The sequence below is a fragment of the Vibrio aquaticus genome (assembly GCF_003970385.1).
In the GTDB taxonomy this organism is placed as follows: Bacteria; Pseudomonadota; Gammaproteobacteria; order Enterobacterales; family Vibrionaceae; genus Vibrio; species Vibrio aquaticus.
In genome coordinates this window covers 1036616-1151958 of record NZ_RXZH01000001.1, presented here as the reverse complement: position 1 = coordinate 1151958, position 115343 = coordinate 1036616, and the positions used below count along the sequence as shown (strand labels likewise).

General features: G+C 45.2%; 95 protein-coding genes, 1 tRNA gene, 1 pseudogene and 1 riboswitch (2 of these 98 running past the window's edge). Of the genes and pseudogenes, 49 read left to right on the top strand and 48 right to left on the bottom strand.

Going from position 1 to position 115343, the window contains the following annotated elements:
- The 3 genes from EJ063_RS04920 to EJ063_RS04910 all read left to right on the top strand — a co-directional run.
- Nucleotides 1–816, top strand: the 3' portion of a protein-coding gene (locus tag EJ063_RS04920) for an EAL domain-containing protein (RefSeq protein ID WP_126572878.1). 1407 nt of this gene lie to the left of the window's left edge; 816 of the gene's 2223 nt are visible here — the last part of the coding sequence; its start codon lies off the left edge, out of view; it ends in the stop codon at nucleotides 814–816.
- Between the two features lie 128 nt (nucleotides 817–944).
- Nucleotides 945–2015 (top strand): DUF3541 domain-containing protein, encoded by a 1071-nt coding sequence (locus EJ063_RS04915; protein WP_126572877.1) that lies wholly within the window; start codon nucleotides 945–947, stop codon nucleotides 2013–2015.
- A gap of 349 nt (nucleotides 2016–2364) precedes the next feature.
- A complete protein-coding gene (locus tag EJ063_RS04910; RefSeq protein ID WP_126572876.1) occupies nucleotides 2365–3522 on the top strand; it encodes a GGDEF domain-containing protein in 1158 nt (385 codons plus the stop codon).
- Here EJ063_RS04910 and EJ063_RS04905 read toward each other — a convergent pair whose 3' ends face one another.
- Nucleotides 3523–3831: a hypothetical protein gene (locus EJ063_RS04905; protein WP_126572875.1), complete on the bottom strand. Its 309-nt coding sequence runs from the start codon at nucleotides 3829–3831 to the stop codon at nucleotides 3523–3525. It abuts the gene before it with no gap.
- A 277-nt stretch (nucleotides 3832–4108) separates the two neighbouring features.
- Nucleotides 4109–5545, bottom strand: coding sequence for a coniferyl aldehyde dehydrogenase (locus EJ063_RS04900; RefSeq protein ID WP_126573118.1), 1437 nt, complete (start codon nucleotides 5543–5545; stop codon nucleotides 4109–4111).
- 445 nt (nucleotides 5546–5990) lie between these two features.
- Here EJ063_RS04900 and EJ063_RS04895 point away from each other — a divergent pair, with 445 nt between their 5' ends.
- From EJ063_RS04895 to EJ063_RS04870, 6 genes are all read left to right on the top strand, one after another.
- Entirely contained in the window at nucleotides 5991–7742 is a 1752-nt protein-coding gene (locus EJ063_RS04895; protein WP_126572874.1) for an SgrR family transcriptional regulator, read from the top strand.
- 214 nt (nucleotides 7743–7956) lie between these two features.
- Nucleotides 7957–8946, top strand: coding sequence for an ABC transporter substrate-binding protein (locus tag EJ063_RS04890; protein WP_126572873.1), 990 nt, complete (start codon nucleotides 7957–7959; stop codon nucleotides 8944–8946).
- Nucleotides 8947–9038: 92 nt separating this feature from the next.
- Nucleotides 9039–9938, top strand: a complete 900-nt coding sequence (locus tag EJ063_RS04885) for an ABC transporter permease (RefSeq protein WP_126572872.1) — start codon at nucleotides 9039–9041, stop codon at nucleotides 9936–9938.
- Nucleotides 9931–11157, top strand: coding sequence for a quaternary amine ABC transporter ATP-binding protein (locus EJ063_RS04880; protein WP_126572871.1), 1227 nt, complete (start codon nucleotides 9931–9933; stop codon nucleotides 11155–11157). The genes EJ063_RS04885 and EJ063_RS04880 overlap by 8 nt, the downstream gene beginning before the upstream one ends.
- A 184-nt stretch (nucleotides 11158–11341) precedes the next feature.
- Complete coding sequence (locus EJ063_RS04875) at nucleotides 11342–12934, top strand: BCCT family transporter (RefSeq protein ID WP_126572870.1); 1593 nt, start codon at nucleotides 11342–11344, stop codon at nucleotides 12932–12934.
- A 183-nt stretch (nucleotides 12935–13117) separates the two neighbouring features.
- Nucleotides 13118–13918 (top strand): Cof-type HAD-IIB family hydrolase, encoded by an 801-nt coding sequence (locus EJ063_RS04870; protein ID WP_126572869.1) that lies wholly within the window; start codon nucleotides 13118–13120, stop codon nucleotides 13916–13918.
- On the opposite strand, the gene gloA2 is transcribed toward EJ063_RS04870, so the two are convergent.
- From gloA2 to EJ063_RS04855, 3 genes are read right to left on the bottom strand one after another with little or no spacing between them, the layout of a single operon-like run.
- Nucleotides 13915–14301 (bottom strand): SMU1112c/YaeR family gloxylase I-like metalloprotein, encoded by a 387-nt coding sequence (gene gloA2, locus EJ063_RS04865; protein ID WP_126572868.1) that lies wholly within the window; start codon nucleotides 14299–14301, stop codon nucleotides 13915–13917. The genes EJ063_RS04870 and gloA2 overlap by 4 nt on opposite strands.
- 9 nt (nucleotides 14302–14310) lie before the next feature.
- Nucleotides 14311–14739, bottom strand: a complete 429-nt coding sequence (locus EJ063_RS04860) for a VOC family protein (RefSeq protein WP_126572867.1) — start codon at nucleotides 14737–14739, stop codon at nucleotides 14311–14313.
- Nucleotides 14740–14749: 10 nt separating this feature from the next.
- Nucleotides 14750–15337: a hypothetical protein gene (locus EJ063_RS04855; RefSeq protein ID WP_126572866.1), complete on the bottom strand. Its 588-nt coding sequence runs from the start codon at nucleotides 15335–15337 to the stop codon at nucleotides 14750–14752.
- 323 nt (nucleotides 15338–15660) lie between these two features.
- Here EJ063_RS04855 and EJ063_RS04850 point away from each other — a divergent pair, with 323 nt between their 5' ends.
- From EJ063_RS04850 to ribB, 3 genes are all read left to right on the top strand, one after another.
- Nucleotides 15661–17472 carry a tetratricopeptide repeat-containing diguanylate cyclase gene (locus EJ063_RS04850; RefSeq protein ID WP_244225137.1) on the top strand — a complete coding sequence of 604 codons (1812 nt, stop codon included), beginning with the start codon at nucleotides 15661–15663 and terminating at the stop codon, nucleotides 17470–17472.
- A gap of 126 nt (nucleotides 17473–17598) precedes the next feature.
- Nucleotides 17599–17847: a DUF3297 family protein gene (locus EJ063_RS04845; RefSeq protein WP_126572864.1), complete on the top strand. Its 249-nt coding sequence runs from the start codon at nucleotides 17599–17601 to the stop codon at nucleotides 17845–17847.
- Between the two features lie 154 nt (nucleotides 17848–18001).
- Nucleotides 18002–18153: riboswitch (FMN riboswitch) on the top strand.
- Nucleotides 18154–18261: 108 nt separating this feature from the next.
- Complete coding sequence (gene ribB / locus EJ063_RS04840) at nucleotides 18262–18918, top strand: 3,4-dihydroxy-2-butanone-4-phosphate synthase (protein ID WP_126572863.1); 657 nt, start codon at nucleotides 18262–18264, stop codon at nucleotides 18916–18918.
- A gap of 52 nt (nucleotides 18919–18970) precedes the next feature.
- Here ribB and EJ063_RS04835 read toward each other — a convergent pair whose 3' ends face one another.
- Nucleotides 18971–20170 carry a sugar efflux transporter gene (locus EJ063_RS04835; RefSeq protein ID WP_126572862.1) on the bottom strand — a complete coding sequence of 400 codons (1200 nt, stop codon included), beginning with the start codon at nucleotides 20168–20170 and terminating at the stop codon, nucleotides 18971–18973.
- 169 nt (nucleotides 20171–20339) lie between these two features.
- Here EJ063_RS04835 and EJ063_RS04830 point away from each other — a divergent pair, with 169 nt between their 5' ends.
- Complete coding sequence (locus EJ063_RS04830; protein WP_126572861.1) at nucleotides 20340–21227, top strand: helix-turn-helix domain-containing protein; 888 nt, start codon at nucleotides 20340–20342, stop codon at nucleotides 21225–21227.
- Between the two features lie 63 nt (nucleotides 21228–21290).
- On the opposite strand, the pseudogene EJ063_RS04825 reads toward EJ063_RS04830, so the two are convergent.
- Nucleotides 21291–22050, bottom strand: a pseudogene (locus EJ063_RS04825) (transposase); the annotation flags it as partial.
- A 358-nt stretch (nucleotides 22051–22408) separates the two neighbouring features.
- Between EJ063_RS04825 and EJ063_RS04820 the strand changes: the two are divergent.
- Nucleotides 22409–22909, top strand: a complete 501-nt coding sequence (locus EJ063_RS04820; RefSeq protein ID WP_126572860.1) for a hypothetical protein — start codon at nucleotides 22409–22411, stop codon at nucleotides 22907–22909.
- A 45-nt stretch (nucleotides 22910–22954) separates the two neighbouring features.
- On the opposite strand, the gene EJ063_RS04815 is transcribed toward EJ063_RS04820, so the two are convergent.
- From EJ063_RS04815 to EJ063_RS04795, 5 genes are all read right to left on the bottom strand, one after another.
- Nucleotides 22955–23479, bottom strand: a complete 525-nt coding sequence (locus EJ063_RS04815) for a putative outer membrane beta-barrel protein (RefSeq protein ID WP_126572859.1) — start codon at nucleotides 23477–23479, stop codon at nucleotides 22955–22957.
- Between the two features lie 169 nt (nucleotides 23480–23648).
- Complete coding sequence (locus EJ063_RS04810) at nucleotides 23649–26159, bottom strand: bifunctional diguanylate cyclase/phosphodiesterase (RefSeq protein ID WP_244225136.1); 2511 nt, start codon at nucleotides 26157–26159, stop codon at nucleotides 23649–23651.
- Between the two features lie 89 nt (nucleotides 26160–26248).
- Nucleotides 26249–27208 (bottom strand): LysR family transcriptional regulator, encoded by a 960-nt coding sequence (locus EJ063_RS04805; protein ID WP_126572858.1) that lies wholly within the window; start codon nucleotides 27206–27208, stop codon nucleotides 26249–26251.
- 9 nt (nucleotides 27209–27217) lie between these two features.
- Entirely contained in the window at nucleotides 27218–27676 is a 459-nt protein-coding gene (locus tag EJ063_RS04800) for a YaiI/YqxD family protein (RefSeq protein WP_126572857.1), read from the bottom strand.
- A gap of 108 nt (nucleotides 27677–27784) precedes the next feature.
- On the bottom strand, nucleotides 27785–28405 hold the full coding sequence (locus tag EJ063_RS04795) for a LysE family translocator (protein WP_126572856.1): 621 nt from the start codon (nucleotides 28403–28405) through the stop codon (nucleotides 27785–27787).
- A 510-nt stretch (nucleotides 28406–28915) separates the two neighbouring features.
- On the opposite strand from EJ063_RS04795, the gene EJ063_RS04790 reads away from it, so the two are divergent.
- From EJ063_RS04790 to EJ063_RS04775, 4 genes are all read left to right on the top strand, one after another.
- Nucleotides 28916–30220 carry a dicarboxylate/amino acid:cation symporter gene (locus EJ063_RS04790; RefSeq protein WP_126572855.1) on the top strand — a complete coding sequence of 435 codons (1305 nt, stop codon included), beginning with the start codon at nucleotides 28916–28918 and terminating at the stop codon, nucleotides 30218–30220.
- Nucleotides 30221–30429: 209 nt separating this feature from the next.
- A complete protein-coding gene (locus EJ063_RS04785) occupies nucleotides 30430–32364 on the top strand; it encodes a methyl-accepting chemotaxis protein (RefSeq protein WP_158675988.1) in 1935 nt (644 codons plus the stop codon).
- A gap of 2 nt (nucleotides 32365–32366) precedes the next feature.
- Nucleotides 32367–33620, top strand: a complete 1254-nt coding sequence (locus EJ063_RS04780) for an ABC transporter substrate-binding protein (protein ID WP_126572853.1) — start codon at nucleotides 32367–32369, stop codon at nucleotides 33618–33620.
- A gap of 208 nt (nucleotides 33621–33828) precedes the next feature.
- On the top strand, nucleotides 33829–34986 hold the full coding sequence (locus EJ063_RS04775; protein ID WP_126572852.1) for a S8 family serine peptidase: 1158 nt from the start codon (nucleotides 33829–33831) through the stop codon (nucleotides 34984–34986).
- Between the two features lie 42 nt (nucleotides 34987–35028).
- On the opposite strand, the gene EJ063_RS04770 is transcribed toward EJ063_RS04775, so the two are convergent.
- The 3 genes from EJ063_RS04770 to EJ063_RS04760 are packed head-to-tail and all read right to left on the bottom strand — an operon-like array spanning nucleotide 35029 to nucleotide 37371.
- Nucleotides 35029–36153, bottom strand: a complete 1125-nt coding sequence (locus tag EJ063_RS04770) for a M20 family metallopeptidase (protein WP_126572851.1) — start codon at nucleotides 36151–36153, stop codon at nucleotides 35029–35031.
- Between the two features lie 10 nt (nucleotides 36154–36163).
- Nucleotides 36164–36631, bottom strand: a complete 468-nt coding sequence (locus EJ063_RS04765; protein WP_126572850.1) for a YjiG family protein — start codon at nucleotides 36629–36631, stop codon at nucleotides 36164–36166.
- Nucleotides 36631–37371 carry a nucleoside recognition domain-containing protein gene (locus tag EJ063_RS04760; protein ID WP_126572849.1) on the bottom strand — a complete coding sequence of 247 codons (741 nt, stop codon included), beginning with the start codon at nucleotides 37369–37371 and terminating at the stop codon, nucleotides 36631–36633. Before EJ063_RS04760 ends, EJ063_RS04765 begins: the two co-directional genes overlap by 1 nt.
- A gap of 347 nt (nucleotides 37372–37718) precedes the next feature.
- Here EJ063_RS04760 and nhaD point away from each other — a divergent pair, with 347 nt between their 5' ends.
- Nucleotides 37719–39158 carry a sodium:proton antiporter NhaD gene (gene nhaD / locus EJ063_RS04755; protein WP_126572848.1) on the top strand — a complete coding sequence of 480 codons (1440 nt, stop codon included), beginning with the start codon at nucleotides 37719–37721 and terminating at the stop codon, nucleotides 39156–39158.
- Between the two features lie 49 nt (nucleotides 39159–39207).
- On the opposite strand, the gene EJ063_RS04750 is transcribed toward nhaD, so the two are convergent.
- The 3 genes from EJ063_RS04750 to EJ063_RS04740 are packed head-to-tail and all read right to left on the bottom strand — an operon-like array spanning nucleotide 39208 to nucleotide 41465.
- Complete coding sequence (locus EJ063_RS04750; protein WP_126572847.1) at nucleotides 39208–39621, bottom strand: hypothetical protein; 414 nt, start codon at nucleotides 39619–39621, stop codon at nucleotides 39208–39210.
- 6 nt (nucleotides 39622–39627) lie between these two features.
- Nucleotides 39628–40107: a methylated-DNA--[protein]-cysteine S-methyltransferase gene (locus EJ063_RS04745; protein ID WP_126572846.1), complete on the bottom strand. Its 480-nt coding sequence runs from the start codon at nucleotides 40105–40107 to the stop codon at nucleotides 39628–39630.
- Nucleotides 40104–41465, bottom strand: a complete 1362-nt coding sequence (locus EJ063_RS04740) for a DNA-3-methyladenine glycosylase 2 family protein (RefSeq protein ID WP_126573116.1) — start codon at nucleotides 41463–41465, stop codon at nucleotides 40104–40106. Before EJ063_RS04740 ends, EJ063_RS04745 begins: the two co-directional genes overlap by 4 nt.
- A 152-nt stretch (nucleotides 41466–41617) precedes the next feature.
- Here EJ063_RS04740 and EJ063_RS04735 point away from each other — a divergent pair, with 152 nt between their 5' ends.
- Nucleotides 41618–41821: a hypothetical protein gene (locus EJ063_RS04735; RefSeq protein ID WP_126572845.1), complete on the top strand. Its 204-nt coding sequence runs from the start codon at nucleotides 41618–41620 to the stop codon at nucleotides 41819–41821.
- A gap of 51 nt (nucleotides 41822–41872) precedes the next feature.
- On the opposite strand, the gene EJ063_RS04730 is transcribed toward EJ063_RS04735, so the two are convergent.
- Nucleotides 41873–42766 carry a LysR family transcriptional regulator gene (locus EJ063_RS04730; RefSeq protein ID WP_126572844.1) on the bottom strand — a complete coding sequence of 298 codons (894 nt, stop codon included), beginning with the start codon at nucleotides 42764–42766 and terminating at the stop codon, nucleotides 41873–41875.
- A 196-nt stretch (nucleotides 42767–42962) separates the two neighbouring features.
- Between EJ063_RS04730 and EJ063_RS04725 the strand changes: the two genes are divergently transcribed.
- Complete coding sequence (locus tag EJ063_RS04725) at nucleotides 42963–43325, top strand: MaoP family protein (RefSeq protein WP_126572843.1); 363 nt, start codon at nucleotides 42963–42965, stop codon at nucleotides 43323–43325.
- Nucleotides 43326–43409: 84 nt separating this feature from the next.
- Here the strand turns inward: EJ063_RS04725 and EJ063_RS04720 are convergent, their stop codons facing one another.
- A complete protein-coding gene (locus tag EJ063_RS04720) occupies nucleotides 43410–43670 on the bottom strand; it encodes a DUF5062 family protein (RefSeq protein ID WP_126572842.1) in 261 nt (86 codons plus the stop codon).
- Nucleotides 43671–43834: 164 nt separating this feature from the next.
- A complete protein-coding gene (locus EJ063_RS04715; RefSeq protein ID WP_126572841.1) occupies nucleotides 43835–44092 on the bottom strand; it encodes a DUF2999 family protein in 258 nt (85 codons plus the stop codon).
- A 326-nt stretch (nucleotides 44093–44418) separates the two neighbouring features.
- On the opposite strand from EJ063_RS04715, the gene EJ063_RS04710 reads away from it, so the two are divergent.
- Together EJ063_RS04710 and tssI are read left to right on the top strand one after the other, a co-directional pair.
- A complete protein-coding gene (locus tag EJ063_RS04710; protein ID WP_126572840.1) occupies nucleotides 44419–44937 on the top strand; it encodes an Hcp family type VI secretion system effector in 519 nt (172 codons plus the stop codon).
- A gap of 99 nt (nucleotides 44938–45036) precedes the next feature.
- Complete coding sequence (gene tssI, locus EJ063_RS04705; RefSeq protein WP_126572839.1) at nucleotides 45037–48024, top strand: type VI secretion system tip protein TssI/VgrG; 2988 nt, start codon at nucleotides 45037–45039, stop codon at nucleotides 48022–48024.
- Nucleotides 48025–48506: 482 nt separating this feature from the next.
- On the opposite strand, the gene EJ063_RS04700 is transcribed toward tssI, so the two are convergent.
- Nucleotides 48507–50528: an alkyl/aryl-sulfatase gene (locus EJ063_RS04700; RefSeq protein ID WP_126572838.1), complete on the bottom strand. Its 2022-nt coding sequence runs from the start codon at nucleotides 50526–50528 to the stop codon at nucleotides 48507–48509.
- 115 nt (nucleotides 50529–50643) lie between these two features.
- Between EJ063_RS04700 and EJ063_RS04695 the strand changes: the two genes are divergently transcribed.
- The 5 genes from EJ063_RS04695 (at nucleotide 50644) to EJ063_RS04675 (ending at nucleotide 56841) form a co-directional block, all read left to right on the top strand.
- Entirely contained in the window at nucleotides 50644–51537 is an 894-nt protein-coding gene (locus EJ063_RS04695) for a LysR family transcriptional regulator (RefSeq protein ID WP_126572837.1), read from the top strand.
- Between the two features lie 83 nt (nucleotides 51538–51620).
- The gene (locus EJ063_RS04690) at nucleotides 51621–52526 is read left to right on the top strand and encodes a LysR family transcriptional regulator (protein ID WP_126572836.1); all 906 of its coding nucleotides are present in this window, start codon (nucleotides 51621–51623) and stop codon (nucleotides 52524–52526) included.
- 121 nt (nucleotides 52527–52647) lie between these two features.
- Nucleotides 52648–54615, top strand: a complete 1968-nt coding sequence (locus EJ063_RS04685) for an alkyl/aryl-sulfatase (RefSeq protein WP_126572835.1) — start codon at nucleotides 52648–52650, stop codon at nucleotides 54613–54615.
- 280 nt (nucleotides 54616–54895) lie between these two features.
- Nucleotides 54896–55879, top strand: coding sequence for a response regulator (locus EJ063_RS04680; RefSeq protein ID WP_126572834.1), 984 nt, complete (start codon nucleotides 54896–54898; stop codon nucleotides 55877–55879).
- Complete coding sequence (locus EJ063_RS04675; protein WP_126572833.1) at nucleotides 55876–56841, top strand: GGDEF domain-containing protein; 966 nt, start codon at nucleotides 55876–55878, stop codon at nucleotides 56839–56841. The genes EJ063_RS04680 and EJ063_RS04675 overlap by 4 nt, the downstream gene beginning before the upstream one ends.
- 93 nt (nucleotides 56842–56934) lie before the next feature.
- Here EJ063_RS04675 and EJ063_RS04670 read toward each other — a convergent pair whose 3' ends face one another.
- The gene (locus tag EJ063_RS04670; RefSeq protein ID WP_126572832.1) at nucleotides 56935–58086 is read right to left on the bottom strand and encodes an Acg family FMN-binding oxidoreductase; all 1152 of its coding nucleotides are present in this window, start codon (nucleotides 58084–58086) and stop codon (nucleotides 56935–56937) included.
- A gap of 126 nt (nucleotides 58087–58212) precedes the next feature.
- Here EJ063_RS04670 and EJ063_RS04665 point away from each other — a divergent pair, with 126 nt between their 5' ends.
- On the top strand, nucleotides 58213–58623 hold the full coding sequence (locus EJ063_RS04665; RefSeq protein ID WP_244225135.1) for a MarR family winged helix-turn-helix transcriptional regulator: 411 nt from the start codon (nucleotides 58213–58215) through the stop codon (nucleotides 58621–58623).
- A gap of 119 nt (nucleotides 58624–58742) precedes the next feature.
- Complete coding sequence (locus EJ063_RS04660; protein WP_126572830.1) at nucleotides 58743–59966, top strand: DEAD/DEAH box helicase; 1224 nt, start codon at nucleotides 58743–58745, stop codon at nucleotides 59964–59966.
- A gap of 77 nt (nucleotides 59967–60043) precedes the next feature.
- Here EJ063_RS04660 and EJ063_RS04655 read toward each other — a convergent pair whose 3' ends face one another.
- Complete coding sequence (locus EJ063_RS04655; protein ID WP_126572829.1) at nucleotides 60044–60463, bottom strand: VOC family protein; 420 nt, start codon at nucleotides 60461–60463, stop codon at nucleotides 60044–60046.
- A 219-nt stretch (nucleotides 60464–60682) separates the two neighbouring features.
- Between EJ063_RS04655 and EJ063_RS21130 the strand changes: the two genes are divergently transcribed.
- Nucleotides 60683–61225, top strand: a complete 543-nt coding sequence (locus tag EJ063_RS21130) for a GNAT family N-acetyltransferase (protein WP_126572828.1) — start codon at nucleotides 60683–60685, stop codon at nucleotides 61223–61225.
- A gap of 9 nt (nucleotides 61226–61234) precedes the next feature.
- Nucleotides 61235–62269 (top strand): ribosome small subunit-dependent GTPase A, encoded by a 1035-nt coding sequence (gene rsgA / locus EJ063_RS04645; protein ID WP_126572827.1) that lies wholly within the window; start codon nucleotides 61235–61237, stop codon nucleotides 62267–62269.
- 76 nt (nucleotides 62270–62345) lie between these two features.
- Here rsgA and phnR read toward each other — a convergent pair whose 3' ends face one another.
- Nucleotides 62346–63050, bottom strand: a complete 705-nt coding sequence (gene phnR, locus EJ063_RS04640; RefSeq protein WP_126572826.1) for a phosphonate utilization transcriptional regulator PhnR — start codon at nucleotides 63048–63050, stop codon at nucleotides 62346–62348.
- A gap of 264 nt (nucleotides 63051–63314) precedes the next feature.
- On the opposite strand from phnR, the gene EJ063_RS04635 reads away from it, so the two are divergent.
- The 3 genes from EJ063_RS04635 to EJ063_RS04625 all read left to right on the top strand — a co-directional run bounded on the left by EJ063_RS04635 (nucleotide 63315) and on the right by EJ063_RS04625 (nucleotide 66630).
- Nucleotides 63315–65321, top strand: a complete 2007-nt coding sequence (locus tag EJ063_RS04635) for a methyl-accepting chemotaxis protein (protein WP_126572825.1) — start codon at nucleotides 63315–63317, stop codon at nucleotides 65319–65321.
- 92 nt (nucleotides 65322–65413) lie between these two features.
- Nucleotides 65414–65830, top strand: a complete 417-nt coding sequence (locus EJ063_RS04630) for a hypothetical protein (protein WP_126573115.1) — start codon at nucleotides 65414–65416, stop codon at nucleotides 65828–65830.
- An 8-nt stretch (nucleotides 65831–65838) separates the two neighbouring features.
- Nucleotides 65839–66630 carry a CLCA_X family protein gene (locus tag EJ063_RS04625; protein WP_126572824.1) on the top strand — a complete coding sequence of 264 codons (792 nt, stop codon included), beginning with the start codon at nucleotides 65839–65841 and terminating at the stop codon, nucleotides 66628–66630.
- A gap of 83 nt (nucleotides 66631–66713) precedes the next feature.
- On the opposite strand, the gene EJ063_RS04620 is transcribed toward EJ063_RS04625, so the two are convergent.
- Nucleotides 66714–67721, bottom strand: a complete 1008-nt coding sequence (locus tag EJ063_RS04620; RefSeq protein WP_244225134.1) for a substrate-binding domain-containing protein — start codon at nucleotides 67719–67721, stop codon at nucleotides 66714–66716.
- 176 nt (nucleotides 67722–67897) lie between these two features.
- Between EJ063_RS04620 and EJ063_RS04615 the strand changes: the two genes are divergently transcribed.
- Together EJ063_RS04615 and EJ063_RS04610 are read left to right on the top strand one after the other, a co-directional pair.
- Nucleotides 67898–69019 carry a substrate-binding domain-containing protein gene (locus EJ063_RS04615; protein WP_126572822.1) on the top strand — a complete coding sequence of 374 codons (1122 nt, stop codon included), beginning with the start codon at nucleotides 67898–67900 and terminating at the stop codon, nucleotides 69017–69019.
- Nucleotides 69016–71496 carry a putative bifunctional diguanylate cyclase/phosphodiesterase gene (locus tag EJ063_RS04610; protein ID WP_126572821.1) on the top strand — a complete coding sequence of 827 codons (2481 nt, stop codon included), beginning with the start codon at nucleotides 69016–69018 and terminating at the stop codon, nucleotides 71494–71496. Before EJ063_RS04615 ends, EJ063_RS04610 begins: the two co-directional genes overlap by 4 nt.
- Before the next feature lie 281 nt (nucleotides 71497–71777).
- Here the strand turns inward: EJ063_RS04610 and EJ063_RS04605 are convergent.
- Nucleotides 71778–71868: transfer RNA gene (locus EJ063_RS04605), tRNA-Ser, on the bottom strand.
- Nucleotides 71869–72184: 316 nt separating this feature from the next.
- Here EJ063_RS04605 and EJ063_RS04600 point away from each other — a divergent pair.
- Nucleotides 72185–72892 (top strand): MaoC family dehydratase, encoded by a 708-nt coding sequence (locus EJ063_RS04600; protein ID WP_126572820.1) that lies wholly within the window; start codon nucleotides 72185–72187, stop codon nucleotides 72890–72892.
- Between the two features lie 59 nt (nucleotides 72893–72951).
- On the opposite strand, the gene EJ063_RS04595 is transcribed toward EJ063_RS04600, so the two are convergent.
- The 3 genes from EJ063_RS04595 to ppnP form a co-directional block, all read right to left on the bottom strand.
- Nucleotides 72952–74106, bottom strand: coding sequence for an SEL1-like repeat protein (locus EJ063_RS04595; protein ID WP_126572819.1), 1155 nt, complete (start codon nucleotides 74104–74106; stop codon nucleotides 72952–72954).
- Between the two features lie 204 nt (nucleotides 74107–74310).
- Nucleotides 74311–74487, bottom strand: coding sequence for a hypothetical protein (locus EJ063_RS20990; protein ID WP_167469870.1), 177 nt, complete (start codon nucleotides 74485–74487; stop codon nucleotides 74311–74313).
- 125 nt (nucleotides 74488–74612) lie between these two features.
- Nucleotides 74613–74900 carry a pyrimidine/purine nucleoside phosphorylase gene (gene ppnP, locus EJ063_RS04590; protein WP_126572818.1) on the bottom strand — a complete coding sequence of 96 codons (288 nt, stop codon included), beginning with the start codon at nucleotides 74898–74900 and terminating at the stop codon, nucleotides 74613–74615.
- Nucleotides 74901–75289: 389 nt separating this feature from the next.
- On the opposite strand from ppnP, the gene EJ063_RS04585 reads away from it, so the two are divergent.
- Nucleotides 75290–75730 (top strand): DUF2850 domain-containing protein, encoded by a 441-nt coding sequence (locus tag EJ063_RS04585; protein ID WP_126572817.1) that lies wholly within the window; start codon nucleotides 75290–75292, stop codon nucleotides 75728–75730.
- Nucleotides 75731–75733: 3 nt separating this feature from the next.
- Here the strand turns inward: EJ063_RS04585 and EJ063_RS04580 are convergent, their stop codons facing one another.
- The gene (locus tag EJ063_RS04580) at nucleotides 75734–77101 is read right to left on the bottom strand and encodes a TrkH family potassium uptake protein (RefSeq protein WP_126572816.1); all 1368 of its coding nucleotides are present in this window, start codon (nucleotides 77099–77101) and stop codon (nucleotides 75734–75736) included.
- The gene (locus EJ063_RS04575) at nucleotides 77098–77760 is read right to left on the bottom strand and encodes a potassium channel family protein (protein WP_126572815.1); all 663 of its coding nucleotides are present in this window, start codon (nucleotides 77758–77760) and stop codon (nucleotides 77098–77100) included. Before EJ063_RS04575 ends, EJ063_RS04580 begins: the two co-directional genes overlap by 4 nt.
- Nucleotides 77761–77952: 192 nt before the next feature.
- Here EJ063_RS04575 and EJ063_RS04570 point away from each other — a divergent pair, with 192 nt between their 5' ends.
- Nucleotides 77953–79059, top strand: a complete 1107-nt coding sequence (locus EJ063_RS04570; RefSeq protein WP_126572814.1) for a mechanosensitive ion channel family protein — start codon at nucleotides 77953–77955, stop codon at nucleotides 79057–79059.
- 27 nt (nucleotides 79060–79086) lie between these two features.
- On the opposite strand, the gene EJ063_RS04565 is transcribed toward EJ063_RS04570, so the two are convergent.
- Nucleotides 79087–80334 (bottom strand): MDR family MFS transporter, encoded by a 1248-nt coding sequence (locus EJ063_RS04565; RefSeq protein ID WP_126572813.1) that lies wholly within the window; start codon nucleotides 80332–80334, stop codon nucleotides 79087–79089.
- 402 nt (nucleotides 80335–80736) lie between these two features.
- Here EJ063_RS04565 and EJ063_RS04560 point away from each other — a divergent pair, with 402 nt between their 5' ends.
- A complete protein-coding gene (locus EJ063_RS04560) occupies nucleotides 80737–81348 on the top strand; it encodes a TetR/AcrR family transcriptional regulator (protein WP_126572812.1) in 612 nt (203 codons plus the stop codon).
- A gap of 63 nt (nucleotides 81349–81411) precedes the next feature.
- On the opposite strand, the gene EJ063_RS04555 is transcribed toward EJ063_RS04560, so the two are convergent.
- Nucleotides 81412–94167 carry a retention module-containing protein gene (locus EJ063_RS04555; protein ID WP_126572811.1) on the bottom strand — a complete coding sequence of 4252 codons (12756 nt, stop codon included), beginning with the start codon at nucleotides 94165–94167 and terminating at the stop codon, nucleotides 81412–81414.
- A gap of 539 nt (nucleotides 94168–94706) precedes the next feature.
- Complete coding sequence (aroG, locus tag EJ063_RS04550) at nucleotides 94707–95762, bottom strand: 3-deoxy-7-phosphoheptulonate synthase AroG (RefSeq protein WP_126572810.1); 1056 nt, start codon at nucleotides 95760–95762, stop codon at nucleotides 94707–94709.
- A gap of 306 nt (nucleotides 95763–96068) precedes the next feature.
- On the opposite strand from aroG, the gene EJ063_RS04545 reads away from it, so the two are divergent.
- From EJ063_RS04545 to EJ063_RS04525, 5 genes are all read left to right on the top strand, one after another.
- A complete protein-coding gene (locus EJ063_RS04545) occupies nucleotides 96069–96785 on the top strand; it encodes an amino acid ABC transporter ATP-binding protein (protein ID WP_126572809.1) in 717 nt (238 codons plus the stop codon).
- Complete coding sequence (locus EJ063_RS04540) at nucleotides 96785–97582, top strand: amino acid ABC transporter permease (protein WP_126572808.1); 798 nt, start codon at nucleotides 96785–96787, stop codon at nucleotides 97580–97582. The genes EJ063_RS04545 and EJ063_RS04540 overlap by 1 nt, the downstream gene beginning before the upstream one ends.
- A gap of 11 nt (nucleotides 97583–97593) precedes the next feature.
- Entirely contained in the window at nucleotides 97594–98433 is an 840-nt protein-coding gene (locus EJ063_RS04535; RefSeq protein ID WP_126572807.1) for a transporter substrate-binding domain-containing protein, read from the top strand.
- A gap of 92 nt (nucleotides 98434–98525) precedes the next feature.
- Complete coding sequence (locus tag EJ063_RS04530) at nucleotides 98526–99407, top strand: amino acid ABC transporter permease (protein WP_126573114.1); 882 nt, start codon at nucleotides 98526–98528, stop codon at nucleotides 99405–99407.
- 36 nt (nucleotides 99408–99443) lie between these two features.
- Nucleotides 99444–99872 carry a hypothetical protein gene (locus tag EJ063_RS04525; RefSeq protein WP_126572806.1) on the top strand — a complete coding sequence of 143 codons (429 nt, stop codon included), beginning with the start codon at nucleotides 99444–99446 and terminating at the stop codon, nucleotides 99870–99872.
- Between the two features lie 10 nt (nucleotides 99873–99882).
- Here EJ063_RS04525 and EJ063_RS04520 read toward each other — a convergent pair whose 3' ends face one another.
- From EJ063_RS04520 to EJ063_RS04500, 5 genes are all read right to left on the bottom strand, one after another.
- Complete coding sequence (locus EJ063_RS04520) at nucleotides 99883–100296, bottom strand: VanZ family protein (protein WP_126572805.1); 414 nt, start codon at nucleotides 100294–100296, stop codon at nucleotides 99883–99885.
- Nucleotides 100297–100383: 87 nt separating this feature from the next.
- The gene (gene cyoE / locus EJ063_RS04515; RefSeq protein WP_126572804.1) at nucleotides 100384–101280 is read right to left on the bottom strand and encodes a heme o synthase; all 897 of its coding nucleotides are present in this window, start codon (nucleotides 101278–101280) and stop codon (nucleotides 100384–100386) included.
- On the bottom strand, nucleotides 101273–102301 hold the full coding sequence (locus tag EJ063_RS04510; protein ID WP_126572803.1) for a COX15/CtaA family protein: 1029 nt from the start codon (nucleotides 102299–102301) through the stop codon (nucleotides 101273–101275). The genes cyoE and EJ063_RS04510 overlap by 8 nt, the downstream gene beginning before the upstream one ends.
- 15 nt (nucleotides 102302–102316) lie before the next feature.
- Nucleotides 102317–102868: a redox-active disulfide-containing membrane protein gene (locus EJ063_RS04505; RefSeq protein WP_126572802.1), complete on the bottom strand. Its 552-nt coding sequence runs from the start codon at nucleotides 102866–102868 to the stop codon at nucleotides 102317–102319.
- On the bottom strand, nucleotides 102865–103596 hold the full coding sequence (locus EJ063_RS04500) for an SURF1 family protein (protein WP_126572801.1): 732 nt from the start codon (nucleotides 103594–103596) through the stop codon (nucleotides 102865–102867). Before EJ063_RS04500 ends, EJ063_RS04505 begins: the two co-directional genes overlap by 4 nt.
- Here EJ063_RS04500 and EJ063_RS04495 point away from each other — a divergent pair.
- The gene (locus tag EJ063_RS04495) at nucleotides 103595–103840 is read left to right on the top strand and encodes a DUF2909 family protein (RefSeq protein WP_126572800.1); all 246 of its coding nucleotides are present in this window, start codon (nucleotides 103595–103597) and stop codon (nucleotides 103838–103840) included. The genes EJ063_RS04500 and EJ063_RS04495 overlap by 2 nt on opposite strands.
- 18 nt (nucleotides 103841–103858) lie before the next feature.
- On the opposite strand, the gene EJ063_RS04490 is transcribed toward EJ063_RS04495, so the two are convergent.
- The 4 genes from EJ063_RS04490 to coxB are packed head-to-tail and all read right to left on the bottom strand — an operon-like array spanning nucleotide 103859 to nucleotide 108124.
- Entirely contained in the window at nucleotides 103859–104743 is an 885-nt protein-coding gene (locus tag EJ063_RS04490) for a cytochrome c oxidase subunit 3 (RefSeq protein ID WP_126572799.1), read from the bottom strand.
- Nucleotides 104733–105341, bottom strand: coding sequence for a cytochrome c oxidase assembly protein (locus EJ063_RS04485; protein ID WP_126572798.1), 609 nt, complete (start codon nucleotides 105339–105341; stop codon nucleotides 104733–104735). The genes EJ063_RS04490 and EJ063_RS04485 overlap by 11 nt, the downstream gene beginning before the upstream one ends.
- A gap of 9 nt (nucleotides 105342–105350) precedes the next feature.
- Nucleotides 105351–107015: a cytochrome c oxidase subunit I gene (gene ctaD / locus EJ063_RS04480; protein WP_126572797.1), complete on the bottom strand. Its 1665-nt coding sequence runs from the start codon at nucleotides 107013–107015 to the stop codon at nucleotides 105351–105353.
- Nucleotides 107012–108124 carry a cytochrome c oxidase subunit II gene (gene coxB / locus EJ063_RS04475; RefSeq protein ID WP_208640355.1) on the bottom strand — a complete coding sequence of 371 codons (1113 nt, stop codon included), beginning with the start codon at nucleotides 108122–108124 and terminating at the stop codon, nucleotides 107012–107014. Before coxB ends, ctaD begins: the two co-directional genes overlap by 4 nt.
- A gap of 384 nt (nucleotides 108125–108508) precedes the next feature.
- On the opposite strand from coxB, the gene EJ063_RS04470 reads away from it, so the two are divergent.
- Nucleotides 108509–110215: a phospho-sugar mutase gene (locus EJ063_RS04470; RefSeq protein WP_126572795.1), complete on the top strand. Its 1707-nt coding sequence runs from the start codon at nucleotides 108509–108511 to the stop codon at nucleotides 110213–110215.
- Nucleotides 110216–110471: 256 nt separating this feature from the next.
- On the top strand, nucleotides 110472–111167 hold the full coding sequence (gene aqpZ, locus EJ063_RS04465) for an aquaporin Z (protein WP_126572794.1): 696 nt from the start codon (nucleotides 110472–110474) through the stop codon (nucleotides 111165–111167).
- An 86-nt stretch (nucleotides 111168–111253) separates the two neighbouring features.
- Here the strand turns inward: aqpZ and EJ063_RS04460 are convergent, their stop codons facing one another.
- The 4 genes from EJ063_RS04460 to EJ063_RS04445 all read right to left on the bottom strand — a co-directional run.
- Nucleotides 111254–112624 carry an MltF family protein gene (locus tag EJ063_RS04460; RefSeq protein WP_244225151.1) on the bottom strand — a complete coding sequence of 457 codons (1371 nt, stop codon included), beginning with the start codon at nucleotides 112622–112624 and terminating at the stop codon, nucleotides 111254–111256.
- Between the two features lie 237 nt (nucleotides 112625–112861).
- Complete coding sequence (locus EJ063_RS04455) at nucleotides 112862–113560, bottom strand: DsbA family protein (RefSeq protein ID WP_126573113.1); 699 nt, start codon at nucleotides 113558–113560, stop codon at nucleotides 112862–112864.
- 10 nt (nucleotides 113561–113570) lie between these two features.
- Entirely contained in the window at nucleotides 113571–114071 is a 501-nt protein-coding gene (locus tag EJ063_RS04450) for a protein disulfide oxidoreductase (RefSeq protein ID WP_126572792.1), read from the bottom strand.
- On the bottom strand, nucleotides 114071–115343 hold the 3' portion of the coding sequence (locus EJ063_RS04445; protein WP_126572791.1) for a protein-disulfide reductase DsbD family protein. It continues 836 nt past the right edge of the window; 1273 of the gene's 2109 nt are visible here — the last part of the coding sequence; its start codon lies beyond the right edge, outside the window; the stop codon is at nucleotides 114071–114073. The genes EJ063_RS04450 and EJ063_RS04445 overlap by 1 nt, the downstream gene beginning before the upstream one ends.

The following is a 115343-nucleotide window of genomic DNA, read 5'->3' as shown; positions in this document are numbered from 1 at the left end:
GAAGTCGATCTTTCCGGTGAAGAGAGTAACGACATTACCAAACTGAGTCAGATTCAAGCAGCATTTGATAACGATGCTTTCGAGTTGTTCTGTCAACCATACCAAGCGCTTCAAGCGCCTAGCTCAGCGACTTCATTTGAAGTCCTGCTGCGTTTGCCAAGCCAAACCGGTGACATACTGCCTCCTGCAGAGTTCTTCCCACTTATTCACGAGTTCGGCCTAGAGGTGGATCTTGATAAGTGGGTTATTCGCAACACGTTCAAAACGTTACAAGAGTACGTCACCAACTGGGATTTAATTGAGCATTGCTGTATCAATCTCACAGCGCAGGCGCTGACTCATGCCGGTCTTGATCGTCTCATCGTTGAAAAGGCTCATCATTACGATATTCCTTTAGATAAGATCTGTTTTGAAATCACTGAGAGCAAACCTCTTGATGATGAATTGCAAGCATCGATAAACATTGGTTCTCTGCAAGCTCACGGTTGTAAGATCGCACTTGATGACTTTGGTACAGGCTATGCCTCTTTCGACTACTTACGCCGTATTCCTGTCGATGTACTTAAGATTGATGGCTCGTTTGTTGCTCAAATCGACAAAGATGAAACCGACAAAGCGATCGTGAGTAACATCAGTCACATCGCGCAAACGATGGGCTTAAAGACGGTTGCCGAGTTTGTTGAATCTGACGCGCATACCGAAATTCTGATATCCCTAAATATCCATTACGCCCAAGGGTTTGGTATTGCTAAGCCAAGACCATTGATTGACGAGCTTAAACACTTAAATTCTTGCCAGCTAAGCAAGAATGTGTGAATCCGACATAACTCGCTACGCTTGCAATAAACTGTCAAAGTCTGTCTATCTCTGACGGACTGCTCACATAGTCATTGAATTATCTGATAGATTTAATTGAGTCATTCATCTCTTTTAAGGACACGATAATGCGTGGAAAACTCCTGGCTATATGCCTTAGTCTAGCCATCGCCCCTAGCGTTATTGCTTCGCCTCAGTCAGACAGCTTTGCGACTTCCGCAGACACAATCCGTGAGACTTACGAAAGTCAGCTGTACACGCTGCCTGCCTTTAAAGAAGGTCATTATGGACTAAGAATGTTTCGCCAAACATTAGATCCCAAGTATTCTGCTGCCGTCTGGAGTGACATGGCAAGAGTCGCCAGTCGACTCAATCGTTTTGCGGCTGAAGTCCATACACCTGAACAAATCTTGCTCTACTCTGAAAAACGCATTGCGGGCTATAGTGACGAAACCGATGAGCGCAGCCTTAGACGTTACACCGTCACCAAGCATCAACCCGAGTACCTCTACTTAGGTGTCGATTTATTAGGGTCAATGGCCAGAGCAAATGAATACGGCTTAAAGCACCAACAAGACGAGAAGCTTCGTCACATCATCCGACGCTATGATTTCGCAAAATACGCAACAGACCAAGACATGATAAAAGCGTGGGCGGCTCAATTAGCCAATCAGGTCTATTGGTTAAAGCAGCTTGGCGAGCAAGACGTCGTTGCCCCTTTCATTGAAACGTTCAAGAAAGCCTATCCAGACAGCCAAGACAAAAAGCTATCAAAACAGCAATACGGCAATAAGCTCTATGGAATGACCCACATTATCTTCGCCGACTCCGAATATTATCAACGTCAGGTGAGTGAGACTGAACATCAGTGGATCTATGACTATTTCAGAGCCAATATCGACACCATTTTGCTCAGAGCAAAAGAGGATGTTATTGCGGAAGTCGGCATTAGCTTTCTTCTGGCAGGCCTAGAAGATGACCCAGTCGTAGAGAAAACCCGTCAAGCGATACAAAAATCAATCGATTCAGAAAAAGGCATGATCCCTTCTGTCACTGGTGATTTCGATGTGGCCTATGGAGAACATCGTAATGTGCTTGCGATTATGTTACTCGACTGGCAAAAGGTGAACAACGCGCCAACCTTCCAAGGAAACCCTAAAGTTTTCTCTAGTTTGCCTTACGGGCTTATCCCTCAATAATGACTCTCACACCTTGAAGCGCCAAACTCGCTGGGCGCTTCACATCTCAAAGACGAGTGGATAACTAGACGAATTTGCTATATCAGTTAGCCATAATTAACCTCGAACATATAACGCCAATAAATATCAAAACGTCAAAAGTCTAACACAGAGACACTTTAGCCCCCATTTAGCCAAAGATAATCGTCTAGTCAAAATTTTGATGATTAATCCTCACTCAAATTTGATAAGAATGCATTTGCATACTAGTGTTTAACATTCCGATTTTTATAAAATTTTGTTGCTCATTCAGGTAGATATTTCTGTTCTAAACTTTGCTTGAGGGACTGCGTAAAAGGTGAAACAAGGTATGCCACAGCTTGCTGGAAGACAAATCGAAGAAATGGCCGATATTCGCGCTACGCGAAAATCCACCATCGTTTTGATCTGTTCTATGATATCCCTCACTATTTTAGGCTCCTACGCCCTACTCCGCTTTATCGAAGGAGATTACTTTCTTAGCACAGTGAATTTATTCTCTTCCTTTATTCTGGCCGCAAATGTTTACTATTTGATCCGACACCGCCACCTTCACTACTGTGATTTGGTCTTAAGTTGTATTCTTCTTTTTCAAGGGGTGGTCCTACTTTTCTACGGAGAGCAGATTGGCGATAGGTTACTTTGGTTCTACCCGATCTTGGCGGTTCTCATCTTCGCCAATGACTTTAAGTTAGGGGCATTACTCAGCACCGGCTTCTGCGCTCTCACGATTGTTGCTACCCAGTTTCCTCAAGCGGTTCAGCTGCAGTCAGATTCTCCTCAGAGCCGTTTTTTACTGAGCCTATGCGCACTCTGCTTACTGTGTAACATTTTTGCCTATTACTACGCTAAGGTCATGGCTTATATCCAGACCTTATACAATGAAGGTATTGAAGATCTCGCCTACTTGGATCAGCTGACTGGCCTGGCAAACCGTTGGAGCTTTGAAAATTGGGCAAGCGGGAAGCTTAATGAGAAACGACACTCAAACGATTTAACCGCGTTAGTATTTATCGACATTGATAATTTTAAAGTCATCAATGACAGCTACGGGCATGATGTGGGGGATCGCGTGTTGCAGCACTTTGCCAAACGATTGAGAAACAATATTCGTAACAAAGATAGAAAAACCAATCGTCATGACTACTCCATCGCTCGATTTGCCGGCGATGAATTTGTCGTTCTTCTATACGATGTGAAAGCCATGAAAGACTTAGAAGGGATTATGCAAAGGATCTGTCAGCTGTTTGATTCTGAGTATAGCCCTTCACATAATGAACGCATCAATCAACTCACGGTTAGCGTGGGAGTATCACTGTTTCCACAAGACGCCACTACGTTATCTGAATTGACGCGTTGTGCTGATAAAGCCATGTACTCAGCGAAGCATGCAGGTAAGAACCAATACAAGTTCTACAGTGAAAGCCACTTGAACACATTGCCTGAGAATAAGAGAGCAAGCTTGGCAAACGTGACCCCGATTAAATGATTATCGCGTCATGTACATTAGCCATAGACTTCCGATCATTACCACCAGCATCCACACAGCATAACGAACCGTGTTACGTTGATCTTTTTTGGGTCTCACTATCGGTTTAAAAGCGGCATCTTTCAATGCTTGACGTTTCGATACGTATTCTCTGTCACGACTCGACAATAAGCCTTTATCGCTTCTTTCTTTACGGCGTTCTTGCGCTTTACCCGCGACTTGACCGAATCGGTGAAGCTGCTCTGCGGTCAGATCTTGAGAAGGATCGTAACGAGACCCCACATCGTTGTGTTTAGGTACTACAGCCATAAATCCCTCCTGTTCTAGCCTCTCACCATTAAGTATAGTTAACGGTGATCGCACTATGATCTGGTTATTTCGATGCCATTGTTCGTCACAATCGAATCCATTCATTGCTTATTAAGTATAGAGCAAAGGACGTACCAGAAATTTAATCATTAACTTTCAAATGGTTAGACAAAATGAAGTCGCCAATCTCAACTCTATTCTCAAAATGACAATAAAATACCAGTCAAAGAGTTCTCTTTGACTGGTATTGCATTTACTTTGAGGGAGTGAGAGTCACTTAACGCAAAAACAACCGTGCAATAACTTTGAGAGCCCAATGCTTATACCCAAGTAGCAGCTGCGATCTGGGCAGCCATGAGGGCGTAGAGAGAATGGTTTTGGCTTTTGAAAATGTTCTAAAACCTTCTTCTCCGTGATAATGACCAAGGCCAGATTCCCCTATTCCACCAAATGGCGCATCGTCTGCGGCGACATGAAGCAGAGTATCATTGAACGCGACACCACCACTGTGCGTTTGTTCGATGACCTGTTGCTGTAGAAGTCGATCATCTGACATCAAATACAAAGCCAAGGGACGAGGACGAGCGTTAACAAATGCGATCACTTCACTGATATGACGATAACCAATGACAGGCAAAATCGGCCCAAATATCTCTTCTTGCATAATCAGCATGCGATCGGTCACACCCGTAACAAGGTAAGGCAACAGCTGTCGACCTTCGACTTCTACATGCTCGAGCGTATGGAGAGAGGCACCACACTCTTTGGCGTCCTCTAGATAGCGCTTCAAACGTTTATACTGCGCATGATTCACTATGTGAGTGACATCATCTAAGCGGCCTTCATTGACATAACGTTGCTCGAATCGACTAAGGTAGGTTTCTATGAATTGCAGTTCTTTACCCTGAGGCACAAGAACATAGTCAGGGGCAACACAGATTTGGCCAGCATTGATCGATTTACCCAACATGATGGCATCAACCGAGCGTGAAATGTCGACATCATCGGCAACAATAACTGGCGATTTACCACCAAGCTCTAAGGTGACTGGCGTTAAATTTTTCGCCGCAGCAGCAGCGACTAAACGTCCAACGGTAGTTGAGCCGGTGAAAATTAAGTGATCAAACGGCAAGGCTGAAAAATACTGTGATACTTCCGCTTCACCTTCAATCACATAGACAGTATCAGGCAAGACTGCGCATATTTGGCTCAACACCTTGTTGGTATTAGGGGTATGTTCACTCAGCTTAACCATCACTTTGTTGCCCGCGGCAATAGCCGTCACAATAGGTGCAATGCTCAGTACGATAGGAAAATTCCAAGGCACCATCACTCCTACTACACCGAGTGGTTGATATTCAACTCGCACACTCGAAGGCATGAGAAGTAAACCAGAATGGCGCTTGCTCGGTTTCATCCACTTTTTGAGCTGACGACAGGTATAGTTGATATGGCCAGTCGCAGGCAGTAAGTCACAGATCAAGCTATCAAATTCGCTGCGGTGACCATAATCGTCATTCAAGGCTGTGACTAACGCGCTCTGATGACTGAGTAGGGATTGCTTGAGTGTACGTAACTGATTTAAACGATGTGAATAATCAGGGGTAGGATCTTTTCGGTAATGACCTTTCAGCTCATGAAATAGTTGGAGCAAGTCTTGTTCGCTTTTGACGTGTTCCTTTTGCCACTTATTTATATCGACCACTTTTTCCATATTATTGACCAACTGAGCACTTTTTTTAATAGTAGCCACTATCGACGCCAAAGTCTTGTGCATCAAACATCGATATTTGTGAGTAGAGAAAAAGCGACACCAATCAATCAGTTCGTGGGGGTCAGGAGCATGTTTAGATTGGTGCCACTTTTATTCTTTACCAAGCCATCATGGTTATCAGCTGGAATAGAACCCAACGCTCAAATGCGTTATGAGATTGGGATAATCTCTTTTGGTAGTAATCTGAAAGTCTCGTAGTGGTCATCGTCATCTCCTCAGTCGGTTTATATTCTGAGGCTTAATCAGGAACAAAAAAACTGGCCAAATCTTTCACATCCTTTCCCATTATTGTCACTTTGTTGCAAGATCAGACGTTTTAATATGGAAAAACGGCCAAATAGGGAACACACTAGTCCCAAATATTGCTGATTTTTAGAGTAGATTCATGTCTGACTTAAATCTGGTTCGTTATTACACTCGCCTAGTTCAACTAGGAATAGGTGAAGAGATCAAAACCGCGCTCCCTTCTGTTGCCGAGACCCTATTTACGAGTCCTCGCCATGCGCGCAACTTACTCAATCAAATGCAACAGTTAGAGTGGTTAAGTTGGACGCCCAAAGTCGGACGTAACCAACGTTCAACATTAGTGCTTAACCATCAACTCGATGAGCTGAAGAACCAACTTGCCGCCAAACGCATTTTGCAAGGCAAGTACGAAAAAGCACTCTCAATACTCGATGATGATGAAGTCGCTTTTGGCCGCTTGCTGCAAAGCACTTCTGGGGCATCCATGCGCGAGGGGTTGCTGCACATTCAGTTAACCTATAAACGTCCATTTGAGCGTTTAGTGCCTCACCAACTTCAGCGCTCCAGTGAACGGTATTTATTAAGGCAGGTCTATTGTTGCCTGGTTGGCAGTTCTTCGTCCGGAGAGCTCACTCCACAACTTGCCCATCATTGGCACTACGATACCGATCAACTGACTTGGACGTTTTATCTCAGACCGGGGCTGACGTTCCACAATGGAGCCGCTATTGATGGCGCTTGCATTGCTGAGCTGTTTAATAAACTGATGCCACTTGAAGATTACGCCAGCGAGCTTAACCATTTAGTTAGTGTGCACTCACCTAACGCCAACAAACTGATATTTCAACTCTCTAAGCCCGATCTTGGGTTTGGCGGCCTATTGTCGGGGGTGAAATATTCCATTCAACCTCCAAGCCAAGTGGCCCATTCAACGTCTCGCCATGTGGTGGGTTCAGGCCCGTTTGAAATCACTGAACATTCAAACGCTAAACTTTGCTTACAAGCCTTTGACCGCTATTACGCTTGTCGAGCCTTGACCGACCAAGTCACGATTTGGCATCTAGATGAAAAAGAGCTAGAGAACAAACAAATTCAGACCAACCAGCCAGGGGCTCAGCAAAAACAAGACTGCAATTATTATGTCTCGCATACGGTCAGCCAAGAGGTCGATATCGATGTGCAGCAGAGCAGAACCGAAGATGGCTGCATGTTTGTGCTTTTTAATCAGAGTGCCGGAACAAGCCTAAATGATGCTCAAAGACGTTTCCTCTCAACTTATTTAACCGCTGACAAGGTATACCGTTATTTAGAAGAGAACTCACTCATGTTTGGCTGCGAAACCGCTCATAACCTTTTGCCTATGTGGCATAAGATTACTCGCCCAGAAATGCCAGAAGTTGAGCTACCTAATACCCTGACCATTGCGGTGTATGAATACAGTTCACTTTGGCACTGCGCTTTGGCTGTGCAGCATCTACTGCAAAAAAAAGGAGTAAGCGTCCAGATCAACGCCTATAGCTATCGAGAGCTAACCGCTCGTGCGAACACCGGAACGTTGACAGAAGCGATGGTCATTACCAACATAAATCTTGATGACAATCGTCATGCCTCCGCTTTTAACAGCTTGTACCACAACCCCATCATACAACGTTGTATCGGCGATGAATCGAAACAGTGGTTGATCGAACGTCTCGACCAACTTCGCCGAGACACACCTTTAGATGCGTATTTGGTTGATCTTGAACCGGTAGCATCTGCGTTGATTAATCAGTTCTGGCTTTCACCGCTGTTTCATCATCGCCAGACATTACGCTTTCAAGGCGTGCTGAAAGACGTTGCGCTCACAAACTGGGGCTGGCCCGATATCAAAAATGTTTGGTCTGCGGATTAGCACAAGCCCCGATTACTTCGAACTCAAAACAATTAGTTACAAATATATGAATTAGACACAGTAAAACACACTAAAAACAAGCCAATTTCGCTGACTTTTTGTCCATTTCCTAGTTTTCGAATAGCAAACCTCGTTCATAACTTTTGCAGAATAATTTGAACTCTAAATATCAATTCGCTATTTTTATAAGGTATTCATTAAAAAGGAAATTAAAATGAAACTAAAAACGGCTGCATTACTAACCCTAACCGCAACCGCTTTCCACAGTCAGGCAGAGGAATGTGGCAGAGTTACAATCGCAGATATGAACTGGAACTCAGCCACTGTAATTGCCAACGTTGACCGCTTTATCCTAGAGCACGGTTATGGCTGTGATGCTGAACTCATCCCTGGTGACACTATGCCTACAGGCACTTCAATGATTGAAAAAGGACAGCCTGATGTCGCACCTGAGCTTTGGAGTAACAGCTTAAAAGACGCACTCGATAAAGGTGTTGCTGAAAAACGTCTCCGCTATGCTGGTAAATCATTGGTAGACGGTGGTGAAGAAGGCTTTTGGATTCCAAAGTACTTAGTCGATAAGCACCCAGAAATGGCAACCATTGAAGGCGTTAAAAAATACGCGAAGCTTTTTGAGCACCCTGAAGATCCTGATAACTCGGCATTTTACAGCTGTCCAGCAGGTTGGAACTGTCAGATCAGTGCCGGACACCTTTTCAATGCATTGGGTTTAGAAGAGTCAGGCTTCACCATTGTTGACCCAGGTTCAAGTGCAGGCCTTTCAGGTTCAATCGCAAAAGCTTACGAACGTGGAGAAGCGTGGTTTGGCTACTACTGGGCACCAACAGCCGTACTTGGTAAATACGAAATGGTGAAAGTCGACTTTGGAAGCGGCGTTGACGAAGCTGAGTTTGTTGGCTGTACCACTCAACCTGAGTGTGAAAATCCAAAACCAACCATGTACCCACCATCACCAGTTCACACCATCACCACTGAAGAGTTCGCGACTCGCGCGCCAGAAGCGTATGCCTACTTCGCGAAACGTGGCTTCACAAACTCTGATATGAACCAACTGCTTGCGTGGATGGAAGACAACCAAGCAGACGGTGAAGAAGCGATGTTCCACTTCTTAGAGGAATACCCACAAATTTGGCAAGCTTGGGTACCGCAAGACGTGGTAAGCAAAGTACAACAAGCGCTATAACGCACTTTTCTTAGTGTATTCAACACTATCCTGTAGATGTACTCGTTCACTGCCTCACTTAGGCAGTGAACGAGAATAAAAGGAACTTATTGATGTCAAATGATAGCTGGTTCAACAGCTTTCCTGAGATGGAACGCTCAGATCTCAGAGCCATTAGAAAAACCCTTGATGGCGCATATCGCGACTTCTCACGCGAATACGGAGATATGATCGAATCCTTTTTTGATCCACTACTCTCATTTCTAATCTGGTTCGAAAAACTCCTTATTTCAACGCCTTGGATGATCATTCTCGCGGTTTGTACCGGCCTAGTGTATGCCGCAAGCCGTTCATGGAAGCTCTCGTTGGGCTGTTTTGTCTCTCTGATACTGATTGGCTATTTCGGTATGTGGGAAGATACGATGCGGACACTCAGTATCATCACTGTTTGTACTATGCTCTCAATCATCTTAGGCATTCCTATTGGTATCGCCATGGCAAGGTCAAACCGTGTTCAGTCGGTTGTCACACCTATGCTTGATATCATGCAGACTATGCCCGCGTTTGTTTACCTCATTCCAGTGGTTATGCTACTTGGCATTGGTAAAATCCCAGGATTAATTGCCGTTGTTATCTACGCCATTCCTCCAGTGATACGCCTCACCAATCTTGGTATTCGCTTGGTCGATAGAGAAGTGCTTGAAGCGTCTACCGCCTTTGGGGCAAGTGCCAAGCAACGACTGTTAGGTGTCCAGCTACCTTTGGCGATGCCTACTATCATGGCCGGCATCAACCAAACCATCATGATGGCGCTTTCTATGGTCGTGATCGCATCCATGATCGGGGTTAAAGGCTTGGGCCAACCCGTACTTAAATCGATCACTAACCAATACTTTACTCTTGGTCTACTCAATGGTTTCGCCATCGTGGCGCTGGCAATTTTGTTTGATCGCGCATCTCAAGCTTACGCGAAGCGTACTCAAGCCCACTTAGGAGACCTTAAGCATGACTAAACCACTTATCGAAATCAGTGGCTTATACAAAGTGTTTGGCAATAAGCCTCACACCGTTATGCCGCGAGTCAAACAGGGTGAAAGCAAAGACAAAGTCTTAGCCGATACCGGTCATACCGTCGGCTTAAAAGAGATCAACCTAAGCATCAAGCAAGGGGAGATTTTTGTCATTATGGGTCTGTCTGGCTCAGGTAAATCGACACTAATTCGACACTTCAATCGACTCATTGACCCGACCGAAGGACAGATTTTAGTTGAGGGAACAGATGTAATGAAGCTCAACCAAAAGGAGTTGGAAGAGTTTCGCCGCCACAAAATGTCGATGGTATTTCAACGCTTTGGCCTGTTACCCCATCGTACCGTTGTTGATAACGTTGCCTATGGCTTAGAAGTTCAAGGGGTAGAAAAATCCCAACGATTGAACAAAGCCAACGAATGGTTAGAAACGGTAGGCTTAAAAGGTTATGAAAATCAGTACCCGTCGCAGCTATCAGGCGGTCAGCAGCAGCGTGTTGGATTAGCACGCGCGCTGTGTACAGACGCAGAAATTCTGTTAATGGACGAAGCGTTTTCCGCGTTAGATCCTCTGATTCGTAGCGAAATGCAAGATCAGTTGATCGAACTGCAAGAAAAACTACACAAAACCATCGTGTTCATTACCCATGACTTAGATGAAGCCCTGCGTCTTGGTGACCGAATTGCCATTTTGAAAGACGGTGAGTTGGTTCAACAAGGAACGCCTGACGAGATCCTTCTTCACCCAGCGGATGATTATGTAGAAGCGTTCGTTAAAGACGTGAATCGTGCTCGCGCCTTAACCGTTGAAACCGTCATGAACCCGCCAGCGTATCGAATTACGGCTAATACTATTCAAGAAGCTATCGCTCAAATGAAGGGCATCAAGCAAGATTACGCCTACCACGTTACTGAAGAAGGCTATCAAGGTGTTCTGACCAAAGAAGGTCTATTGGACGCCGCGAAAGACGCTTCTCAAGAAGAGTTCAACCAAGAGATTTATGAAGAAGTCCCTTCTGTTTCGCCAGATGCCGCCATCGAAGAAGTACTGGTGGATACCATGTCATACGATTATTCACTACCTGTTGTTGATGATGAAGGTAACTTACAAGGTGAGTTAGAACGTAGCGCAGTAGCAGAAATTTTCTCTGATCCAGCGGAGGAAGATAATACCCCAAACCCAAAGTTGGATAAGGCTTCTTAGCCCGCTTTGTATCAGCGCCAACTGCAAGGTTGGCGCTTAATTAATTCCTTAGAGCTCTTCGCAATTTTTCCTACATCCATTCATCATTTCAATCTAAATTTGTGATCAAACTTTAGTTTAAGTACGACATCTGTTAACCTGTGCTCCGAATTTACTTCGAACTCTAATTATTTTGTGAGGATTAATGAGTCATACTAAGGACAGGTATAGTATTGAAAACACTGACTATACTGTTGGTCAGGACAACATTCAAAAATGGGGATTTGACGTTCATAACCCCGTATTCGGCATCAGTGCTGGCGCCATCATTCTCTTTCTAATTGCCCTTCTAGCATCAGATGCAGACACTGCTAAAGCCGCGCTTGATGGCATGAAGTGGCAAGTTATCGGCAATTTCGATAGCTTCTTCATGTGGTCAGCGAATCTCTTCGTTATTTTCTGTGTCGCGCTTATTGTCTCTCCTTACGGAAAAATTCGTATCGGCGGTACGGAAGCCAAAGCGGAACACTCGACACTTTCTTGGATGTCGATGCTGTTTGCCGCAGGCATGGGTATTGGCCTGATGTTCTGGGGCGTTGCTGAACCTGTGGCTTACTTTACAGGTTGGTACGAAACGCCACTTGGCGTTGAAGCCTACTCTCCTGAAGCGGCGAAGCTTGCACTTGGCGCGACAATTTACAACTGGGGTATTCATGGTTGGGCTATCTACGCCATCGTAGCGCTCGCTCTGGCTTTCTTCACTTTCAACAAAGGTATGCCACTGTCTATTCGCTCTATCTTCTATCCTCTATTGGGTGATAGAACTTGGGGTTGGTTTGGTCACATTGTTGATATTATTGCGGTTCTAGCAACGCTGTTTGGCTTAGCAACATCACTGGGCCTAGGTGCTCAACAAGCCGCAAGCGGCATCAACCACGTCTTTGGCACCGAAGGTGGTATTGGCATGCAGCTTGGTGTGATTGCAGTCATCACATTACTTGCTACCATTTCAGTGATTCGCGGTATTAATGGCGGAGTTAAAGTACTGAGTAACATCAACATGGTCGTGGCGTTTGCACTGCTTGTTTTCGTCACCATCGCAGGTGGTATGGTTGGCCTTGAAGCGGTCCCAACTGCGCTAATGGGCTATATTGAAAACTTTATCCCTCTAAGTAACCCTCACGGTCGTGAAGATGAAACTTGGATGCAAGGTTGGACTGTTTTCTATTGGGCTTGGTGGATTTCTTGGTCACCATTTGTTGGTATGTTCATCGCACGTATCTCAAAAGGTCGTACGATTCGCGAGTTTATTGTCGCAGTACTCTTTATTCCAACGGCTGTCATCGTAATTTGGATGGCGATCTTTGGTGGTATTGCTATTGACCAAGTCGCCAACAAAGTCGGTGAGATTGGTATGAATGGCCTGAAAGACATTACTCTGTCGCTATTCCACACCTACGATGCTCTACCTATGAGCACTGTACTGTCTGTTGTTTCGATTGGTCTGATCATGGTGTTCTTCATTACGTCATCAGACTCTGGTTCACTGGTTATCGACAGCATTACCTCTGGTGGTAAAGTCGATGCACCAGTACCTCAGCGTGTATTTTGGGCGGTAATGGGCGGCGCAATTGCAGCCGTTCTACTTTGGGTAGGTGGTACTGAGTCTATCCAAGCCCTTCAAGCGGGTACGGTATCAATGGCACTGCCATTTGCGTTTATCTTGCTACTGATGTGCTGGAGCCTAATCTTAGGCCTGCGTACAGAAATGCAGCATCATAAACTCAGCTACGCGTAATCCCTGTAGCGAGCAACATAGAAAAGCCTAGCGAATTGCTAGGCTTTTTTTGCTGTTTCGACTCGGGCTTTCTTTTCTTGTCGTGCAGTGAATTTGATATGAATCACTTGAGTCCACACCAAACTCATGTAACTTATCATTCTCAATCCCAACGTGCCGCATGGCAAAATAAGACCTATCCAAATGCCAAACCCTAACATCAAATTCATCGCCGCCGATATGGATGGCACACTACTTGACGAAAACAGCCAACTTAATCCCGAATTTTTTGATATTTATCGTCAGCTTGAAGAAAAAGGCATCATTTTCGCTGCCGCTTCGGGTCGACAATATTACAGTCTGATCGAAACCTTTGAGCCACTGAAAGATCACATGATGTTCATCGCTGAGAATGGAACCATGGTGATGCATAAAGGCAAAGAGCTCTATAGCTGTGAAATAGATAAGCACTCTATTAGAGAGATCATTGAACAAGCTCGTGCCATCTCAGGCGCTCAGATTGTGCTTTGTGGTAAGAAATCAGCCTACATTGAAACGCAAGATCCAAAAGCACTCGAAGAGTTTGCTAAGTACTATAAACGTTGTCAGTACGTTGAAGACTTAACTGCCGTTGAAGATGATTTCATCAAAGTCGCCGTGTGTCACTTCGAAGGTACTGAAGCAAACGTATTCCCATCATTTAATGCGGCATTTGGTGACAGCCACCAAGTGGTCGTTAGCGCTAAAATCTGGCTTGATGTGATGAACGCTGTCGCGTCAAAAGGCGCTGCGATTGAACACCTACAGCGCACTCTGGATTTCAGTCATGAGCAGACCATGAGTTTTGGTGATTACCTCAATGACCTTGAAATGCTAAAAGCGAGCTATCACTCTTACGCAATGGACAACGCCCACCCGGTGGTGAAAGAGACAGCCCGTTTTTCTGCACCAAGCAATAAAGAAGCCGGTGTATTAACGGTCATTAAGCAGCAATTGCTACGTTAAGCTTGATATAGCTCTAACGGTAAGCCGTCAGGATCTTGGAAAAAGGTAAACGGCTTACCGGTAAATTCATCGATTCGAATCGGTTCAACCGCAACGCCACTTCGCTCAAGATATTGTGCGTATTCCTCAACAGACTTAACGTTAAAAGCCAAATGTCTTAATCCTTGCGCTTCAGGTCTTGAAGGTCGATTAGGAGGATTAGGGAAAGAAAAAAGCTCAATTTGGCTGCCATCAGGCAAAGCCAGATCCAATTTGTAAGAGTCTCGCTCTGCACGGTAGTTTTCCGCTAAGATTTCGAGCCCGAGTATCTCGGTATAGAAACGTTTTGATGCCGCGTAATCAGAGCAAATAATCGCAACATGGTGAATAGCCAGTAAAGACACAAACACTCCTTAATCAATCACTAGTGACCCATCAGGGTTAAATTCCCAGCAATCACCATAAGCCACTTCCCATAGATGTCCATCAGGATCAGAAAAATAGCCACTGTAGCCACCCCAAAACACATCCTGTGCTGGCTTTTCTACCTTGCCGCCCAATGTTTGAATCAACGATAACACTGCATCCACCTCTTCTTTAGTACGAGTATTGTGAGCCAGAGTAACGCCACTGAATCCCTGTTTCGACTTGGCCCAATCGGGAGAGACATCCTCTGCTAACGCTTCTAGAGGATAAAGTGCCAAACAAACCCCACCGGTTTTGAAAAAGATAATGCCATCTTCAGGCGTTTTAGATGAAGAGAAGCCAAGCCCAGTATAAAACTCGAAAGAGCGACGTAAATCGGCAACGCCTAAAGTGATGATGCTTACTCGTGGTTCCATGTTGATGTCCCTATCGGTTATTCGCCTGTTTAACTGATTCCAGTCGTTCAGAAATTGCTTGTTGTTGATCTGAAATTGCTTCTAATGCTTGGGCTGTGGTTTTGATAGCACCTGCCATTGATGAAATGTTGTGAGTTGTTTCAACTAAAGTGCTCTGCATCGGGCGTAACACAAACCAAAAGATCGCCGCGATGATCGCGATAATAACCACGCCAATTAAGGCCACAACAACTAATATCTGTACTTTGAGGTCATGCAAAAACTGCTGGCTGTTGGTTTGAAGAATCTGTTTCGATTGTTGGAAAGCCTCAGGCAAGCCGGCTACAGACTCTTTTGATAAAGTCACCACTTGATTGAGATTTTCTATCGTTTCCGCCAAACGTTCTTGCTGCTCTAAGCTCAACGAGTCGCTTTCAGCAATATCGCCCAATGCTGAACCAATAGTATCGAGGGATTGGCGAGTATCATGAATGGCTTGTTCTATACCGTCGACTTCCAGTGTCATGTTCACGGTCACAAATGATGGTTCATGCTCTATTTGCTCTGCATGAACACCCACCGTTGTCGCAATCAGATATGCCGCTAGAATCCATTTCATTTCGGTGCCCTCCTACTATTCATCGCATTGAATAATAGGTTAATTTCAGCTTAACCCCCACTGAATTAAGTGAAAGGTGTGGAGAAGCTCTACTGGTTCACTTATTAGATGCTGATATGCAAATTGATGGTCTAGATATAAACAAGTGGAAAGACAATAACTTTGTGTTTCTTTCCCACATTAAAGTGCAGGTTAATTATAAAATGGTAAACTAATAACTTAGTACGCTGATAGGTATTACCGTTACAATGAAGTTCTTGTCCCTTTTTATCATTGCCTGTGCTGCTTTCGTGGGGCTCTCCCCGGCTCATGCGGCCTGTCATGTGGATGAACAAAAAAATTACTTAGATCTTCATGTAGATGAGCAAGACCGACTCATGTTGGACTTCTACTACCACTCTCTTTGCCAACCCGGTAAAGTCGATGCTAAGACAGTGACCTTACCTCTCCATGCATCCCCTCAGACCCAAGCGTTGTACTATTTTGGGCTGCTCAACCTCCATCGCTTCGAAGGTGTCATTATACCGACTGTCCCTAATCTACTTGAATTAGGAAAAAGCAGTGGGATTGATTGGATTGTTGCAGAGGCCAAGCTTAATCGAGCAATCCAATTAATAGAATCAGACCTTTTATTAGAGGGAGAGCTTCTCCTATACGAAATCGCACCTCAAGCTCGCGCATTGGGATATACCCGACTCTTGGCCCGTACCTATCGATGGCTAGGAAACGTCAAAATGCAACGTTCAGAAATTAAGTCGAGCCTTAATTATTACAAGATGGCATTTGCACTCATTAGCGAGCAAGGCGATGACTTCCAAGCGACTATGACACTGAACAACATCGCGACAGTGTATATGCAGTCTCAAGAGTGGAAGCAAGCCAATACCTACATTAAACGCGCACTTAAGCTGTACAAAAATAACCAGTACAGTAATAGCTTGTTTGAAGCGATCCTCTACGCTAACTCAAGCGCTATCTACTTTGCAACAGGCGATCAAGATAAAGCAACCAACTATATGCGCCTTGCTATCGATAGGGCGGATAAAACGGGCTCTAGTCGCATTAAATTTTCAACGCTGTCCAATATGTCGCAGCTCTACTCCAGTGTTGGCCGCCCAAAAGAAGCCCTTCTGATGGCACAACGTTGTCAGGCTCTTTCACGTCAATCCCCAGACTCTTTGGTGATGCTCGCAACCTGTTTTGACGCTTTTTCTTCAGCCTACATCGCCAAAAAAGAGTACTCCACCGCCATTGACTATTCGCTTAAGACACTAACAATCTTAGAGCAATCAGAAAGCCAAGAGACCACTTGGGAAATTGATATTCTTTCAAGGTTAGCGCTATCACATGAGCAGCTAGAGCAGTATCAACAAGCGTTAGACTACTTGAAACAGTCCGATGCGCTAAAACAACAATTCTACCGCCAAACATACAATGAAGAGATCATCAGCGAAAAAAGTACACTAGAGCGTCAGTTGAACCAACGCGAAGTTGAATTATTAGAAGCGCAGAATGCTTTGCAAGCGTCCACATTGAAAGAGCAGCGCTCTAAAGAGATTTTGTATGCGACTCTGATGATCATCCTCACCTACTTCGTGATCAGGGCCTTGCTTCACCTCAGACGATCCAACCTTGCCCTAAAGACAGAAAATAACACCGACCCACTCACCGGTGCCTATAACCGCCGATATCTAGAAAACCTATTACCTCAAATCGAAACAAGTCATAAAGATGGGCACTTTCTTCTGTCGGTTGTCGATATTGACCACTTTAAATCGTTTAACGATCAGTATGGCCATGATGTGGGTGACAGCGTTCTACAACAAACTGTTCAGCGACTAAAGCAACAAATACGAACACAAGACACCTTAGTTCGTTGGGGAGGAGAAGAATTCATTGTGCTTATTCCTCTTCATAATCATGAGGCAGTGGACATTCTTGAACGACTGCGTGAGAGCGTTGAATCTCATGTTTTTCATCATGAGGAGCATCGACTCAATGTCACGATATCAATAGGTGCAACAATCTGTAGCGGAAGTGATCTTACCCATCAATGGCAAGCCACATTTTCACAAGCAGATGCCGCGCTCTATCAAGTGAAAAAAAGTGGTCGAAATGACTATAAATTGGCGTAGTCACCGTAGCGGTCGCCCCATCTCTTGCATCAAATCAAAAAGGAGGCGTTTCACTTAGACGTTCCTTGTCGAGGCGCTTGGTATTGTCTACAATGCGTCACCTTAACTATTTTGCAGGTTTTAATCATGAGCGATAATAACGCGAAGCCAGAATTACCGGATCACCTATCTGGCAACCCACGTAGCCCACACTTCGTAAAAGAGTGTTTTGAGCACCACATCGGTATTCGCCTAAACGGTAATGAGCGTACGGATGTTGAAGAGTACTGCGTGAGTGAAGGTTGGGTAAAAATCCCTTCTCCTAAAGCAAAAGATCGCTGGGGTAACCCAATGCTGATTAAGCTTAAAGGCGAAGTAGAAGCATTCTACAAATAAGCGTTAAGCATCAAAGCCTTTAAAGAAGACAGCCCAGCGCTGTCTTTTTTTGTTTTCTTAGCCACATTTCTGCATAACTTCATGATCTTGAGTCGCTTTGTTGATTTTCTTCGCAGACGCGATAAAATTCTACACGCTTAATCGCAAACGTTTAATTTATTCTCAGGGCGGGGCGAAATTCCCCACCGGCGGTATTCCTTTACTTTAGTGTCAAAGGTGAGCCCGCGAGCGCTCGAATTTTCGAGGTCAGCAGATCTGGTGAAAACCCAGAGCCGACGGTCATAGTCCGGATGAGAGAGAATGAAAACACACCACTCTACCTTGTATTGTGGTGCATTTCGTTTTGCCTGGTGCTTGATATCAAGTAGCAGTCCTCTTGCATGCCCTGATTCTGGTGATATTTAGGAGTTAACCATGAATCAGTCATCACTTCTTGCCGAATTTGGCAATCCAATCGATCGTGTTGAAACAGCACTCGAAGCACTTCGAGAAGGCCGTGGTGTTCTACTTCTTGACGATGAAGATCGTGAAAACGAAGGCGACATTATCTATTCAGTAGAGTCACTTACAACCGCTCAAATGGCGCTCATGATCCGTGAGTGCAGCGGCATTGTTTGTTTATGCCTGCCAGAAGAGCAAGCCGATCGTCTAGAGCTAACACCAATGGTCGAAAACAACGACAGCGCAAATCAAACCGCGTTTACAGTTTCGATCGAAGCAAAAGTGGGCGTAACCACGGGTGTTTCGGCTCAAGACCGCGTTACAACCATCAAAACAGCGGCTAACCCAACAGCGCAAGCGTCTGACTTGGCTCGCCCTGGTCACGTGTTCCCACTTCGTGCCCGTAAAGGTGGCGTGTTAACTCGCCGTGGCCACACCGAGGGCACCATCGACTTAATGCAAATGGCCGGCCTTCAGCCTGCGGGCGTCTTGTGTGAAGTGACCAATCCAGATGGCAGCATGGCCAAAGCGCCTGAAATTGTTGCCTTTGGTAAACTGCACAACATGCCAGTGCTAACGATTGAAGATATGGTGGCGTACCGCCAGCAATTTGATTTAAAACTCGCTTAAAAACAAAAAGCCAAGCGACTCAACGCTTGGCTTTCTTCTACTCCTTTCCACCCTAACTGGTCTGGACATAACCAAGTGGTTGTCGTTTCGATTCTAGCGCCTTAAACACCATCAACATCAAGAGTGCAGCAATTGAGCCAGCCAACGAGACATACAGTGTCGTATAGTAGCTAAACAACTCCCCCACAACGCCCACTGACAAACTCGCCACCAGCATACTGATGTTCAGCATGCTAGAGAACAAGGTCGAAGCTGTGCCTAGTCGGTCTTTCATCATATCTTGCAGAACCACCATACCTAATGTGGCACACACACCGATAAAGAACCCATTGAGCACCTGAGCCAAAAGCATGGCAATAAAGGTTGTGCTGGTTAGCATTACGGAGTAGAACAAAGCACCACTGATGAGGCCAAACATCAGCAATTTCAACGTGCCTACCCTCTCTGCTAAACGCCCTGCGTATAGCATGATTGGGATCTCACATAATGCACCAGCACCAAATAAAAAGCCTAACCAACTTGGATCCACTTTCAGCTCTTGGGACAAGTACAATGGCATACTGGTGATGTAAAGGTTGTTGGCGGCAAAGGCAAACACTACAACCGAACAATACAAAGCAATCAAGCCATTGGAAGTTGAAGCCGCTGCCGCTTTGACGTCAGTGTTCGACTCTGGTTCGTCTTTCACTACTCCGTTGGGCAAGTATTTAGCAATGACGACAATGGATAAGCTAACGACCACAGTAGACACCGCAAACGAGGCGTTGTAACCAAAAGCAGCTTTCAACATAAACGCTATCGGTGGACCAAAAACCCACGCAATCGCAATGCCCGCACGCATAGTCGACAAAAAGGTCGTACTGTCTTCCATATGTCGATCGGCATATTCTCTACCCAAGGCAAACAGCTGCCCAAATGACGCACCGCTCACGCTGCCAAATACGGTCGCAATCGTCACAGCTAACCAATAATCTCTCACCACAATAAAGCTAGAAATCGTGATGAGGTAACAGATCATCGCCACCAACAAGATCGTTTTTCGCTTCCAGTTTCGATCCGATTGACGGGCTAATAACTGAGAAACGATCACCGCACTCACTACCGCTAGGATCATATACAGGCTGAGTAACATCGGAGAGGCGCCAAGCTCCTCAACAATAAACAAACTCGAAAGGGGATAAAAAAAGGCCCCACACAACCCCGTGACAAACGCAGTAATAATAAACAAGATTGCTGTTCTATCTCGCAGCATAGTAGGGCTCCTTTGAGTAAGTGTGTGAGGCTACAGTCTAAGCAAATATCATCGAAACAATTGATAGTATTCGAGCTAGTTCTAATACTAATCAATCAACCTAAACTCTCCCTTTGACAGAAAAGCAACACTTCCCCTAATCTGAAGCTTCGAAAACAAGGAGCTTGCAATGAAACCGTATATTGAAAATGTCATGCCAATACCCAGTGATGATTGGATAGTGCGTGAGTACCATTGCCGAGTGAAGAAGGAAGATTTCGCCTGCTCTTGGCACTACCACACTGAGTATGAGCTAGTGCTTTACCTAGACCCTGAAGATGTTTTCAAAGGCAATTACTTTGCGGGTGACGACGTTGGCGAGATCCACAATAACACCCTTTTGCTTTATGGGCCGGGTCTGCCGCACATGATCACAGGTCAAATCAATGGTTCAGAAGAAAAACCTCACCACTCTGTGATTGTGTGGCTAAAGCATGATTGGTTAGAAAAGATTCAAACGACCATACCGGAAGCGAGGAACATCGCACGTTTGATTGAGAACTCTGCGTACGGCATTAAGTTTAGCCAACACACCGCGCAGCGAGTCGCTCAGCTGCTACAAGGAATAGAACAACTAGAACGACAATTCCAAGCCATTCGAGTCATCGAAGTACTCTTGCTTATCGCTAATGATGAAACAACGCAGCGACTCTCTGCATCAGCTTATCGCTTCAATCAAGTGGCTGGAAACAGAGAGATTCAGCACAAAGTGCAATTGGCTGCGAAATACATCGAAGATCATTACTCAGAGTCGGTTCGAATTACCGATCTCGGCCAATATTTACACATGAGTGACAGCTCAGCGTATCGGTTATTCGAAAAACATTACGGAATGAATTTCTCTGACCACTTAAAGCAATTCCGCATTGGTAAGGCGTGTGAATTGCTCGCATCAACGTCCAAACCAATCGCGATCATCGCAGAGAAAACCGGCTTTCAAAATCTATCTAACTTCAACCGACAGTTCAAAAGCGTAAAAACCATGACACCGAGCCAGTTTCGGCAGCGTTTTAAGTAAGATAAACGACTCAGCATTGACGAAAAAACGCCTCAAATAATGATAATGCCGTTCGGATAAGCATTAACGCTTATATCTAAATGGGTATTTGGTCCTTTCTTTTATCAGGTAAAATGAAATGACTTATGCTCTCCCTCATTTGTTTGAGTTTACTTGGCAGAGTTCCATCAGAGCTGAGTGCTAACCAACGTAATTGGGTATCTATCAAATTTATTGCAGATGTAAAGCTCACTCTCGTTGACCTTACATCGGCATCTTGAGCAATATGAATCATCTCTAAGCGCACCAAATTGTACGCCAGCAATACTCCCCAGAACTCTTGTCTAACACCAACAGCAAAACGGCTTTCGCTTTGTAGCTGAGCTTGAGGGGAGATAGGCATAGAGATAAGCATGTCGTTCTCAGCAAATTGCTCCAAAACTTCATATCTTAATTTCCGCTTTACAGGGGTTAGCCAGTGACTGTTGGAGGCGGCTGCATTCCACGATATCAATAGGTCAGCGGAAAAGTAACAACGGTCAAACAACGTCAGTGAGTTTGCGGGCACATCAGCTAACAACCTGCGTGCTAATGTTGCCTCACCAACCTGACAAGCATCGAATGCAGCCCCCATCATAAAGCGTGTTTCGGTAGCCATCAGGCCGACCAAGCGAAGTTGAGGGTAAGGTTTGTGTTTTTGAGAAATGAATCCAAATGCTTGCGCGTTGTCTTCCGAATCTTGGCAACGAAAGGTTGTGCCATCCACGGCCATGATGTTTAGCCCTAGCGCCTTATCTTTCACTAGTGCGTTACTCTCCCAAGCTGCCACAGAGGTTTTAAACAAGGTGGTAGTGACAGGGGGGAGAAAAGAGAATGAAGATAAGAGGAAAGCCAGCAACGGCGACTGCTAACTTCTTAAGTTCCATCTTAACTCTTCTTATCTTTGATAGTTCAAACAAGGATTGTTTTCTTAACCAACGCAACCATGCGTTGACCTCAATCTAGACGTGAAGACATTGAACTTGAAATATTTTATTAACATTCATTTTTTGAGTCTCAGTTACTAAGACAGAGGGATTCGGGAAGTAAGACTGCAGATTCACAATCTGAGTTTTTGGTCAGGATAGGAACGTATTTGATTTGAGCCAAAGAAAACCCAAAATTATCGAATAGAATACCAATAACTTAAAAGGAGGATGTCTATGAAGTTAATGGCCGATCGAACCGGTGAACAGTTCTTAGAGATAAAGTCTCAGCAAGGTGATGAAGTAGAAGTTCAGTTTATTTCCAATCAAGGTGACCCAAAAGGTAAGCCATTCAAAGATTCACTGAAAGGTTTAATGCTCGCCGGCTGGAGCCATAGAGCCACATCAACCGCTATTGGGCTAAAACGATTCAAACAAGGGTATGTTAACGATGCGCATGTGAGCTTTGCCCTGCATCAACTCTACCCTTTAGGTCGTATGGTTCAATTACCAAGTGGAGATAAGGTCCGCATTGCAAGCTACGCTAACACGCACAATGATGGATATTACATGCTTGTTCGTGGTGACGATGACAAATTGGTCCGCTTAAAGATGACGCCAGATTGGGAACTCCTAGCGTCTGAAAAACTGCTCGCATTACCTTATTTTCCCGCCCCTCGCACTCAATCAGAACTCGATAACATTAGTGAGTTCGATCAGTGGGCTGGCGGGTTTTAGCCAGACAAACCAAATCCGCTCGTCACGAACAAAGTAATGTTCAGATTACAGCGACAACGTGTGGCCGATCATAAATGTAATATCTTGTTGGTCGAGATCGTATTTTAGATCGACTCGTGTATAGCGGACGCCCAACTTCCAGTCAGCGATATTCACATCCAAACCACCGCCATACTTAATACCATGTGATGCTTCTTCTAACGATGGGTTTGACTTAATCACTGAATAACCTGCCAAACCATAAGCATCAATGGTGACGTTGTCTATAACATCAAACCTTACTCCAACCGGAATGGACGCTGAAAATGCGTACTCTTCGTCAATAGCCGCCCATTTATCCAATGAAGAATTATCCAGTACCACCGCTTCAAGCTCACCACCAATAAATAGCGAGTTGGTATAGATATCTCTTGCACCAAAAAGAAGGCCATATCCATCACCTGACTTATTGAGCAGTTCATGAGATGAATAACTCGCCGCGAGGTAAACATCTTGATAGCGCTCAGGAAACTCACTGGCAAGAACGGAAGAAGCACACAGTGCAGTGATTAAAGGGAGGGTACGAATCATATTAACTCCTTAAGCAAAGGCGCCAATATGATTGATTTTGTAGGTTTGAAACATCATTTTCGATGCGCTTAGCGTTCATCCGTGAACGCTTTTTCAATCTATTCAGATTCAATTCAGAGAGGGAAACTCACATCAGAAATTTACAATGTAAATTCAAATTCCCTATCAGTTATGCTTCAACAGGCTCACTGCGTTTCATCCACTCAGAAAGCGCCTTTGGAGTCATTGGCTTAGCAAAATAATAGCCCTGAATGGATTGGCACCCGTAGGATTTAAGTGTTAGGTACTGCTCTTTGGTTTCGACCCCCTCTGCCACAACTTGAAGCTGATACGATTGACTGATGGCAAGAATGGCTTTAACAAGTGCGTTGCTCTGAGCATTGTTGACCATATTGGTAATAAAGCTTCTATCAATTTTGAGCTCATTGATGGTCAAATTATTCAAATGGCTAAGCGAAGAATACCCTGTTCCGAAATCATCTAGCGAAATGCAAAAGCCTAGCGCTTGTAACCTCTCAAGAATCGGAATGACCCGCTGCATATCATCAACAAAAATGCTTTCCGTCACTTCTAACGTGATCCGCTTCGCGTCAATGCCAACGTCCATGACGGTTTCAAGAATCGTATCGACAACATCATCGGCCAATAGCTCCTTAGGTGACACATTGACCGATAATTTCAACGCATTTGGGCCATTGGGTGAAATTTGGTAGACATCTTTACACGCTTTTTTCAGAACAAAACGACCGATATTCCCTATTAACCCGTTCTCTTCAGCCAAAGGAATAAACACATCAGGTCCAACAAAACCGAGCTCCTCGTTTGACCAACGAACCAGTGCCTCCACCCCTTCAATTTGTTGAGATTGAGCGCTGATCTGAGGCTGGTATACCACACTCATTTCTTCACGTTGCAAAGCCCCGCGCAATAACTGATCAATACGATATTCATTCTTTATCTGATGGTTGATCTCTTGATTAAAAAAGAGCGCGCTGCCTTTATCTTGTTGCTTAGCGCGATACAACATAATGTCAGCATTGGTAATCAAGATCTCTGGATCGCAACTGTCTTTCGGATAAAGGCTTACACCAAGACTCGATCCCAGTGTCATCGGCCTGCCTTCAATCAAGAACGGCGCATCCAATGCAGCTTTGATATCATTGATCTTCTGTGTCGCTTCGTGAAGATTAGAAAGTAGAGGCAAACAGAACACAAACTCATCACCACCAAAGCGAGCGACAGAATCGTGTTTTCCTAGTATCGCTTCAAACCGACGACTTAAGCTCTTGAGCAATTCATCACCAGTGGCATGCCCATAGAGATCATTCACTTTCTTAAAATCATCCAGGTCTAAAAACGCTACTGCTAGGCTTTTACCGTTGTTTTTAGATTGTTCAATGCCTTCTGTAATACTGTCTGAAAGCCTTGTCCGATTCGATAGCCCGGTTAGCGGATCATGCAAAGCCATGTGCTGCATTTGGTTTTTTCTTTGCTCTAAACGGGTGAAATCTCGGGCGATCTTTTGCTGAAATTTGTCAAAGCGTTTCACAATAAACTGGCTCGCGAGATAGCTCAGTCCAGTCATGACCATTATCGACAATATGCTTAATAGAATAAGATAAGAGAGGTGCTGTCTGTTTTGAAGATCAAGCTCTTGTTTTTGGTCGTGGATATAACTATTGATTTCATCAACGGAGAACGTGGAGCCAATGACCCATTTCCAAGAGTCAAAAGCTCGCATATAAGCAACCCCCTGATAGTTAGGGATCAGTAGGCTGCTTTTTGGAAGGTCAAAAGTAACAAAGTTTCCCTGTGCGGAAATATTGTCGTATTTCACCTCGTCATCAGCCAACATCGGAGTGATTTGCCCGACCCTCATACCAATCAATTCCGGCTGATCGTGATACAAGAAGGTTCCGCTCTCATCCAAAATAAACACATTATCTCGCTTGCCAGCTTGCGTATTCGTCACCCACTCCAATACTGTCGCTTTCACATCTTCTTCTACATTTGATGTATACTCACCAGTGCCAATAAGCCAATTATAGGGTTCAAATTTTTTCCCGTAGCCAACCTTCTCAAACTCTTGTTCTAATGGGTAACCCGGCTTTTGATACCACCAACTATAGAAAGCCTCCCCTCCTTGTTGTTCTATACGCTTAATGTGTTCTTGCAAGATCAGCGTGCCATGTTTGTCCACCACTTCCCAAGCGGATGTCCCTTCAATATGTGGCTTTAAAGGATGCATGACATTCATGCCATCAAACTCATAGATGAAGAAATAGCCGCGACCATTGAAAAATCGTATCGGGCGAAGCGCATCCGAAATCATCTTAGTGATCTCTCGTTCGCTTTTCGATTGGTTATTCGCGTAGATATTGGTCGCAATACGATGGGCTTCAGCAACTCGTTCACTGGCTTGCTGTTTTAGATTATCTTCCGACTTCGATTGCTGGATGTTCGCCTGAGTAAAGATTTGCTCCACACGAGCAGCAATCACTTGCTTTTGATGGTCAGAGATATTGCTGTATAGGGCTTCACTACTGAGTCGAGCTTTCTCTCGGCTGTCTGTGATAACCGCGATAGTCGTCAAGGTGGCAAATAGAGCCACTATCATAGAAGGGGCGAAGCGAATTAAGAAAACCAGTTTTTTGTCGTTTAGCGTTGCCATTGAGGACATTCATATCAATCATTAATCTCGCACGAATTATACACAACAGAATGGTGAACTGTATATGGATAATAATGATTGGATTGCATAAGTGATACTTAAGCTGGGTTGATTTGATAGCTCTCAGAAAAGTAGGGGATATGCTGTTCCCAGATCGGCGGATGACCGATATAAGTTTGAACTGCTGCTATAAATTCACGCACCAATGGCGTTTGTTTTCGATGGGGATAAAGTGCGTAAAGTGCTAAGCCTTGATTACACAGTAAGTGATCAGTGAGTAATGCTTTCAGCTTCATCGACTCAATTGGGGCATAAAGATTCGAAGACGCAACCCACGCATACCCTAGCCCATCAGCCACAGAATCGAGTAATACATTCGTGTCATTGACTCGACAACTTCCCTTCATCGTGTATGGCGTAGCAGTCTTAGATTGAGGGGTTTCACCAAGTCGCATCGTATCGACGGTAATGTTTCGATTGGAGTAAATCACCGAGGGTAGTTTCGCTAACTCCAACGGCGATTTAGGTTCACCATACTGCTCAATAAAGCCCTCTGATGCCAATAGCACCGGTCGAATATCGGCAATTTTTTTCGCAATCAAACTCGAGTCATCTAAACGACCAAGACGAAATGCGACATCGAAATGATCAGAGATAATATCAGAGCGTTTATCATCAAGGAGCAGCTCAATTTCTACATCGGGGTAGCGAGCCATAAACTGCGTGATAACCGCTCTGAGGTAATTACGCCCGACATGGTAAGGAGCCGTTATTCGAATACGCCCCTTAGGCTGAGCTTGGTAAGAGTCAGCAATAGAATGCACATGATTCAAAGTGCCGACTAGATTGTGTGCTTGAGCGAGTATTTCTTCGCCCGCTGGCGTCAATGAAAACGAGCGCGTCGAGCGATTTAATAGCTGTACACCCAATTCAGACTCTAGTTTTTTGATTTGCTTCGATAGCGATGAATTATCCATATCGTGCAAAGCCGCAGCTTTAGTAAAGGAACCTTGCTGAACCACATCAATAAACAAAGAGAGCTGATTTACTAACGCCATACCAAGCCTCTATTTTTGTGCCCGTTGCCACTGCACCAGCCACTTGTCTAAGTGGTTGGCAAATTGCTGACGATCAGCTTGGTTAAGCGGCGCTGGGCCACCCGTCTGAATGCCACTGCTGCGCATGGTTTCCATAAAATCACGAATGTTGAGGCGAGATTTAATGTTCTCTTTGGTAAACATTTCACCACGCGAACTTAATGCATGACCGCCTTTGGTGATGATCTCATCGGCAAGCGGAATATCACTGGTAATGACCAAGTCACCGGTTTGGCAACGTTTTACGATTTCATTATCTGCCACATCGAAACCCGCTTGAACTTGCAGCATGGTCACTTTTGGTGATGCCGGTGTACGAATGAACTGGTTAGCGACCAGTGTCACTTCAACGCCAGTGCGCTCAGAAGCTCGGAACAAAATATCACGTACAACAACTGGACATGCATCCGCATCTACCCAAATTTTCATCAAGTTGGCTTTCCTATTTATAATGGAATTGTAAGAGGTGTAATTAGACCGCAATTCAATGCGAGTTAATAGCTCTATTTAGCCGATAGCGCTGTGTATACGCCATCATTAACTCATTAATAGCCAAACACCGACACCCATCATCAAGGTACCCGCAATTCGATTCATTAAACGAACATTTTGCGACTGACCAAGTAGCTTTTTGAGCCCCTTACCACCTGCCGCATACAGCGTCATACAAATGAACTCAAACAGTAAAATAATAGACACTAGGACGATGAGCTGCGGAGCCAACTCGGCACTTTGATCGATAAAAGGCGGCAATAAGGAAATCATAAACGCCCAGCCCTTAGGATTGGCGATGGCTGTGACAAAACCTTGTACAACCAGATCCCAATCACTTTGATGAGTTGGTGTTGTTTCATCGAGATTGATCGCCAGTTTGCCTTTCGAGCGCCACATCTGAATACCGAGGTAAAACAGATAACCGCCACCTATCAGCTTTAACGCCACAAACAGCCATGGGTAATTAAGCATAACAGCCGCAATACCTAGCACCGCCGCAACGGCAACCAAGCCAACGCCTACTAACTCGCCCGCCATCATCCATAGCGCACGTCGATAGCCAACACTCATCCCCAGCGTTAATGCTAAGGTCATGCACATACCCGGGGTTATAGAAACAAAGAAGAACGTTGGGATAAACATCCCCAGCAATGCAGTATTCATAATCGATGTCATTATCTTTATTGTTAGATTGGCGATTAACATAGAGCATGTATGTCGCAAATCCAATACACAATAATAGCTAATTTGTCAGAGAGTGAAGAAAGCTGAAAGTTCGAGAGCGATGACAGGAACCCTGATCATGCTTAAAGTTGAATAGACAATTTATGGATCAACAGACGGTGCATCGGCCATTGAATACTTATGTGCATATCCAACGACTATATATTCATTTCCACCCAAGCAGCATCAGAATATGCAGCTAATTTCTCAAGTAATGAGAAACACCAGAATGTCAATCAACAGAATTTTTAATGTTACAATTCATAAAATTCAGATAATTCCGTTAAGCATACTGGTTAATTAAAGGTTAAATAACACAAAATTCGAGTGATTAAGATCACATCTATAAATTCACCGAGCTAAATCTCTTTCTTATTTTTTTGAACGCCTGCTAATCTCCTGCTCGCCTTGAAGTGAACTCAAGGTGCATAACTATAAGGAGTGTTCACTATGAATACCAAGAAACCGATGTCGCTAACCGGCCGCGTAATTTTAGGCATGGTAGCAGGTATCTTGACGGGATTTGCGATTCGCAGCCTATTTGCTGACAATGGATTTGTCGATGCATACATCGTTAATGGACTATTTGAAGTTGGCGGACAAATCTTCGTTGCCAGCTTAAAAATGCTTGTTGTTCCTCTTGTGTTTGTTTCACTGGTTTGTGGTACAAGCTCACTGAAAGATCTTTCCACGCTCGGACGCATGGGTGGTAAAACCATCGCCTTCTATGTCGCAACTACCGCAGTTGCTATCACTCTCGCCCTGACCATGGGTAACCTTTTCCAACCAGGCGCAGGTGCAGACCTCACAGCTGCAAGCTCCTTCAAGTCAACAGACGCACCATCGTTGGGACAAGTGATCATAGATATGTTCCCAACCAACCCGATCAGTGCCATGGCCGAAGGTAAAACCCTGCAAGTAATCGTCTTTGCTGTGTTATTCGGTATCGCGATCAGTGCAGCTGGTAAACCTGGTGAGCGTATTGCTGCGTTTTTCTCTGACTTGAACGAAGTGATCATGAAACTGGTTGCTATTTTGATGAACCTAGCGCCATACGGTGTGTTCTTCTTGATGGCGAAGCTGTTTACTGGTCTAGGCTTGAGTGCGATCGTTAACTTGGCTGAGTACTTCTTAGTGCTCGCTGGTACGCTACTGCTGCACGGCCTAGTCACATACAGTGTGATGCTAAAGGGCTTCACTGGTCTTAGCCCAATTACCTTCTTGAAGAAGATGGAAGACGCAATCATGTTTGCTTTCTCTACCGCTTCTTCAAACGCAACCATTCCAGTTACTATGGAAACCGCGAAAAACCGTATGGGCGTAGAAAACCGCGTATCTTCATTCACAGTACCACTTGGTGCGACAGTGAACATGGACGGTACAGCCATCATGCAAGGTGTGGCGACAGCCTTCATTGCTCAGGCGTTCAATATTGACCTGACGATGGGTGACTACTTGATGGTCATTATGACCGCAACCCTAGCTTCGATTGGTACAGCGGGCGTTCCGGGTGTTGGTCTAGTGATGCTAGCAATGGTATTGAACCAAGTTGGTCTTCCGCTAGAGGGCATCGCACTTATCATGGGTGTTGACCGTCTGCTCGATATGATTCGTACTGCGGTTAACATCACGGGTGACAGCGCGGTAACCATCATTGTGGCGAAATCTGAAGGTGCGTTTGATGAGAACCGCTTCAATGACCCAATGGCAGGTGTTGCTGAAGAAGAAGTGCACTTGAAACAGCATCAAGCTTAATTTCTCCAACTTTCAAGCCCCCTTTTCTTAGGGGGCTTTTTTTTGCTCAAAGTCTCAAAACCCTACCCAATTAGTAGTAAGTTTATTATTAATTTCTAATGAATATTTACCTACTATAAGAAACATGCGAATATACGAGGCGCTATATTGTAAGAGTTTTAAGCATGTCACTATCTATTGTACAAAGGACTGTCCTAGGCTTTGGGATAATGTTCCTTCTTTTGTTGGTCGCTTCAGGCGTTTCCTACCACAACAACCTAAAAAGCAAACAAAGTATCAATGCTCTGATTGACGTTTCTTCTAAAATGGAACGCGCAGCGAAGGATTTGCAGCAAGGCATTTTAGAAAGCCGTCTTTACCTTCTTGAGTATCGTGCAACCTACCAAAGTGAAAAGCTACCAGCGCTTAAACGCAACTTTGACAACAAGCACCAAGCGCTCGATACCGCGAAACAGCAAAAGCGCCAATACTCTCCGACTGAACGCTCACAAGCGTTAGTGGATCAGATCATTAATTCAACCGAATCATTCTTTTCAAAAGCAGATCAGGTGATTGGAAGCCATAGAGAATTAGTGCTGACCAATGAGAAAATTGCCGCTAAGCAGATCGAGTTCGTTCGTGTTGAAGATACCTACACTTGGGCAGCCAACCTACTGCTACAAAAAGCATCGGTTAAGCGATCGCTCTACAACCGCGCTGAACTGATCACCAGTGGTATTACACGAGATCTTAAGAACGTTCGCCGCGTAGAACAATCAACCGACCTTGATAAGCTGTTCTCTGTACTTCAAAAAGATATTGAGATTGCTAAGCAACGTCTTGACACAATCAACGTTGAGCATGAAGTTAAGCAACGCTTCCTGAACAATTTAGAAAAAATTGAACGTATCACCCTAGCCGATGATGGTTTGATTGCACTTCTAAAACAGCAACAAGCACTCGTCGTCAAAACCAGTCAGTTAGACCGAGAGGCAAACTTCATGTTGTCTCAGGTACAGGCTCATATCGAAGATTACAACGCCTATTCACATAAAATCTCTAAACGCAGCGTTGCGGATGCAACTGAGTCAACCGAGCAAGCAAACACCATCGTGACTGCGGTAGCGCTTATTTCTGCGATTATTGGTGGCTTAATTGCGTACAACATTGCACTGCAGATTCATCGACCGTTGAAAAAGATCAACCGCGTTTTGAGCTTAATGACGGAAGGGGATATGACAGAGCGTACCAAGCACCACTCAGAATGTGAGTTTGGTAAAGTCTCTAAGTCTGTTGACCACCTAGCAGACGTAATGACCGAACTTCTTAGCGAAATGAACCGCGGTGCCGATAAATTGGTCGAGGAAGCTCAGTCAGCGGCTCGTATCAGTTCTGCGGCAGAGCAACGCGCTCAAGAGCAAAAGCACAAAACGCAGAGTGTTGCGGCTTCTATCACTGAAATGGAAATCAGCTCACAAGACATTGGTCGTAACAGTGAATCTGCCGTCGCACTGACCAATGAAGCGTCAATGGCTGCAACCCAAGGCTGTGAGCAAGTCGAAACAACGATTCAGTACACCAACAACTTGGTGGAAAACATCACAAGTGCGGCAGAAATTACGCAAAACCTTAGCCAGTACAGCCAAGAAATCGGCAACATACTGGATGTGATTCGCGATATCTCTGAGCAGACTAACTTACTGGCTTTAAACGCCGCTATTGAAGCAGCTCGCGCAGGTGACCATGGCCGAGGCTTTGCCGTCGTCGCTGATGAAGTACGTGGCCTTGCTGATCGCTCTAATCGTTCGATTGATGAGATACGTCAAATGATCGAGAACATCCAGTCGTCTGTGTCGTCTTCGGTGTCCGTTATGGAGCAAAGCCAACACCACGCAGCCTCTTGTGTTAACCAGAACCTGAAAACGGAAGAAGCGTTTAATGCGATTAACCACCAGCTAGAGCAGATTCATCAAATGTCTCAGCAAATCGCACAATCAACAGAAGAACAGGTTCGTTCTTGTACTGATATTTCATCGCACATCGAAGACATTGCAATGGTATCGGAGCAAGCAGAGAACGAGGCCCATCAAGCTTCACAAAGCAGTGGCGTACTAAAAGAGATGGCCGCTCAACAAGAATCACTGATCAAGAAATTTAAGGTGTAGTCATGGAAGCAGTAAAAAAACTTGTTGCCGCGAGCATCGCACTATTGCCACTGAGTACATTGGCGACCACGATCACCATCGACACTTGGAGTAACGAAGGTAAAGTATGGCAAGAGAAAATCCTGCCTGCTTTCTACCAGAAGCATCCAGATATCAAAGTTGAATTTAGAGAAGTCGCGTTTGGTGACTACGACCAAGCGATTCTAAACAAGGATGCAACGAGCGATATGCTCATGTGTCGCCCGTTTGATTCTTCGCTAGATTCCTACAAAGCAGGCGTATTACTCGAAGTCACCGAAATGGAAGGCATCGAAAACTTTCCAAGTTTTGCACAACAACCTTGGCAAACGGAGTCTGGCGCAACCACATTCTGTCTGCCGATGGCATCGGTTATTCACGGTTTTTTCTATAACAAGCAAATATTCCGCGAACTTGGCCTAAACGAGCCACAGACCCGAGATGAGTTTTATCAACTTCTTGATACCGTGAACAAAGACGGCCGCTACGATCCAATGACGATGGCGGTTAAAGACAAGTGGGTTCCAGCGACGCTCGCGTTCCAAAACATCGGCCCTAACTACTGGAACGGTGAGGATGGTCGTGTTGGTGTGATCCAAGGTACGCAACCAATCAATGCGCCTCACTATCGCGCGGTCTTTGAAGAACTCGCGACTTGGCCACAGTACCTCGGAACCAATTATCAAAACCGCACCTACGCTGACAGTATCGAGATCTTTAAATCAGGCAAAGCGGCGGTTTACCCTGCTGGCTCGTGGGGTATTCCCACTTTCCGTGATGAGATTGAACTCGGCGTGTTTAAGCCGCCTGTTGCCAAGCGCGGTGACGAGTGTTACTTCAGCGATCACACAGACATCGGTATCGGTATCAATAAGCATTCAGAGAATGTTGAAGCCGCAACCAAGCTACTCACTTGGATGACCACCGCCGAATTTGCAGAACTTCTGACTAACGCCCTTCCTGGCTTTTTCAGTCTTTCCAACCACTTTATTGAAGTGGATGATCCATCGGCAGCCACCATGCTTTCGTGGCGTAATGAATGTGACTCAACCATCCGAAGTGCCGCGCAATATTTAAGCCGTGGCGAGAACAGTTTGGAAGACAAAATTTGGAACACGACACACGGTGTCCTAGTTGGTGAGCAAACGCCTTACCGCGCCGCTCAAACGCTACAACAGAGTTTAAGCAGTTGGTATCCTCCCCAGCAAAAAATCAATAGCGAAGAGATCTGTTACTAAGAAATCTGATACTAAGAACGATGCCCTGCCAACTCGAGCGGGGCTTTTTATTTCCACGTTTCCATACACTTAATTGTTACCCAATCAAGACACCCCCTATTAAATCTAAATCCCTTAACCAATTGGTCCAGATCTACCCTCAAATAACATCTATTTATACTATTATCAATAATGAGAAACTGGAGATAGAAACACACTGAGGTGTACGATGAAACCAAGTAAAATTGCACAGCTACTCACGTTGATGCTGACACCGGTAGCCTTTCAAAGTGCAGCGGAGCAACCGACACATTCAACGGCAACAATGCAACTTGAAGCAAAGCAAACCTGTATTGTTCAATTCAATGATTCCATCAGTAAATTCGATGTCGATGGACGGGTTCGAGGTATGCTGAGCGCCTCCAATGCTCAAGCCAAGCATGTTTATAAACACTCGATCAAAGGCTTTGCCGTCAAGATGAGCTGTTCTGAGGCTCGATCCGCGTTCGGTAGCGATTCAGATATCGTCAGCTTTGAGCCCGATAGCTTGGTGTTTGTCAGCGCACCTCCTCCGGGAAAAGGAAAGAACAAAGATAACTCCGGCGATCCCCCGGCAAACCAACAAACGCCATGGGGTATTACAAGAGTCGGAGGCCCGGTTGATGGCAGCGGGAAAATAGCTTGGGTTATCGATACGGGCATCGACCTTGATCATCCCGACCTTAATGTTGATCGAGGGCTCGGGTTCTCTGCGTTTACCTCTGGTAAAGATCGTTCCCCTGATGATGGCCACGGCCATGGCACCCACGTAGCTGGCACAATTGCCGCTGTCGATAATAGTATTGATGTCGTCGGTGTTGCTGCTGGTGCGACGGTCGTGCCGATTAAAGTGCTCAATCGAAATGGTTCAGGAACAACATCAGGGGTAATTGCTGGTGTGGATTATGTGGCAAGTGTGGCTAACGGACAAGGCTGCGCCAACATAAGTTTAGGTGGTGGGGTAAGCCCATCGCTCGATGCTGCTGTTGAAGCTCTCGGGGGTAGTGGCGTTATGGTGTCACTTGCCGCCGGCAACAGCAGTCAAGATGCGAATAATGCGTCTCCTGCTCGAGCAAACGGTGCGAACATTTGGACCATTTCAGCCACCAATAGTAACGATGTATTTGCTTCATTCTCCAATTACGGCAATCCTCCGGTCGATTACGCTGCCCCAGGAGTCAGTGTTCTTTCAACCAAGAAAGGGGGCGGTACGGTCAGCTACAGCGGGACGTCGATGGCGGCCCCTCACGCCTGTGGTGTGTTGTTGATGACTAACGGTAGCCCGAATAGCAATGGTTTTGCGGTAGGCGATCCAGATGGAAGCCCAGACCCTATTATTAGCCTATAAAGAAAAATGCCCAGATGACTCATCTGGGCATTTTTACATCGTTTATTTAGCGAGCTTTTCTAACACTCGCATCAACAAGCGGATTCTCGGTTCGATAGACTCCAGCAGCAAATACTCTTGGTCGCTATGGAAACCAGCACCAATTGGCCCAAGCCCATCCAACGTCGGAACACCTAAAATAGCGGTATTGTTCGCATCTGAACCACCACCGACTTCCTTCCAGTTGATATCGATATCTAACTCATCTGCCGATTGCTCAACCAACGCCATTAAAGATTCCGTTTGTTCACTTGGCACCATAGAAGGTTTGTACGCTTCGCGCTCTAACTGTATAGACACACCATCTACAAACGAGCGCTGAGTCAGTCCATTCAATTCCGTGTCTACGTCATCATACTCAGCGTTGCTCCAGAATCGTACATCAACAATCGCTTCCGCATGCTCAGGAACAATGTTAGCGCCTGCGCCGCCAGATACGATACCAACATTAAGTGTTGTGCCCGATTCAAAGTTAGTCATGGCATTAATGGCAATGATCCAGTTAGCCATCTCAGTGATCGCACTGCGGCCATTCTCGGGTTCGTTACCTGCGTGAGCTGCAACACCACTAAAGGTCAACTTGTAGCGAGCCATACCTTTACGTGCTTTGACTAAACCACCATCGGCACGTGCGGCTTCCGCAACCAATACGTGTTTTGCTTGCTTCGCCGTTGCTTGAATCCAATCCACTGAATCTAATGAACCCGTTTCTTCGTCAGGGTTCATGCAAATGCAGATTGAAAGCTTATCCAGCACCGATTGATCAAGGTTGCGCATCGCATAAACCACGTTCAGTAGACCCGATTTCATGTCTGACACACCCGGACCGTAGGCTTTTTCAGCGTCTGTTGTCATTGGGCGAAGTTCAGCTGTCCCTACAGGGAACACTGTGTCCATGTGGCCAATCAGCATTACATCGATAGCTTCAGACTCTGGCTCATTACGAATTTCTAGGCCTACGCCCGCTTTGCCACAATCAATGCGTTTTACATTCCAGCCTGTCAGCTGCGCGAACTTCGCTTCAAACTGGTCTGCTACAACTTTGATGCCATCAACGGTATAAGTCCCGCAGTCAACATCAATCAAAGGGCGCAGTTCTTCTAAATATTCATTAAGTGAGAAATTCATCTTTACGCCCCTAAACGAATAAGTTCATGACTAGCATTGCACCGAATGCGTTCAGAACCGAGATGGCAATCATCACTGGAATGTAGCGACCTTCGGTACCAATTGGCCCCATGATGCGTCCCATGTACTGAACTTGAGAACCCATTAGGTAGATAGCAGGCGCGAGAATAGCGATATGCGCCCCATTAAGAATGCCTTGGTCAAACAGGGTAATGACTACACCCACAGCGCCGCCCATCGACATCCATGCGCCAATCAGCACAGCCGCCGCTTCACCCGGAAGACCAAATACCGCCATGATTGGCGCAAAGATGGTACCCATCGCGTCTAACGCACCAGTAATTTGCAGCGCTTTGATGATGACGAATGCCATCAGTACATTCGGTACCGTTGATGTTGTTGCGATAACCCAACCTTTCTTAGCACCTTCAACGAAGATGTCCGTTACCATCGGCTTTCTTGCTTTCACTTCGCTCATTATGCAGTCTCCTCTTTTAGGTTCTGGGCATCGTTATTTTTGTCTTCTTTGTCAGCTTTTCCTTCAGTCAGGTTTAGGTAGATGCGGAATAAGTTCGCGCCAACAAACTTAAACACGAACATGATCGCGACCGCCAAACCAATCGACGTCGTTACTGCTGTCGAGCCATCTGCCAGAGTCAAGGTAAAGAGGACTGCACCTGAAGAGAAGAAGTTCACGATGGTTGCACCTGCGGTGAACTGGAACATGGTAAAGACATCGGTCTCACGCTTAGTAAGTCGCCCTTCGTCTTTTAGCTGACGCGTCATCGCTGCACCTGCATCGGTACTTTGCAATGAAGCAATTAGCGCTAGGCCAGTGCTGCCCGGAACACCCATAAGTGGACGTAGTAAAGGAGTAAGCAGTTTACGAGCAGCATCGAGTGCGCCGTAATGCTCAAGAACGTTGATCACGCCTAGTGCAAACATCACTGTTGGGATAAGAGTTAACGCAAAAATAAAACCATCACGAGCACCGCTACCGCCTTTACCGCGTAGTGAGGTTGTTACCGCTTCGACACCTTCAGCGGTATCTTTTACATCGTAGGCTACCTTACCAAACGAGCCGTTTAAGGTTGTAAAATCGAGTACTCCATACCATTCGTTTGACTTCATCAAGCCAGAAAAGAATACCACCGCAAACGCGAGAGCAACGTAGCAACCCCACGTGACCTTGCGTTGCTTTTGAGTTGGATCAGACATAATTCACCTATGTTTTTATTATGTGGAACAGGACACATAGGATCTTGAGTTAAAGGGGATTAGAGAGTGATGATCAGAATCAAATAGTGATACAAACTATTAATAGACTTTAATGACTTATCATATTTTGTGATTCCGAGCATAAACAGCAATTAAAACCACACACAAAAATCAACATTGCATATCATAAAGATTCATACTTTAGTCATAATTGGTTAAATATCTGATGACAATTCAAACAGTTCAACCTATCTCACATATCCAATATCAATTCCTCACTAGAATGGATTCATCACAAAAACAATAACTTTCCAAGAATCTTACCAACACTTTCAAGGAGTGAAAGTATGAAGCTGCTGTGGTCTCTTTTCGTCACCCTACTGTTGCTGCCCGTATCGAGTTACGCTGCCACCTCTAGTGATCAAGTCTTACCTTTAACCCAATCCACCATTGGCTATGCGGCGCTGATCATCTTCGCTATTGCTTATACTTTGGTGATGCTCGAAGAGTATTTGCAGCTGCGCAAATCAAAGCCTGTTTTGCTAGCAGCCGGTATCATTTGGGCGATGATCGGTTACGTCTATTCCCAATACGATCAAATCGAAGTGGCGAAGGCAGCTTTAGAGCACAACTTACTTGAATACGCAGAGCTGCTGCTTTTCTTGCTTGTGGCGATGACGTACATCAGTGCGATGGAAGAACGCAGACTGTTCGATGCACTTCAAGCTTGGATGGTAGGGAAAGGCTTCAACTTCAAAACACTATTTTGGTTAACCGGTATTCTCGCGTTTTTTATCTCCCCAATTGCTGACAACCTTACCACCGCCCTACTGATGTGTGCAGTGGTGATGAAAGTTGGCGGGGATAATCCAAAATTCATTAACCTTGCTTGTATTAATATCGTTGTCGCTGCCAATGCCGGAGGCGCATTCAGCCCATTTGGAGACATCACCACACTGATGGTTTGGCAGGCCGGTCATGTTTCATTTGCTGAATTTATGCCATTGTTTGTCCCATCTGTGGTCAACTACGTGCTACCTGCTCTGATCATGTCGATGTTTGTGCCAAATACCGCGCCAAACGTTGTCCACCAGCATGTCGAACTAAAGCGTGGTGCTCGACGTATTGTGGCTCTGTTTATTCTAACCATTGCCACCGCCGTCGCCTTCCACGCTGTGCTCCATTTCCCACCCGTGATCGGCATGATGATGGGGCTCGCCTACTTACAGTTTTTCGGCTTCTTCTTGCGCAGAACACTCAAAGCATCGCTGCACAAGAAAGCCACCATTGCAATTGAAAACGGCGATGATCACGCCCTAAAACGCTTGGGTTCTGTTGTGCCCTTTGATGTATTTAGACGTGTTTCTCACGCCGAGTGGGATACGCTACTGTTCTTCTACGGCGTCGTGATGTGTGTCGGTGGCTTAAGCTTATTAGGTTACCTAGGAACCATTTCAGAAGTGATGTACACACAATGGGATCCGGTTTGGGCCAATGTGATGGTCGGGATCTTGTCAGCCATTGTCGATAACATTCCGGTGATGTTCGCTGTGCTGACCATGGAGCCATCGATGGATATGGGCAATTGGCTCTTGGTGACGCTCACCGCAGGGGTTGGAGGTAGCTTACTCTCTATTGGCTCTGCGGCCGGAGTTGCTTTGATGGGGGCAGCGCACGGAAAATATACCTTCTTTGGACATTTGAAGTGGATGCCGGTCATCGCCATCGGCTACATCGCGAGTATTGCCGTTCACTTGATGATGAACTCTGGGCTATTCAGTTCTTAATGTTCGTTGCTGTTTTCATGCCGCAATGCTATTTAGCGTGCGGCATTTTTCATTGTGACTGTTTTGACATTTCGCTTTCTAGCAACGAATAATCCAATCGTTTCAACCATGTAGGAGAGAGTTGATACTTTGCACACACGCTACAAGTAAGGAGTTCATTTTTGCCATGAATACGCATAACAATATCTTCTCGCTGTTCTTTCGAGCTATTGCGCATCTGGATAGAGAGGTGATTACCATCGACTTGGAATGACTTGGTAAAGTTTCCACCTTGTGGGCGAATAACGGTCACTTGAGCATTGTTGAACTCAAGCAGATCACCATTGTATTGATTTTCATAAACTCCGACAAAATCGTAGGTTTGCTTATTAAGCATACGTTCGGCGTCTTGCTCAGAGCAGCCAAGCAAAGTTAAGCTTGTAAAGCCAATCAAACCCAATATCATCACACTACGATTCATCATAATAAGTTACTCCCTAACCTTCTCCAGCTTGAGCAGCTTTTCTTTTCGCTCTACTCCGCCAGCATAGCCTGTCAGCTTTCCATTCTTACCAATCACTCGATGACACGGCACAATCACAGAAATCGGATTCTTCCCGTTCGCTAATCCTACTGCCCTAACCGCTTTAGGATTATCAATCGCATTGGCTAAGTCTTGATAGCTCCATGTTTCGCCATATGGGATCATGCTTAAAGCGTGCCACACTTTTTGCTGAAACTCTGTCCCTTTGGCGGCGAGCGGTAAATCAAACTGTTCGCGTTCACCCGCAAAATACTCCTGTAACTGTTTGATAGTATTAATAAGTATAGGATGCTTATCAGTATATTCACCAAGCTCCTCTGGTTGTGTGGTTTGTGTCTCAAACCACACACCCAACAAACCATGCTCATCTGACTGCATAGTAATTCGACCTAACGGAGAAGTAAATGAGGTGTAATATCGAATCATGAATGACTCCAACAATGAAAAGTCGCGTAGCTCCCCCATGGAGAAACGGATTGTACATCTAACTGTGAAAACTGCTTTAACGCTTTCTTCACGACTAAGTCGCCATCTAGAAAGCAGTTAGGTTCTGAACTCCCTCTCAAACGTGCATAATTGACCGTCCAAGGGCCGATGCCTTTAATTTCAAGCCACTGTTCAGGTGAGCTTTCTTGCTTATCCACCATAAACTCAGCAAATCGCTTCAAGGTCTCTTTCCTACTTTGAGGCATTTTGAGAAAAGACAAATCTGCTTGCGCCACGTCTTTAGGAACAGGGAAATTCGTCACGCTGTTTGGCTGTAAAGTATGGACGAGTAGATTCAGTTGCCCGATCGCCGCTTTAATCGAAACCTGCTGACCGAGAATCGCCCTCACACCCGCTTCCCAGACACTCCATACTCCTGGAATACGAATCCCCGACTGTTTGATAAGATCAGGCTCTAGCTCCGTTAGTTGCTGCTCAATAAGTGTCACATCGCAATCTAAATCTAACATTCTACGAACGTCATTCACCAGCGATCTGAGCAAGCCCATATTGTCTAACTGAAACTCCAAACGAATAATAGCTGACTTGGGATTCGACACTCGAAACCAGACTCTTTCTTTTCCATACATCACCGTACGTTGATAGCTGTTGTCTGTGACCGTCTCTAATCCCTCAACTGCTCTCAGTCGATAAAAACCGAGCATGAACTGCCAATCGAGTGGGCCTCTGAATGCCAAATCGAGAAAGTTGGTTTTATCTGATTCGATATCTTGCTTACGTACTTGAGAAGGTGTCAGTTTTAACAGCTGCTGAAAAGCGTCATTAAATCTGCGTACGCTGTTAAACCCACTCGCTAAAGCAATGTCGGTAATGGTGAGCTGAGTCGTATGCAGTAGCTGCTTGGCGAACATTAGCTGATAAGAGAGCGCGTATTGCTTAGGAGACATGCCTAAGTAGTGATTAAAGAGCTTTCTTAAATAGCGATCGGATATGCCCAAACGCTCGGCAAGTTCGCCAAGGGAGCAGTGGCTCAAAGCACCTTGCTCAATTAACGCTACGGCGCGCTGAAAGGTAGTCTCTACCCCTTTCCATGCCCACGAGCTTGGCGCACTGTCAGGTCGGCAGCGTAAACAGGGGCGAAATCCCGCTTGCAATGCCTGAGCCTTATCGAAGTAATATTCGACATTCTCTTCTTTCGGCAGGTTAGCAGGGCAAATGGGACGACAAAAAATCCCTGTTGTCTTCACTCCAATATAAAACCGACCATCAAAACGGGGATCACGCGACATACGTGCAATTTGACACTCTTTTTTACTAAATTCACCCAATCGTTCCATCTGATTTTTCACTATCCTTCAAGCTATTAAGCAAAAGTGTAAGTGAATGAGGGGTAATTACTAGCCATTTTCGGAACTCAATCTTAGTTGCGAAGCAAAAATCTTATTCTACGATTAAAGATGCAGACATATTAATAATAAGGAAGTTGGCTATGAACCTGCACTCTTGCACGATTGTGCTTAAAGGCGATCTCACTATGACGTGTGATGATGTCGAGAAGACACTTGGCATTATTGATGACCACGGCCCCACTAACATAGACCGTATATTGATTGATGCGTTTGATGGTCAATCCATACGCTCGTACCATGAAATGAGCATCGAGGAATCGATCGAGAGTTTAATGAGCCTCTAAAGTCCAACAAAAAAAGACAACCCTAATCGTGGGTTGTCTTTTTAAATATGGTTACTCATCTACCGGTAAATCAGCCATCTGTTGTAAGCTGAAAGCAGTAACGGGATCGATGGTTTTCACTAACTCTTCAACTTGTTTAATCGCCTCAACCGACGTACTCGCTTTGCGATAGCTTAAGTAGATCGGTCGATACCAATTCTCGACACCTTGAACCTTATTCAGTTGCCCGCTGGCTAAGAATGGCTCCACAAGTGAGGCCGGTAAGTAAGCACTTCCTCCCTTTTCAAGGATAAAATCTAATGCGATACGTGCGGTCGATGTACGTAGGTAAGGCGCTGGAATTTTAGGGTGTCGCTCTGCATGCTCTGAGGCAAACTTGGTGCCCCAATCGACATACACATACTTATCTTCAAAAACCGTCTCTAATGCTTCTTCTCGGGTAGAAACGAGTATCAGCACCACGTCTGCAACTTTCTTACAATTGAGTTCGTCCGCTTTGATTTGATCAAACGCAAACGCCATATCCAATGTACGTTCTTGCAACTGACGGTTCAGAACTTCACGGCCCATGATCTCAGCCATAAAGCCGTAACCTTCAAACTCATCCGTCACTAAGCTCAAACAGTTTTGTAGGTACGCATCCCATACGCTAGGTGTGCCACCCAACGTCAACTGAAGAGCTTTACCGCTTTCAAGAGACAGCTCCAGTTTGGCTTGCTGTAAGGTGCTAACCATCACTTCGGCATAACCGATCAAACGTTCGCCTGATGAAGTCAGTTTGATGTTATTGCGATCACGGATGAAGAGCTGCGTATCAAAATAACTTTCCAACTGCTTAATACGAGCGCTCACGGCAGCTTGTGTGATGTATAGGTTCTCTGCTGCTTTACCAAAATGTCTGACCTGAGCCAGTTCTAAAAACGTTCTAAAGACTTTTACGTCCATTGGGGTTCCTCTACCGACAATCTTATAAGGTTAGCAAGTCCGGTGAAATTTTATAATCTTCAAGTCACTAAAGTGTTATCTAAATTAAATAAAACTATTCAATAGTAAAGATAAAAAGGTTTTGTTTTTCTTTTATGAATTTTACGCCTACTTTTCGCTCTAGTTTACTCAGTAGGTATTTATAGAGGCTACCAAAATGTCTGACACTCAATTTCGTCATGGCAAAAAACGTTTTTACGACAACACTAAGTTCCCACGCGGCTTTGCCAAGTCTGGTGATTTTACGCTTGCAGAAGAAGAAATCCTAACCCTTTATGGTGATACCATGTTGGGCTTGGAATCTGGCGAGCTCCAAGCGGAAAACGCGGAAGAGAAACACTTCGTTAAGGTCTTGGTTCACCCTGGCAAAGCGAAGTCTAAACTAGAGCGTGTTTGGCTCAAGTACGTACAGCTAGCACGTGGACGTAAGCGTTTCCATACTCTAAACGGACGAACCAAGCCAGATGCGAGCAGCATTGAAGATTATTCAGATGATGTCAGCTTGGTTGAAGAAGACTAACGATGAATAAATCAAAAGCGAACCTACCCGTTCGCTTTTTTGTTGGTATTTTTTGTTGGTATTTTTTGTCGATTCTCCAGTACGTTACTTCAGAGGGTCATTGTCTGGTAAAGCACTGTGAATCCATAACGCCAATCGGTGCTTAATGTTTGCCCCATCGAGTTTGCTTTCTGGTAAAGGCGTAATCTGCTTCGCATCCACCAAAAATAGATAAACGGCTTTCACTTTCGTCGGTTGAGGGGATTGAGGAAGCTCGAAACCCTGCATTTTTGCCATTTTCACACCAATTTCGAGTGCTTTCTTAACCAACTTATCTTCATGTTCAAGTTTGGCAGTTTTTGACATATCTCTCGTCCTAGCTATTTATCTCTGATCAGTATATCAAAGCGTTCATCTCGTGCTTTTAACAGAGTCTCACTTTGCTAGCCGCGCCCTAAAAATTCGACTTAGAAAAAAATCGCCGACTTCACGGATGAAATCAGCGATTTAGAATAACCATTAGCGTAAGTTTAGTCTTGTTGCTGTAGCTTCTCTTTTGCTTCTTCAACTTTCGAGAAATCTAAACCAAGTTCTTCAACTGCTTCTTTAATTAGCGCAGGGTTTTGCATAACTTGACCCATCAGCAGTTGCAGCTTGTCTTGTGGCAGGCCTAGCTGACTGATTGTCGCCATTGCAGCAAGTGGGTTTTGCGTTAACGTCTGAAAAAGCTCGTTGATTTGCTCATCACTGATGTTGTTCTCTTTCAAAAGCGCAAGAATTGGGTTCATCACATTACCTTATCATCACTAAATACATTCGAATCATCTCGAACATTACCTTCGTTTATTACTATTTGGTATCCGTAGCCGTCATTTTCAAGTCGTAGAGAGAAGAATCTGTCCCTTCACCCGATATACACGAAAGTTTACAGCGTTTTCACAACCTTGCTCAGTCATTTTCAGCATCTTGCTTAGGCTAGGTAACATGTTGCTTACCTAACGCACCAAAACAACCCAAGCTACTGATTTATAACGACTTAGCTTTTCGGCATGACCGTTGCTCCTATATTCATGCATTTAAATTGTTTACTTAACACAACAAAGGAAAGTTCGTTATGCCAACTCCATGTTATATCTCAATTGACGGTGAAACTCAGGGACTCATTACGGCAGGCGCATGTACTGCAGATTCAATCGGTGACTCATTTGTTGAAGGCCATGAAGATGAAATGCTAGTACAGAAGTTTGATCATACCGTGACCGTACCGACTGACCCTCAGTCAGGCCAACCTTCAGGTCAACGTGTCCATAAGCCGTTCCAATTTACAGTGTCACTCAACAAAGCCGTACCTCTACTTTATAACGCACTCTCTTCGGGCGAGAAGATGAAGAGCGTTGAACTGAAATGGTACCGCACATCCATTGAAGGCAAGCAAGAAAACTTCTTCACAACAAAGCTTGAGAACGCCTCTATCGTGGATATAAATTGTGAAATGCCTCACTGCCAAGACCCATCAATGTCAGACTTCACCCAAAACCTAACCGTATCTATGTCTTACCGTAAGATCACATGGGATCACGTTAATGCGGGCACATCAGGTTCTGACGACTGGCGCAAGCCTATTGAAGCGTAATCTTACACGCATTCTAGCCCATCGAAATGGTGGGCTATTTCCTCCTGATTCTAACCGCAATTTTGATGCTTCTTGGCTCGGTGATTCAAAGGTGAAACAATGACCACTTTACACTTCACTCTCAATGTCGAAGGCCTAGATCAAAGCACCTTCGTGGTAACGAAATTCGAAGGTGACGAAGTTATCTCACAGCAAACAACGCAGTCAGCAGAGTGTTGTAACGGCTATCGCTATGATGTTCACTTGGCGAGTCGACATCCATCCATTGATCCGAATGACATCATCGATAAAACAGCTCAGTTAACGCTTTATCGCAATAATGAAGTCGTAAAGCGAGTGCACGGGGTTGTCTGCAATTTTAGTCGAGGAGACACCGGACACCATCATACCGTTTATGGTCTCACGCTGGTTCCTGCACTAGAACGGTTGTCATTAAGACAAAACAGCCGTATTTTTCAGCAAAAATCTGTGCCTGAGATCATCTCGATCTTGCTTAAAGAAATGAAAGTGGAGGACTTTGCTTTTTCAATTAGACAGGAATATCTCCCCCGCGAGTTCTGCGTCCAATATAACGAGACAGACTTAGATTTTGTGCATAGGTTACTCGCGGAAGAAGGGTTGGTTTACAGCTTTATTTTCACGCAAAAAAAGCACACACTGTTGTTCACTGATAGCAGTGCGAACCTTCCAAGCTTGTCCCTTTCAGTGCCTTATAATTCATTGGCCGGTGGCCATGCCGATGAAAGCTATATTCGTTCCCTGCACCGCTCGACAACTTCTCAAGAAAGTCATGCCATTTTAAAAGATCGCTTCTTTAAACAACCTAAATACTCGTTTTTGCATGAATCCATCGCACCAGATACAGACTACCAGCGCAATGATTATGAGTATTTTGACGCCATTGGGCGATTTAAATCCGATCCTTGTGGTGAAAAGTTCTCAAAAGTTCGCCTTGAATACCTCAGGCGCGAAGCATCAAAAATCCAAGGAAAAAGCGATGTTGCTAACCTTCAAGCCGGTTACAAATTTGACCTAACGGCTCATCTCGACAACGACTTTAACACTCAATGGCTACTGGTCTCAGTTCACCATCTAGGGGAACAGCCTCAAGCGCTAGAAGAAGCCGCGGGCGCTAATCCCACTACCTACTCAAACGACTTTGTCGCTATCCCTAAACACATCAATTGGCAAGGGCAACCAACCACCAAACCCATTATGAGTGGCCCACTGATTGCGACTGTCGTTGGGCCTGAAAATGAAGAGATTTACTGCGATGAATATGGCCGCGTGAAAGTCCAGTTTCCATGGGACCGATACTCTACCGGAGATGAACACAGTTCGTGTTGGATTCGCGTTGCCGAAGGTTGGGCAGGCATGATGGCAATACCAAGAGTGGGCCATGAAGTCATTGTTGAGTTTTTGCATGGCGATCCTGACCAACCCATCATTACTGGCCGAACATTCCATGCTACAAACACGCCACCTTATCCGTTGCCCAAGCACAAAACGAAAACCATCATCCGCACCGAAACACACCAAGGTGAAGGCTACAATGAATTGAGTTTTGAAGATCAATCCGGCAAAGAGCAGATTTTCATCCATGCTCAAAAAGATTGGGACAGTGAAATCAAACATGACCTCACCTTAGACATTCAGCGCGACAAACATCTCACCGTATCTGGCAACCAATACACTCAGGTACAAGGCAATGATCACCACACTGTCGAAGGGGAATCACGCAGCACCATTGGAAAAGAACGCACTTTGATTGTAGAGGGTGAGTTGCATCTTGAAGCAGGCACTGTTTGGGTCAATAAATCCGGTTCTGAGGTTCACATTAAAGCAGGCAATAAAGTCGTTATCGAGGCTGGCTCAGAAATCACAATGAAAGCCGCTGGCAGTTTCTTAAAAGTCGACCCTGCCGGAGTTCATTTGGTTGGAAACGCCGTAAACTTGAACTCTGGTGGTAGCGCGAGTAATGGCAGTGGCTTTTCTGGACAAGCGGTAAAACAATCTAGAACACTTCAAAACAACACTTCGATTAACGCCACACAACCTATCGAAATCAGTGCAAGCAAAACGAGTGACTCCCCTACTGTTGTACCTTTTCAAGCCAACGCTCAGGCTGAGAGCCTTCCAAATACAAGCACTGAAAAGAGTGAGAAGCAAACTACTACGAGCTCTTCTGAAAAAGTTGAATCCCTACGCTTAAAGTCAGCCCTACTTAATCCATCATTAACGCTCGATAAACTGGCTAATCGTGAGTCGCGTCCATATAAAATAGGCGCATCAGGCCAAGAAGTAGAATACATCCAACAAGCTCTGTTAAAACTAGGCTTTGACCTGGGTAAGTTTGGCGCAGATGGCGACTATGGTTCAACCACCGAGCATCAAGTTAAGCTTTTTCAAGAGAGCTACACGCAGACCAACCAAATCCACCTTGCTTATGAAGTTGGTGCCGTTGATGGCATTACTGGTCAAGGCACAATTCTCGGATTGGATGAAGCGCTAATTGAGGGTTGGGAGTATAAGTCTACTTGTAAATTGATGATAGACCACCAATTCATTCAGCAACTTGAAGGTAGCAAAACTGTTGGATACGTACCAGATCCTAAGAACAGTCAAAGTGGCGTCACTATTGCTACAGGCTTTGATTTAGGGGCTCGCTCGGTGACAGACCTCAAGAACTTGGGTCTACCCGAAGATTTGATTAATAGATTTTCGCCGTATGTAGGTTTAAAGAACCAGCCAGCTATCGAGAAACTTAATGCACTGCCATTGTCCATTACGACTGAAGAGTTAGAAGTGGTCAATGAGCTAGTTAAGAAGTCAGAAACGAACAAGTTAGTAAAAATGTACAATTCTTCTTCAAGCACAATTGAATTTGAGTGCTTACCAAAGGAGGCTCAAACTGTGATTGCGTCTGTAGCGTACCAGTATGGTTATTTACCACGAAGGACAACCGCTTTTTGGAAGCAATCAATAACCCAAGACTGGCTTTCGATGTACAACAATTTGATGGACTTTAAAGATAGCTACCCCACTAGAAGAAAGAAGGAAGCTTCATTAATTAAGGAATTAATATGAGACTATTTATTCTTATAATCGGAATCATTTGCTCGAGTTTATCTTGGTCTTCGGATCTGCAGAACATCTATAACAAGTTAGACATTACTACTTTCAATAGTTCTCTAATGCCTATGCGGTCTAACAACGAAACATATTTACCTGAGTTCGATCAGCTTCCTTCTCCAGTCTTTACAGAGCATGAAATTCAACTGGAAGATGAATACTGGTTCTATTCCATCAAGTTACTCAAAAAGAAGGGCGATAGCTTACATATTTGTTTTCTAGATCAGGCTAAGCAAGGTAACTACCACGCCCAAATACCATTAGTACTGAGGCAGTATGAGGAAAGGCTGGTTGCCATCGCTTTAAAGTCTGAGGTATGCGAATCATATGTGAAATAAACGAGTCGAGAGTGCCACCAAACTCTAAGCAGTCCCACACGAAAAAGAATGCCCCGCAAACTGCGGGGCTTCGTTTTATTTATGTCTCAAGTGCCTCAACTACTTCTTCGGCATTGGTAAGATTTCAAACATTCCATCAAACTTATCGAGTGTACCCGCTAATTGCTTGATGATTGAGGCATCTCCTTTAACGCCTGCTTGTCCTGACAGGAAGAGTTCATCTAAGGTTGTGTCACCTAGCACTACTTTCGTGAAGTCCGATTTATGAATAATCAGCTCAAAGTCCACGCTTGGGATATTGTCGACTTCAATGTTCGACATATTGGCATTAGAGACTTCACCGTAGTAACGCTCGCCAACGTCTGGGTGGTAAACCCCAAAGTTGAAATCTAGACCTGCGGCTTCCGCTTTCTGTGCATTTAACGTAACGGCGATAAAGTCTAGGAACATGCCTGTTGGTGTGTTCGCTATTACGTCTTCTGAAGCCAACTTGATTGAGGGTTGGATGTCGCCAGTACGTAGCTCTACGGCACCTTGCAAGTAGCTGTTTCGCCATGCCATGGTTTCAGACTGATAGCCTTGCTGTTCGAAACTGTCGGCCAGTGCAAAACGGTAATCAATGTTGCTCGGGTTACACAGAACGAGGTCATTAAACAATTGAGAAGCTTCTTGGTATTCACCTTGTTCGAAGTGCTTCATACCTGCTTTGTATAGCGTATCAGCACCAGCGGCATTCACATACACACAAGATTTCTCTACGCTTTGCAGCGGGTTGGTGTTAACTGGGTTCATGTCATGGTAACCCAAGTATAAGTTCACCACTGCACGCGCGTTATGGCTATAAGAACCGTGGTAACCATTGGTGTGCCAAGTGTCGATTTGAGATTGAGGAATAATCTTTTCAATCTCACGGCCAACGTCATTAATGGTGACCCCGTGGTTCGCTAGGCGCATCGCTTGGTTATGAATAAAGCCATAGTTATCGCGTTGCAGCGTCATGTATTCTGAGATTTCATTCACCTCAGTATTCGCATCATTCCACACAGGCGCTGAGTGTGCCGCGTGGATATTATCCACCAAGCCACCATCAACAAAACGCATCTTCAGCTCGGTCAGATATTTAGTCCAAACCAATGAATCACGTACTTTTGCACCTCGGAAAGTGTAGATATTGTGCATACCGTCGTACGTCAGTTCTGCTGTGTTCAAAGAGCGGTACTTAGGTACATAAAGTACAATTTCTGCTGGCGCTTCTGCACCTGGCATGTTGATCGCCAAGAACTCAAGGCCATCAATGGTAATGACTTTTTCACGCTCTTGAATTTCATGTGTCGGTGCAACTAAGGTGACTTTACCGCGAGATGTGCCTAAGCCCAGTGCGTTATCAACAATGCCTTTGGTGTTGTTATCTAGGGTCGTTCCGTATTGGTAGTTAGCACGACGCCCCATTGCGGTTCCGGCAATCACGTTCTCATCCGCTAGCTCTTTAATGAAGTCTTTCGGTGCGTAAATTTCTGCATCTTCGGCAAAGTCGCCAGACTCTACGACGCCACGAGAGCCTCCAAAGTGGTCAGCGTGCATGTGTGAGTAAATTAAACCAGTGATCTTATGCTCACCATTAATCGCTGGTAAATGCTCTTTAGCAAACTCCCAAGAGGCCGCCGCCGCTTCTTTGGATAGCAGAGGATCGTGAATCACATAACCGTTATCAGTGCGGTAGATGGTCATATTAGAAAGGTCCGCACCTCGAATTTGATAAACACCGTCGGTCACTTCATACAAGCCACCAGCAGCGTAGTTCAGCATACCTTGACGCCAAATCGATGGATTAACCGTAGGCGGCAGATCTTCAACGGACATATCCGTCATGTACTCAAATCTATTTTTGAGCTCGCCCGCTTCATGAGTCCCAAACTCAGCGATCAATCCACGTTTTGTGCGCTCAAAAGCAGACGTATCTTCCCAAGGTAAGCTTTTCGCCACGTCACTGTTGGCCGCTTTAGTATGCGCCGATGCAGGCTTACCTTCATAAGTGTCGATCGATGCATAGTCATTCGCCACAGCGCCAAATGATACGGCAATAGCTAATGATAAAATGGTAGGAGAAAAACGAGCTTTCATAACGAACCTCTTAGGTCTTGGTATTGGGTATGGGATTAAGATACCCCGTTGACACATAGCAATACATACATGAAACTGCATTTAAAACATCACAAAACGTTATGTAATGGTAGCTATGCTAAAGAATCTCGATTTAAATCTACTTAAAGTCTTCATCTCGGTTTACCGCCATGGGTCTATAACACTGGCAGCGGAAGAGATGGGGCTGACTCAACCAGGAGTCAGTGGATTACTAAAGCGGTTACAGAGCCAAGTGGGCAGCCCACTGTTCGTACGCTCGGGACGGGGCATTGCACCCACACACCACGCGCAAGAATTGATCCGTCAGGTTGAGCCCGCGCTAATACAAATTAGTAATGCGCTGGAAAATCTTGATGGGTTTAGTACGGAGCAACACAGAAAGTTTGTGGTGTATACCTCTGAGCCAGTAATGCTAATGTTGGTACCAAAAATCGAAGCTGACACTACACTAGGCAACGTAACCATTGAGCTTCAATCGACGCACTCGAATGAAGAACAGCTGTTGCATGGACTGAATCAGCACCAAGCCGATCTCGCGATAGAATTTGCCGAGCATTCAACCAAAGCGTATTTCACAGAACCTCTGTTTGAAGACAATATTTGTGTGATAGCAAGAAAAGGGCACCCGAGAATTTCAAGTAAGATCGACAAAGCGCAGTTTTACAACGAAAAGCACATCACGCTAAAACTGCGCCGAGAAGATGCTTACCTTGCTGACTACTTCACCGAAGAGAACTTGAGTGAACGTAAAGTCGCGGCTGAATGCACTTCACTAGTTTCGCAAATGTCGATGGTGTCTACCTGCGATTGCATTGCCACTATGACTAGGAGCATTGCAAAACTGTTTGCTGATAAGTTGGATATTCAAGTGATTGATTCCCCTTTCACTGACATCCCAATTCGTTATCGTCTTATGGCGCACAATCGCGACCGAAACAGCCCATCCAATATATGGCTAAGAGACAAGCTAAAATCTTACTTTGACTAAGGCAAAGGAGTAATATTGTCGTTTCGAAGCGCTGAACTCGATTTCGTGTCATTCATCTCAGGCCAGTAACAACGGAAATACTCATGGATCTCAATTTACTCAAAACATTCGATGTAGTCATGAAGACTCGCAGTGTTAATGATGCTGCTGACCGCTTAGAGATAACTGCTCCCGCAGTCAGCCATGCGCTCAATAGGCTCAGAGAGCAATATCAAGATCCACTCTTTATCCGCAAAGGACGCGGCATTGCACCAACCAACTTCGCGATAGAGCTGCATGAAGAGATTCAAGAGCCACTGTCGTTACTATTAAACGGTGCCAAGTCGCGTCAACAGTTCAGCCCTGAATTAAGTCAGCGCACTTTCCGACTCTCTAGCCATAAAGATCTCGATTTGATCCTAGTCCCCCCGCTCGTTCAGTATCGAGACCAACACGCACCGAACGTGAAACTTACCGCCGATGTTGAATATGACGACGAAACGCAGCGTCAGGCAAATTTGCGTATGCGTCGAGTCGATTTAGTGATCGCAACCACACCACTGAATGAACACGGTTATCACAACGAACTGTTATTAGAGCTCCCTCTTGTGGTGGTTTGCCATCGTGACCATCCGCGTATTCAAGGCAGTATCAGTCATCAACAGTTCTTTGCAGAGAAACACTTATTGTGGGGCACTCAACGCCTTAACCAAGATATCGTCGACTCTTTGGCAATTGAGCCACAGCCCTCACGTGATATCGCCTACAAAACCGACTCGATCTGTAATGCCGTAATGATGGCAGCCCAAACGGACTGGCTATGTGTAACGAGTCAATGGCATGCCAACCTATTAGCCCCCGCACATCAGATGCAAGTACTCCCGCTCCCTTTTGACCTAAAGACCCTACCCGTTTATATGACCTGGCATCATTCTCAACAGCAAGATACTGGTCACCAATGGCTAAAAGAGACCTTACTTCAAGTGACTCACCTGCATCGAAACAGCTAATTAATTAAATAAAACTAAATCCACATTTAAACTTTGCCCTATCGATTGATAAATCCATGTTTTCTAAACTCTCTCCATCAACGGCGGAAATCCAATCCGCCAAATAAGAGAGAGACCATATATGAAACTTCAAAAATCAATCGTGTCACTGGCTATCATTGCCACTCTTGCTCCAGCATTTAGCTTTGCTGCGCCAACAACGAGCACATCCAAAGACGCTTCTAAATTCACCATTACCAAAAACGAACAACTGAAGCAGTATCTAGACTTTGCAAACCAAGGGGATTTTGACAACGCATCTCATGGCTTTATTGCAACTTGGCCCGAGCAGACCATAAAAGATGCCGATGGAAAGGTTATTTGGGATTTCAGTAAATATGACTTTATCGATCAAAACCAAGGCACAGATACCATCAACCCTTCACTTCTTCGCCAGGCAAAACTGAACAACATTGATGGCTTATTCAAAATCAAAGAGGGGATTTATCAGGTTCGCGGCTTTGATCTATCTGTCATGTCATTCATTCGCGGTGATGATGGCTGGGTAGTGGTTGACCCACTTATTTCACCAGAAACTGCCGCAGCTGGCCTCAAGCTGTTACGCGATCACGTAGAAGATTTACCTGTGACTGGGGTTATCTTTACTCACTCACACGTTGACCACTTTGGCGGCATTTTAGGCGTGACAAGCCAAGCAGACATAGACGCAGGTAAAGTCGATATCCTCGCGCCAGAGGGCTTCTTCGACCACTCGATTGCAGAAAACCTAATGGCTGGTAACACTATGTCTCGCCGCGCTTCCTATATGTACGGTAACTTACTGGAAGCAAGCAGTAAGGGACAAGTGGACGGTGGCTTGGGTAAGACTACCTCTTCAGGTTCACCGGGCATTGTAAAACCAACACACATCGCCAACATTACAGGACAAGAAATGGAAGTAGATGGCGTGAAACTTGAAGTCGTCATGGCTCAAGAGTCAGAGGCACCATCAGAGTTCATGTTCTATTTCCCGCAATACAAAACCATGATGGCAGCTGAGGTGATGACGCATACGGTGCACAACATCTCGACGCTACGCGGTGCTAAAACGCGAGATGCTTCCTCTTGGGCCGATTACATCGATGATGTTCTGCATGCCTATGGCGACAAAGCGGATACTATGATTGCTTCTCACCACTGGCCTACATTCGGCAAAGAGAACATTCAGAATCAGCTAGAGAAAACGCGTGATATGTACAAATTTGTTCACGACCAAACATTGCGTTTAGCCAACAAGGGCTACACACCAAATGAAATTTCGGCGTCGATCAAACTGCCAGATTCACTTGGCAAAGAATGGTACAACCGCGGCTACTACGGCACGGTGTCACACAATGCCCGAGCAACCTATGACTTCTATTTTGGCGCCTGGTGGGATGGCAACCCGGCTAACTTAAACCCACTCACTCCAACAGAGCAAGGCACAAAATACGTTGAAGCAATGGGCGGTGAAGATAAGGTGATCAGTCTTGCTGAAACTGCGATTGAGAAGGGCGAATATCGCTGGGCTGTCACCCTGCTAAACAATGTTACGTTTGCTAATCCAGACAATATGGATGCTCGCTACCTTGAAGCCGATGCGATGGAGCAATTAGGTTATCAAGCGGAGTCTGGCCCATGGCGTAATTACTACCTAGGCGGTGCGAAAGAACTGCGTGAAGGTATCAAACCGGTAGCCACACCAAACACAGCCGCGATTGCTAAAAATATGCCGTTTGATCAGTTCATGAACTACCTTGGCGTAACAGTGAAACCGGAGGCCGCGAAAGGCTTAGATATTAAGGTCAACATTGATGTCACTGGCGATGGTCAATATGCGATGGATCTAAGCAACTCGGTACTGAAGTCATACTCCGGCAAGCAGTTTAATGATGCAGATTTAACCATCACCATGACGCGTCAAGCGTTTGAAAACATGATGACGAAACAAGCCACATTGCAAGATGAAATGAAGGCAGGTGACTTTAGCGTTTCAAACCCAGCGCAATTCAAGACGCTGATGTCTGTCTTCGACAAATTTGATATGTGGTTCGGTGTCGTTACCCCATAAATCAAATCAACCATAAATAGGTTACTAACTCAAAGCCCGTTTAGTCCACGGGCTTTTTTTATAAACAACCTCCAAACTTATGCACCCTGCTTACTATATTGAAATCTCAGCGCAATTTATTGACGTCAACTATTTGTCAAAATCAAAACCCCAACCGCATTTATGTTAAAAAAACGAGTGCTCTTGTTTATAAAAATAACAATTTAGCTAAAATCGCCCTTGCAATGTCCTCCAAAACCCTATAAAAACACCATTCTGTTTAAAGAATGTATTAAACGCTATGAATATACTGGTCTGCGATGATTCCAAAATCGCACGTAAAGCAATCATTAGAGAAATCAACCTCACGGGATCAATCGAGATCTTCCAAGCCGAAGATGGGCGAGAAGCATTAGATATTATCGCTAGCCATGATATCGACCTACTCTTTCTCGATCTCACCATGCCAGTAATGGATGGTTTTGAAGTGCTCGCGTCTTTACCAGTTAATGACTACCCGACCAAAGTTGTCGTTGTATCTGGCGATATTCAAAGCTCTGCCCAGCAACGCTGTTTTGAACTCGGGGCATTGGATTTCATTGAGAAACCCTTTAAGCACCACGATTTGCATCAGCTATTTGCTAAATACAATATTCCACTGCATCACTCCACAGCGTCTAAACCATCGAAGCCAAGCCAACAGATTGACCTGATTGCTAACGTGCAAGAAATGAGTAATGTTGCGCTCGGCACAAGTGCTTCATTGATTGCGGAACAAGTCGGCCACTTCATTGAAATGCCATTGCCCAATGTGGCGTTCCTACATCAATCTGAGCTGAAAATGGCGGTGCAAGACATCGTTAATAACTCTGAGTACCGCGCGGTATCACAGAGGTTTGCTGGGAATGGTATCAACGGCGAAGCGCTTGTTTGTTTACATGGCCCTGAGCTGGATAAACTCGGCAGTTTAATGGGGGATGAAGAATCCAACTCAACCAATGAAGTGATTCTCGACATTGCTAATTTGCTGATCTCTTCTTTTCTTGTTTCATTCAGCAAGCAGCTCGATATCTCTGTTTCCTTACGCCAACCTATCGTATTGGAGAAATCTGCTCTGCAAGTCTCACTCAACTGTCATCAGTTTTTAGCCGAGCACGATAAAGATGTTTTCACGATTGAGTTCGTTTATACCGCGAAAACCCTCGATGTGGTTTGTGATGTTGTTTTCTTGATGGATAACGAGTCAACCACAGCCATTGAACAGATCTTAGCGAGCATACTATGACACCAAATGAACTGAGCGATTTTCACTGGGCAATGCAAATTATCGGCGACCTTGATGCTGGTCTGATCGTGGTCGATCACGAGTATAAGGTGTGTGCTTGGAACTCATTCATGCAGTCGTACAGTGGCATTACGGCTGACAAAATCTTAGGCAAGGTGCTGTTTGATGTTGTGCCTGATTTGCCAGAAGCTTGGCTACGCAGAAAAATTAACACCTCGTTCAAGCTCAACAGTCGTGGCTTCTCTTGTTGGGAAGATCGCCCTTACCTATTTAAGTTTAAGAACTTTAGCCCAATTTCAAACAGCTTGGCAGAGATGCGTCAGAATGTGACTTTTTCTCCCCTAACCTCGGTCAATGGAGAAGTCTCACACGTTAGCTTGATCATCAACGACGTGACGGATATTGCTAAGAACAAGATCCACTTGATTGACTCAAATGAAAAGCTCTCTAACCTGAGCCGAACCGATGGCTTAACTCAACTGTTTAACCGTCGATACTGGGAAAACTGCTTACAAAATGAATATGAGCGTTGCCAGCTATCGGGCAGCACATCAACCGTGGTTATTTTCGATATAGACCACTTTAAACGAGTCAACGACACCTACGGGCATACCGTTGGGGATCAAGTCATTCGACACACCGCTGACGAATTGCGAAAGGCCTCTCGCGCTTCCGATATCTGCGGTCGCTATGGCGGCGAAGAGTTTACCGTCATTTTGCCAGACACCTGTGCAAGCCAGGCACTGTACTTTACCGAGCGACTGCGCAAGAAGATCGAAAAGTCGGTGGTGTCTTGCGAAGGCCATAATGTGAAATACACCATGAGCCTTGGCATCTGTGAGCTTTCCCCAAACCAGACCAGCTATATGAATTGGTTAGAACACGCCGATAAAGCGCTCTACTTTTCGAAAGAAAACGGCCGCAATCGCTCGACCGTTTTCGAGTTATCTCTGATTCAATAGCCCTATTCCATCATTCCATCGCCTCTATTCTTAAAGGCGGTGGTCTTAGAGGCGATAGTCTTAGAGGCGATGGTCTTAGAAGCGACCGTGCTTTTAACTCACCACAATATCGCTCACTTCTCTACGTGGAGAAGCCGGCGTTAAATCAGCTTTACCTAAGCGAAACAGCATCTGCACCGTTTGGCTCGATTTCACACCATAGTGCTGTTTAAATTTTGCCTGCAATGGCAGCATGTCATCGTACTCTTGCAAAATCTGGCTCATCGGGTGTTGAGTAAGCCCCATTGATGCCGTAACAAGATTAATTCTTTGGTAGGTGCGACCACATTTCACTTGATCAAGTCGACTATTAGAATCGCTGATCAACAAACCAAAATGGGGAGCATTCTCCGCCGCTTTTCGTATTGCTTTTACCCCTTCTTGACCAAACGAGTAGGGATCATTTTCGGCTTTTTCTCGGCTCACGAGCAGAGTCTCTGCCAGCCAACGTTTAGGGCCTGTGACGCCATTTTGAGGAAAACCAAAACCGTCTCGGTATTGACTCATCTCTTGCTCGTTAAAGCGGAACATACTTATAGTTTCTAAGCTGCGAGCGGATTTTTGTTCTTCGACCATCATCGCTTCAGTTAAGAAATTAGCCATCGTGTCACTGTCGGCCTGTGCTTCAACAAATTGGATAGCGAAATTGGCTTGCTGGTTGACCTTTTGCACCTCGACTAACTGTTGAGTCGGCAAAATCTCTGACGAATAGGGCGTCTTTGTTGACTGACGAATGGCCAAGTATTGGAACAGAGGATCGGCTTTCACTGTGTCATCAGGTACTAGTGTTAACGCTGCGACCGGCTTTTCTTCTAGGCTTTGATTGTCATATTCACCCTGTGGGAAGTAATCTACATCAACACGAATACCAAAATGGCTTGCCGCTATCACCAATCCCTCAATGAACGTGCCTTGACCAATGTGAATTTGGCGATGGATTGGATCGGTTTGAGGAAGCAGTCGTTCAGAGTCGACATATAGAAGGATCTGATTCTGAGCAGGGAAAGCCACTTTCCAAGGCTGAATATTGTGCGGATTCGCACTGAGCATCGCATAACTTAGTAAGGTTTTCTTTATGTCATCATACGTGTGAGTCGGTCTGAGTTGTGCTGTCTTTGCCGGTTTCATCTGTTGGATAACGATTGGGCTTGCCGCAAGTACAACGCCACCAGCGCCTAATACCTTAATAAAGTTTCTTCTGTTCATAATTAGCCTCGTGCTGTAATATACATTCCATGGAATAAATATTACATTCCAAGGAATGTAAATCAAGAAAAATTTATAAATATGTTGACAGAAAAACAGCAGAAAACATTCAAATTATTGATATCATTGGGAATAATTAATCAGCTCACTAACACCTGGTTAAGTAAAGCGCTGACACCTCATGGCATCAATCAATCTCAGTTCGATTTGCTGAATCACTTCGCTCGCCATCCAGATAACGAAAGCACCATCAGTCAACTGGCCGACGTAATGCAAATGAACCAACCGGGCATTACTAAAGTAGTTAACAAACTCGTAGAAATGGGTTTGCTCGACATTCGCAAAGACAGCCAAGACGGCCGAAAAAAGTGGATTAGCATAAACGCTACGGGCTTAGAGAAAGTTCAGAATGCCTTTATGGGTTTCTTACCAACGGTTGATCTCTGTTTTGACGACTGGGACGAAACTGAGCTGGATGAAATGCTCAAACACAGTCAAAAGCTGCAAACCTGGCTCGACAATAACCGGGACGCGTAAACCGAAGTGCTATTCATTAGTGGTATAAAAGCGATACCCTTTCGTCACCATAGTGTGATAGAGTCCGCGGCTGCTTTTATTGGCCCACAAGGCTTCCAGCCAACTAAGAGGCGATATTGATGTCATTCTCTCAACTATCACTGAGCAAGACGCTGATTCAAGCGCTGCCCAACACAATCAAGACTCCAACTGCAATCCAAACGCTGGCTATCCCTGAATTAATCAGTGGCCACGATGTATTAGCATTGGCAAAGACTGGAAGCGGCAAAACGTTGGCCTACGGCTTACCGATCATCGAAGCTCTCAAGCAAAACCAAGACCATCAGGCGTTGGTTCTGGTTCCAACACGCGAATTAGCAGCGCAGGTGTGTGACGCCATTAATGCCGTAGCTAAGCCACAATCGCTGTCAGCACTTTGCCTATGTGGTGGCGTTGATAAGGAATTGCAGCAGCAAGCTTTAGCCAAGCAACCTAACATTTTGGTCGCAACCACTGGTCGCCTGATAGACCTTATCAAGCATGGTCTTTCTCTCAGTCAGGTTCACTACCTTGTGTTGGATGAAGCGGATCGCTTACTTGATATGGGTTTCTGGCCGGACGTTCAAACCATCGCAGATCAAACTTCGCCAAAACGTCAAACCGCTCTGTTCTCAGCAACATTTTCAGACACACTTAGACAACAAGCTAAACCGTTAATGTCGGCACCAAAAGAGTTGGTCGCTGATCAAGAAAACAGCACCAACAGCGATATTGCAGAAACACTGTACTTAGTGAATAAGGGCAGTAAAACCAAAGCGCTGATTACCCTTATAGAGCAACAAGCAGCAAAACAGATTTTGGTGTTTATCGGCGCGAAAGAGAACGCAGATAGCCTAACGAAAAAGCTCAATAAGGCGAAGATTACCACCGCTGCCCTGCACGGAAATAAGAGCCAAGCTGAACGAGAAGAAGCGCTTGAGCAGTTTAAATCGGGTCAATCCCAAGTATTAATTGCCACTGACTTACTGGCACGCGGTATTCATATCGATCACTTACCTGTAGTGATCAACTTTGAGCTACCGATGCACGCTGAAACCTACATCCATCGAGTTGGACGCACCGCTAGAGCTGGCGCCAATGGCATTGCGATGTCTTTAGTTTGCCATGGTGAAACGGATGCTTTGAATGCGATTCGCTCTTTAACTCAACGTGAGCTGCCGCTACAAGATCTGGAAGGTTTTCCGGTAACGGATAAGCCATCAACCGGTGAAAGTAAGCGAGCACCTAGAGACAAAAAAGCCAACCGCAGAACTCAGAACAAAAAGAGCATCAAGCAGTTTCAACGTAAGCCTAAAGCTCGCTAATCATAAAACCAACAAGCCCGCTTATTAACAGCGGGCTTTGTTTTAATTTTCGGTTTAGCCCTATTTGCGCTTTAGTCTTAAACGGTTAGGTTACGCAGCTTTGGATCGTCCGTTAGGTATTCCACAAATTCGATTTCAAAACCGGCCGGGTCAACAAAATAGACGTTCTTTCTGTAGGGCTCTTCTGCGCCATCTTTTGCGATTGGGAAACCTGCATCGACCAAGTTCTGAATAACGGTATCGACGCTATTCGTCACGAAAGCAAAATGGGCAAAGCCGACTTGATGACCCGCAAGATAGCGATTATCTCCTTCACCATGATCGCTCATCGCAATGTATTGATAATCATCGCCAAAGTGTAGCCAGTTTCTTGGCTTACCACTCCATTCACCTTGACCTTCTGCACGTACATACCAATGAGGGAAAGCCGCTTGGTAAAACTTCAACATCTCAGGAATATCTTTTACCACTAAATTTACATGCTCTAGTTGAATCATTTTTATCTCCTTTAAATGTTCCTAGACAACGAAGAGCATGCTAATACCTCAAGTTAAGTTGAGGTAAAGAGATAATTTAAAAATAATCGAAAAAAGATTAAAACCACCTTGACCTGTCTATAGCTTCACAGTTCATAATCCCCAGCAAGAAATGAGAGAACAAGTGAATCGAGCGCTGGCTTTCTCTCTATGTATAAATCAAATAGTAAAGAGAATGACATGAACTACTCACTCTACAAACCAGAACAAAAACAAGAAATTATTCAACTATATAAAAACACATTCACCAATTCTGAAGGGCCAGACGAAGGTCAGCTATTAGAAAAACTATCATCCGAATTTCTAGAATTAGCAGGCAGCTCGAACGATCTTTCAGTCATGGTGGCAACCAGTGAACAAAACCAAGTCATCGGCTCAGTTATTTTCTCGAAGCTTAACTTCCCGAACGGTGAAAATGTTTACTTACTCTCACCGATGGCCGTTGCAACTGACTATCATGGTCAAGGAATTGGCCAAGGGTTAATCCAGTTTGGCTTAAACATGCTAAAAGAAAATGGCGTTGAATCCGTAGTGACGTACGGCGACATTAACTTCTACTCGAAAGTCGGCTTTGCACCAATTAAAGAGACAATCATGCAAGCACCTTTCGCGTTATCGTACCCTGACGGTTGGATTGCCCAATCTTTGCTTGAAAGTGAGATTCAACCTATTATCGGGAAACCAACTTGCGCCGAACCGCTTAACGATTCGAATTACTGGTAAGAGAACATTATGAACGCTCCATCACTGATTGATTTAGGTTTACGTCCATTCTTTCAACAGCAACTCTCTCTTGAAGAGCTAGAGACTTGCTCACTTGGTCGAATCATCGAGCACCATAAGTCTGAGGTTGTCATTCTTGGTGACGCTGGTATTTTGCGCTACCACATCCCACCTAACTTTGACCCAATTTGTGTCGGAGACTGGCTGTTGTTCAATAACGACCGTTTAGTACGAGTTTTAGAAAGGCAGTCTTTGTTTCAACGTAAAGCAGCGGGCAGTGCCAGAGAGCGCCAGCTTATCGCGGCAAACCTTGATACTGTGTTCATCGTAAGTTCACTCAATGACGACTTTAGCTTAAACCGTATCGAACGTTACTTAGCGTTAGCCAAAGAGACCGGCGTTGAGCCTGTCATTATCTTAACCAAAGCAGATTTATGTTCAGAGGCAGAATCCATTCGCCAACAAGTTCAGCAGCTAGACTCTTTATTAAGTGTCTATTGCGTGAACAGCCTCGACAATGAAGATATTTCACTGCTGAAAGGCTACTGCCAACGAGGAAAAACCGTAGCGTTTATGGGATCGTCCGGTGTCGGCAAATCGACGCTCGTCAATGGCTTACTTGGTCAAAACGAGATGGAAACCGGTGGCATCCGAGAGCAAGACAGTAAAGGCCGACATACAACCACCTATCGTGCGATTAAGTGGTTACCAGAAGGTGGCTTGTTGATGGACACTCCGGGAATGCGAGAGCTACAGCTGAGCGATGCAAAAGAGGGAATAAAACTCACGTTCGCCGACATTGAATCGCTAGCAGAGCAGTGCCGCTTTTCTGATTGCCAACATCAAAACGAACCGGGTTGTGCGGTATTGAATGCGATTGAAACGGGGGAATTATCGACACGCAGATTGGAAAATTTCCAGAAGCTACTGCGAGAAGAGGCTCATAACAGCGCGACATTGGCACAGAAACGAGCCAAGGACAGAGCCTTTTCCAAGATGGTTAATTCGGTTCAAGATCAAGCTCGATCGGCAAAAAAATACTGAACGACACATCACAACTTCACTAAAACAAAGCCCTGGTATTCTCACCAGGGCTTTTGCATTCTTAACTCTCAACTTATTAGCCATTGATTTCTGCCATCGACTCTATGCTGATTGCATCATGACGCCAGTATTCAATGTCACACCCAATCGGTAGGCCTTGCTCGTTATACCCTACTCGTTCAATGACCATCGCAGGCGTACCGGACGTGGCACGCAATGCTTGAGCTTCTTCACCGAGTAAGCTGCTGGTTGAAATTCGATAGCGAACTTTGTGATACTTCACGTCATATTGCTCTCGATAAATATCCGTTAACGAACCGGATAAGTCATAAGCTAACAAGTTCGGAAAAACATCAGGTCTAAGATAATGAGTGACATGAACAACCGGGCGATCTTCGAGATAGCGGACACGGTCTACTCGATAGACATCAGAGAACGGAGGAAGCTCTAATAAGCGAGTGGCTTGCTTGTTGGCGATGATGCTCTTTGTCGCCACCAGCTCCGTTTTTGGCGTTCGATTCTGCGCTTTAGCCAAACTGGGGAAGCTAACCACTTGGGTTGGATCGTATTTCAGTGGCTCTGGAGAAATAAACCAACCACGGCGATCTTCTCGATAAATACTCCCTTCTGCCTCAAGTAGAGATAAGGCTTCTCTCAGAGTCACTCGAGTGGTGTCAAACGACTCAGCCAACTTACGCTCTGCAGGCAGTTTCTGTCTTGGTGAAAGCATGCCACTTTCGACCTGTTCAATAATCGAGTCTTTAATCTTTACGTACTGCACACGCTGTCCTTATCCATTGCGCCTATCGAGAGTGCGAGAAAGCTAGTTTACCTAAAGTTATTCCAACATTCCTGATGATGGTGAAGATTTCGTTCAACCGCGCTTCAAAAACACCACCTTACTCCCCGCCAGTTCTTTAATTCGACATAAATCTGCAAGCTGACTGTCACATTTCCTCCCTACCATGACCGAAATCCCCCTGTTTATCGCACAATAAAAACCAGAGGGAACACCCATCCATACTCAAAAATAACCACATTGACTATGAAAAAGCGCTCTAACTCACGGCTTTCTCTCTCACTGATTCAAACCATCAGTGCCACGTTTTTAACCATTTTCGTACTTGTTGCTGCGCTTTCTGTCTCAAGCTTCAAGGGGATGGAACGAGTAGGCGATCAGTTTGATGCCTTATCACAACAAGCCTTACCTATCGCCATGGCAAATGCCACACTAACCAAAAACGTACTCGAACAAGTCAAACTTCTTAACTATGGCATGCAAGTGACTGATCCAGAAGAGTTACTGGCTATTACCAATAAGATTGATCAGCTAGCCGAGAAACGAGAAGGGCTGATTAACCAATCATCCGGTGTCGCTTCAAACCTTTCAAAGCAGCTCAAAGACAATTTAGATCAGCTGCACCAAATCACGACCTCGATTTTATCTAAACAATCTGCCGTGATTGGTATTCAACGTAACATTGAAGACGCCGTTGGTGGTTTCCGCTATGGATTGAGCTCAATTGGACCTGAGATGAATCGCATTAGTTCTTTTCTCAGTGTCGACAATCCTGAATCTAACGATGCCGCCAACCGGTTTATTTCTTCTGCCAGCTCTATGGAGAGCACGTTTTTAGTCATGATGATGCAAACCGAGCTCGAAAAAGCGCAACTGGAATACAAAGAGATGCGTAATCGAATTGCAGGCATCGATCTCGCCTATGATGATTTTAAAGAGTGGCACCCTGAAATTACCGAGTTTGCCAGCCTGACTGCACCTTATGACATGGTTCAATCCGGTTTTGACGCCAATGGTGTGCTGCGTTTAATCCTCACTAAGTTAGAGCAAAGTGAACAACAAAAGAGTGAGTTCCAACAAGCCTCGCAACTCTCAAACCAAACCATGAGTTTGCTTGAACACATCGCCGATGCTGCTGCAGAACTGATCCATAAACGTGAGGGCGTGGTTCACGACACCATCAACAACGTCAGTGTCATGGTCGCAGTTGCCGCCAGTGTCATTTCACTGGTGATTCTCTTTACTTGGTTTGCACTTCGCACCTGGACGAATCGAGGGCTTAAAAACATCCTAGCTCGCCTTTCGGCCCTGACTGAGCACGACTTTCGTAGCCAAACTGAAGAGATTGGCCCATTAGAACTCAAAGAAGTGGCTAGAAAACTAAACCAAGTGATCGACTCTACCCACCGCTCGATTTCAACCGTGACCCAAAATTGCGAGACCTTGTATCAATCGGCTGAAATCAGTAACCATGCTGCAGAAAAAACCAACCAGAGCCTAACCATTCAGAACGAAGCATTGGAAAGCATGGTGACAACGGTAACGCAGCTTGAAGCTTCTATCCGAGAAATTGCGACTGTCACGGCCGCGTCATCAGAAGACTCACAGTTTGCCACTGAACATACTGTGAAAGGTGTCGGCGTGGTGGAGCTAAACCGTCAACGTCTAGAGTCATTAGAGAACTCACTCAATATCAATGAGGAGTCAATGCTCGAACTGGATCAGCGAGTGAAACAGATACGCGAAATGGTCGACATGATCAGCGGCATTGCAGAAAACACCAACCTATTGGCACTCAATGCCGCCATCGAAGCAGCCCGAGCCGGTGAACAAGGTCGAGGCTTTGCTGTCGTTGCCGATGAAGTGAGAAAGCTGGCAAGTGGCACTTCTCAGCAAACCACTAATATTCGAGAGATGATGAATGAGTTGATTGCAGCTGCCGATCGTTCACGCCAAGCGGTCAATGACTCTCGCCTTGAAATGAGTCACGCACTGCAATCAAGCAACGACGTCAAGTTGACGTTCTCAGACATCAATAAAGCCGTTCAACACATCCAGCAACGCGTTGAGCAAATCTCTGTTGCCACTGAAGAGCAAGATCGCGCCACAGCTAATGTGTCTCAGGCAATTGCACGCATCTCCGAGCAAGGGCAGCAAACTCGTCTGCAGCTAGAGCCGATGGTCGAACGCTCTGAATATGTGGCAGAAATAGCAGGTGAGCAGCAAGCCATGCTGCATAAATACCAGCTTTAATAACAGAAAGTGAATCGGCGCTCTCGTTAAGCGCTTTGTGATGTCAGTAGCTACAGGTACAATCGCAATACTGACAACTTGAGCGACCGATGATGCTTTTTAACAACGATATCGAAGAGATGCTGTGCTATTTAGAACGTTTCTGTAAAGAACCGCATGTAGCTGCACTCGATAATGTTTCAGACGACCAAATTAACCTACTTCTCGATTTCTTAGCACTCGCTCATAAGCTCAAGTGCGACATCTATGCGACTCGCAATCGAAACAGCTCTCACTTTATAGGCATTGGTGTGTTTGCTTTAACGCAAGCGCGAGCACCACAAGGTAACCTGTTTTTGAAGATTGAAGCGGATCAGCTCTACCTCTGTTTTGAATTAGACCATTGTAATCAAGACACAGAACTGACCCCTTTGCGAGTCATTGATGCACTCACCTACCTTGCTGATTTAGACGGCCATGCTTTACTTCCTGAGCATTATCAGCAGCAACGCAATAAGATCAGCGGCTAGGCTCTGTTTTGCAACTAACCAACTTCAAATACCGAACTCGCAAAGGTCCAGACTATCGTCATGGAGATCAAGTCTCGTTTATGGATATCAAACAGACGTTTGGTATTGGCGGGATTCGAGTCGGTAAGTGGGTTAATGCTGAAGAGAAAGACCTAGCAGCGAACTTGATATTCGATTCGTTGGCCGATCTAGCCTATATATTAGCGTTGCCACCAAAAGCAATTGGGCTCAGAGGCAGCTTAAGCTTGGCATTTGGCACTGGTGGCCGAAAAGGCGTTCAGGCCCATTATGCGCCAAACCAACGAGAGCTTGCTTTAGCTAAAAACGCAGGGGCAGGCGCACTCGCCCATGAATTTTGGCATGCCTTTGATCATTACATTGCCGAGAAAGCATTTGATATAGGCGATCGTTCAGGGCCACAGCGTTCGATCATTTTCGCCAGTGACTGTTGGCTTAAGAATCTCGACCCTTTCCCTCATCCTTTGAACGATAGCCTATTGAAGATTTTTGATGCGGCACTCCTGAGCGAAGATGGCCAAGACAAACACGATTTTGTGTCACGCAGCGTCATCGCTGATAAAGCGGTCGGTTCAAATTACTTCTCTCTACCGACCGAGATGATGGCAAGAGCGTTTGAGTCCACCATCGAATCTTGCTCGGGAATCGACAATGCCTATTTGGTCTCTGGTACAACCAAACCGAAAACCATCGGCGTTTATCCAGATTTAGAGCACCGTCAGCGTATCCATGCTGCATTGCAAGATTACTTTCGGCCGCTTGGGGAAGCGCTGAGTAGATAAGCTTAACGCATTAAAGATGTGAAAACGAAAAAGGCCGCTAATTGCTTGACGGCCTTTTTACTGAATGTGGGGAAAAGGGGCATCTACTCATTCACGCCAGAATAACGAAAGGCCTCACGCGTAAGGTGATCAATTTCAGCGTCACTCATTTCGTTATGTGCCACGGTAATCCTACCTAAATAGATTAAAGGTACCTCTACGGCCCGGCCTTCCAAATGAAATTTTATGGCTTCAGCAGTCGCGACACCGAGATCATCACTCATGCGCATAGGCGTCGCATCGAGTTCTCCTGCTCGGATTTTCTCAATCTCTTTCGCTGTACCGCCCCAGCCAGTGACATAAATAGGGTCAAGTTTGTCAGCTTCCCGCAGCGCATCAACCGCTCCCATTGTCATGGCAGTATTTGCATTGTGGATCATGGTCACTTCAGGGAAATTATCCAGAATGAGTTTCACCCCATCGGCACCACCTAATTTTTGATATTGGCCAAAATGCTCATAGACAGTTAACCAATCACCTTCCTCTTCGACGCAATCAATAAATCCTTGTGAACGCTGGGTATCTGTAATACCAGGGATCCCTCGATTCGCAGCAAACTCGATATCTTTACCCAAATGTGCAATCACGTGTCCACAGAGCACTTCTGCGCCCATGCTACTAGAGAAATCAAACCATGCATCCGGTTGAGACTCCCAGTTTTCATTCGGCGTATGAAAAGCCCATATGAACGTTTTGAAATCATTAGAAGCTGATAGTTTTTGAATATTATTGGATTGCAGATCCAACTCCGACGGTCCAAAAATGACAAAGTCGTACATTTTTTCACCACTCAGCACCTTATCCGTGTACTGCGTTTGAAGAGAGTGTTCAATTTGCTTTGATGAAAACTCGGTAACTTCATAAGAAATATTCAATGCCGACAAGCGCTTAGTCAGCGCCGTATAGTTACGAACCCAGAAATCTGAGATATCCGCACTCGGGTAGATAAGTGCAATTTGGATCGTTTGCTTAACGATGTCACTTTTGATTGATTTCGGCTCTTCACTCACAGCAGATTGAAAGTGATAGAAGATATGACTTTTCTCATCCATATCTGATTCGTGGGCTAATGCCGCTATTGGACTAAACAAAAGAACGACTAAGACACACTTATTTACTATTTTATTAACGGCAAAAACCATAAATGTTACCAATTGTTTGATTGTGTAATAACATTATTATAAATATATACACCAAAATTATAAGTTGAATTACACATTATAAATTTATGACAATTTTGATTAGGCGCTTGCTCGTCCTCTTTTGTGCAGTATCCATTAGCTCTTATAGTTACGCGATTAGCAGTAACGAAACGTTTCTTGACTACGCAAAAGCAAAAGTACAAAAAGCAGTCTCCAGTAATACGACCTGGGACGGTCCTACTAATGGGCCGCAGGCGGTTTACGAAAAAAGTATTATCTTCGTTGCATCTGATCTCAGAAATGGCGGCGTATATGGTGTGGGTAAAGGAATGTCTGAGGCTAACTCGCACCTTGATTGGCACTTGAGGTTTCTCGACGGCGTTGGTTCAGAAATCCGACAAGGCGCTGCGATTCGAAAAGCGATCGGTTTTGAGCCTGATGCAATCGTTCTTGGTGGCATTGATGCTGTAAGGCATAGGGATGTCCTAAAATTGGCTCAAAACCTTGGGATCATCGTTATCGGATGGCATGCAACGGAGTTAGCGGGTGGTAATGATGACATAGGCCTATATATGAACATCACCACCGATCCCTTAGATGTCGCAGAAATTGCCGCCTTGCTTGCTATCGCAAATTCAGAAGGCAAAGCGAACACACTTATTTTCACCGATTCAAACTACAAAATTGCCACCATCAAATCAGATACCATGGCGAACACTATTAGGCGTTGCGAAGATTGCGAACTATTGGAAGTTAACGATCTGCCATTGGGTAAGATTTCAGAGTTAATGCCTAAAACTATGGAAAGTCTTTGGAATAAATACGATAGAAAAATCACCCATATATTAGCCATAAACGACCTATACATTGATTATGCTATCCCTTCTTTAGAGTCAAACCGCAAACAACGCAATCACGTCCCAAGCAACATATCAGCCGGTGATGGAAGTAAGGCGGCATACAAGCGAATTAACAACGATGATTTTCAACTAGCCACCGTTCCTGAACCTTTGTATTTGCAAGGTTGGCAAATCATTGACGAACTTAACCGAGCCTTTAACGGTTTAGAACCTAGTGGCTATTCTGCTCCAGTTCATTTGGTAACACCGGATAACGTCGACGAACTTGTCAGCCAGCAAGCAAGTGGCATTTATGACCCACAAAACGGTTATCGCGAAGCTTATTTAAAGATTTGGAAGCCGAAATGATTATAAAAAACATCAATATCACGCAGCGCCTCATCATTTCTAGCTTGGTTTCGTTACTTATCGTAAGTGTCGCGGTGTTGATAGTAATCCGCTCACTCTATTACGTTGAATCTACTTTAAAAACAGAAACCAGTACCCATGTATCTGAGCTGATCGTTAATTCAGAAATCAGTCGCCACGTGTTTGACCTAACGTCAAAAGTCAAACTACTCGAACAGACGTTTCTGTTCAGTGAAAGTACCTTGTCAGCTCAAGCATTCAATATCGATCTACAACTTCAAAAACTTAGAGACCTCTCAACCAATAAAACATTGTCTAACAAGATTGATGCATTCATCGATAACTTCCATCGATTTCTAGGAAGTTCACTCGCTCTAAACCGAATTTTAAAGCAAACTCACAAAATTGATACTCGACTCGCTCTTCAAATTAATGAGTTAGAATTTGTTATTGCTGACAGCAAAATAGCTCAACTTAATAGCCTTGGTATCCAGCATTACAATAACGAGATCGATTTAGTCAATATGCTACGAGAAGCCTTCCTCACCACAGGTAAAATGATTGGCGATATCCACAGCCGCATCACGCCTGAGACTGAAAAGGTATTGCTAATTGAAGTTGAAAAAGAGCTAGACATACTACTTCTTCACCTTGAAAACGTGGACATACACACGCCTGAGGTCGTTGCTCAAAAGAAAAAAATCCAGAAAACCGTTAAGCGCTATAATGCCGCTCTACGTCGAATCCGCGCTAACCTTGAACAACGCTGGATTGTAATGGAAGCATTAGTTGGTGCTCAAAACGACTTACTGCGCATGGTAGAAGGGACAGAAACACGCGTACAAACGCAAGCGGTCGAACTAACGCAGCAGCTAGAGAAAGAAATTGGTCAATCTCGATTCAATGCCATCGTGATTAGTCTATTTGCGATACTGCTTTCTGTATTGTTGATTAATCGAGTGGTTAGCCTCCACATCAGAAAGCCACTCGATGATCTAAAAGACGGTTTTGATCGACTCGTTTCCAGCGGTACTAAAAAGCCGATCGACTTAGGGCGTACCGATGAATGGAGCCTGATCGAGAACGCTTATAACAATATGTCATCACGACTGTCAGAGGCGTATCTAGAACTCCATGAAGAGAAAAAGAACTTCGACTTTCTTGCTCACCACGATCCATTGACATTACTTGCGAACCGATTGTTAGCAACCAAAAAGCTTGATGAACAGATTGCCTTTTCACATGCAAACAACAGCCCTTTCCTTCTCCTTTACCTAGATATTGATGAGTTTAAGACGATTAACGACTCGCTCGGTCACGCCTCTGGAGATAACTTATTGGTGAGTATTTCTGAGATTCTTACCAAGCTTATCGGCGATTTGGGATTCGTTGCGCGTATGGGTGGGGATGAATTCATGATAGTCCTCGCTGATATGAATTCTGAACAGGGTGAACAGATTGCCGATAAAATTAATAAGGCATTAAGAATGCCGTATTATATTGAAGATAGAACGATTTTTGTCTCTGCTAGTATCGGGATCTGTCAGTTTCCTATTCATGGAGAGGATGGAGAAACATTGGTGAGAAACGCGGATACTGCCATGTATCATGCGAAGAAAAACGGTAGAGACCAATATCGTATCTATGCCAATCAAATGACACATGAAGTCACTGACCTCATCGAAATTAACATGGGATTACACAACGCCATCAAGAACGATGAATTAGTTGTTCACTTCCAACCCAAAGTGAACTTGGAAAGCCAGCGTATCGTAGGGGCAGAGGCACTCGTCCGATGGCAACACCCGACGCTTGGCTTATTGCCTCCTTTCGACTTCTTAGAAGTCGCAGAAAAAACCGATCTCATTATCGAAATCGACAAATGGGTGTTTCGAAAGGTCGCTACGCTAATTACTGAATGGAAACGCGCCGGTACGAATATCGACAATTTAATCATCTCCGTCAATTTCTCCGCACGAATGTTTTATAAAACAGACCTTGCTGAGCAGTTACAAGTGATTCTTGACGAGACGGAGTGTCATCCTGAACAGCTCCTGCTAGAAATAACCGAACGAGATATGATGCGTGACTTTGAAACCTGTTCTCGGACTATCGAAAAGCTGCATGCGAAAGGTTATCGAATTGCCATTGATGACTTTGGAACAGGGTATTCCTCCCTTGCTATGCTCAAAAATCTCTCTGCAGACTGCATCAAACTTGATCGTACATTTATCCGAGAAGTGAATACATCCAAATTGGATTACGAAATCACCAGTGCCATCCTCAAACTAGCAGAGGTGCTTGATCTTTCAGTCATTGCCGAAGGTGTAGAGACCGAATCACACGTAGAGACGTTACGCCAAATTGGCTGTTCTTGTGCTCAGGGCTATTACTTCGCTCGCCCTCTCCCGGTTTCTGAATGGCTGGAATTCATCTCCGAAGTTGGTTCAAACACCCAACGCCAAATTACATATTAACCAGAGGCTCTATTCTACTATGATCAATGCATTTTCTTACTGGGAAGAGACCTAAACAGACTTGCGGACTTAGCAGATAGAAAGACATACCAGTAGATGATTTTCATTACTGTAGATACGAAAAAGGCCGCTAACTTCTTAGCGGCCTTGTTGCTGAATGTGGCGGAGTTCGGGGACGCCTAGTTCGGGGTTGCGCTCAACTGGGGATTAAATAAATCCCTATCAAAATGTTCTCGGCTAGAAACGAGAAAACCCCAGTCTTTCGACTGGGGTTTTGAATGTGGCGGAGAGATAGGGATTTGAACCCTAGATACGCTATTAACGTATGCCGGTTTTCAAGACCGGTGCTTTCAACCACTCAGCCATCTCTCCGTTGCGGGACGTATATTAGGTACAAGCCCCTGCCTTGTAAAGCATTAATTCGCGACCTATGGTTTAAGTGCTGAGAAACTAAACAGTTAGTCGACATGCAGAGCGCTAGTTTGAGCCATTGTGACCCAAATTTATAAGCTAAAGACTCTATTGATAGTTTTTCAATAAAATAGTGTTTTATTAATAAGTTATTGAAAAATTAAGCCAAATACACTTTCACCAAACACTTGTACGCTCGAAAGTAATTGCACAATAGTGTGAAGTGCTTCAAAATTAAGAAACTAACCGAGCAACATGGTCAACATCAGAGGTTTTTATGAAAGTCGCTGACTTATTTAAACATCGTGGTTTAACAAATTCTAAACAGCACTCAGAGTTTATGCACTGGGTAACGCCGCATGTGCGTGAGTACTGGGGAGAGATTGTCAATAAGGCTCATAACCGCCACCTGTTTACTCGTCTGCGCGATTTCCAAACACCTGCTGTAAACGATGAAATCAAGCCTGCTCCGGTACAACCACAGCAACCAGTGAAGCCAAAACCGCTAGAAATGAAGCCAGAGGCAGAAGCCCTCTACTTAGAGCTTCAAGAAAAGCTCGGTGAAGTGATACATACTGGTGAATGGTTAGATGTTTCTCAAGAACGCATTAACCAGTTTGGCCAAGTTACTGAAGATATGCAGTGGATCCATACCGATCCAGAACGTGCAGAGGCAGAGTCTCCGTTCAAAACAACCATTGCGCACGGCTTTTTAACACTTGCTTTATTGCCAAAGCTTACTGACAGTGTTGACCCTGATAACAACCTTTTCCCTACAGCAAAAATGGTAGTGAATATAGGTCTCAACCAAGTTCGTTTCCCTTACCCGGTAAAAGCAGATAACCGCGTTCGCGCTGTCAGCACTTTGTCTAAGGTGACTCCAATCCGTAAGGGTTTAGAAATTGAACGTGAAATCAAAGTTGAAATTGATGGCGTTCGCCGCCCTGGTGCTGTTGTTACTTCCGTTATTCAACTGCACTTCTAAGCAATAGATTGTTAAAAAAACGCCCGATGTTCTCATCGGGCGTTTTTTTATGAAGTCATTTAAGACGATTTATCCATTGGAGATTGGGAAAAGTCTAAGGGACTTGTTGTCGATGATTCATTCACATCAACCGCGATTTTTTCGCTCTCATCTAACGGAGTCGAGTCGTCCGAGGCCACACTTTGATCTTGTGTCGTTGACTTAGGCACCTCGTTATCCGGAATTGGAATACCACGCTTATACAATCGGTTTAACGCTTTGATAATAGAGTGCTTACTGACTTTGTTCTCACGGATTTTTTTAATCATAGGCTTAGACAGCCCCTGTAAGCCAACGACCGTATCTACACCTATTTTTAAGGCAACTTGGTCACGCAGTGTTCGCGCTGGCTCATAACCCAGTTGAGCGGCCAGAAACAGCCAGATATAGCTAATAGAGTTACCGTTTGGTTTATGATCTATCCAAACCTCACCCACTTTATACATTGCTTCCAAGTAACCTTTTTCTGCTGCTCGCTCCAACCAATAAACACCTGTCGTAAAGCTACTTGCCACACCCACCCCATGGATATAGTTAAGACCAAGCTTCATACGTCCGTCATTGCTTTTTAGCTCAGTTGCTTTGCGGTAATAAGCAGTCGACATTTGAGGGTCATTGTTTTGCTCTGGAGACCACCAATCGCCTAAGAAGATCAACGACTCTACATGATTCTTATTTGCCGCTGCTTCTAAAACGGTAATACCCTTAGGCTCATTGATTTCTGTTCCTCGACCATGGACAAGCGCCTGACCCATCTCATATTGATGAGCAAGGCTCCCTTCATTGGCGTGAATACAGGTTTGCCAAAACTTAGCTTGCTCTTTTAATATCACATCTTGTTTCATTTTGTTGCTGATGCGAACAATGCCATACATACCATTGACACTATCGAGTTTGGCCGCTTTGGTGTACCAATAGAGCGCTTCTTTAGGATTACTTCTTTCGGCTTCTTTCGCGAGATAGAGAATCGTAGGTATGTGACCACCTTCAGCCTTCATGACCCGCTCTTCTTTTTCTTGACGGCGATTTCGCTCCACCGCTTTTCGATAGGCGATTTCTTTCTGTTTGCGTTCTTGATCGAGTCGCTTTTTCCTTACAGATAAAGCAAGCATCCACATGAACATGCCGAGCAAGAGTAACCCTGTGACTCCAATGGCAATACCAATTACGTTCATTCTATCTCTTATCGTTGTTCTATTTTCTCCGAATACAATGTTTGTATCGGCCGCAAGCGAAAATCATTAATATCTGAATCATAACTTATTACCGCACGCTCGCCCAGTATTCAACTCACCTCACTTTTCCTTAGGGGTGTCAGAAAAGATAGCTCAAACAGAAAAGCCCGAGGCTAGCTCGGGCTTTATTAGGCTATCAGTTGATTATGACTCTGGGAATTCGCCTTTGTTTTCTTGGCTACCTGCACTGGCCACCCAGTGTTCTTTGGGATCAAACGCTTCATCACAAAGATCAATTGAGTAACCCATTTCAAGCACTTCTTTGATAGTGAGGTTATCCGCTACTTGCGTTTTTTCACCATGCTCATTACGTAGTTCCATCGCCTTGCCCCTTTATGTCTAACAAGGATTTTCACTCTTAAGTTTAGTTGAAAACATCCTTCAAGAAGGGGCTACGAGATAAATTTTTCTCTAAATAATCTGTTCGCTTTTCAGGCTATAAGTCATTACGCGCTTAAGTACTCACATAAGTAGGCCGTAGAAACCGACACTTGTAAGTCAAACGAAGACTTGCCCGGTACATTGAATGACTCACCCGCATTGTAGGTTTTCCACTCCTGCTCACCAGCTTGTTTTACCGTTAGTGCGCCTTTTACGACTGTCATCTTTTCGGGTGCATCAGTACCAAAGGTGTACTCACCCGCCGCCATCACGCCCACGCTCGATTCGCCATCTTGTTGCGTAAAACCTAATGACTGTACTTGTCCTTCAAAGTAGCTGTTTGCTTTAATCATCCTTAACTCCGTTAATTTTTTATTTTGATTTCACTGTTTTATACGAACTCTTTAGGTTCAGCAACAACAATGTGAGGTGTAACAAAAGATCAGATTTTTGTATTATTCTAGCTTTATCCCACTGATAAACGTACAGATCTCGCCTTCCAATTAAAATCTAGAATTATTCATTAAACTAACTGAAATTGTTGGTTGTTAGTCTCTATCCATTACTTTCATCGTTCGATGTTTATTTGCGCTATTACGCATAAGCTATAATAAAAATGTGAACGTCTTGGAAAAAGTTAGAACCTAGTTCACCATTTTGTAGCTGAACATTGCGTTAATTCTCAATATCGTACAGCCTGAATTATTGCTGTATTTAACCACATGGGATACACCCTGTTACTATGACCAAACACCATGCTTTTAAAGCCTTTTTTGCCTTTGGTTTTGTTGTATTGCTAGTCGGGTTTTCTAGTCTGCTTTATGTTAGCTATCAAGACTATATCAATCCTAAGCATGTCTATGGTCGCTGGGTAGAGATTGGCGCACCGTCATACCAAAGTGATACGTTAGAGCTGAACGAGAAAGGCGTGTATAGGAATAATCGTTTGGTCGCTACGCAGTTTGATTTTGATGGTAAACGCATTGAGATTCACACTGGCAGTGGTACTACTGTCTACAGAATTGCAGGAACATTCGATTCGCCTCAACTTCAACGACTCCACCCTAACAGCCCGACACAACGGCTAATCAAAGCGGGGTATGAAGATACGGTTGACATGGAAGGAGGAGGCTCCGCCAAAAAACGCCGAGCCGCCCTATCTGATCATTTTGGGAATAAATAGTGTTTAACCCGTTAAAACCACACCTTCAGGTCGTTTAATCAAAGAAGGTTCTGGTCTTGCTAGCATGTAAGCCAACGTCAAAGGCCCAATACGACCAATCACCATCACCACAATCATGATGTATTTCCCTGGCTCAGAAAGTTCAGCGGTTAGGCCAGCCGTCAGTCCAACCGTAGCAAAAGCAGATATGGTTTCAAACAACACTTTCTCAAAGCTGGCCTGCTCTGTCAGCATCAACAAGAACATCGCTGTTGTTAATATCGCCCCACTGACGACGATGATGGCCAGTGACTTCGTGACAACTTGCCAGCCAACGGTACGCTGAAACATAACAACGTGCTTCTTCTGACGCAGAAATGTCCAGGTTGCCACAAACGCGACCGCAAACGTAGACACCTTAATACCGCCACCTGTTGAAGTAGAACCGGCTCCGATTAACATCAGAATGATCATCACGAGCAGGGCTGGTTGAGTGTATTGAGTAAGGTCAACACTGTTGAAACCAGCAGTACGAGCACTGGCAGATTGGAAGAAAGCCGCTAGCCACTGACCAGAACTAGTTAAACCCGCCATTGTCTCAGTGTTGTTACGTTCAAGCAGCCAAAACATCAGCGTGCCGATTGCCAGTAAAACAGGTGTTGCAACAAGCATGATTTTGGTGTGCAACTGAAACGCTTTGAAGCCACGCTGCCAATTGGTTGACACATCACCAATCACAGTAAAACCTAACCCGCCGAAAATAAACAAACCCGCGAGCGTGAAGATAACCAAAGGATCATCGACAAAACTCATCATGCTGTCTGAGAACAGGGCAAAACCAGCATTGTTGAAAGCCGATATGGCATGAAACAGCGCGTAAAACAGACCTTGGCTCCAGCCCATTTCTGGTACCCAACGAAATGATAGCAACACAAACCCGATAAACTCTGCGATGCAAGCAAATATGATGATGCGCTTTACTAAACGTCTTAAGTTAATTTTACGATCTTGGCCTAAAGCTTCTTTTGCTAACGCCTGCTGTTTTAATGTCAGTCGAACTCCAAACATATAGAGTAAAACGGCTGACAAGGTCATTTGACCCAAACCGCCGATTTGCATGAGCAGCATCAAGAGGATTTTGCCCGCAATGGTGAAGTGTTCTCCGGTATCAACAACACCAAGTCCGGTAACGCTGATAGCCGACGTAGCCGTAAACAATGCGTCAGTAATAGATAATCCAGTGACAGAAAAAACCGGTAATGTGAGTAGAACCGCCGACGGCAAAAGCACACCGAGGAAACTCAACAGGATGACGCGCGGCTCGGAGCCTTTTTGTTCTTTGCTGCCCGTATCTAAGGCATAGAACATATCTTTACGGCCGAACGGGTTCATAGCGTGCTCAGTTTTCTAGATAAGATATCGCTTGGACCTGCGATAATGATGAGATCCCCTATTTCTAATGCTTTGTTTAAGTCAGGAGCTTTAATCAGCTCTGGGCCACGTTTAAAACCAAGCACCTGAACGTTCTTCTCTTTACAAAGGGTAAGGTCGCCTAACGTTTTACCTAGCAGCCTTGAACCCACCACAATTTCTGTCATAGCCAAGCCTGAGCCCAGCTCTTGAAATTCAAGCACACGCTTATCCAGCATCTTTCTTGCGACTCTTATGCCCATATCACGCTCGGGCATAATGACATGATCGGCACCAATTTTACTAAGGATCTTCGAGTGAAACTTATCGTTCGCTTTGACCCAGATGTTTTTCACCCCCGCTTCTTTGACGACTAAAGTACTAAGGATACTGGCATTCACATCGGCCCCGATGGCAATCATGACCATGTCGTAATCTTTTAGTCTAAGCTCAGCAACAGTTTCTTCATTAGTACAGTTAGCCACTAACGCTTGGCTAACGATCCCCGCAGCCGATCGAACTCGCTCTTCGTCAATATCTATTGCGAGTACTTCCGCACCGGCTTGCTGTAGCTCTTGGCACACTGACAGACCAAATCGACCCAGACCAATGACAGCAAATTGTTTGTCACCTGATTTCATGGCTTTTCCTAGTATTAGATTAAGGAGATGGAAGTGTGCGCCCACAAAAAACGCTTATCAAATTGAATCCATAATCCTGACACATTTTTAACCGAATGTTTGAACCCATCGTACTTGATGCATAAACAGACTAGTTTGGGTATAGGCAAAGACTTATACTTGCGCTACTTAATTCAAAAATAGAATTGAAAAATGAACGAGTTACTCACATATCTGCCTCCGTCCATTGCCAATATGCTAAACAGCTGGGACACCAATGTACTGTTTATCACTATTGCGAGTCTCGTGGCATGGATCATTTGGCGCGTGGTGTATGGTCGCCTAGAGATTCTAGTCAGCAAGACCCAATTTCATTGGGATGACCTTACCCTAACCGCCTTAAAGACCCCGGTTAGTACCCTGATTTGGTGCTGGCCAGCGACCATCTCTCTTGGGTTTATTCTTCAAGATTACATGGGTTCAAAGTTGAATTGGCTGAGTACACTCAAGCTCATCTTGGTCATTGGGATCTTCGTTTGGATTACGATGCGGCTCATCAATAATATTGAAGAGTACGTTCTCGAAAACCAAAATCGAGATGAAACGACCGTTCAAGCGGTAGCCAAAGTCGCGCGTCTGTTCTTTATCGTTATTGGCGCGTTAACAGTCATGCAAGCTTTTGGCTTAAGCTTATCAGGCTTACTCACTTTTGGTGGTGTCGGTGGTTTGATTGTCGGTTTAGCCGCGAAAGACCTACTGTCCAACTTCTTTGGTGGGATGATGATTTACTTCGATCGCCCATTTAAGGTCGGTGACTGGATTCGTTCACCGGACCGTCAGATTGAAGGCACTGTAGAACGGATTGGTTGGCGCATGACCATCATCCGCACTTTCGATAAGCGCCCAATCTACGTGCCGAACTCCGTGTTCAGTAACATTGTCGTAGAGAACCCTTCTCGCATGCTTAACCGTCGTATCAATGAGAATATTGGTATCCGCTATCAAGATGGGGCAAAGGTTGAACAGATTGTCGCTGACATTAAAGCCATGCTTGAAAATCACCAAGATATCGATGCTAAGCAAACCTTGATCGTTAATTTTAATGGCTTTGCACCCTCTTCTCTGACCTTATTGGTGTACACCTTCACCAAGACAGTGAATTGGATTCGTTACCACGAAGTGAAGCAGGACGTGTTACTCGAGATTTATTCGATTATTCGATCACACGGTGCTGATATTGCGTTCCCAACTCAGACGATTCAGTTAGAACCACAAAAAGCAGGCGAAGAAGAACTACTAACGCCTTCTTCACTCGCTTAATCAAGATCTGCAGTCGCGATGGTTTCGCTACTGCAGAGCCACTTCTCGCTCTACCGTATCTTCTACCTTCCCCGCAATGTAGTAGAGCCAAATCATCGCCAGACAGATGATGAAACATAGGCTAAACAACCATGTCGATCCTAACCATTGGATCATCATGCCGCCCACCAGCGGACCAATCGCAAAGCCAAGAGTATAGATGCCTGTTGCACCAAAATATGAGCCACGTAAATGAGCAGGGGCTAGTCGATCTATTTGGACATTAATGGTTGGGAAGGTAATCACCTCGCCCACACTGATAATAAAGCAGGCAATTGCCCAACCAATCGCTGAATCGTTAGGTGAAATAACGAAAGCAAGCTGACCTATCGCAATGGCTACCATGCCAATCCGTGTTCGGGTAAAGAGCGGGAAAGACTCCATCATTTTTAGCAATGGGAATTGAAGCGTCACAATCGTGGCGGTGTTAACGAACATCAGCATTGCGATCAAGGTAGCAGCGTCACTGATGCCACTGCGGACAATCACCTGAGGTACCGAAGATTCTAACTGCGCATAAACAAACATAAGCAGCAAGTTAGCCAATAACAGCAAAACAAAAATCTTATCCTGACTGATCACTTTCATCGTTTGGCGAAAGTTAGGCAATGCAGAACTACTAGCAAGCTTCTCTTTAAGCGACTGTTTTCGTTCAATACCAAAGGTGATCCACAGTGCGTAAGCGAGATGAGTAAAACCCGTAACCAAGAATAAGGCCTGAGGGTTGGCCAAAGCCAGTGTCACGCCAATCAAAGGGCCAATTGCACCACCAATATTGAGCACAAAATAGCGGATATTGAGGGCCAGCTCTCGGTCTTTATGGTCAGAGAGAGAATCGCCTAAAACGGCTTTTGCTGGGCCATCAATCAAAGGATGCATTAAGCCCGTCAAAAGCACCAAAATATAGAAGTGCCACATTTGGTCGGCTAAACCAATACCACTGTATGCGAAAAACGCGATCACGCAGCCAGTGACCATCAACCACTTTCGGCCGAATTTATCAGACAAGTAACCAGAGTAAAGCCCAACACCTGAACCAAGAAGCGACGCTGCGGCAAGCATTGAGCCGACTTCAATCGCGCTGGCACCATAATCTTGATAGAGAAAAACCACCAAAAACGGCCACGCCATAAAGAAACTGGTGCGTGCGATCAGCACACCAACCAACACCGTCCAAACCGGCATATTAAAACGCCGCACTCTCTCCCACTGAAATAAGCTTTGCTCCTTCTCCATGCGTACTCCTTTACTAGCCAAATGGGTTGTCTATTTATTATTCAGCCAGTATACGCTTAGAAGGTGCAAATGAAAGTAGTTATCAAAAAAAGCCCGCATCAAGCGGGCACATTTTCAAAGGCAGTGAAAATATTTAAAATCAGAAACTTAGTGCTATTGCGGTTGAGGAACTTGAGCTAGTTTGAAGCTAGGCTCTTGCCACCAAATCATTGATTGGCTCCTCCCATTTATGAGCAAACAGTTCATAAGTAGACCTGTTAACCGGGAACAGCTGCTTTGATTACATTACTCATTTTCATGCTCTATTCGCTGTTCAAGAAAGTAAACGATGGTGTATACTTTAGTTACTCTGATTTCAAAAGTAAACATGCCCGTTTACTTTTTCTGATCTGGAATTTTTGCATGATCAAAAGAAGCGATATAAAACAAGAAGATATCATTCGTTCTGCCATTGAACTTTTTTCTCAAAAAGGGTTTGAGCAAGCCAGTATGGAAGGTATTTCAAAGCAAGCAGGAGTTTCAAAACGGACGCTTTACAAATACTACCCAAACAAAGATGCACTCTTTGAAGTGATTGTAGATAGGCTGATGTGTCGATTTGATGACCAATGTGACGTTCAATTTGAGCCTTCAGTTTCAGTCAAAACGCAGTTAACTGAGCTGACGCTGAAGCAAATGTGTTACATCAGTAATGATGATTATCAAATGACAGCACGCTTAGTTATTGCTGAATGTATCCGCTGCCAAGAAACATCTAAAGTATTGGTATCGAAATTTGAAGCGATCGAGGATTCGTACGGACTGCAAAAATGGGCCAACCAAGGCATTGACGCTGGTGCATTGGAAATATCCAATGTTCCACTCGCCATTGAGCAGTATATCGGGGCGATTAAGGCCACCTTATTCTGGCCTCAGCTTCTCACTCATACTCCGCCACCAAGTTGTGAGCAGGTTAAACAGACCATCGATCACGCGGTTGATAACTTTGTTACTGCTTACGCGACATCGAAATAGAAATAGATATAGAAATAGAAAAATGCCCTAACCATTGGTTAGGGCATTTTCGTTTGTAGAGCTTTAGAGAGTATCGTGAGTGATCACGTGCTGGTCTAAAAGTGCACTTACAATGTCTGATGAGCTGGTGCCGTCTAACGTCAACTGTGGCGCTAAATGCTCAACCAATATGGTCTGCTCACTGTCATTTTCACCGTGTAGGGTTAATTCAATACCGTCACCGTCAACCACTTTCGCATCAAGTTTTTGTAGCAAGGTCGTCATGTCGATATCGGTTTCTTTTAGCTCAGGAAGCACATCTCTCAAGTCGATCTGGTCACCTTCTGATAGCTTAAAGTCGGTAATAGTGTCGGCAGCACCATCATCAATCTCATGCCAGATAAAGGTATCTTCACCTGTGCCACCAGTAAGAATATCCGAGCCTAGACCACCATCAAGAATGTCATTACCAGCTCCGCCAATTAAGGTGTCATCGCCTGCTCCTGCTATCAAGGTATCATTACCCTCGCCGCCAATGAGCAAATCATCTCCACTCCCGGCCGTTAAGATATTAGCGTCATCACTACCATGAAGCTGTAGATCATCAGTCTCAGAAGATTTGTTAATATCTGCATCGGCATCGGCAACCACATCAAACGATAATGGGATTGGCGCTGACTTGGCTTCCTTACCATCTGTCTCTGTCGATACTGCAGTGACGTTAAAGGTATAGTTGCCTTCTGTAGCCCCAACCACTTTAAGGTCGTCAATCGCACCTGCTGGCACTATCCACATATCAGCTTGGTTATCGTAAGTGATGCCAGACGCGCTGCTGGTTAAACTCGCTTCAGGCGGAAGACCACTGATTTCAAGAGTAAGAGCTTCATTGATATCCGTTAACGCCGCCATGATGCCCACCAATGCGATACCGCTTGAGCTTGCCGCTACACTGGTGGTGATATTGCGTACATGGTTAAACGACGGCTCAATGGATAAAGTTGGCGCGTTAGCAACCGGAGTCACTGATATCACATAGTCTTTAGGATCCGCATCCAAGGCTAACCCTGATGGATTCCCGCTGTCTTTCGCTGTCACTTGCAAGTTGATACTGTCGACTGGGGACAAGCTCGCATCAATAAACAGACCATTTGGTGCATTTGGCTCGTCCAGCAGTGCATTTAGCTCTGTCAGCGTTCCCGTTAATGTGACCGTGCTTGTCCCTTCACCCGAGATCGCCACATTAGAATCGTTTGGTTGAACGAGAGTCAAAGCGCCGTAGTCGACAGTGATAGTCACGGTCATAGGGTCATCGGCATATTGATCCACATAGTCAATATCCGACACACTGATCCCACTGATTAGCTGATTTGGCGACTCATCAATGAGTGTGGTGATATCAGAAATATCGATCTCTGGTTTGTCGTTCACGCCAATCACAGTGAGAGTCACTTCACCGCTGTCTTGTTTGAAATCATTGGCACCATTTGTCGTGCCGTTGTCTTCAATCACATAACTGATCGTCACTTTACCGTTAAACTCTGGCGCAGGTTTAAATGTCCAATACGTACCATCATCACTCAGAGTTAACGTACCTTGCTCTGGCGGTACCGTGATTGAATCGACTTTCAAAGTATCATTATCAATATCACTACTCGCTGCAATTAACTGCGCCATAGTGATTTGAATCGAACCGGTATCCTCTTCAATAGAGCCTAGATCCAGATCTCCTGCTACAGGTTGATCGTTAACTTCACTGACATTAATGATGAAGCTGGTTTGATTGCTCGAAGAGGTTGTTGAATCGCCAGGGTCAATCACACCATTGTTGCCGCCATCATCGACGGTAGCGGTGACCGTTACTGGGCCACCTGAGTTCAGGTCGTTACTGTTGAGATCCGGCTTGAAGATAACAGAATCCGCACCAAGCGCACTGTTGATATCAGCTAACTTACCAGTCAGAACTAAGCTACCATCAGGTTGCAGCTCAAAGTTAACGCCCACGTAAGCCGTAAACGCTAAGCTACCTTTATCAACTTGTAGCGTTAGGGTGTATTCAGCATCAGGGTCATCATAGGTGGCATCAATATCAGCGATGGTGAGGTTATTAATGGCAACACCAGTAATTGTGTCTTCCTCAGTAGCAAGATCAGATATCACTTCAAATGTTGGTTGGTCGTTGACCGGATCGATAACAAGTTCGACATCAAATTCATTCTTATCACCCAGATACTCAGTACCACTTGCGTCTCGATCGACTGCTTGTACGGAAATGTGAATTGGCTCTGTAATGCCATCGACATTGCCTGTATCACTATTATGTTCACCTGAGTTAAAGATAATTTTGTCTAAGCTCGATGCGGCAATGTCTAGCGTCCAAACTCCGTTTTCAAAACTTGCTAAACCGCCATCTGGATAGTAGATCTTCGCATCATCAGGCACATTGGTCACTTCAACACGCAACGTCTCCGGCGCATTTTCAGTATATGTACCACTGCCCGTTGCCGTATCAGCGTTATCAATAGCAAACGCATTGATGTCGATATCAATATTCTGGCCTTCTAGCCCTGAAATACTGTCTGTCGCATCGACATCAACAGCATCACCCTCTGGCGTCACAGTTAGCACGAAGTTAGGCAGATTGGCCGCTTCCGTAGGTACGCCTAGCAAATCTTCTTGAATGTAAACCGTCATGCCGAACTCAGCAGTACCACTGAAGTTTTTCGGTGGGTGAATCAGGATATCACTCAGATCCAATGGGCTCTCTGCATCTTTTGGAAGCTTAACGCTCCACTCACCGCCGCCATTGTTCTTGACTTCATACTCGCTGTTCTCTTTTGTAACCAACACGAACCCATCCGGAATTCCTGTTAATTTCAAAGAAACAAAGCTCTCTGAGCCATCATTGTCAGTGAGCTCAACGTTCACTGGGCCAGACGCACCAAGAGAGATCTCAGTATCTTCTAACCCTGTCAGTTCAATGGTATCAGCGTCACTTCCTGGCCCTGTGACAATAACGCCATCAACAACCGGTTCAACGTCAAAGCTCACATCCGCTTCGAACGGTTTGGTATCGCTTGCTGTACCATCTGGATCAGCGAGATCAAATGTCGCTGTATCCGTTACGGTACCGGTTACTTTGATATTGATGGTGTTGCCGCCATCTTTACTTGGGTAGTTGAGATCGGGTCTGAACAAGATGTTATCCAGTGCACCGGCTTCAATCTGACTTTGATCAAAGGTAATGCTAGAACCAAGTGCCGCACCGGACGCGTCGTAAAACTGACCTGGTGTACCGTCTTCTAGCGTCAGTGTCACAGAAGAGACGACCTCTTCACCACCCTCAAGACCGGTCACTTTGTCCGCTAAGGTGTAGCCCAGATCGAGCTTGATGTAGCTGTCTTCGAACCCTTTAGCGTCACCAGTTTGGGTAATGACGTTCATGTCATCATCCAGTGATTCAACAATGTCCAAGGTGATTTTAGGTACTTTTGCCGTGACATCAGCGACAGGACTTACATTCACCACAACAGAATCCAAATCATTGGTCTGACTGTGACCTGATAGCGTATCCGTTGCTATGATCGTAATCGGCAACGAGAAGTCACCTGAATAGTCTTTTGGTAAGGTTAACTGTAGCCCATCCAACGAACCGATGTTGCCATCTTTATCAATGGTCGTGGTAAACACATATTGGCCATTAGTGAAATCAACATTCGCGCCAGAAATACCAATATCGAACGTCTTGCCATTTTCGGTAAACGAGTCATCAATCACAATCGTGAGTGTATCAGGCGTATCGTCACCAGAGCTCACTGAAAGTAATGGTTTTAGTTGTGCGCCAAGGTCCAATGTTGTGTCTTCCGTGCCGAGTATGATGCTGTTATCAGCAATATCGACGAACGCACCTTTCGTACCGATGTCTTCAACGTACTCAGGGAAAGAGAGCGTTACCGAGGTTTCGCGCTGAGCAACCAAACCAGGTGTACGTTTCGGATCATCGATATCACCTTGATCAATCACCTGAGCATAAATGATGATATCGATGTCACTGATACCATTGAGATCATCATCCTCCGGTTTGTCCGGCGTTAAATCTAACCCTGCAGGCGCATTGATGCTGAAATTCTCTTCATCAACGATGACCCAGCGACCATTACCTTCATAGACTGCCCCCGTAATAAAGAGCTGATCCATAATGGCTTCGTCTTGGTTCTCGAATTGAATAACGAGCTGAGTAACCAGTTCTGTCGATTCATATTGCGTATCTGTCGCATCGGTCTCTTGATAACGAATGATGTATTCGCCCTGCAAGTCAGCAGAGTCAGCATTGGTGGTAAAGCGAATCACACCTTTATCATCCGCCGTGATTTTGTTTACTTCATCACCCACAACATCTTGGTTTTCGTTTTCAACCACTAAGCGGTTTGACCCATCAACCCTTTCAACAATTGGCGTAACATCGACCGCAATGGTGCCGGTAATCGTGCCGGTTACACGACCACCTTCGCCAACAATATCATCGCTGGTGTATTCATGATCGCGTTCTTCAATATTGACAATAGTGGTGAGGTCAAAGTTAGTACTTGAGTCTTTCGGCAACGTGATTTGAACAAAGTCGCTGTTCAAAGCAATGTCTGAAAACTGTTCCGGCGTTTGGCTATCGAGTGGTGTGATCGTGATTTTGCCAGTATCACTATCGAAACTCCAATTCACATTACCGTTAATCGCAACCTGAGCACCGTCAGGTACGCCATTGATCTCTATCGAGGTAAAATGCTCATCAGAGTCTGGGAAGCGATTTTTCTCAGGGTACCAATCGATATCGATTGGCGTGTCTTCATAGCCTGACGCGGTGTTGGTATAGGTATCTTTGGCATCAATCACTGGCTCAACTTTCACTCTGACTTCTTGCTCAAAACTCAAAGTGTGGCCGTCATTTTCCGTGACGATCACCGTCGCTTTAATATGAATGTTTTCTGTTGAGGATGCCGCCGGCTTAATAATAATACCGGTATCATCATGAATACCTGTAATGTTGGCTTCGTAGATCGGTTTAGACGTATCCGGCTGTCCATCTGGACCGGTTTCATAGCCTGTGAAGTTCAAGTCAATGACATCTCCATCTGCGTCTTCTAAGATCACGCCTTCGGGAATACCCGACAAAAGTACCGTCAACGATTCTGAACCATCCTGTGGTTTCGTGAGTGCTTCGCCTGAAATCACAGTAAAGTTGAGCTCGGCAACAGCGTCTTCTTTGATGGTTATTTCGACACCGCTGACACCATTATCTTCAAAACCTGACCAGTCAGAACCAAGGGTATTGCCTCTCGGAATATCCGCTACACCAGTGACTTCAACATTAACGGTTTTAGTGCCCAGCACTTCTTCATCAACGTGTACGGTTCCGTCAGAAAGCAATGCACTGTCTTTAACGACGCCTGTTACATCAAATTTGAAGTCAATGTTACTGTGCAGCTCTGGAATGACCTCTACATTCACAAGTTGGTCGTATGGGATCTCTTGGTAAGTCACACCATCCACGGTGACTTCGGTGATCTGGCTGTCGCCGTCTCCGACCCATTTTAAACTTGCACTTTCGGTGATGTTGGAGATACGAATATGCAAAGATTCAGAGCCATCGACGTCTACTGATGGCTTCATATCAATCACTTGATCAAGCGTAAACGGCTTATGGTTGTCATCAGGGCCGATGTAATCAGGATCCTTAATATTGTCTTCATTGATCTTGATTCGGCTAACACTAAAGCTGCCTGCATCCGCATCTGGCGTGACATCAATGATAAGTTCTTGAGGCTCTGAGCGTGCCTCAGATTTATCAACTGTACCCTCGTTGTACGGGTTCTTCGTTTCTTCTGTTACAGCCACCGCTTCAAAACGAATTTGCCCTGAGAAGTGTTCATTTGGCTTAACTTGAATTGAATTGATATCGGCTGCTGAGATGGTGTAAACGCCACCCTCTGGAGTCAAGGGTTGGCCATTACTTCCAAGCAACTCAAACTCACCGGCACCTTGGGTCACTTCAAGCTCATAAGTAATGGTCTCTGGATTGCTGATATCTAGCGTACTGGCGTCCAGTTTAATTTGAACATTGCCGTCATCTTCTGCAACTTGATATTCATATTGGCTATCAGCATCAATCCAAGTCGCGATATCAGCAACGCTATCCACTTCAATTCTGAAATTGGAGCTTACGGTGTGATCGTCTGTCCCGTTATTCCCGATCTCAAGGTCATAATTGATTTTAACGCCCTTATCGTTCGAGGAGTAATGACGGTCAGGCACAAAATAGAGGTTAGTGATCGTTGCAATGGTATTGTTGCCGCTGTCAGTTAAGCTTTGCTGTAACAGTGGCGCAGATAGGATCAAATTACCGGTTGCCGGATCGACTTCAAGTTCATGATACACATCGCCATCTTTGTAATAGAAGGTGCCGTTATGACTGCCCGCTTTAATGGTGAGCGTATTAATAGACTCACCATTATCGTCATCAAATAGGTTGACCGCTAATGCCACATTCGCAGGAGCAACTTGTAGATCCGTTTGGTTATCTTCGTTTTCTGAACGCTCTGGTTCATCACCCGTCGCATAATTAATGCTGCTATCACGACCAGAGTCTTCGAAGGTTTGCACCGTCAGTTTGATCGGTTTTGCATCTCTATCTGTGATGGTGATATCGAGTGGTGCTGTCGAGGTATCTAGGTCACCATCTGTCGCCGTGACATCGATAGTAAATTCAATGTTGCTGCCATCATGCTCTAGATAGTTATTGGCCTTAAATTCGATCTCACCATTGGAGTCAACTTGCAACACGCCAAGCTGTCGTGGTGGGTTACCATCATTAAGATCCTGATAAACCCTTATGGTCTGTGACCCTTCGCTTAAATCAACCGAATCAACGTAAGAACCGCCAGATCGGAATACAATCGATGAGCCATCTGCTGTATCAGTTGTACCTTCTAATTTAGTCAGTACAGCCCCATCAGCGCCCATATCTGTAGCGGAGTCAAACATATTGACCGTTGAGCCTTTGTAGCCTTGACCCTCGAAACGAGTAATACTTTGCTGAGTCAACTCAGGGATATCATCGACTACACGAATTGGAAGAGTAATGACGTTACTTTCATCGCCATCATAATCGGTTGCCTTGATGCTTAAGCTAATATCAATGGCATTTTCACCACTGCCACTCGCATGTTGCAGTGGTTCAAGTAACTCAAACTTATAACTATTGTCGTCTGTATCGAAGGTAATGGTAAAGACTGGCGTCCCTGAAGCCGTTTGTGCGGTATAAGTAAATGTCGTACCGCTAGTGGAGACTGGCGCCCATACAAGGTTTTCACTGCCAGACACTAAACCATCGATAGCATTATTTGCGTCAACCAACTCATATTTAACCACGCCATCGGCGCCTTCAGTTACATCGAACGTACCGCTAACTTCCGGACGCTGATTCTGATCAGAACCTATGGTAGACAGATCATCTTCGTCCACCACTTTTGTCTCGGTAATATCCTTGATGGTTGGTTTGTCATCGACCACTTCAATCGGTAGACGGATCGGCTGTGATACGTCGCCATCGCGATCTAATGCCACTACGTCAAATGGAATGGTTAAGCTATCTTCACCTTCGGCATGATCAAGTGCCTTAATTTGGCTGTAGATGTAACTACCATCGCTAAATAACTCAAGAGTAAACACCACAATGCCATTCGCCACACCGTGATAAACGGTCGGCCCAGTAGCGTCACTAACATCTTTGATCTCGACATCCACACCACCCGATTTCAGACCACTTTCAGAGGTGTTGATATTAGTTAGCTCATACTTGACGACGGTATCAGCGCCTTGATTGGTATCGAAGGTGCCTGTAGCAAACGCCTGCCCCGGTGAAGAGCCGTTGATGGTATCGTCTTCGTTGACGGTAAACGTGCTGCCATCAACAAAGTCATCAATGTTAGCCATATCATCGCCAATATTGACCACCAAATCATGATTACCTGACTCATCGCCATCTCGATCTACTGCGTAAATAGGTAACTTCACTTCAAGGTTCTCTTGACCTTGATTAGCGTGATCAACCTCTTGCAACAACTCAAACTTATATTTGCCTAAATCAGCTTGATCAAAACTTACTTTAAAGACATCAATTTCGGTATCCACACCGTTGATTTCTTTAGTGATAAAACCGCGATATACCCCAGTAGAGAGCTCTTCTATCACCACGCGCTCGCTATTCGAGTACAAGCCTTGATTGGCTGGAAGCAGGTTAAATGCTTCAACATCGATATGAAACTCAATCACATCATCGCTACCAGTTACGACAGTGATTTTACCCTCAGAGACATAATCGGTCGGACCGACTTGAGAGCCACCATCGGTTAAGCCAGCTTCATATACATTGGCTTCAGTGATCTGAGTGATCACCGGGTCTTGCCCATCTTTGATCACTAAGTCGACTGTGCTGGTTGTCTTATCACCATCTTTATCGGTCACTGTCACGACAATGGTGTGCTCGATGCGATCATCATCTGGGTGGATACGCTCAGCATTTGGCTTAAATGAAACTTGACCATCAAGGGTAACCACCAATACACCATCGGTAACAGAGTATTCGGTTTCACCGTCAACCAATGGTACATCGACCCCATCAAAGGTGACTTTGCTAACGGTTGCTTGGTCGGCACCTGCTTCTGTAATCACATTAACAACTGTACTCTGCACCGTGTCACCAATCGTTGGCTCGGTGACTGTGATCTCGCCATCCGCCACGACTTGGATATCATCACCTACTTTGATAATAAGATCTGAACGCGCAGACTCGTCTTTATCGCTATCAGTAGCAAAAATAGGTAGAGAGATAGTCGAGAAATCATTAGCAGCTGCACCACCTTGTTTAGGTTGGTCGATCTCTTGAAGTAGCTCAACTTTGTAATCGGAACTAAACTCAGTCCCTGACATGCTCACTGCGCCAATGGTCACCTTGAGCACGTCAACTCGAGTCCCATTATCAAGGGTGATATAACCCAAATAAACGCCTGGTTGACCACCTACGGCCTCAAGCACAATGGTTTTACCCTGAGAGGTGATAGGGTCATTTTGCTGCGCACTTGCAAACGCATTGAGATCAACTTCGAATCCTGTGACCTCATCGCTACCTAGCTGACCGACTAAGGTGCCCGAAAACTCAGTGTTGGTTTGCCCTGCTGCGCCCGAGCCATCAGTCAGCCCCGCTTCATAAACGGTTGCTTCGGTGATACTAGTGATAACTGGGTTTTGACCATCGGTAATGGTTAGCTCAACCGTGCTGGTTAGCGCATCCCCATCTTCGTCAGTGGTGGTGACTTTAATGGTGTGGTTACGCTCTTCACTGGCTGAATGGTCAAGATCGCTATCTGGAATAAATGAGACTTGCCCGTCTAGAGTAATCACTAACTTGCCATCAGTAACAGGATACTCTGTTTCACCATCAATCAATGGGACAGGCACACCGTCAAAACTGACCGAGCTCACTTTAGCTTGGTCAGCGCCCGGTTTAATCAGAACATCTAAAGCGTCGCTTTGGTTTGGGCTGCCAATGGTAGATTCAACGACTGAAATATTGCCGTCACTCACGACTTGGATATCATCGCCCACTTTGACCACAAGATCAGCGCGCGCTGACTCATCGTTGTCAGCGTCCGTTGCAAAAATTGGCAATGATATGGAGGTAAAGTCTAGGTCTTGTGCGCCACCTTGATTCGGTTGGTCAATCTCTTGCAGCAATTCAACTTTGTAATTTGAGCTAAACTGTGTGCCATTCATGCTCACAGCACCCAAAGTAACTTTGAGTACATTAACTCGCGAGCCATCGATGGTGACATAGCCCATGTATACGCCCGGCTCACCGGAAACTGCTTCAAGAACAATGGTTTTACCTTGAGCGGTGATTGGGTCAGTTTGCTGCGCAGCTTCAAACGCTTGCAGATCGATCTGCACATCAGCTACGTTGTCGCTACCCAATTGACCGGTCAAGACACCGTCGAACACGGTGTTGGTTTGACCGACTTGAGTGCCGCCATCAGTTAAGCCCGCTTCATAAACGCTCGCTTCAGTGATATTGCTAATTACCGGATTCTGGCCATCTTTAATCACCAGATTAACGGTACTTTCTAACTTATCGCCATCTTGGTCGGTCACAGTCACAACGATAGTGTGCTTGATCTCTTCAGACGTAGAATGATCCAGTCTACTTTCAGGAATAAAGGAGACGTTACCATCAGGGGTGATAACCACTTTACCTACTGTCACCGAGTTACTATCAGTGACTGAGTACTCTGTTTGGCCATCTTGCAGGGTATAAGACTTTCCATCAAACGTGAACGACGTAACTTCGCCTTGGTCAGCCCCCGCTTTGCTGATGATTTCAATCACATCACTTTGATTAGGACTACCTATGGTCGATTCAACCACTTCAATGTCACCGTTGGTTACGACTTGAATGTCGTCACCCACTTTGATGATAAGATTCGAGCGCGCCGATTCATCGTTGTCCGAGTCGGTAGCAAAAATAGGGAGAGAAATCGAAGTAAAATCGTTGGCCGCCGCACCACCTTGTTTTGGTTGATCTATCTCTTGTAGAAGCTCAACCTTATAGCTCGCGTTAAAAGTGCCGCTTCCCTCACTAACCGTACCTAGAGTCACTTTAAGCACATTGACTCGTGTACCATCATCGAGCTTGATATACCCAAGGTAGACACCTGGCTCTCCATCGACCGCTTCAAGGGCAATGGTTTTACCGTGTGAGGTGATTGGTGAGTTTTGCTGCGCAGTCTCAAAAGCATTAAGGTCAATCTGTAAGCCAGTCACCTTATCACTGCCTAGATTACCGCTGAGCGTGCCAGTAAATTCAGTTTGGGTTAGCCCCACTTGCGAACCATCACCGAGGCCTGCTTCATAAACGGTTGCTTCAGTAATCGCGGTGATTTCTGGGTCGTCACCATCGGTAATGATTAGCTCTACATTACTGGTTAGCTCATCGCCGTCGTTGTCCGTTACCGTGATAACAATATCGTGCTTAATTTGTTCCTTGGTCGAGTGATCGATGTTGCTACGCGGTACAAACCACACTTCACCATCCGCTGTCACATGTAAGATACCATGATCAACAGGGTACTCTGTTTGCCCTTGTTGGTATTGCACATCCACATCATCGAAAGTCACAAACGTCACTTTACCTTGGTCTGCGCCGGCTTGCTCAATTACATCAACGACATTACTGGTTTGTATTTCACCCAGCGTTGGCTCAACTACATTCAAGTTGCCGTCAATCACCACTTGAATATCATCGCCGACATTCACCACCAGATTTGAGCGTTCGGATTGATCATTGTCTGCATCAATAGCAAACACTGGCAGTAAGATTGAAACCTGATCTTGATCGCCAGATTGGCCATTATTTGGTTGGTCAAGCTCCTGCAACAACTGGACCTGATAGTCAGCACGAAATTCAGTGTCACTTGTCGTCACATCACCAAGTGTTACGGTGAGCACATCAATTCGAGTCCCATCTAAGGTAATGTAGCCAATGTATTTACCCTGTTCACCTGCCAACGCTTCGAGAACAACTGTTTGCCCTTGTGAAGTAATCGCCGAGGATTGAGGGCCGTTGTTAAATGCATCGACGTCGATTTGTATTTCGTTAACGATATCACTTCCAAGATCACCAACCAGTGTCCCTTCAGCGAAGGTGTTAGTTGGCCCCTCACCAGAGGCACCATCTAAGCCCGCTTCATAGAGTGTTGCGGCATCAAGCGAACTAAAATCTGGCTGCGCTCCATCACTAATCGATACTTGGGTATCAATCGGAGTTCTAATTGGATTACCACCGCTGTCATTACCAGTAATATCAAATGAGATCGTGATCTGATCATCTGAAAAGGCCACTTGTCCTCCACCAACAGAAGGTAGATGGTCAATGGGTTGGAATATGGTTGTAGTTACATCAAGGGTAATATCGTCGCCTAAGCTGGTTGCATCAATAGTTATAGTGAGTACTTCCTCACCATTTAATGTACCAATTATGGCGTTCTGCCCTGCATCATAAGTGAAGCTGACCGACTCTCCGTTAGAGGTAATGTCAGAGTTAAGCTCAGCAAGAAGAGAGGAAAGCGAGAGTGTGTCAGGAACAAAAGAATCTGGGTCTAAGGCTAAACCACCAGCGAAAATCGTTGCTGTGCTTACGGAAGAAACAGGGTAGCTGCCTTGAGACAAGTTACCTTCAACCAAGTTAGTTTGAAGGCTTTCTCCGCCTGCAGCGAAAATGAAAGGTCGAAGGCCATCTTGTTGATTCACTCCAGTGTTCGAGCTATCGATACCACTGGTTTCAAATAAGGTGCTGGCGAGAACTTCAACACCTGTCGCTTCGATGGTTGCTAAACCAGAAATACTTGAGGAGAGCCCATTCAAGCCTGCAGCGGTTGCTTCTAAAATAGCCGTTGGATCGGCACCATCTAAAATAGCTTGCTGAATAGCGGCAAATTCATCTTCACCGACTTCAAGACCATCGATTTGTGACAGGTCAAAATTCACTTCTTCGGCAAGTGGTGCGGTTGTCCAAAGGTCATCTTGAGATTGACAAGCAACACAATTTTCGCCTACTTCAAACGCAACTGGGGCGGCGTCCATGACTATTTGAGCTTTGTTCGCCGTGATGATGATTTCATCCGCCTCAATACGATCCCCCGGCAAAAGTCTGCGAGCACTGCCACTAGGAGCAACTGCAATAACTTCACCTTCAACTTCTTTAGCAACGGCTGCTTCGCGTACAACTTCCACGTTCATATGGTCTCCTCGCGCCTCAATTGAACTGGCTAGGCTGAAACAATTTGTTGTAATTTTCTTCGCCCATTGCAACATAACAAAATAGCTTTTTATTTGCAGCCCTTTGTTTTTGTTTCAAAAAACAGACTTCGCTTTCTAAGTATAGGTTATATAAGGGAATTCGCGCCTTAATGTGACTAAGGTTTCATTTTTTATAAATTAGTTTGCTTAAAGTATCAAAGGTGAGACTTTATAAAGAGCGTATTGAAGGGAGGATAAAAGGGAAGAAGAAGCTGAAGGATAGATGTTCTATCCGAATTTCAGGCAAAAAAAAACGGGCATACATGCCCGATTAATATGTTAAATAACACAAAGCCTGAAATGCGCAATCCATTACGCTGAGAACCATTACCCAATTAGAATACCATTCTTTATATTATTTACAATATGCCATTCAATGTTTTTACTCAATTAACGCACTTCAACGGCTAACACAACCGATCAAAAAAAGCTCCCGAAGGAGCTTTGAATTGTGTAACTAGGAATTTCTTAGAAATGCGCTATTTGTTCTTGCGACGCTCAGCGACTGCATTGGCTAATTGACGCAGTACTTTTTCAGTATCGTCCCAACCAATACATGCGTCTGTGATCGATTGTCCATATGTCGCTACTTTGCCATCTACAAGATCCTGACGACCTTCAACCAGATGTGATTCAATCATCACACCAAAGATTGCATCTTCACCACCGGAAATCTGACCAGCAACATCTTCCGCTACGACCATCTGACGTTGGTACTGCTTAGAGCTGTTTGCGTGGCTGAAATCAATCATCACTTTCTGAGGAAGACCTGATGCTTCTAGCTCTTGCTTAATTGCACCCACATGGTCAGCGCTGTAGTTAGGCTCTTTACCACCACGTAGAATGATGTGGCAATCAGGGTTACCTGCGGTTTCGATAATCGCGGAGTGACCGTATTTCGTCACTGACAAGAAGTGGTGTGAAGCGCTTGCAGAACGGATCGCATCAGAGGCGATTTTGATGTTGCCATCGGTACCGTTCTTAAAGCCAACTGGACAAGAAATACCAGACGCTAGCTCGCGGTGAACCTGAGACTCAGTTGTACGAGCACCAATCGCACCCCAACTGATTAGGTCTGCTACGTATTGTGGAGTGATCATATCTAGGAACTCACTCGCCGTTGGCATTCCCATATCGGTAAGATCTAACAGTAGCTTACGACCTAAGCGCAGGCCATCATTGATCTTAAACGTATCGTTTAGGTACGGGTCGTTAATTAGGCCTTTCCAACCTACGGTAGTACGTGGTTTTTCAAAGTAAACTCGCATCACGACTTCAAGGCGGTCACCAAGCTCGTCACGCAGCACCTTCAAACGCTTACCGTATTCAATCGCCGCTTCAGTGTCATGAATCGAACAAGGGCCGATAATCACAAGCAGACGCTCATCTTCGCCTTTCAAAATGTTAGAGATCGCTTCTCGTGAACGAAATGTTGTAGAAGAAGCGGATTCAGTCGCAGGAAACTTCTCTAAAACTGCAACTGGTGGTAATAATTCTTTTGATTTGTTAATTCGTACATCATCAGTTTGAAACATTGCTTACTTCTTCCTATATCTCTTGCTTGGCACGTATCACCAAAGAGGGTGATGAAAAAACGTACACGCTTTCTTATTCCTGTTCTGTGTAACTTATCTAGCAAAAACCCAGGTTGCAACCACTATTTTCAATAAAAGGCAATATTTCGAGCTTTTTTACGATTTACACAAGATGTAAACTTTGGATTACATACGGTTATATCACATTTAATGGAAGAGTTTTGATATCTTTAATGGCTACAAGATGCATTATCTTCCTGATATTGCTAAGGTAAGATTACAACGAAGAACAATAAAAGATCAGGCATGAACGCCATCGAATTTAGCAATGTCAATAAGTGGTACGGGGCTTTCCAAGCACTTAAAACCATCAACCTAAGTGTATTAAAAGGTGAGATCCTCGTGATTTGTGGTCCTTCAGGGTCAGGAAAATCAACATTAATCCGAACTGTGAATGGCCTTGAGGCGATTTCACAAGGAGAGATCTCCGTTTTGGATAACCCTATTGAGCAAGTGTCGGCTGGTAAAGTAGGCATGGTGTTCCAACACTTTAACCTCTTTCCTCATTTAACCGTGCTTGAAAATCTGACACTCTCCCCGATTCGCACCTTAGGCTTATCCAAAAAAGAAGCCAATGAACGTGCTTTTCATTTTCTAAAACGAGTCAATATTGAAGAGCAAGCCAACAAATATCCAGTGCAACTCTCTGGCGGTCAGCAACAACGAGTTGCCATCGCTCGTTCGCTTTGTATGCAGCCTGAGATCTTACTGTTTGATGAGCCAACCTCTGCACTCGATCCTGAAACCATTCAAGAAGTGCTCGATGTGATGGTTGATCTCGCTAAAGAGGGCATCACTATGATGTGTGTGACTCATGAAATGGGTTTTGCACGCAAAGTAGCGGATCGTGTCATTTTTATGGATCAAGGGGAGATTTTGGAAATCGCTTCACCAGAACAACTCTTCTCCCATCCAAAACACCCAAGAACCGCTCAGTTCTTACAACAGATACTGAGCCACTGATGATCAGAAAAGTTATTCAACCCGTTCTATCTGCGTCGTTGCAAATCGCTTTACTCTTTATCGGGATCGCATGGTTACTTGATTCTGGCGCTCAGAGCATGGGCTATCAGTGGCAATGGGAGCGAGTACCCGATTACATTGTCTTTTTTGAAGATGGTGAATGGTGGCCAGCCGAGTTATTAGAAGGCTTGCTCGTCACCATCCAAATTTCAGCGCTGAGTTTATGCTTTACCTTGCTGATTGGCTTAACAACCGCGATGTTGAAGCTATCTGACTCTTGGGTAGGACGTGGCATTGCTAATCTTTATGTTGAAGTGGTGCGTAACACACCGCTTCTCGTGCAAATATACCTTTTGTATTTCGTTTTTGGCCCTGTGATTGGCTTAGATCGATTCTCTACCGCAGTACTCGCCTTGTCACTGTTTCAAGGCGCCTATACTGCCGAGATTTTCCGAGGTGGTCTCAACAGTATTCCCAATGGGCAGTTTGAAGCAGCTAAGTCACTGGGATTGAATCGCTTTTATACCTTCTACGATGTGATCTTACCTCAGCTGTTACAACGTACATTACCCCCACTGACCAATGAAGTGGTTTCGCTCATTAAAAACTCTTCAATTGTCAGCGTGATGGCGATATTCGACCTAACAACGGAGGGACGAAATATCGTCTCTGAAACCGCGATGCCGTTTGAAATTTGGTTTACGGTTGCGGCAATTTATTTAGCTTTGACACTCACACTGTCAGCACTTTCTGCTTGGATGGAACACAAACTAGGCGCGAGTTGGCGCTCACAATAAAAGGATAAAACATGAGAAACATAGGTAAGAGCCTATTGAAAGGCAAAGGATTCAAAGCCGCTATTACCGCTTTATTGGGTTTGGCGATTAGCTTGCCGACTCTGGCTGCAGAGACTCCGAACTTAGATAAAATCAACGAGCGCGGTACGCTGCGTGTGGGTATGTCTACGTTTGTGCCTTGGGCAATGCGTGATAAGCAAGGTGACTTAATTGGCTTTGAGATTGATGTTGCTAAACGCCTAGCTCAAGACTCGGGCTGGAAAGTCGAATTTGTTCCAACCGCATGGGACGGCATCATTCCAGCGCTGCTTGCTCAGAAATTTGATGTGATTATCGGTGGTATGAGCATCACGCCCGAACGTTCGAAAAGCGTGTTATTCAGTGCACCTTACTCTCACTCGGGTGTGCAGGTAGCGGCAAATAAAGAACTCGCACAAGGCTTTTCAGAATTCAGCGATTTCAACTCTCGTAAAGTAAAAATTGCAGCACGCCGCGGTGCTTTCACGGTACAAGTCGCTCGTGAAACCTTCCCTAAAGCGAAAATTCTTCAATTTGATGACGATGCTCAAGCATTCCAAGAAGTGTTGAACGGTAATGCTCATGCAGTGATTGCATCAAGCCCAAAACCAGAACACGAAGCCGTGAAAAATAGCGATAAGCTATTTATTCCTTTCACAGAGCGTCTTTCAAAAGGTAATGAAGCCTTTGCCGTTCGCCTAGGTGAAACCGATAAAGAAGCGTTCTTCAATGAGTGGATTCAAGCAAGAACGCAAGATGGATGGCTGAAAGAGCGCTACGAATACTGGTTCTCAACGCTTGATTGGCAAGACCAAATTGCCTCTGGCCAATAATCATTCTGCCCTGCCGCACTGCTTAGTCAGTGCGGCGATTTCTTATTAGGAAATTCAAGTAAGTGTCAAAAGCTAAAACGCTCTCAGCTGCAATGCCCAATCAATCAAAGCCATGGTTAAATAAGCTAGATATTAGTCTGCTCATTATTCTATGTATTGCCGTTTATTGGCTGTATGAGCGTTCTTCAACCGGAGTGAACTACGCCTGGCGTTGGCAAGACGCATTTTCTCTGATTTTTACGCCTCGCTCAGATGGCTCGATGCCTTACTTTTTTCAGGGCTTACTTTCAACGGTACGAATCAGCTTATGGGGAATGACCTTAGCACTGGGGCTGGGTACAATGCTTGGTATTGCGAGACGCTCAACCATCACCCTTTTCCGCTTGCCCGCTAACGCCTTTGTGCAATTGATACGAAATATCCCACCGTTGGTTTTCGTGTTCATTTTCTACTTCTTCATCTCAAACCAGCTTATCCCGCTGCTCGGTTTAGATAATGTTCTTCGTAACCACAATGGTGAAATCAATCCACTTCAACATGTGCTGTTTGGGCCAGCGAACTTGTGGGAAAACCTGCTTTCAGGAATTTTGTGTGTTGGCTTACTGTCATCCGCTTATGTGGCTGAAGTGGTACGTTCCGGTCTTGCTAGCATTCCCAAAGGACAGTGGGAAGCGGCTGATTCTTTGGGCCTTTCCACATGGGTTAAATACCGCTACGTGATTGCCCCTCAGGTACTTGCAGCCATCACACCTGCCTTAGCGGGTCAGGCGATTTCACTGGTTAAAGACACCTCTATCGTTTCCCTTATTTCTATTCAAGAGATGACCTTTGTCGGCACTGAAATGGCGAACTCTTCCGGCCTAATCTTTGAGATCTGGCTCATCGTTGGCTTAGTCTACCTTTGCCTGTGCTTAGCCTTATCTCTCCTGTTCAAGCAAGTTGAAAAGAGAAGCTTAAGACACTTAGCTCGCTAACTGTGTGGTTTCAATCCACTTACAAAGGAAGAACAGATGGAAAAACAACATATCCTCGCTCAGCTATTTGTTCGAGAAAGCGAGAAGCAGACACTGATTTCTAAAGAAGATTTAGACTTTGACGCCCTCCATCGATCTGATTTCGAAACATGGAAAGATGGAAAGAGAGATATCGAACTCGTTGATGTAGCAGGCACTCATTGGATGAAAACCTGCACTGGTGGCTATATTACCGAAGTCATCTTTCACGCTGATGGCACGCTCAACGAGTATCGCTTGTTTGATCGATTCAAAACGAAAGGCAATTGGTCATTGAAATCAGGCGTCTTACACGTTGTCATCTTCAAAGGAGAAAACTGCTATGAGTTTGCGGTGATTGGCAATGCTAGCGTCAACATTCACTCAGCGGTTGAGTACAAAAACAGCGAGTTGCATTCCTACCTAAAACTGGCTCAGATAAAATAGAGCCTAGAGATCAAAAGCTGATTTCACGCTTAATTTTGTGCCAGCTCGTCAAGTAATACAACGTGGCACCCATTAATACACACAGCACATTAATACTCATATCTAACATCGAAAACTCACGCAGAGGATTAAATGCTTGAGTCATTTCATCCGTTACCACCATCACAAGCATAATAAGCACCCAAGGTGAAATTGGCAGGTTATTCAATTGGTAGTAATAAGGTTTAGGCGTCGCCCACGCTGCAACAAAACCGAGCAAACTCGCAATCACGGTATGAAGCACCCATGCACCACCCACCGTCACTTCAAGGCTTCGAACACTGTCTCCATAGATATCCAGCGATTTAGCTAACGAGGCGAGTCCTCCAAGAACAATAAGGCTAAACAGAATAACAAGGCGTTTGCCAAACAAGTGAGTCGCCACTGGTAATGAGTCCTAAAGCTATAGCGTTGATTTATGGCGGTTAGACTACTTGATGTAAAGGCATTTAAAAAGCCCAAATTTCGCTCACTAAATAAAGTAGTGGTCTAACAGCAAAGCAACGAACAATAGCATCAGTTGATAGATTGAAAAGATGAACGTCTTCATCGCCCACTTAGGATCGCTCTGAAATTTAAGCTGCCAAGCATGCCAAATAAACATGCCACACAAGATTGAGGCCGCGGTGAAATAGAGCAGTCCTGCCATCCCAACCAAGACTGGCAGCAAACAGACTGGGTAAAGCAGTACAGAATATAACAGCACCGAAGTCTTGGTGTACTCCACGCCATGCGTCACAGGCAACATTGGTATATCGGCTTTGGCGTAATCGTCTTTTCTATGGATGGCGAGTGCCCAAAAATGAGGTGGCGTCCAAATAAAAATGATCATCACCAACAGCCAACCATTGGCATGAAGATCCCCTGTGACTGCTGTCCAACCAAGCAATGGAGGCATGGCTCCTGCAATACCCGCAATCACAATATTCTGAGGGGTTGCTCGCTTTAAATACAAGGTGTACACGACCGCATAACCTAAAAGGCTAGCGAACGTTAACCATGCCGTCAGCGCATTGACCCAAAAGTACAACACGGCAAAACCCACCACGCCTATCACCGTAGCAAACACGAAAACATGGTTTGATTTCATCGCTCCTGATGGGAGAGGTCTTTTGTACGTTCTCGCCATAATCGCATCGATGCGTTGGTCAATCAGATGATTAAACGCTGCTGCGGAAGCGGCCATAAGGCCAATGCCTGTCAGCCCAAGTACCGTCGCTTGAAAAGGCAATGCCCCTGGTACAGCGAGGCACATTCCGACAATCGCAGTAAGCAGCATCAGTGCGACCACTTTAGGCTTCGTCAGAGATAAGTAACTGCGCCACAGCGCTTTCGACGGCGCTGAAGTTGCGGTAATGGATTTACTCATAAACACTCTCCTTGCGAGACGCTAAATTGCTCACTTCCTTAGACGATGGCTGAAAAACCAAGTAATTCGCTCTGATTACGGTAATTAGAAGGAATGCGGCTCCTAGATTGTGTGCAACTGCAACAACCAAAGGCAGGCTAAGCAGCACGTTGGCAACACCTAGTCCTACCTGAACAGTCAAAAGACCCATCAATATGGTTGCCAACCCACGATACTGGGGAGCTGATTTAAATAGGTGAAATGCCAGTGTTGAAACCATTAAAGCAACCACAACAGCGCCGATGCGGTGAGTAACATGAATGGTCATTCTCGCGCCATAATCTAGCGTGCCAAACTCATAGCTCGCTTGTTTGGGCTGGATGAGTTCAAACGCCGTGGCAAAGTCGAGGTGGCTTACCCAATCCCCCTGACAAATTGGCAAGGTAGTGCACATCAGCGCAGCGTAGTTAGACGACGTCCACCCGCCTAAGGCGATTTGAGCAATCACAACCACCAACGTGCTACCTGCTAACACTTTCAACCCAGAGCCAGAACGAGAAGCTATTTGAGGTTGCTGAGCTGTCTGTGATCGCCATAAGGATAGCGCCAATAAACTAAACAGCGTGAAGCCGCCAAGTAAATGGCCCATCACAATGATGGGCATCAGCATCATGGTCACGGTCCACATGCCCAGTAACGCTTGAAAGATAACCACCACGGAAAGGGACAAGGCTAAGCGAGAAGAGAGTTGCTGCGTTCTGATTCCAATCACGGTAATGGCAAACACCACCAGCCCGAGCGTGCCAGCGAAATAGCGGTGAATCATCTCTAGCCACGCTTTATCTGCTTCGACCACCAAAGAGGGATAAAGCGATTTTGCTAACGCGATTTCATGTTGTTCGTTAGGCACTGTGAGCTGGCCATAGCAGCCGGGCCAATCTGGGCAACCTAACCCTGCATCAGCCAGTCGAGTGTAGGCACCGAGCATCACCACCACAAACGTTAGAACAAGGCTCATTTTGATAAGATTGGTTAGATTCATATCGCCTCCTTGCGTTTAGCCTACGCGCGACAATTTCAGCAGCTTTCTTAAGTCAGCCAGCAACCCTTTACTTTGAGTCACTAACTCGGTTTGGGTTTCCACTTTGGGGTAGCGCATCACTAGCTGACCAAGCGGATCGACAATCACGAACTCAAACTGCTCAACCACATCAGAAAACGCCGTGTTGATGGCGACTCGCTGATAATCATTTTGACCTAGAGCCGTAACATCACTTTTTTCGGTGACCAATAAAACGGGCTCAACACGTTGTTGATACTTACCTAATGCCAAATGGCTTTGCCCAAGCAGATAGACTTGCTGCTGGCAAAAAGCATCGCATTGCTCTGGGATGACATAACCCAGTTGCCACTGTTTCTGCTGAAAAGGATTCACCAAGCCCAGATTTTCATAGCTGGTTCTCGGTTCGATCAGCTCGCCTTTATTCGTCACCCCCGATTGATACCAGTGCTGACTCAAAATGGTCTTCGCCACAATCGCAGGAAGGGCAAACATCACAACCAAGCTGACAAATATAATGCGTCCTCGATAAACTGGGTTGTTGGTCATTTTGATCTCCTTATCGTTCGGATCAATAGCAGAAAACTGAGTACCACTAACGCCGCTGCCATCGAAAACCATTGCACAGCGTATCCCGTGTGTTTCTCAGCATTCATCGACACTGGCTGCCACGGCTGAGGGTAGGGCCAACTTTCCATCTGAGGCTGAACAATGAATCGCTCTAATTCTATGCCCCACAACGACTCTAACTCTGCATAATTCACATTTTGGATTCGGCTGATATTACCGTGTTCAATAAACAGCTCATGACTGAGTGGATTGACCGACTTACGATACAAGCGCCCTTCAATCCGTAGCGGCTCGGTAAGCCAAACCACTTCAGGTAACTGCGAACGTAACGGTGGTGCAGGTACAAACCCTCGCTCTAACAACACCCATTGCTCCGATTCAGCTTGAACCAATTGCAACGCCAAATACCCTACCTCACCTTGAAAGTTTTGATTATCAAGAAGTAAGTATCTTCCTTTAAAAGGGAGAGCCTCAAATATCACTTTTAGTCCGGTTGGTGAAACGAGTAACTGCTCGCTTACCTGTGAAAGTTCAAGTGCAGGTTGGGCCGCAAGTTGCGCGACCTTACCCTCTATTTCTCGTTTCTCTTCGGCTCTGGATAACTGCCACAAACCCAAGTTGACCAATATCGAAAAGGCAACCACAGTTAAAAGACTAACAACAATAAATCGCCCACTTTTAACATGAGCCACCAAGGAATTTGCCATGGTATTCATCTTTAAATTGTTACTTGTACTGCTGCTACTTTTCATTCTGTTTAACCTTGGCCGAGCCATGATTGAAATGGTCAAAGGTCCAAATTCTGACGACGATGACCAAGAAACTTCGGAGGATGAAAAACCCATGAGTTTCTATTTAGGCCGTCGAGTTTTTCTGTCTGCTCTCGCTGTAGTCCTCATGGTTGCCGCCTTACTGAGTGGCTTTATCGAGCCGAACATTCGCCCTTATTAAGTGAGGCTTAAGCACCCACTAAAGCACATAAACAAACACAAACAGGCACAACCAAACCACATCAACAAAGTGCCAATACCAACTGCCTGCTTGGAAAGCAAAATGGTCTTTTGGCGAAAAGTGGTCTTTGGCGATGCGAGCCAGCAATACAATCAATATGGTTGTGCCGAGAAAGACGTGCATACCATGAAAGCCTGTGAGTAAGAAGAAGGTATTGCCATACACGCCTGACTGCAATGTCAGCCCTAAATCCTGATAAGCGTGGGCATACTCAACCGCTTGGTAGTACATGAAGAATCCCGCCAGAACGATGGTGATCTCTAGCCAAACTATCAGCGCCATCCGTTTATTCTGCTCTAAGCTCACATGGGCCAAGTGCAAGGTGATGGAAGACGCTAACAACAAAACCGTGTTAATCAGTGGGATTCCTTGCCAAGGCATGGCCGTTGTAGTTTCTCCGCCCGGAGTCACCGTAAGTGGCCACAACGCTTCAAACGCGGGCCATAACACCTCATGCGTCATTTCGTTGTTCCCTGCCCCTCCGAGCCAAGGCACAGAGATCATTCGAACGTAGAAAAGTGCACCAAAGAAAGCACCAAAGAACATAATCTCAGAGAAGATGAACCAACTCATCCCCTGCCTAAACGAGCGGGACAGTTGCGCCGAATACTTACCACTCATCGACTCAGTAATCACATTACTGAACCAGCCAGCAAACATATAAAGTAAGAACAAAAACCCAGCCAAGAGAATGAGCTTGCCGAATACGCTGCCATCGCCACCCTCTGCCATGTTTTGCACCGTCAAACCTGCGCCAACAGCGATCAAGAAGAGAGACACTGCGCCGACAATAGGCCAACTGCTTTGCGCCGGAACGTAATAAGGTTGATGTTTAGAACTCATGGGTTGCTCCTTGCATCACATCACTTGTTATCGGAGGTGACGTTTTCGCTATCTCTGACACGTCCGCTTTCTCGGTGATGTCATACAAGGTGTACGACAAGGTCAGAGTATGAATGGATTCTGGAATGTCTGGTTCAATATAGAAAATCAGCGGCATTTCCGCCTGAGCTTGCGCATTGAGTGGCTGCTGATTGAAACAGAAGCACTCAATTTTGTTGAAATAGGTGGCCCCTAAACCGGGAGAAACGGAAGGAACGGCTTGTCCAACAATCGCTTTCGAAGAGAGATTCTGCGCAAAATAGGCGGTTTGAATCACTTCGCCGGGGTGAACATCCATCGACATTTGAGCCGGCGTAAATGACCATGGAATACCTTGATTATTGTGCGCCATAAACTCAACGCGAATAAGACGTGATGTATCGGGAACCATACCTTGTGGTTGTAGCGCAGACTCACTGTTGGTTTTTCCGTTGATTCCCAATGCATCACACATCACGTCATAAAGAGGGACGAGCGCAAAACCAAAGCCAAACATTGCCAGCACCGCAACGCAGAGCTTTAAGGTCAGTTTGTTGTGACTTTTTGCTTGCCCGTCCATGGCTCACTCCTAATCCACTTTAGGTGGCGTTGAGAAGGTGTGATGCGGCGCTGGGCTTGGTACTGTCCACTCTAGCCCTTCCGCTCTTTCCCATGGTTTTGCTGTGGCTTTCTCTCCGCCACGAATACATTTGATCACCAGCCATAAGAAAATCAGTTGAGATAGACCAAACGCAAAGCCACCAATCGAAACAATCTGGTTCACATCGGCAAACTGAATCGCATAATCAGGGATACGTCTTGGCATACCCGCTAAACCTAAGAAGTGCATCGGGAAAAACAACACATTGACCGAAATCACCGAACACCAGAAATGCCATAAGCTCAGCCTGTGGTCATACATGTTGCCGGTCCATTTAGGTAACCAATAGTAGGCCGCTGCCATGATGGAAAAGACGGCGCCCGAGACGAGAACATAATGGAAGTGAGCGACAACGAAGTAAGTGTCGTGGTATTGGAAGTCGGCCGGAACAATCGCCAGCATCAAGCCCGAGAAACCACCAATGGTGAACAAGATGATAAAGGCAATGGCAAACAGCATCGGCGTTTCAAAGGTCATTGCTCCTCGCCACATCGTCGCCACCCAGTTGAAGACCTTCACCCCAGTCGGCACGGCAATCAACATGGTGCAATACATAAAGAAGAGTTCGGCAAAGACCGGCATCCCCGTAGTAAACATGTGGTGCGCCCAAACCAAGAACGACAGCAAAGCGATACTACAAGTCGCGTAAACCATTGAGTGGTAGCCAAAGAGCCTCTTGCCGCTAAATGCTGGAATGATCGCTGAAACGATACCGAAAGACGGCAAAATCATAATGTAGACTTCAGGGTGGCCAAAGAACCAGAAGATATGTTGGAACATCACCGGATCGCCCCCACCCGCCGCGTCAAAGAACGAGGTGCCAAAGTATTTATCGGTCAGCACCATCGTCACGGCCCCAGCCAATACGGGCATAACTGCTATTAGTAAGAAGGCTGTGATTAACCACGTCCAAACAAACATCGGCATCTTGAACCAAGTCATACCTGGCGCTCGCATATTCACAATGGTGACGATGACGTTGATCGCCCCCATGATAGAACTGATACCCATAATATGAACTGAGAAGACAAACAGGGCGGTACTGTCGGGGCCATAAGTGGTCGAAAGAGGCGCGTAGAAAGTCCAGCCGAAATCAGGGCCGCCTCCCTCGGTAAACAGTGAGCCGATCAAAATGGCGAACGCGAAAGGCAATATCCAAAAGCTGAGATTGTTCATGCGTGGCAACGCCATATCAGGCGCACCAATCATCATAGGTATCATCCAGTTCGCCAAGCCGGTAAACGCTGGCATAACGGCACCAAATACCATGATAAGACCATGAACGGTGGTCATTTGATTGAAGAATTGTGGCTCAACGAGCTGTAAGCCCGGCTGGAAAAGCTCGGCACGAATGACCATCGCCATCGCACCACCGGTAAGAAACATGATGAAACTGAACCATAAGTACAAGGTTCCGATGTCTTTGTGGTTAGTCGAATAGAGCCAGCGAGTGATCCCTTTCGGCGCTTCATGATTATCATGATCATCAAGATCAACCGCCACAGTACTGTTTGAGCGACTCATATCAGCGTCGGTTACTGGGGCTGATTTACTTTTATCTTCCACTACAGAATCCGGTTTGGACGTTTTCATTGTCCCTCCTTAGACGCCTTAAATTGATTCACATCAGACGCTTGCACAACATCGCCCACGCTGTTTCCTAACCCATTTCTTTGATAGGTCACAACAGCTGCAATTTCTTTGTCTGTCAGTTGGTTAGCGAACGCTTGCATTGCGGTGCCTGAACGACCATTAACGACGATATCGATATGCCCTGAAACATCCCCTGTGGCGATACTACTTCCGGTAATCGCAGGGAAAGCACCAGGTAAACCCGCACCATTAGCTTGGTGACATACGGCGCAGCGATCCTCATACACTTTTTGCCCAATCGTCATTAGCTCATCCATTGATAGCGAAGCCGTCAGTGATGCAGCCGCTTCTTGTTTGGCTTGCTCCATTTCCGCTTTTTTAGCTACTAGCCATTGGTCATACTCTTCTTCTTCCATGGCATGAACCACAATCGGCATAAAACCATGCGCTCGACCACACAGCTCTGCACATTGGCCTCGATAAACGCCCGGCTTATCTATTCGCGTCCAAGCTTCATTAATGAAGCCGGGGATGGTGTCTTTTTTCACCGCAAAGTCGGGTACCCACCAAGAATGGATAACGTCATCTGAAGTCATTAAAAAGCGCACTTTACGATTGATAGGCAGCACTAACGGGTTATCTACTTCAAGCAGGTAATGCGCACCTTTCTCTTCGATGCCATCGATCTCTTTTTGGCTAGTCGCAAGCAAGCTAAAAAATTCGACGTCTTCGCCAAAGTAGCTGTAGTGCCATTTCCATTGAGAACCGGTAATTTTTACGGTGAGATCCGATTGCGAGGTGTCTTCCATCGCCACCAAGGTTTTGGTGGCTGGAATCGCCATCAGAATGAGAATAATGATAGGGATAATCGTCCAAATCACTTCCACTTTGGTGCTTTCATGAAAGTGAGCGGCCACTGCGCCTTTGGACTTGCGGTGGTGGTACATGGAATAGAACATCGCACCAAAGACAATCACCGCAATGGCACAACAAATATAGAATATCAGCATGTGGAGGTCATAAACCTGCTCGCTAATATTCGTCACGCCTTGCGTCATATTGTACGCACTGTCTTCTGCCTGAGCGGATGCCGCTAAAACAAAACACAAAGCACTACTTGTTCGCCACAATGATTCTAGTGAACTTTTCAAAAGACCTCTCCTATGCCAGAGTCATCAACCGTGATGCTAGTACTCTTCCCGCTCGGAGTGCCAAATACGCAAGAAAGTACCAATCAGCCTTTGGACCTATTTAATTCCCTTCAAACAGCAAATCTGATTACTTTTGTTATATTTATGTTAATAAAACCTAGTTGGCGTTTTGAAATAGTGCAAGAAAGTGCAACTAGAAATCCCAACCACTGACAACAAGTAAATTTTAGCGATTGCGCTCTCGCAAATGATAATCAATATCAACTAAAATCTAACAACTTTCTGTAATTAACATAGACTTAAGTTATCGACTGACTTGAGGCATGGAAAAGGTATAACGACATGATGGAAAAAGTGACTCACTGGTTAGAAAAAGATCCCGATCCAAAAACAAGAGAAGAACTACAACATCTGATTGATGAGAAATCATACGAAGAACTTAATGATCGCTTCAGCCAGCGACTCGAGTTCGGTACAGCAGGCCTAAGAGGCAAAGTGGGCTGCGGTCCAAATAGAATGAACCGTCTAGTGATCCAAGAAACCGCCACCGGCCTTGGTCACTACCTTGTTGAGAAAGTCGATAGCGCGAAACAACGCGGTGTGGTCATTGGATACGATGGCCGTACAGATTCAAAACGATTTGCCCATGACACCGCTTCTGTTCTGACCTCACTAGGGATTAAGGTTTATCTTACCCATGATGTCGCTGCCACTCCGATAGTCGCATTCGGCGTAAAGCACTTTAACGCTGCTGCTGCCGTGGTCGTGACAGCGAGCCACAACCCACCGGAATACAACGGGTTTAAAGTTTACTGGGAAAACGGCGCTCAAATCATTCCGCCACATGATTCAGGCATAGCCGCTGAGATTGATATTGCAGCGCAAAAGCCCATTCCACTCATGGCGCTTGATGATGCAGAAAAACATGGCCTTCTCGTGTGGTTAACCGACGATTACTACCAAACCTACCGTCAAACGATGAACAGCAATGCGCTGCTTTCAAACCACACTCAACCTGAGTCAATCGGTATTGCTTATACCGCCATGCATGGCGTCGGCGCAAATATGGCCGAAACATTATTGGCAGACGCTGGCTTTACCCAAGTGTACAGCGTTAAAGAACAACGTGAACCAGACGGCACGTTCCCTACGGTTAACTTCCCCAACCCTGAAGAAGCTGGCGCGATGGACATGGTGATTGCCTTGGCTAAAGCTAACAACGCTGATCTAGCCTGTGCAAATGACCCTGATGCCGACCGATTCGCCGTGGCAGTTCGCAAACCGGATGGCGAATACCAAATGCTAACGGGTGACCAAGTGGGCTGCCTATTCGGCCACTACTTGTTAACTCAAGTTGATGGTTCTCAATCTTTGGTCGGCAACACCATTGTTTCTTCGACCTTGTTAGAGAAAATTGCCAACGCACACGGAGCGGAGTACTACCAGACTCTGACTGGCTTTAAATGGCTGACCAATGTGGCGATGATCAAACAGAGAGAGGACAAACGCTTCTTATTTGCTTACGAAGAAGCTCTGGGCTACACGGTTGGTAACAAAGTCTGGGACAAAGATGGGCTTTCAGCGCTAGTTGCATTCGCGCAGCTCACCGCAGAGCTAAAAAGCCAAGGTAAAACCATTTGGGATCAACTTGAAGCCATTTACCGTGAACACGGTATGTACCTCAATGCGCAGCGCAGTATTGCATTAGATCCAAAATCACCGCCGATTGGGGACAAGCTTCGCGCTAATCCACCAACCATGATTGCGGGCAGCAGGGTGATGGTGACGGAAGATCTAAAATCTCTCATCAAGCTTCATGAAGATGGCACAAAAGAGACCATCGACTTACCAACCAGTGATGTGTTGATTTACCACCTGTCATGTGGGGCTCGTGTGATTGTTCGCCCTTCAGGCACAGAGCCTAAGCTCAAGTGCTATTACGAAGTGATCGAGCGATTTGATGCTTCCGATAGCTTTGATCATGTACAAGATAAAGCCGCTGAGTCGATGGGCATGCTTATTTCAGAGCACCAACACAGCTTAATATAATCTTTAAACTGTCACCTTTCTTTAATAATAAAGCCTCATTACTTGAGGCTTTATTCATTTTAAATTCCACTTTTCAGAAAAGTCATACAACTATTTTTATGTACATTTCGAAAAGATGCCTAATAAGTGAGACTTGACATAAAATTCACCGTAAACCAACACGGAGGTTATTTGACTGGTCTTTAATGCCGCACCATTATTTTAGAACTGATGACGTCAATGACGGCTTAAATAAAGTAGGAATTAAGGATCATTTATGAATAAGTATATTGCTGAGTGTTTCGGCACATTTTGGTTGGTATTAGGTGGCTGTGGTAGTGCCGTTCTAGCGGCAGCATTCCCAGACGTTGGCATTGGCCTACTGGGTGTCTCGTTAGCGTTTGGTTTAACGGTTTTAACTATGGCTTACGCTATTGGCCATATTTCAGGTTGTCATTTAAATCCAGCAGTGAGTATCGGTCTTTGGGCTGGCGGCCGCTTTGAAGCGAAAGAACTTGCGCCATACATTATTGCTCAAGTGATTGGTGGCATCATTGCTGGCGGTGTTCTTTATCTTATCGCGAGTGGCCAACCAGGCTTCGATCTGGTTTCCTCAGGTTTCGCATCAAACGGCTACGGTGAACACTCACCAGGTAACTATTCCATCACTGCGGCCCTAATTACTGAAGTGGTTATGACAATGGCGTTCTTAGTAATCATTCTAGGTGCAACCGACAGCCGAGCACCACAAGGTTTCGCACCTATCGCGATTGGTTTAGGTCTGACTCTTATCCACCTTATCAGCATTCCTGTGACAAACACGTCTGTGAACCCTGCTCGTAGCACTGGCGTGGCACTTTACGTCGGTGACTGGGCAACATCGCAGCTTTGGCTGTTCTGGGTTGCGCCTATTGTCGGTGCAATTCTTGGTGCATTAGTTTACAAAGCAATGGCTGGAGAAAAAGAGAGCTAATATCTCTGAGAGACTGAGCCCCAAAAAAACATATAGAAACAAAAAATCCCCACATCGTTGTGGGGATTTTTATTTTCAAACTAGCATTAATCAATCAATTGTAATTCGTGAAGTTTAGCCGTATCAGAACCCGATAGATTAATTACCGACAGTTGCTTATAAATAACGTAATAACGGTTAATATTGGCGACATATTGAACCGGCTCTCTACTAATATGCTTTCTTGCGACAATTTCCACATTCTTAAACCACTTATTTGGGTCATAGCCATACTTGGCGGCTAAATTTCTCATTTTACGAATCTTAGCAGGCCCGGCATTGTAAGCCGCTAGACTAAAATAAATCTGGTCATCAAAGGTAATGTCATCACTTTCAAAATAGCGTTTATGGATAAAGCTGAGATACTTTACTCCTGCATGAATGTTATTATCGACCTTGTGAATGTTCTTGATGTTGACGTTTTTATCTTTGGCCGTGGTCGGTAATACTTGCATCACGCCAACCGCGCCTTTATGCGAGACTTTAGACTGATCAAGCCCAGACTCTTGAAAACCCTGCGCCGATACCATCAAAGGGTCAAACCCGTACTCTTGCGAATATTGCTCAAAGATATGAGATAGCTTGGCCAACTTTTCTAAGCTGCTTTCGTCCAAAGCTCGGCTTAGCCAACGTGTATTATCAAGGTAACGGCTGTAGATAACATTGCCAAGCAAGGTGCCCGATTTAGCTTTTCGTATGTAGTTGTTGGTGATTTTCTTCAGCTCAGGACTGTTATGGCGCAATGCCCACGCAATTTGGCTTCCTTCTCGGATGGGCAGTTCTTCGTGCAAGCGAAGGTTATCCATTACATTCGCCCACATATTGGCTTTATGGCTATCGAGCACAGTGGCATTGATGAAGCCCTTGTTCACCATTTCGACTAATTCGTAGTCTTGAAGCGTCTCTTCGATAAAGTTGATTTGAATCGGCGGAAGGTCTTTCTCATCTAGCCTTTTGTTGATTTTCTGAAGGCTCTCAAAATAGCTTGAACTCGCTCTCACCCAAATTTCTTGGCCACTCAATTCATCTATAGAAGAAAACGCTGCCTTAGATTTGTGAGTCACTATCCATTCTTGTGCATCTTGAATGACCGGCTGGCTAAAGTCGATCAGCTGCTTGCGACGCTCAGTGATGGTGAGATTCGCAACCGCAAGATCGCCATAACCCACAGTTAGAGAGTGAATGAGGTCATCCCTTGGAACAGGAATCACCTGAATATTCACATACGGATGTTTGCTCTTAATACTCTTTTCAAAGTGGTAGAGCATTTCTGCGATGATCCCTTTGGGCTTGCCACCTTCAATGTAATAGAAGCCTAAATCAGCAGAAACCAATACCCGCACGACACCACGTTTTTTAAGCTCAGGAAAGTCACCCAAATAAGGCTTAGCACTTAATGGCGATAGCTCCAACGCCATACTGGAGACCGGCAATAAGCTGATAAGCACTATCAATATCAATCGGATCACCCCACACTCCATGTTGATGATTTGTTAAATCCCATTAATGAAACGATATCCCTATTAAGCGAATTCATCAAGTAAGAGGAGAAAACTTGAGCGATTCTACTTAGAAAGTGGCGTTCTGCAGATAATAAAAAAGCGCCAGGCAGAAACCCAGCGCTTATTCGTTTTACTAGATGAACAGATGAAACGTTATAGTGCTTCTTCGATCACTTGCTCTAGCTGCTCATAAGGGACATAGCCAGGGATAACTTGTTCGCCAATAATAAGCGCGGGAGTCCCTCTCAATCCTAGACCAGTGAACAGCCCATAGTTATTTTCAAGCTGAGACCTCACGGAGTCATTGGTATTGAGGTAAGCGCTTGTCCCCGTTTTCTTCGCAATCTTCATTAGCGAGCTCATATTATGTGTACCCGGTTTAGCGACAAGTAAATCATGCACCTCTTGGTACTTTTCTCTGTCGTTTTTCCAAACGTTGAGTGCAAATGCCGCAGAGTTAACTGAATCACTGCCCTCTTTCAGCGGTACATACACATTGACGACTTTGATTTGTGGGTAGTTTGCTACCAATTTCTCTAGTTCCCCGTCGAGCTTCTTACAGAAAGGGCAGCTGTAATCTGTCACATTAATCAACGTCAGCTCACCATTTTCTGCGCCCATATAAGTATGGTTGCCATCATTGAGGTAACGCTTACTACTCTCCAGCAACTGAGTAAATTGTTGTTGCTGTTTAATGTAGAGGCCCAAGCTCTCGTGCAAACCGTCAACCACTTGAGGGTTCTCTTCTAACATAGAGACAATTTGGCTAATTTTCTCTTCTTGGGTGATTGCAAACGCGGGCGCTGACAGCACTGCCCCCATAACTAACGCTACGGTCAATTTTTTTAACATCATTACTTTCCTAATTATTTAACCAAAGACGGGCTAATAAACCCGGAGGTGTTGTTATTCCTGTTGTCACAGACTTGATTTGCCCATCTTTGACAATAAACAGCGTTGGAGTGACTGAAATTCCCCACTGCTTAAACAGCTGGGAATGCTCATCATTGATATTGGTGAATTGGTAGTCGTGTGCTTGCATAAACGCTTTAACTCTTTCACTGGAACCTGAGGCCCCTGATACCGCAACCACTGGGTAGTATTGACGCACCCAATCAACCGTTGGCGTCACGAACTTACATGCCGCGCACCAAGTGGCCCAAAAGTAGACCACAACCGGTGTATCGTAGCTCATAGCAATCACGTCAATTTTCTCGCCAGTTGGCCCTTGTGAGACTAATGCTGGGGCTGATTCTAGAGGCACATCTTGGCTTCGATACCAATCCACTGCGCTCGTCAACACTATCGCCAGCAATAGATAACCACTGATTTCTTTTATCCAACGATAAACCTTTCGTTTCATTAGCGCCCCTCGCCACTGGCGACTCGAATTGCGTCCATCACATAGTCAGAAGTCAGAATAACCGGCAGTGGGATACCCTGCGGAGCGTTGGGCCCATACACAATGTTAAATGGCACCCCAAAACGTCCATTGGCTCTCAAGTAATCCGTCACTGCGCCATCAGGGTGTGTCCAGTCCCCTTCAATGGCGACGATCTTGTTACTTTTCAGCGCGGAATAAACAGGATCTTGCAACAACACACCGATCTTGTTGGCTTTACAAGTGACACACCAGTCAGCCGTCACGTTCACAAACACGGTCTTACCTTGCGCTACAGAGCCCATGATCGCTTCGTTCGAAAGAGGCTGCCAATTGATATCGTCCTTGATTGGTGTCGCCCAGTGATGACTGGTTAAGCTCGCTATCAGCAACCCCCCAGCCACCGAGAACAACGTAAGACCGCCACTGACGAGCAGCGCTTTATCGCCATAAACCTTTTTGATACGAGCAAGCACCATCAAAGCGAAAGTTATTGCGATCAGTCCAACCCAAAAGATAGGCAGGTGATTCGCCAGCAGTGATAACAACCACACGCTGGTCAACGTCATCATTACACCGAAGAGAAGCTTCACTTTGTTCATCCAAGCGCCCGGTTTTGGCAGGTAGGACGCCAAAGCAGGAAACAGCGCTATAATGATCCATGGCAGTGCCATACCTAAAGCAAGTGCGGTGAAAATAACGAACATTTCTAGGCTGCTTGTGGCCAATGCAAAGGCAACGGCTGTCCCCAAAAATGGAGCAGAACAAGGCGTTGCTAATAGCGTCGCAAACATACCCTGTAAGTAGTGACCGCCATAAGAGTGATCACCTTTGGATGCGAGCCACGTGTTGGTGTTAGAAGTCAGTCGAATCTCGAACAGCCCCAGCATGTTGGCACCAAAGATGGCCGTTACCGCTACCATCAAGCCAATAAACCAAGGGCTTTGGAATTGTATGCCCCACCCAATGGCACTGCCGCTAAGCTTCAATATCAATAAGAACGCGGCCAGTAGCCAGAACGAAGTCAAAATACCTGCAGATGAAGCAAGAAATTGAAGGCGAATCTTTCTACGACTCAGCCCTTGTGCGCTGATCACGCTGCTCAGCTTCATGCCGAGCACTGGCAACACACACGGCATGATGTTAAGAATCAAACCACCAAGTAGCGCAAAACCGATCATTTCAGTTAGGCCAACATCGGGCATTTTTTTCGTAATCGCCCCTTGTGAAACCGCCGCCGATTGCTCTGCTAAA

Coding starts and splice junctions, on each gene's coding strand:
- EJ063_RS04505 (WP_126572802.1), bottom strand. CDS start 102,868: ATGACCAACAACCCAGTTTATCGAGGACGCATTATATTTGTCAGCTTG.
- tssI (WP_126572839.1), top strand. CDS start 45,037: ATGACCACTTTACACTTCACTCTCAATGTCGAAGGCCTAGATCAAAGC.
- EJ063_RS04715 (WP_126572841.1), bottom strand. CDS start 44,092: ATGAACCCAATTCTTGCGCTTTTGAAAGAGAACAACATCAGTGATGAG.
- EJ063_RS04720 (WP_126572842.1), bottom strand. CDS start 43,670: ATGTCAAAAACTGCCAAACTTGAACATGAAGATAAGTTGGTTAAGAAA.
- EJ063_RS04915 (WP_126572877.1), top strand. CDS start 945: ATGCGTGGAAAACTCCTGGCTATATGCCTTAGTCTAGCCATCGCCCCT.
- EJ063_RS04555 (WP_126572811.1), bottom strand. CDS start 94,167: ATGAACGTGGAAGTTGTACGCGAAGCAGCCGTTGCTAAAGAAGTTGAA.
- EJ063_RS04800 (WP_126572857.1), bottom strand. CDS start 27,676: ATGAAAATTTGGGTAGATGCGGATGCATGTCCAGTTGTTGTACGTGAT.
- EJ063_RS04880 (WP_126572871.1), top strand. CDS start 9,931: ATGACTAAACCACTTATCGAAATCAGTGGCTTATACAAAGTGTTTGGC.
- EJ063_RS04450 (WP_126572792.1), bottom strand. CDS start 114,071: ATGAAACGAAAGGTTTATCGTTGGATAAAAGAAATCAGTGGTTATCTA.
- EJ063_RS04835 (WP_126572862.1), bottom strand. CDS start 20,170: ATGCTGCGAGATAGAACAGCAATCTTGTTTATTATTACTGCGTTTGTC.
- EJ063_RS04900 (WP_126573118.1), bottom strand. CDS start 5,545: ATGGAAAAAGTGGTCGATATAAATAAGTGGCAAAAGGAACACGTCAAA.
- EJ063_RS04470 (WP_126572795.1), top strand. CDS start 108,509: ATGATGGAAAAAGTGACTCACTGGTTAGAAAAAGATCCCGATCCAAAA.
- EJ063_RS04495 (WP_126572800.1), top strand. CDS start 103,595: ATGGTATTCATCTTTAAATTGTTACTTGTACTGCTGCTACTTTTCATT.
- EJ063_RS04710 (WP_126572840.1), top strand. CDS start 44,419: ATGCCAACTCCATGTTATATCTCAATTGACGGTGAAACTCAGGGACTC.
- EJ063_RS04760 (WP_126572849.1), bottom strand. CDS start 37,371: ATGTCTGATCCAACTCAAAAGCAACGCAAGGTCACGTGGGGTTGCTAC.
- EJ063_RS04525 (WP_126572806.1), top strand. CDS start 99,444: ATGGAAAAACAACATATCCTCGCTCAGCTATTTGTTCGAGAAAGCGAG.
- EJ063_RS04585 (WP_126572817.1), top strand. CDS start 75,290: ATGACCAAACACCATGCTTTTAAAGCCTTTTTTGCCTTTGGTTTTGTT.
- EJ063_RS04695 (WP_126572837.1), top strand. CDS start 50,644: ATGCTAAAGAATCTCGATTTAAATCTACTTAAAGTCTTCATCTCGGTT.
- nhaD (WP_126572848.1), top strand. CDS start 37,719: ATGAAGCTGCTGTGGTCTCTTTTCGTCACCCTACTGTTGCTGCCCGTA.
- EJ063_RS04765 (WP_126572850.1), bottom strand. CDS start 36,631: ATGAGCGAAGTGAAAGCAAGAAAGCCGATGGTAACGGACATCTTCGTT.
- EJ063_RS04600 (WP_126572820.1), top strand. CDS start 72,185: ATGAAAGTCGCTGACTTATTTAAACATCGTGGTTTAACAAATTCTAAA.
- EJ063_RS04530 (WP_126573114.1), top strand. CDS start 98,526: ATGCCCAATCAATCAAAGCCATGGTTAAATAAGCTAGATATTAGTCTG.
- EJ063_RS04540 (WP_126572808.1), top strand. CDS start 96,785: ATGATCAGAAAAGTTATTCAACCCGTTCTATCTGCGTCGTTGCAAATC.
- EJ063_RS04460 (WP_244225151.1), bottom strand. CDS start 112,624: ATGGCGTTGGAGCTATCGCCATTAAGTGCTAAGCCTTATTTGGGTGAC.
- EJ063_RS04570 (WP_126572814.1), top strand. CDS start 77,953: ATGAACGAGTTACTCACATATCTGCCTCCGTCCATTGCCAATATGCTA.
- EJ063_RS04620 (WP_244225134.1), bottom strand. CDS start 67,721: ATGGATGAGAAAAGTCATATCTTCTATCACTTTCAATCTGCTGTGAGT.
- EJ063_RS04500 (WP_126572801.1), bottom strand. CDS start 103,596: ATGGCAAATTCCTTGGTGGCTCATGTTAAAAGTGGGCGATTTATTGTT.
- EJ063_RS04630 (WP_126573115.1), top strand. CDS start 65,414: ATGCTTTTTAACAACGATATCGAAGAGATGCTGTGCTATTTAGAACGT.
- EJ063_RS04810 (WP_244225136.1), bottom strand. CDS start 26,159: ATGTCCTCAATGGCAACGCTAAACGACAAAAAACTGGTTTTCTTAATT.
- EJ063_RS04635 (WP_126572825.1), top strand. CDS start 63,315: ATGAAAAAGCGCTCTAACTCACGGCTTTCTCTCTCACTGATTCAAACC.
- rsgA (WP_126572827.1), top strand. CDS start 61,235: ATGAACGCTCCATCACTGATTGATTTAGGTTTACGTCCATTCTTTCAA.
- EJ063_RS04675 (WP_126572833.1), top strand. CDS start 55,876: ATGACACCAAATGAACTGAGCGATTTTCACTGGGCAATGCAAATTATC.
- EJ063_RS04820 (WP_126572860.1), top strand. CDS start 22,409: ATGAAGTTAATGGCCGATCGAACCGGTGAACAGTTCTTAGAGATAAAG.
- EJ063_RS04890 (WP_126572873.1), top strand. CDS start 7,957: ATGAAACTAAAAACGGCTGCATTACTAACCCTAACCGCAACCGCTTTC.
- EJ063_RS04670 (WP_126572832.1), bottom strand. CDS start 58,086: ATGAACAGAAGAAACTTTATTAAGGTATTAGGCGCTGGTGGCGTTGTA.
- EJ063_RS04610 (WP_126572821.1), top strand. CDS start 69,016: ATGATTATAAAAAACATCAATATCACGCAGCGCCTCATCATTTCTAGC.
- EJ063_RS04745 (WP_126572846.1), bottom strand. CDS start 40,107: ATGATTCGATATTACACCTCATTTACTTCTCCGTTAGGTCGAATTACT.
- aqpZ (WP_126572794.1), top strand. CDS start 110,472: ATGAATAAGTATATTGCTGAGTGTTTCGGCACATTTTGGTTGGTATTA.
- EJ063_RS04535 (WP_126572807.1), top strand. CDS start 97,594: ATGAGAAACATAGGTAAGAGCCTATTGAAAGGCAAAGGATTCAAAGCC.
- EJ063_RS04690 (WP_126572836.1), top strand. CDS start 51,621: ATGGATCTCAATTTACTCAAAACATTCGATGTAGTCATGAAGACTCGC.
- EJ063_RS04830 (WP_126572861.1), top strand. CDS start 20,340: ATGAAACCGTATATTGAAAATGTCATGCCAATACCCAGTGATGATTGG.
- EJ063_RS04595 (WP_126572819.1), bottom strand. CDS start 74,106: ATGAACGTAATTGGTATTGCCATTGGAGTCACAGGGTTACTCTTGCTC.
- EJ063_RS21130 (WP_126572828.1), top strand. CDS start 60,683: ATGAACTACTCACTCTACAAACCAGAACAAAAACAAGAAATTATTCAA.
- EJ063_RS04565 (WP_126572813.1), bottom strand. CDS start 80,334: ATGGAGAAGGAGCAAAGCTTATTTCAGTGGGAGAGAGTGCGGCGTTTT.
- EJ063_RS04795 (WP_126572856.1), bottom strand. CDS start 28,405: ATGAATACTGCATTGCTGGGGATGTTTATCCCAACGTTCTTCTTTGTT.
- EJ063_RS04855 (WP_126572866.1), bottom strand. CDS start 15,337: ATGAAATGGATTCTAGCGGCATATCTGATTGCGACAACGGTGGGTGTT.
- EJ063_RS04660 (WP_126572830.1), top strand. CDS start 58,743: ATGTCATTCTCTCAACTATCACTGAGCAAGACGCTGATTCAAGCGCTG.
- EJ063_RS04750 (WP_126572847.1), bottom strand. CDS start 39,621: ATGATGAATCGTAGTGTGATGATATTGGGTTTGATTGGCTTTACAAGC.
- EJ063_RS04885 (WP_126572872.1), top strand. CDS start 9,039: ATGTCAAATGATAGCTGGTTCAACAGCTTTCCTGAGATGGAACGCTCA.
- ctaD (WP_126572797.1), bottom strand. CDS start 107,015: ATGAAAACGTCCAAACCGGATTCTGTAGTGGAAGATAAAAGTAAATCA.
- EJ063_RS04490 (WP_126572799.1), bottom strand. CDS start 104,743: ATGAGTTCTAAACATCAACCTTATTACGTTCCGGCGCAAAGCAGTTGG.
- EJ063_RS04485 (WP_126572798.1), bottom strand. CDS start 105,341: ATGGACGGGCAAGCAAAAAGTCACAACAAACTGACCTTAAAGCTCTGC.
- EJ063_RS04910 (WP_126572876.1), top strand. CDS start 2,365: ATGCCACAGCTTGCTGGAAGACAAATCGAAGAAATGGCCGATATTCGC.
- EJ063_RS04775 (WP_126572852.1), top strand. CDS start 33,829: ATGAAACCAAGTAAAATTGCACAGCTACTCACGTTGATGCTGACACCG.
- EJ063_RS04580 (WP_126572816.1), bottom strand. CDS start 77,101: ATGAACCCGTTCGGCCGTAAAGATATGTTCTATGCCTTAGATACGGGC.
- EJ063_RS04895 (WP_126572874.1), top strand. CDS start 5,991: ATGTCTGACTTAAATCTGGTTCGTTATTACACTCGCCTAGTTCAACTA.
- EJ063_RS04870 (WP_126572869.1), top strand. CDS start 13,118: ATGCCAAACCCTAACATCAAATTCATCGCCGCCGATATGGATGGCACA.
- EJ063_RS04455 (WP_126573113.1), bottom strand. CDS start 113,560: ATGTTAAAAAAATTGACCGTAGCGTTAGTTATGGGGGCAGTGCTGTCA.
- EJ063_RS04575 (WP_126572815.1), bottom strand. CDS start 77,760: ATGAAATCAGGTGACAAACAATTTGCTGTCATTGGTCTGGGTCGATTT.
- ppnP (WP_126572818.1), bottom strand. CDS start 74,900: ATGATTAAAGCAAACAGCTACTTTGAAGGACAAGTACAGTCATTAGGT.
- EJ063_RS04785 (WP_158675988.1), top strand. CDS start 30,430: ATGTTCCTTCTTTTGTTGGTCGCTTCAGGCGTTTCCTACCACAACAAC.
- EJ063_RS04510 (WP_126572803.1), bottom strand. CDS start 102,301: ATGAATCTAACCAATCTTATCAAAATGAGCCTTGTTCTAACGTTTGTG.
- EJ063_RS04770 (WP_126572851.1), bottom strand. CDS start 36,153: ATGAATTTCTCACTTAATGAATATTTAGAAGAACTGCGCCCTTTGATT.
- EJ063_RS04730 (WP_126572844.1), bottom strand. CDS start 42,766: ATGGACGTAAAAGTCTTTAGAACGTTTTTAGAACTGGCTCAGGTCAGA.
- EJ063_RS04735 (WP_126572845.1), top strand. CDS start 41,618: ATGAACCTGCACTCTTGCACGATTGTGCTTAAAGGCGATCTCACTATG.
- EJ063_RS04790 (WP_126572855.1), top strand. CDS start 28,916: ATGAATACCAAGAAACCGATGTCGCTAACCGGCCGCGTAATTTTAGGC.
- cyoE (WP_126572804.1), bottom strand. CDS start 101,280: ATGAGTAAATCCATTACCGCAACTTCAGCGCCGTCGAAAGCGCTGTGG.
- EJ063_RS04815 (WP_126572859.1), bottom strand. CDS start 23,479: ATGATTCGTACCCTCCCTTTAATCACTGCACTGTGTGCTTCTTCCGTT.
- EJ063_RS04845 (WP_126572864.1), top strand. CDS start 17,599: ATGAGCGATAATAACGCGAAGCCAGAATTACCGGATCACCTATCTGGC.
- EJ063_RS04780 (WP_126572853.1), top strand. CDS start 32,367: ATGGAAGCAGTAAAAAAACTTGTTGCCGCGAGCATCGCACTATTGCCA.
- EJ063_RS04655 (WP_126572829.1), bottom strand. CDS start 60,463: ATGATTCAACTAGAGCATGTAAATTTAGTGGTAAAAGATATTCCTGAG.
- EJ063_RS04860 (WP_126572867.1), bottom strand. CDS start 14,739: ATGGAACCACGAGTAAGCATCATCACTTTAGGCGTTGCCGATTTACGT.
- EJ063_RS04905 (WP_126572875.1), bottom strand. CDS start 3,831: ATGGCTGTAGTACCTAAACACAACGATGTGGGGTCTCGTTACGATCCT.
- aroG (WP_126572810.1), bottom strand. CDS start 95,762: ATGTTTCAAACTGATGATGTACGAATTAACAAATCAAAAGAATTATTA.
- EJ063_RS04740 (WP_126573116.1), bottom strand. CDS start 41,465: ATGGAACGATTGGGTGAATTTAGTAAAAAAGAGTGTCAAATTGCACGT.
- EJ063_RS20990 (WP_167469870.1), bottom strand. CDS start 74,487: ATGGAACTACGTAATGAGCATGGTGAAAAAACGCAAGTAGCGGATAAC.
- EJ063_RS04545 (WP_126572809.1), top strand. CDS start 96,069: ATGAACGCCATCGAATTTAGCAATGTCAATAAGTGGTACGGGGCTTTC.
- ribB (WP_126572863.1), top strand. CDS start 18,262: ATGAATCAGTCATCACTTCTTGCCGAATTTGGCAATCCAATCGATCGT.
- EJ063_RS04875 (WP_126572870.1), top strand. CDS start 11,342: ATGAGTCATACTAAGGACAGGTATAGTATTGAAAACACTGACTATACT.
- EJ063_RS04805 (WP_126572858.1), bottom strand. CDS start 27,208: ATGGCGTTAGTAAATCAGCTCTCTTTGTTTATTGATGTGGTTCAGCAA.
- EJ063_RS04725 (WP_126572843.1), top strand. CDS start 42,963: ATGTCTGACACTCAATTTCGTCATGGCAAAAAACGTTTTTACGACAAC.
- EJ063_RS04560 (WP_126572812.1), top strand. CDS start 80,737: ATGATCAAAAGAAGCGATATAAAACAAGAAGATATCATTCGTTCTGCC.
- EJ063_RS04680 (WP_126572834.1), top strand. CDS start 54,896: ATGAATATACTGGTCTGCGATGATTCCAAAATCGCACGTAAAGCAATC.
- EJ063_RS04685 (WP_126572835.1), top strand. CDS start 52,648: ATGAAACTTCAAAAATCAATCGTGTCACTGGCTATCATTGCCACTCTT.
- EJ063_RS04700 (WP_126572838.1), bottom strand. CDS start 50,528: ATGAAAGCTCGTTTTTCTCCTACCATTTTATCATTAGCTATTGCCGTA.
- EJ063_RS04615 (WP_126572822.1), top strand. CDS start 67,898: ATGACAATTTTGATTAGGCGCTTGCTCGTCCTCTTTTGTGCAGTATCC.